This is a genomic window from Bradyrhizobium sp. RDI18 (assembly GCF_043203335.1).
In the GTDB taxonomy this organism is placed as follows: Bacteria; Pseudomonadota; Alphaproteobacteria; order Rhizobiales; family Xanthobacteraceae; genus Bradyrhizobium; species Bradyrhizobium retamae.
In genome coordinates, this window is sequence record NZ_JBICRN010000008.1 from 6,030,892 (window position 1) to 6,142,890 (window position 111,999).

Annotated in this window: 104 protein-coding genes, 1 other RNA gene, 11 pseudogenes and 2 riboswitches (2 of these 118 cut by a window edge); of the genes and pseudogenes, 78 read left to right on the forward strand and 38 right to left on the reverse strand. The window is 63.1% G+C overall.

All coding sequences use genetic code 11. The features are described from left to right. Positions 1-986, forward strand: the 3' portion of a protein-coding gene (locus ACFXS9_RS38115; RefSeq protein ID WP_392692877.1) for an ISAs1 family transposase. 112 nt of this gene lie to the left of the window's left edge; only the last 986 of its 1,098 coding nucleotides appear in the window; its start codon lies beyond the left edge, outside the window; the stop codon is at positions 984-986. A gap of 51 nt (positions 987-1,037) precedes the next feature. On the opposite strand, the gene ACFXS9_RS38120 is transcribed toward ACFXS9_RS38115, so the two are convergent. Beyond that, positions 1,038-1,433: an endonuclease domain-containing protein gene (locus ACFXS9_RS38120; RefSeq protein ID WP_392698402.1), complete on the reverse strand. Its 396-nt coding sequence runs from the start codon at positions 1,431-1,433 to the stop codon at positions 1,038-1,040. Between the two features lie 208 nt (positions 1,434-1,641). On the opposite strand from ACFXS9_RS38120, the gene ssrS reads away from it, so the two are divergent. The 3 genes from ssrS (at position 1,642) to ACFXS9_RS38135 (ending at position 3,398) form a co-directional block, all read left to right on the forward strand. After that, positions 1,642-1,802: non-coding RNA, 6S RNA (gene ssrS, locus ACFXS9_RS38125), on the forward strand. 174 nt (positions 1,803-1,976) lie between these two features. After that, the gene (locus ACFXS9_RS38130) at positions 1,977-2,573 is read left to right on the forward strand and encodes a 5-formyltetrahydrofolate cyclo-ligase (RefSeq protein WP_392698403.1); all 597 of its coding nucleotides are present in this window, start codon (positions 1,977-1,979) and stop codon (positions 2,571-2,573) included. Between the two features lie 3 nt (positions 2,574-2,576). Further along, on the forward strand, positions 2,577-3,398 hold the full coding sequence (locus ACFXS9_RS38135) for a TIGR00282 family metallophosphoesterase (protein ID WP_392698405.1): 822 nt from the start codon (positions 2,577-2,579) through the stop codon (positions 3,396-3,398). A gap of 13 nt (positions 3,399-3,411) precedes the next feature. Here the strand turns inward: ACFXS9_RS38135 and ACFXS9_RS38140 are convergent, their stop codons facing one another. The 4 genes from ACFXS9_RS38140 to ACFXS9_RS38155 form a co-directional block, all read right to left on the reverse strand. Next, positions 3,412-5,619, reverse strand: coding sequence for a xanthine dehydrogenase family protein molybdopterin-binding subunit (locus ACFXS9_RS38140; RefSeq protein WP_392698407.1), 2,208 nt, complete (start codon positions 5,617-5,619; stop codon positions 3,412-3,414). Between the two features lie 5 nt (positions 5,620-5,624). Next, on the reverse strand, positions 5,625-6,641 hold the full coding sequence (locus tag ACFXS9_RS38145) for an FAD binding domain-containing protein (protein WP_392698409.1): 1,017 nt from the start codon (positions 6,639-6,641) through the stop codon (positions 5,625-5,627). Further along, positions 6,638-7,153 carry a (2Fe-2S)-binding protein gene (locus ACFXS9_RS38150; RefSeq protein WP_392698411.1) on the reverse strand — a complete coding sequence of 172 codons (516 nt, stop codon included), beginning with the start codon at positions 7,151-7,153 and terminating at the stop codon, positions 6,638-6,640. The genes ACFXS9_RS38145 and ACFXS9_RS38150 overlap by 4 nt, the downstream gene beginning before the upstream one ends. Positions 7,154-7,381: 228 nt before the next feature. Continuing rightward, positions 7,382-9,151, reverse strand: coding sequence for a methyl-accepting chemotaxis protein (locus ACFXS9_RS38155; protein WP_392698413.1), 1,770 nt, complete (start codon positions 9,149-9,151; stop codon positions 7,382-7,384). A 201-nt stretch (positions 9,152-9,352) separates the two neighbouring features. Between ACFXS9_RS38155 and ACFXS9_RS38160 the strand changes: the two are divergent. The 11 genes and pseudogenes from ACFXS9_RS38160 to ACFXS9_RS38210 all read left to right on the forward strand — a co-directional run bounded on the left by ACFXS9_RS38160 (position 9,353) and on the right by ACFXS9_RS38210 (position 16,117). Further along, positions 9,353-10,097: pseudogene (locus tag ACFXS9_RS38160) on the forward strand (YebC/PmpR family DNA-binding transcriptional regulator). Between the two features lie 153 nt (positions 10,098-10,250). Next, the gene (ruvC, locus tag ACFXS9_RS38165; protein WP_392698414.1) at positions 10,251-10,778 is read left to right on the forward strand and encodes a crossover junction endodeoxyribonuclease RuvC; all 528 of its coding nucleotides are present in this window, start codon (positions 10,251-10,253) and stop codon (positions 10,776-10,778) included. Beyond that, entirely contained in the window at positions 10,775-11,392 is a 618-nt protein-coding gene (gene ruvA / locus ACFXS9_RS38170; protein ID WP_028349220.1) for a Holliday junction branch migration protein RuvA, read from the forward strand. Before ruvC ends, ruvA begins: the two co-directional genes overlap by 4 nt. A gap of 41 nt (positions 11,393-11,433) precedes the next feature. Further along, entirely contained in the window at positions 11,434-11,853 is a 420-nt protein-coding gene (locus ACFXS9_RS38175; protein ID WP_392698416.1) for a cytidine deaminase, read from the forward strand. Beyond that, complete coding sequence (gene ruvB, locus ACFXS9_RS38180; RefSeq protein ID WP_392698418.1) at positions 11,850-12,896, forward strand: Holliday junction branch migration DNA helicase RuvB; 1,047 nt, start codon at positions 11,850-11,852, stop codon at positions 12,894-12,896. Before ACFXS9_RS38175 ends, ruvB begins: the two co-directional genes overlap by 4 nt. Before the next feature lie 168 nt (positions 12,897-13,064). Beyond that, positions 13,065-13,976: a metallophosphoesterase gene (locus ACFXS9_RS38185; RefSeq protein WP_392698419.1), complete on the forward strand. Its 912-nt coding sequence runs from the start codon at positions 13,065-13,067 to the stop codon at positions 13,974-13,976. A gap of 81 nt (positions 13,977-14,057) precedes the next feature. Then, on the forward strand, positions 14,058-14,273 hold the full coding sequence (locus ACFXS9_RS38190) for a hypothetical protein (RefSeq protein WP_392698420.1): 216 nt from the start codon (positions 14,058-14,060) through the stop codon (positions 14,271-14,273). A gap of 8 nt (positions 14,274-14,281) precedes the next feature. Next, positions 14,282-14,563 (forward strand): type II toxin-antitoxin system RelE/ParE family toxin, encoded by a 282-nt coding sequence (locus ACFXS9_RS38195; RefSeq protein WP_392698422.1) that lies wholly within the window; start codon positions 14,282-14,284, stop codon positions 14,561-14,563. Continuing rightward, complete coding sequence (ybgC, locus tag ACFXS9_RS38200) at positions 14,560-15,012, forward strand: tol-pal system-associated acyl-CoA thioesterase (protein ID WP_392698424.1); 453 nt, start codon at positions 14,560-14,562, stop codon at positions 15,010-15,012. Before ACFXS9_RS38195 ends, ybgC begins: the two co-directional genes overlap by 4 nt. Positions 15,013-15,078: 66 nt before the next feature. Beyond that, positions 15,079-15,546 (forward strand): DUF1348 family protein, encoded by a 468-nt coding sequence (locus ACFXS9_RS38205; RefSeq protein WP_392698425.1) that lies wholly within the window; start codon positions 15,079-15,081, stop codon positions 15,544-15,546. 4 nt (positions 15,547-15,550) lie between these two features. Continuing rightward, positions 15,551-16,117, forward strand: coding sequence for a TetR/AcrR family transcriptional regulator (locus ACFXS9_RS38210; RefSeq protein ID WP_392698427.1), 567 nt, complete (start codon positions 15,551-15,553; stop codon positions 16,115-16,117). A 150-nt stretch (positions 16,118-16,267) separates the two neighbouring features. On the opposite strand, the gene ACFXS9_RS38215 is transcribed toward ACFXS9_RS38210, so the two are convergent. Then, positions 16,268-16,912: a glutathione binding-like protein gene (locus ACFXS9_RS38215; RefSeq protein WP_392698429.1), complete on the reverse strand. Its 645-nt coding sequence runs from the start codon at positions 16,910-16,912 to the stop codon at positions 16,268-16,270. Positions 16,913-17,019: 107 nt separating this feature from the next. Here ACFXS9_RS38215 and ACFXS9_RS38220 point away from each other — a divergent pair, with 107 nt between their 5' ends. Further along, on the forward strand, positions 17,020-17,679 hold the full coding sequence (locus ACFXS9_RS38220; RefSeq protein WP_392698430.1) for a TetR/AcrR family transcriptional regulator: 660 nt from the start codon (positions 17,020-17,022) through the stop codon (positions 17,677-17,679). A gap of 137 nt (positions 17,680-17,816) precedes the next feature. Here the strand turns inward: ACFXS9_RS38220 and ACFXS9_RS38225 are convergent, their stop codons facing one another. Continuing rightward, positions 17,817-18,782, reverse strand: a complete 966-nt coding sequence (locus ACFXS9_RS38225; protein ID WP_392698432.1) for a 2-hydroxyacid dehydrogenase — start codon at positions 18,780-18,782, stop codon at positions 17,817-17,819. A gap of 334 nt (positions 18,783-19,116) precedes the next feature. Here ACFXS9_RS38225 and ACFXS9_RS38230 point away from each other — a divergent pair, with 334 nt between their 5' ends. Further along, complete coding sequence (locus ACFXS9_RS38230) at positions 19,117-19,485, forward strand: YciI family protein (RefSeq protein WP_392700229.1); 369 nt, start codon at positions 19,117-19,119, stop codon at positions 19,483-19,485. Beyond that, positions 19,482-20,752: pseudogene (locus ACFXS9_RS38235) on the forward strand (RNA polymerase sigma factor). Before ACFXS9_RS38230 ends, ACFXS9_RS38235 begins: the two are co-directional and overlap by 4 nt. A gap of 241 nt (positions 20,753-20,993) precedes the next feature. Here the strand turns inward: ACFXS9_RS38235 and ACFXS9_RS38240 are convergent. After that, positions 20,994-22,091 (reverse strand): ISAs1 family transposase, encoded by a 1,098-nt coding sequence (locus tag ACFXS9_RS38240; RefSeq protein ID WP_392692877.1) that lies wholly within the window; start codon positions 22,089-22,091, stop codon positions 20,994-20,996. Positions 22,092-22,341: 250 nt separating this feature from the next. Here ACFXS9_RS38240 and ACFXS9_RS38245 point away from each other — a divergent pair, with 250 nt between their 5' ends. The 3 genes from ACFXS9_RS38245 (at position 22,342) to ACFXS9_RS38255 (ending at position 23,910) form a co-directional block, all read left to right on the forward strand. Further along, positions 22,342-22,755 (forward strand): DoxX family protein, encoded by a 414-nt coding sequence (locus ACFXS9_RS38245; RefSeq protein WP_392698433.1) that lies wholly within the window; start codon positions 22,342-22,344, stop codon positions 22,753-22,755. A gap of 32 nt (positions 22,756-22,787) precedes the next feature. Continuing rightward, positions 22,788-23,324: an SRPBCC family protein gene (locus ACFXS9_RS38250; RefSeq protein ID WP_392698435.1), complete on the forward strand. Its 537-nt coding sequence runs from the start codon at positions 22,788-22,790 to the stop codon at positions 23,322-23,324. 172 nt (positions 23,325-23,496) lie between these two features. Further along, complete coding sequence (locus tag ACFXS9_RS38255; RefSeq protein WP_392698437.1) at positions 23,497-23,910, forward strand: VOC family protein; 414 nt, start codon at positions 23,497-23,499, stop codon at positions 23,908-23,910. A 168-nt stretch (positions 23,911-24,078) separates the two neighbouring features. Here ACFXS9_RS38255 and ACFXS9_RS38260 read toward each other — a convergent pair whose 3' ends face one another. Next, entirely contained in the window at positions 24,079-24,516 is a 438-nt protein-coding gene (locus tag ACFXS9_RS38260) for a hypothetical protein (RefSeq protein ID WP_392698438.1), read from the reverse strand. A gap of 246 nt (positions 24,517-24,762) precedes the next feature. On the opposite strand from ACFXS9_RS38260, the gene ACFXS9_RS38265 reads away from it, so the two are divergent. Beyond that, positions 24,763-24,963, forward strand: coding sequence for a hypothetical protein (locus tag ACFXS9_RS38265; RefSeq protein ID WP_392698440.1), 201 nt, complete (start codon positions 24,763-24,765; stop codon positions 24,961-24,963). 31 nt (positions 24,964-24,994) lie between these two features. Here the strand turns inward: ACFXS9_RS38265 and ACFXS9_RS38270 are convergent, their stop codons facing one another. The 3 genes from ACFXS9_RS38270 to ACFXS9_RS38280 all read right to left on the reverse strand — a co-directional run bounded on the left by ACFXS9_RS38270 (position 24,995) and on the right by ACFXS9_RS38280 (position 28,336). After that, positions 24,995-25,810, reverse strand: coding sequence for an SDR family NAD(P)-dependent oxidoreductase (locus ACFXS9_RS38270; RefSeq protein ID WP_392700231.1), 816 nt, complete (start codon positions 25,808-25,810; stop codon positions 24,995-24,997). 135 nt (positions 25,811-25,945) lie between these two features. Further along, positions 25,946-27,631 (reverse strand): PAS domain-containing protein, encoded by a 1,686-nt coding sequence (locus tag ACFXS9_RS38275; protein ID WP_392698442.1) that lies wholly within the window; start codon positions 27,629-27,631, stop codon positions 25,946-25,948. A gap of 207 nt (positions 27,632-27,838) precedes the next feature. Continuing rightward, complete coding sequence (locus ACFXS9_RS38280) at positions 27,839-28,336, reverse strand: winged helix-turn-helix transcriptional regulator (RefSeq protein WP_392698443.1); 498 nt, start codon at positions 28,334-28,336, stop codon at positions 27,839-27,841. Between the two features lie 115 nt (positions 28,337-28,451). Here ACFXS9_RS38280 and ACFXS9_RS38285 point away from each other — a divergent pair, with 115 nt between their 5' ends. The 14 genes from ACFXS9_RS38285 to ACFXS9_RS38350 all read left to right on the forward strand — a co-directional run bounded on the left by ACFXS9_RS38285 (position 28,452) and on the right by ACFXS9_RS38350 (position 42,569). Further along, the gene (locus ACFXS9_RS38285) at positions 28,452-28,997 is read left to right on the forward strand and encodes a dihydrofolate reductase family protein (RefSeq protein WP_392698445.1); all 546 of its coding nucleotides are present in this window, start codon (positions 28,452-28,454) and stop codon (positions 28,995-28,997) included. A gap of 53 nt (positions 28,998-29,050) precedes the next feature. Then, complete coding sequence (locus tag ACFXS9_RS38290; RefSeq protein WP_392698447.1) at positions 29,051-29,704, forward strand: glutathione S-transferase family protein; 654 nt, start codon at positions 29,051-29,053, stop codon at positions 29,702-29,704. Between the two features lie 11 nt (positions 29,705-29,715). After that, entirely contained in the window at positions 29,716-30,084 is a 369-nt protein-coding gene (locus ACFXS9_RS38295) for a nuclear transport factor 2 family protein (protein WP_028349198.1), read from the forward strand. A 92-nt stretch (positions 30,085-30,176) separates the two neighbouring features. Next, positions 30,177-31,379: a serine hydrolase domain-containing protein gene (locus ACFXS9_RS38300; protein ID WP_392698449.1), complete on the forward strand. Its 1,203-nt coding sequence runs from the start codon at positions 30,177-30,179 to the stop codon at positions 31,377-31,379. 145 nt (positions 31,380-31,524) lie between these two features. Continuing rightward, positions 31,525-31,941: a YciI family protein gene (locus ACFXS9_RS38305; RefSeq protein WP_392698451.1), complete on the forward strand. Its 417-nt coding sequence runs from the start codon at positions 31,525-31,527 to the stop codon at positions 31,939-31,941. A gap of 27 nt (positions 31,942-31,968) precedes the next feature. Then, positions 31,969-32,394, forward strand: a complete 426-nt coding sequence (locus ACFXS9_RS38310; protein WP_392698453.1) for a YciI family protein — start codon at positions 31,969-31,971, stop codon at positions 32,392-32,394. Between the two features lie 85 nt (positions 32,395-32,479). Beyond that, entirely contained in the window at positions 32,480-32,845 is a 366-nt protein-coding gene (locus tag ACFXS9_RS38315; protein WP_392698454.1) for a hypothetical protein, read from the forward strand. Positions 32,846-32,965: 120 nt separating this feature from the next. Further along, on the forward strand, positions 32,966-33,691 hold the full coding sequence (locus ACFXS9_RS38320; protein ID WP_392698456.1) for a TetR/AcrR family transcriptional regulator: 726 nt from the start codon (positions 32,966-32,968) through the stop codon (positions 33,689-33,691). Positions 33,692-33,799: 108 nt separating this feature from the next. Beyond that, positions 33,800-34,285, forward strand: coding sequence for a DUF2852 domain-containing protein (locus tag ACFXS9_RS38325; RefSeq protein WP_392698457.1), 486 nt, complete (start codon positions 33,800-33,802; stop codon positions 34,283-34,285). Positions 34,286-34,922: 637 nt separating this feature from the next. Continuing rightward, entirely contained in the window at positions 34,923-36,716 is a 1,794-nt protein-coding gene (locus ACFXS9_RS38330) for an efflux RND transporter periplasmic adaptor subunit (protein WP_392698459.1), read from the forward strand. Beyond that, positions 36,640-39,723: an efflux RND transporter permease subunit gene (locus ACFXS9_RS38335; protein WP_392700232.1), complete on the forward strand. Its 3,084-nt coding sequence runs from the start codon at positions 36,640-36,642 to the stop codon at positions 39,721-39,723. The genes ACFXS9_RS38330 and ACFXS9_RS38335 overlap by 77 nt, the downstream gene beginning before the upstream one ends. Before the next feature lie 26 nt (positions 39,724-39,749). Further along, positions 39,750-40,124, forward strand: a complete 375-nt coding sequence (locus ACFXS9_RS38340) for a hypothetical protein (RefSeq protein ID WP_392698460.1) — start codon at positions 39,750-39,752, stop codon at positions 40,122-40,124. 401 nt (positions 40,125-40,525) lie between these two features. After that, positions 40,526-40,933, forward strand: a complete 408-nt coding sequence (locus ACFXS9_RS38345) for a twin-arginine translocation signal domain-containing protein (protein WP_392698462.1) — start codon at positions 40,526-40,528, stop codon at positions 40,931-40,933. 361 nt (positions 40,934-41,294) lie between these two features. Beyond that, positions 41,295-42,569 carry a PQQ-dependent sugar dehydrogenase gene (locus ACFXS9_RS38350; protein WP_392698464.1) on the forward strand — a complete coding sequence of 425 codons (1,275 nt, stop codon included), beginning with the start codon at positions 41,295-41,297 and terminating at the stop codon, positions 42,567-42,569. Between the two features lie 289 nt (positions 42,570-42,858). On the opposite strand, the gene ACFXS9_RS38355 is transcribed toward ACFXS9_RS38350, so the two are convergent. Then, positions 42,859-43,752 (reverse strand): ferritin-like domain-containing protein, encoded by an 894-nt coding sequence (locus ACFXS9_RS38355; RefSeq protein ID WP_392698465.1) that lies wholly within the window; start codon positions 43,750-43,752, stop codon positions 42,859-42,861. A 1,218-nt stretch (positions 43,753-44,970) separates the two neighbouring features. On the opposite strand from ACFXS9_RS38355, the gene tolQ reads away from it, so the two are divergent. The 4 genes and pseudogenes from tolQ (at position 44,971) to tolB (ending at position 48,586) form a co-directional block, all read left to right on the forward strand. Further along, complete coding sequence (gene tolQ / locus ACFXS9_RS38360; protein WP_057847291.1) at positions 44,971-45,684, forward strand: protein TolQ; 714 nt, start codon at positions 44,971-44,973, stop codon at positions 45,682-45,684. Between the two features lie 37 nt (positions 45,685-45,721). Then, positions 45,722-46,203 (forward strand): annotated as a pseudogene (locus ACFXS9_RS38365) (biopolymer transporter ExbD). A 53-nt stretch (positions 46,204-46,256) separates the two neighbouring features. Further along, a complete protein-coding gene (locus ACFXS9_RS38370) occupies positions 46,257-47,183 on the forward strand; it encodes a cell envelope integrity protein TolA (RefSeq protein WP_392700234.1) in 927 nt (308 codons plus the stop codon). 71 nt (positions 47,184-47,254) lie between these two features. Next, positions 47,255-48,586: a Tol-Pal system beta propeller repeat protein TolB gene (gene tolB, locus ACFXS9_RS38375; protein WP_392700236.1), complete on the forward strand. Its 1,332-nt coding sequence runs from the start codon at positions 47,255-47,257 to the stop codon at positions 48,584-48,586. Positions 48,587-48,735: 149 nt separating this feature from the next. Here the strand turns inward: tolB and ACFXS9_RS38380 are convergent, their stop codons facing one another. Next, a complete protein-coding gene (locus tag ACFXS9_RS38380) occupies positions 48,736-49,140 on the reverse strand; it encodes a hypothetical protein (RefSeq protein WP_392698467.1) in 405 nt (134 codons plus the stop codon). On the opposite strand from ACFXS9_RS38380, the gene ACFXS9_RS38385 reads away from it, so the two are divergent. From ACFXS9_RS38385 to pal, 3 genes are all read left to right on the forward strand, one after another. Further along, positions 49,141-51,099 (forward strand): putative bifunctional diguanylate cyclase/phosphodiesterase, encoded by a 1,959-nt coding sequence (locus ACFXS9_RS38385; protein WP_392698468.1) that lies wholly within the window; start codon positions 49,141-49,143, stop codon positions 51,097-51,099. 161 nt (positions 51,100-51,260) lie between these two features. After that, positions 51,261-52,001 carry a hypothetical protein gene (locus ACFXS9_RS38390; RefSeq protein WP_392698469.1) on the forward strand — a complete coding sequence of 247 codons (741 nt, stop codon included), beginning with the start codon at positions 51,261-51,263 and terminating at the stop codon, positions 51,999-52,001. A gap of 304 nt (positions 52,002-52,305) precedes the next feature. Beyond that, positions 52,306-52,797: a peptidoglycan-associated lipoprotein Pal gene (pal, locus tag ACFXS9_RS38395; RefSeq protein ID WP_057838504.1), complete on the forward strand. Its 492-nt coding sequence runs from the start codon at positions 52,306-52,308 to the stop codon at positions 52,795-52,797. A gap of 4 nt (positions 52,798-52,801) precedes the next feature. On the opposite strand, the gene ACFXS9_RS38400 is transcribed toward pal, so the two are convergent. Next, complete coding sequence (locus tag ACFXS9_RS38400) at positions 52,802-53,704, reverse strand: alpha/beta fold hydrolase (RefSeq protein WP_392698471.1); 903 nt, start codon at positions 53,702-53,704, stop codon at positions 52,802-52,804. A 201-nt stretch (positions 53,705-53,905) separates the two neighbouring features. Between ACFXS9_RS38400 and ybgF the strand changes: the two are divergent. The 3 genes and pseudogenes from ybgF (at position 53,906) to ftsH (ending at position 58,318) form a co-directional block, all read left to right on the forward strand. Continuing rightward, positions 53,906-55,047 (forward strand): annotated as a pseudogene (gene ybgF / locus ACFXS9_RS38405) (tol-pal system protein YbgF). A gap of 50 nt (positions 55,048-55,097) precedes the next feature. Further along, positions 55,098-56,234, forward strand: a complete 1,137-nt coding sequence (gene tilS / locus ACFXS9_RS38410; protein ID WP_392698473.1) for a tRNA lysidine(34) synthetase TilS — start codon at positions 55,098-55,100, stop codon at positions 56,232-56,234. A gap of 161 nt (positions 56,235-56,395) precedes the next feature. Then, entirely contained in the window at positions 56,396-58,318 is a 1,923-nt protein-coding gene (ftsH, locus tag ACFXS9_RS38415; protein ID WP_392698475.1) for an ATP-dependent zinc metalloprotease FtsH, read from the forward strand. 70 nt (positions 58,319-58,388) lie between these two features. Here ftsH and ACFXS9_RS38420 read toward each other — a convergent pair whose 3' ends face one another. Together ACFXS9_RS38420 and metE are read right to left on the reverse strand one after the other, a co-directional pair. After that, a complete protein-coding gene (locus ACFXS9_RS38420) occupies positions 58,389-58,589 on the reverse strand; it encodes a hypothetical protein (RefSeq protein ID WP_057847301.1) in 201 nt (66 codons plus the stop codon). A gap of 44 nt (positions 58,590-58,633) precedes the next feature. Further along, on the reverse strand, positions 58,634-61,009 hold the full coding sequence (metE, locus tag ACFXS9_RS38425) for a 5-methyltetrahydropteroyltriglutamate--homocysteine S-methyltransferase (protein ID WP_392698477.1): 2,376 nt from the start codon (positions 61,007-61,009) through the stop codon (positions 58,634-58,636). Positions 61,010-61,121: 112 nt separating this feature from the next. Continuing rightward, positions 61,122-61,336: riboswitch (cobalamin riboswitch) on the reverse strand. 133 nt (positions 61,337-61,469) lie between these two features. Further along, positions 61,470-61,690: riboswitch (cobalamin riboswitch) on the forward strand. Between the two features lie 112 nt (positions 61,691-61,802). Between metE and ACFXS9_RS38430 the strand changes: the two are divergent. Then, positions 61,803-64,705, forward strand: a pseudogene (locus tag ACFXS9_RS38430) (ribonucleoside-diphosphate reductase subunit alpha). A 25-nt stretch (positions 64,706-64,730) separates the two neighbouring features. Beyond that, positions 64,731-65,861, forward strand: coding sequence for a ribonucleotide-diphosphate reductase subunit beta (locus ACFXS9_RS38435; protein WP_392698479.1), 1,131 nt, complete (start codon positions 64,731-64,733; stop codon positions 65,859-65,861). Between the two features lie 89 nt (positions 65,862-65,950). Here ACFXS9_RS38435 and ACFXS9_RS38440 read toward each other — a convergent pair whose 3' ends face one another. Then, positions 65,951-66,763 carry a sialate O-acetylesterase gene (locus tag ACFXS9_RS38440; protein ID WP_392698480.1) on the reverse strand — a complete coding sequence of 271 codons (813 nt, stop codon included), beginning with the start codon at positions 66,761-66,763 and terminating at the stop codon, positions 65,951-65,953. 355 nt (positions 66,764-67,118) lie between these two features. Between ACFXS9_RS38440 and ACFXS9_RS38445 the strand changes: the two genes are divergently transcribed. Both ACFXS9_RS38445 and ACFXS9_RS38450 read left to right on the forward strand, forming a co-directional pair. Next, positions 67,119-67,793 carry a TetR/AcrR family transcriptional regulator gene (locus tag ACFXS9_RS38445; RefSeq protein ID WP_057847305.1) on the forward strand — a complete coding sequence of 225 codons (675 nt, stop codon included), beginning with the start codon at positions 67,119-67,121 and terminating at the stop codon, positions 67,791-67,793. 103 nt (positions 67,794-67,896) lie between these two features. Beyond that, positions 67,897-68,322, forward strand: a complete 426-nt coding sequence (locus tag ACFXS9_RS38450; protein WP_392698482.1) for an OsmC family protein — start codon at positions 67,897-67,899, stop codon at positions 68,320-68,322. A gap of 70 nt (positions 68,323-68,392) precedes the next feature. On the opposite strand, the gene pyk is transcribed toward ACFXS9_RS38450, so the two are convergent. Both pyk and ACFXS9_RS38460 read right to left on the reverse strand, forming a co-directional pair. Then, positions 68,393-69,829: a pyruvate kinase gene (gene pyk / locus ACFXS9_RS38455; RefSeq protein WP_392698484.1), complete on the reverse strand. Its 1,437-nt coding sequence runs from the start codon at positions 69,827-69,829 to the stop codon at positions 68,393-68,395. Then, positions 69,826-70,410, reverse strand: a pseudogene (locus ACFXS9_RS38460) (DUF1036 domain-containing protein). The gene pyk and the pseudogene ACFXS9_RS38460 overlap by 4 nt, the downstream one beginning before the upstream one ends. 200 nt (positions 70,411-70,610) lie before the next feature. On the opposite strand from ACFXS9_RS38460, the gene ACFXS9_RS38465 reads away from it, so the two are divergent. Both ACFXS9_RS38465 and ACFXS9_RS38470 read left to right on the forward strand, forming a co-directional pair. Continuing rightward, complete coding sequence (locus ACFXS9_RS38465; protein WP_392698485.1) at positions 70,611-70,913, forward strand: DUF1244 domain-containing protein; 303 nt, start codon at positions 70,611-70,613, stop codon at positions 70,911-70,913. 312 nt (positions 70,914-71,225) lie between these two features. Further along, positions 71,226-71,501 (forward strand): annotated as a pseudogene (locus tag ACFXS9_RS38470) (DUF2312 domain-containing protein). Positions 71,502-71,662: 161 nt separating this feature from the next. On the opposite strand, the gene ACFXS9_RS38475 reads toward ACFXS9_RS38470, so the two are convergent. The 5 genes from ACFXS9_RS38475 to ACFXS9_RS38495 all read right to left on the reverse strand — a co-directional run bounded on the left by ACFXS9_RS38475 (position 71,663) and on the right by ACFXS9_RS38495 (position 78,711). Continuing rightward, positions 71,663-73,285, reverse strand: a complete 1,623-nt coding sequence (locus ACFXS9_RS38475; RefSeq protein WP_392698487.1) for a DUF882 domain-containing protein — start codon at positions 73,283-73,285, stop codon at positions 71,663-71,665. Between the two features lie 255 nt (positions 73,286-73,540). Next, a complete protein-coding gene (locus ACFXS9_RS38480) occupies positions 73,541-75,697 on the reverse strand; it encodes a L,D-transpeptidase family protein (RefSeq protein ID WP_392698488.1) in 2,157 nt (718 codons plus the stop codon). Positions 75,698-76,056: 359 nt separating this feature from the next. Beyond that, complete coding sequence (locus ACFXS9_RS38485) at positions 76,057-77,556, reverse strand: sigma-54-dependent transcriptional regulator (RefSeq protein ID WP_392698490.1); 1,500 nt, start codon at positions 77,554-77,556, stop codon at positions 76,057-76,059. A 101-nt stretch (positions 77,557-77,657) separates the two neighbouring features. Then, positions 77,658-78,302, reverse strand: a complete 645-nt coding sequence (locus ACFXS9_RS38490) for a TerC family protein (protein WP_392698492.1) — start codon at positions 78,300-78,302, stop codon at positions 77,658-77,660. Positions 78,303-78,420: 118 nt separating this feature from the next. Further along, complete coding sequence (locus ACFXS9_RS38495; protein WP_392698494.1) at positions 78,421-78,711, reverse strand: hypothetical protein; 291 nt, start codon at positions 78,709-78,711, stop codon at positions 78,421-78,423. A gap of 138 nt (positions 78,712-78,849) precedes the next feature. On the opposite strand from ACFXS9_RS38495, the gene ACFXS9_RS38500 reads away from it, so the two are divergent. From ACFXS9_RS38500 to ACFXS9_RS38565, 14 genes and pseudogenes are all read left to right on the forward strand, one after another. Continuing rightward, the gene (locus ACFXS9_RS38500) at positions 78,850-79,173 is read left to right on the forward strand and encodes a helix-turn-helix domain-containing protein (protein WP_392698495.1); all 324 of its coding nucleotides are present in this window, start codon (positions 78,850-78,852) and stop codon (positions 79,171-79,173) included. A 2-nt stretch (positions 79,174-79,175) separates the two neighbouring features. Beyond that, positions 79,176-79,613 (forward strand): hypothetical protein, encoded by a 438-nt coding sequence (locus tag ACFXS9_RS38505; RefSeq protein ID WP_392698497.1) that lies wholly within the window; start codon positions 79,176-79,178, stop codon positions 79,611-79,613. A 42-nt stretch (positions 79,614-79,655) separates the two neighbouring features. Further along, the gene (locus ACFXS9_RS38510) at positions 79,656-81,518 is read left to right on the forward strand and encodes a M3 family oligoendopeptidase (RefSeq protein WP_392698499.1); all 1,863 of its coding nucleotides are present in this window, start codon (positions 79,656-79,658) and stop codon (positions 81,516-81,518) included. Positions 81,519-81,622: 104 nt separating this feature from the next. Beyond that, on the forward strand, positions 81,623-82,210 hold the full coding sequence (locus ACFXS9_RS38515) for an intradiol ring-cleavage dioxygenase (RefSeq protein WP_392698500.1): 588 nt from the start codon (positions 81,623-81,625) through the stop codon (positions 82,208-82,210). A 117-nt stretch (positions 82,211-82,327) separates the two neighbouring features. Then, complete coding sequence (locus tag ACFXS9_RS38520; RefSeq protein WP_057838483.1) at positions 82,328-82,588, forward strand: AbrB/MazE/SpoVT family DNA-binding domain-containing protein; 261 nt, start codon at positions 82,328-82,330, stop codon at positions 82,586-82,588. Then, positions 82,585-82,971 carry a type II toxin-antitoxin system death-on-curing family toxin gene (locus ACFXS9_RS38525; RefSeq protein WP_392698501.1) on the forward strand — a complete coding sequence of 129 codons (387 nt, stop codon included), beginning with the start codon at positions 82,585-82,587 and terminating at the stop codon, positions 82,969-82,971. The genes ACFXS9_RS38520 and ACFXS9_RS38525 overlap by 4 nt, the downstream gene beginning before the upstream one ends. Before the next feature lie 83 nt (positions 82,972-83,054). Next, complete coding sequence (locus ACFXS9_RS38530; RefSeq protein ID WP_057847315.1) at positions 83,055-83,207, forward strand: aa3-type cytochrome c oxidase subunit IV; 153 nt, start codon at positions 83,055-83,057, stop codon at positions 83,205-83,207. A gap of 133 nt (positions 83,208-83,340) precedes the next feature. Further along, positions 83,341-84,469: pseudogene (locus ACFXS9_RS38535) on the forward strand (Re/Si-specific NAD(P)(+) transhydrogenase subunit alpha). 11 nt (positions 84,470-84,480) lie between these two features. After that, positions 84,481-84,798 carry a proton-translocating transhydrogenase family protein gene (locus ACFXS9_RS38540; RefSeq protein ID WP_161850089.1) on the forward strand — a complete coding sequence of 106 codons (318 nt, stop codon included), beginning with the start codon at positions 84,481-84,483 and terminating at the stop codon, positions 84,796-84,798. Between the two features lie 47 nt (positions 84,799-84,845). Beyond that, positions 84,846-86,243: an NAD(P)(+) transhydrogenase (Re/Si-specific) subunit beta gene (locus tag ACFXS9_RS38545; protein WP_392698502.1), complete on the forward strand. Its 1,398-nt coding sequence runs from the start codon at positions 84,846-84,848 to the stop codon at positions 86,241-86,243. A gap of 18 nt (positions 86,244-86,261) precedes the next feature. Next, positions 86,262-87,119 carry an alpha/beta hydrolase gene (locus tag ACFXS9_RS38550; protein WP_392698504.1) on the forward strand — a complete coding sequence of 286 codons (858 nt, stop codon included), beginning with the start codon at positions 86,262-86,264 and terminating at the stop codon, positions 87,117-87,119. Positions 87,120-87,123: 4 nt separating this feature from the next. Continuing rightward, on the forward strand, positions 87,124-88,218 hold the full coding sequence (locus ACFXS9_RS38555; protein ID WP_392698506.1) for a calcium:proton antiporter: 1,095 nt from the start codon (positions 87,124-87,126) through the stop codon (positions 88,216-88,218). Between the two features lie 15 nt (positions 88,219-88,233). Then, positions 88,234-88,518, forward strand: coding sequence for a cupin domain-containing protein (locus ACFXS9_RS38560; RefSeq protein WP_392698508.1), 285 nt, complete (start codon positions 88,234-88,236; stop codon positions 88,516-88,518). Between the two features lie 174 nt (positions 88,519-88,692). Next, positions 88,693-89,715, forward strand: a complete 1,023-nt coding sequence (locus ACFXS9_RS38565; protein WP_392698510.1) for a hypothetical protein — start codon at positions 88,693-88,695, stop codon at positions 89,713-89,715. 24 nt (positions 89,716-89,739) lie between these two features. Here the strand turns inward: ACFXS9_RS38565 and ACFXS9_RS38570 are convergent, their stop codons facing one another. Then, on the reverse strand, positions 89,740-90,411 hold the full coding sequence (locus ACFXS9_RS38570) for a tetratricopeptide repeat protein (RefSeq protein ID WP_392698512.1): 672 nt from the start codon (positions 90,409-90,411) through the stop codon (positions 89,740-89,742). A 194-nt stretch (positions 90,412-90,605) separates the two neighbouring features. Further along, entirely contained in the window at positions 90,606-90,908 is a 303-nt protein-coding gene (gene rpsU, locus ACFXS9_RS38575) for a 30S ribosomal protein S21 (protein ID WP_028350145.1), read from the reverse strand. A 244-nt stretch (positions 90,909-91,152) separates the two neighbouring features. Between rpsU and aqpZ the strand changes: the two genes are divergently transcribed. Continuing rightward, on the forward strand, positions 91,153-91,875 hold the full coding sequence (gene aqpZ / locus ACFXS9_RS38580; protein WP_392698514.1) for an aquaporin Z: 723 nt from the start codon (positions 91,153-91,155) through the stop codon (positions 91,873-91,875). Between the two features lie 25 nt (positions 91,876-91,900). Here the strand turns inward: aqpZ and ACFXS9_RS38585 are convergent, their stop codons facing one another. Both ACFXS9_RS38585 and purE read right to left on the reverse strand, forming a co-directional pair. Continuing rightward, positions 91,901-93,004, reverse strand: a complete 1,104-nt coding sequence (locus tag ACFXS9_RS38585; RefSeq protein ID WP_392698516.1) for a 5-(carboxyamino)imidazole ribonucleotide synthase — start codon at positions 93,002-93,004, stop codon at positions 91,901-91,903. Beyond that, positions 93,001-93,489 carry a 5-(carboxyamino)imidazole ribonucleotide mutase gene (gene purE / locus ACFXS9_RS38590; protein ID WP_028350148.1) on the reverse strand — a complete coding sequence of 163 codons (489 nt, stop codon included), beginning with the start codon at positions 93,487-93,489 and terminating at the stop codon, positions 93,001-93,003. Before purE ends, ACFXS9_RS38585 begins: the two co-directional genes overlap by 4 nt. A 151-nt stretch (positions 93,490-93,640) precedes the next feature. On the opposite strand from purE, the gene ACFXS9_RS38595 reads away from it, so the two are divergent. After that, positions 93,641-94,327, forward strand: a complete 687-nt coding sequence (locus ACFXS9_RS38595; RefSeq protein WP_392698519.1) for a GGDEF domain-containing protein — start codon at positions 93,641-93,643, stop codon at positions 94,325-94,327. A gap of 126 nt (positions 94,328-94,453) precedes the next feature. On the opposite strand, the gene ACFXS9_RS38600 is transcribed toward ACFXS9_RS38595, so the two are convergent. The 3 genes from ACFXS9_RS38600 to ACFXS9_RS38610 all read right to left on the reverse strand — a co-directional run bounded on the left by ACFXS9_RS38600 (position 94,454) and on the right by ACFXS9_RS38610 (position 95,447). Beyond that, positions 94,454-94,705: a hypothetical protein gene (locus tag ACFXS9_RS38600; protein WP_213288745.1), complete on the reverse strand. Its 252-nt coding sequence runs from the start codon at positions 94,703-94,705 to the stop codon at positions 94,454-94,456. A 28-nt stretch (positions 94,706-94,733) separates the two neighbouring features. Then, entirely contained in the window at positions 94,734-95,039 is a 306-nt protein-coding gene (locus tag ACFXS9_RS38605) for a hypothetical protein (RefSeq protein ID WP_392700369.1), read from the reverse strand. A gap of 201 nt (positions 95,040-95,240) precedes the next feature. After that, on the reverse strand, positions 95,241-95,447 hold the full coding sequence (locus tag ACFXS9_RS38610) for a YdcH family protein (protein ID WP_392698521.1): 207 nt from the start codon (positions 95,445-95,447) through the stop codon (positions 95,241-95,243). Between the two features lie 240 nt (positions 95,448-95,687). Between ACFXS9_RS38610 and ACFXS9_RS38615 the strand changes: the two genes are divergently transcribed. Continuing rightward, positions 95,688-95,873 carry a YdcH family protein gene (locus tag ACFXS9_RS38615; protein WP_057858669.1) on the forward strand — a complete coding sequence of 62 codons (186 nt, stop codon included), beginning with the start codon at positions 95,688-95,690 and terminating at the stop codon, positions 95,871-95,873. 86 nt (positions 95,874-95,959) lie between these two features. On the opposite strand, the pseudogene ACFXS9_RS38620 reads toward ACFXS9_RS38615, so the two are convergent. Beyond that, positions 95,960-97,141: pseudogene (locus ACFXS9_RS38620) on the reverse strand (NAD(P)/FAD-dependent oxidoreductase); the annotation flags it as partial. A gap of 180 nt (positions 97,142-97,321) precedes the next feature. Between ACFXS9_RS38620 and ACFXS9_RS38625 the strand changes: the two are divergent. From ACFXS9_RS38625 to ACFXS9_RS38640, 4 genes are all read left to right on the forward strand, one after another. Further along, positions 97,322-100,027 carry an EAL domain-containing protein gene (locus tag ACFXS9_RS38625; protein ID WP_392698523.1) on the forward strand — a complete coding sequence of 902 codons (2,706 nt, stop codon included), beginning with the start codon at positions 97,322-97,324 and terminating at the stop codon, positions 100,025-100,027. 404 nt (positions 100,028-100,431) lie between these two features. Beyond that, entirely contained in the window at positions 100,432-101,958 is a 1,527-nt protein-coding gene (locus tag ACFXS9_RS38630) for an ABC-F family ATP-binding cassette domain-containing protein (RefSeq protein ID WP_392698525.1), read from the forward strand. A gap of 93 nt (positions 101,959-102,051) precedes the next feature. After that, entirely contained in the window at positions 102,052-103,512 is a 1,461-nt protein-coding gene (locus tag ACFXS9_RS38635; protein ID WP_392698527.1) for a glycerol-3-phosphate dehydrogenase, read from the forward strand. Between the two features lie 14 nt (positions 103,513-103,526). After that, positions 103,527-104,543 (forward strand): adenylate/guanylate cyclase domain-containing protein, encoded by a 1,017-nt coding sequence (locus tag ACFXS9_RS38640; protein WP_392698529.1) that lies wholly within the window; start codon positions 103,527-103,529, stop codon positions 104,541-104,543. A gap of 24 nt (positions 104,544-104,567) precedes the next feature. On the opposite strand, the gene ACFXS9_RS38645 is transcribed toward ACFXS9_RS38640, so the two are convergent. The 3 genes and pseudogenes from ACFXS9_RS38645 to ACFXS9_RS38655 form a co-directional block, all read right to left on the reverse strand. Next, on the reverse strand, positions 104,568-105,878 hold the full coding sequence (locus ACFXS9_RS38645) for a tetratricopeptide repeat protein (RefSeq protein WP_392700238.1): 1,311 nt from the start codon (positions 105,876-105,878) through the stop codon (positions 104,568-104,570). Between the two features lie 35 nt (positions 105,879-105,913). Further along, positions 105,914-106,447, reverse strand: coding sequence for a LysR substrate-binding domain-containing protein (locus tag ACFXS9_RS38650; protein WP_392700240.1), 534 nt, complete (start codon positions 106,445-106,447; stop codon positions 105,914-105,916). A gap of 250 nt (positions 106,448-106,697) precedes the next feature. Further along, positions 106,698-106,838, reverse strand: a pseudogene (locus tag ACFXS9_RS38655) (LysR family transcriptional regulator); the annotation flags it as partial. Between the two features lie 132 nt (positions 106,839-106,970). On the opposite strand from ACFXS9_RS38655, the gene ACFXS9_RS38660 reads away from it, so the two are divergent. Further along, on the forward strand, positions 106,971-107,222 hold the full coding sequence (locus ACFXS9_RS38660) for a DUF1127 domain-containing protein (RefSeq protein WP_392698531.1): 252 nt from the start codon (positions 106,971-106,973) through the stop codon (positions 107,220-107,222). A gap of 170 nt (positions 107,223-107,392) precedes the next feature. Further along, positions 107,393-108,085, forward strand: coding sequence for a glutathione S-transferase family protein (locus tag ACFXS9_RS38665; RefSeq protein WP_392698533.1), 693 nt, complete (start codon positions 107,393-107,395; stop codon positions 108,083-108,085). Between the two features lie 79 nt (positions 108,086-108,164). Here ACFXS9_RS38665 and ACFXS9_RS38670 read toward each other — a convergent pair whose 3' ends face one another. Then, positions 108,165-108,665, reverse strand: coding sequence for a heme-binding protein (locus ACFXS9_RS38670; protein ID WP_392698535.1), 501 nt, complete (start codon positions 108,663-108,665; stop codon positions 108,165-108,167). 233 nt (positions 108,666-108,898) lie between these two features. Here ACFXS9_RS38670 and ACFXS9_RS38675 point away from each other — a divergent pair. The 3 genes and pseudogenes from ACFXS9_RS38675 to ACFXS9_RS38685 all read left to right on the forward strand — a co-directional run bounded on the left by ACFXS9_RS38675 (position 108,899) and on the right by ACFXS9_RS38685 (position 111,742). Further along, positions 108,899-110,016, forward strand: a pseudogene (locus ACFXS9_RS38675) (ABC transporter ATP-binding protein). Further along, positions 110,013-110,927: an ABC transporter permease gene (locus ACFXS9_RS38680; protein ID WP_392698537.1), complete on the forward strand. Its 915-nt coding sequence runs from the start codon at positions 110,013-110,015 to the stop codon at positions 110,925-110,927. Before ACFXS9_RS38675 ends, ACFXS9_RS38680 begins: the two are co-directional and overlap by 4 nt. Continuing rightward, complete coding sequence (locus ACFXS9_RS38685; RefSeq protein ID WP_392698539.1) at positions 110,927-111,742, forward strand: ABC transporter permease; 816 nt, start codon at positions 110,927-110,929, stop codon at positions 111,740-111,742. The genes ACFXS9_RS38680 and ACFXS9_RS38685 overlap by 1 nt, the downstream gene beginning before the upstream one ends. On the opposite strand, the gene ACFXS9_RS38690 is transcribed toward ACFXS9_RS38685, so the two are convergent. After that, positions 111,743-111,999, reverse strand: partial view of a carbohydrate ABC transporter permease gene (locus tag ACFXS9_RS38690; RefSeq protein WP_392698541.1) — the 3' portion only. It continues 595 nt past the right edge of the window; only the last 257 of its 852 coding nucleotides appear in the window; the start codon falls outside the window, past its right edge; its stop codon occupies positions 111,743-111,745.

The following is a 111,999-nucleotide window of genomic DNA, read 5'->3' on the forward strand; positions in this document are numbered from 1 at the left end:
CAACGAGTTGCACCGACATGGCGCTGTTTGCGCGAATGAAGGCCTATCTTTGGGAGGGCGTGCTGGTGCTCGAGCATGGTCTGCCGAGCCACGACACGTTCAGCCGCGTGTTCCGCATGCTCGATCCGAAAGCGTTCGAGAAAGCCTTCCAGCGCTTCATGAAAGCCTTTGCCGAAGGCGCGAAGATCGAACGGCCAAAAGGCGTGATCGCGCTCGACGGCAAAGCGCTGCGGCGCGGCTACGAGCGCGGCAGGAGCCACATGCCGCCGGTCATGGTGACCGCTTGGGCGGCGCAGACCCGCATGGCGCTGGCCAACGTGCAGGCGCCGAACAACAACGAAGCTGCTGGCGCGTTGCAGTTGATCGAACTTCTGCAGCTCAAAGGCTGCGTGGTGACGGCCGATGCGCTGCACTGCCATCGCGGCATGGCCAAGGAGATCGTGGCGCGGGGCGGCGATTACGTGCTGGCGGTGAAGGAGAACCAGCCAGCGCTGTTGGCCGACGCCAGGGCGGCGATTGCCGCAGCGGTGCGCAAGGGCAAGAAGCCGGTTTCCACCACCGAGGCAGATCATGGCCGAAAGGAAAAGCGCAGCGTGCTTGTCGTGCCCGTCAAGGATATGGAGCGGAAGCACAACTTTCCGGGCCTCAAAGCCGTCGCGCGGATCAGCAGCAAGCGCGGCAAGGACAAAACCGTCGAGCGCTACTTCCTGATGAGCCAAAACTACAGCCGCACGCAGGTTCTGCGCATCGTTCGCACCCATTGGACCATCGAAAACGGCCTGCACTGGCCGCTCGATGTCATCCTCGACGAGGATCTGGCCCGCAATCGCAAGGACAACGGCCCGGCCAACCTTGCCGTACTCAGGCGCCTTGCCCTCAATGTTGCCAGAGCCCATCCCGACACAACCACCTCCTTGCGCCTCAAGCTCAAGCGCGCTGGCTGGAACGATGCCTTCCTCTTCGAACTCATTGCTCACATGCGATAGCCCTGCCCTCCAGGGGAGGGTCGCCGCGCAGCGGCGGGGCGGGGTGACAGTCTATCGTCGTCGGAGGTGCTTCAGCGGTAGTGCTTCAGCATCTAACGCACCGTGCACCTCCACGTAGATGCGCTCTAGCACCGCATTGAGATTAGCAGTTACATCCGAATTCCAGAAGCGGATAACACGGTACCCTTCCTGCTCAAGCCATGCCTGCCGTTCGCCATCGCGCTTGGCTGTTGCATCCTCGTTGTGATGCCCGCCATCGAGCTCGATGATGAGACGCTTTGCTGGACAGAAGAAGTCCACCACATAAGGACCGATCGGCGCTTGCCGCCTGAAATGTGTGCCTTCTACCGGTAGCTCTTTCAGCGCGCGCCAAAGGATGCGCTCGTGTGGCGTGGTATTCGCCCGCAGCTTCTTGGCTGCTGCGCGGCGGATTGCCGTTGAAACCATTTCGGTCCTCGCTCGCGGATAGATCACCCCACCCCGCTCGCATTGGCGATGCTGTGCATCGCCAATGCGAGCGACCCTCCCCTCCAGGGGAGGGTGAAGCAAAGCGCAATCTTAACGCGAGTGCAACTGGCCATTTTGAAAGTTGTCTTCATGTCGAGCGGCTCGGTAACCGCTGGCGGACTCGCCCCGTAACGCTTACATTGGCTTCGCGAAGCTGCGTCGTGCGTCAGGAGCCATATATCCCCGGGGCCTTATCGATCCTTTAGGGAACTGTCCCTGGCCGGGTCCGTGGATCCGGACATATGGTGCCCACCTACTTTCGTAGGGAACTCCGGGATCGAGTGCTTCAACGGCGTTCGCGGCCTCGCACTTTAATTTGTTGCTCGCGACCTCGTCCTACCCGCGCACGTTCCGTCATACCCCCGCGCATGCGGGGTATCCAGTACGCCGCGGCGTCTCGGTTGAATCACTGAAGTCTCTGGAATACTGGATCACCCGCCTTCCGCCTTCGCTCGTTGAGCTTCGGCGGACAGGTCGCGGGTGATGACAGCGGAAAGATACTGGATGACGGCAACCCTGTCGAAAGCCGACCTCCGCGCCGGAGCTCTGGCGAAACGCGATGCGTTGAGCGACGAACAGCGCGCGGCCGCGGCGCAGGCAATGGCGAAGCGCGGCCTGCCGTTCGAGGTCGAGCCAGGGCTCGTCGTATCCGGATATTCGCCGATCCGCAGCGAGATCGATCCCGCGCCCCTGATGCGCAAGCTCGCCGAGCAGGGCGCAAAGCTCGCGCTGCCGGCGGTGCTGTCGCGCGGCAAGTCGCTCGCGTTTCGCGCGTGGTCGCCCGACGATAGGCTGATGATGGGGCCGCTCGGCATTCTCGAACCGTCGCCGGCGGCGGCCGAACTCGTTCCCGATATCATGCTGGTGCCGCTGGCGGCGTTCGATCGCGCCGGCCACCGCATCGGCTATGGTGCCGGACACTACGACTTCACGCTTGCCCACTTGCGCAAGGCGAAGGTCATTACGGCTGTCGGCACCGCCTTTTCCGTGCAGGAAATAAAAGCCATTCCCGCGCTGCCGCACGACGTGGCGCTGGATTATGTGCTAACGGAAAAGAAAGTGTTCGATTTCCGGAGCTGAACTTTGCGTATTCTCTTCGTTGGTGACGTGGTCGGTCGCGCTGGGCGCGCCGCGGTCGCGGCATATCTGCCCGGCATGATCAGGGACTGGGCGCTCGACTTCGTCGTCGTCAACGGCGAGAATTCCGCCGGCGGGTTCGGCATCACCGAGGTGATCTATCAGGAATTGCTCGACGCCGGGGCGGATGCCATCACGCTCGGCAATCACGCCTGGGATCAGCGCGAGGCGCTGGTGTTCATCGAGCGCGCGCCGAAACTGGTCCGGCCCGCGAACTATCCAAAGGGCACGCCGGGCCGTGGAGCGGCGCTGGTCGATACCAAGAACGGCAAGCGCGCGCTCGTTATCAACGCGATCGGCCGCGTCTTCATGACGCCGTTCGACGATCCCTTCGCGGTGCTCAATCGGGAGCTTGAGGCCTGTCCGCTGCGCGAAGCCGCGGATGCGATCGTGGTCGATTTCCATGGCGAGGCGACCAGCGAGAAACAAGGCATCGGCTACTTCTGCGACGGCCGCGCCAGCCTCGTCGTCGGCACGCACACCCATGTGCCGACCGCCGATCATCAGATCCTCGCCGGCGGCACCGCCTACATGACCGACGCCGGCATGACCGGCGATTATGATTCCATCATCGGCATGCAGAAGGAAGAGCCGCTGCGGCGCTTTACGACGGGCATTCCATCAGCCCGTTTCGAACCGGCCGCAGGGGTGGCGACACTCAGCGGTGTTGCGGTCGAGACCGACGATGCCACCGGCCTCGCGCTGCGTGTTGCGCCGGTGCGTGCCGGTGGCAGGCTCGAGCCGGCCGTGCCGGCGTTTTGGGCGTGAGGCCGCGCGGGATTCAATTGAACTGAACCACCTTGTCGAGCGTGATCGGCAGGTCGCGCACGCGTTTTCCCGTCGCATGATAGACCGCGTTGGCGATCGCCGCCGCCACGCCGACGATGCCGATCTCGCCGAGGCCCTTGATGCCGAGCGGATTGACGATCTGGTCCGGCTCGTCGACAAAGATCACCTTGATGTCGTGCACGTCGGCATTCACCGGCACGTGGTATTCGGCGATATTGGCGTTCATGACGCGTCCGAAGCGATGGTCAAACAGCGTTTCCTCGTGCAGCGCCATGCCGATTCCCCAGACCACGCCACCCATGACCTGGCTGTGGGCGGTCTTCGGGTTGAGGATGCGGCCGGCGGCGACGGCATTGACCACACGGGTCACGCGGATCACGCCAAGCTGCTCGTCCACCTTGACCTCCGCAAAGATGGCCGAGTGGACATTGCGCGCGTGAGACTTGTCATCGGCAACCTTGTTGGCCTCCTCGCGCGTGATGCGATCGGCGCTGCCGGACTGCATCGCGCTGGCAATAGAGACCGCGCGGGTCGCATCCCGCCTGCTGATGATCTTGCCGTCGATCAGCGCGACGTCGTCCACGCCGACGCGTGCCAGCGGCGAATCCTTCATGCCGATTGCAAGCTTCAGCAAGTCGCCGCGAACCGCGCGGGCGGTATTGGCAATCGCGTTGCACACCGAGGACGCGATCCACGAGCCGCCTTCGAGCGGACATTGCGGCAGCGTGGAATCGCCGAGCTTGACGTTGATATTGTCGATCGGCAGGCCGAGCATGTCGGCCGCGACCTGCGCCATGATCGTGTAGGTGCCGGTGCCGATATCGGAGGCTGCGGTCGCCACTTCCGCGTGCCCGTTCGCCGTCAGCACGATGCGCACCGTGGTGGGCATCTGCAGCGCCTCCCATACGCCGGATGCCATGCCCCAGCCGACCAGGTCGCTGCCCTCGCGCATGGAGCGCGGCTCCGCTTTGCGCTTGTCCCAGCCGAACGCCGCGGCGCCCTGCCGGTAGCACTCACGCAGTTGCTTGCTGGTATAGGGAATATCCGCGCCTTGATCGCGATCGGAGTAGCATTGCAGCCGCAACTGCACCGGGTCCATCTTGAGCGCGACGGCGAGTTCGTCCATCGCGCATTCGAGCGCGTAGACGCCGGTCGCAGCCCCCGGTGCGCGCATGTCGCAGGATGTCGGCACGTCGAGCTTCACGAGCTTGTGCTCGAATTTCGCATTGGGACTCTTGTAAAGCAGATTGCCCCAGCCGGTGTCGTTGCGCGCGAATTCCTCGAACTGCGAAGTCACGGCGATGGCCTCATGCGTCATTGCATCGAGTGTGCCGTCGCTATTGGCGCCGAGCGCGAGGCGTTCGATCGTCGCCGGCCGGTGGCCCAGGGCGTACATCTGTGCCCGGCTGAGCATGACGCGAACCGGCCGTTTGAGCGCGCGCGCCGCCAGCACAGCCAGAACAACCTGATATTGCGGGCGCAGGCCGGAGCCGAAACCGCCGCCCATATACGGCGACATGACGCGAACCTCGTTCGGGTTCATCTTGAACACGCCGCAGAGATATTGCTGCACGTTCTGCACGCCTTGCGTCTTGTCATAGACGGTGAGCCGACCGTCTTCCCAAATCGCGGTCGAGGCAAACAATTCCATCGGATTATGGTGCTCGGTCGGAATGAAATATTCGGCCTCGTGGCGCACGGCGGCGGACGCAAATGCCTTTTCGGCATCGCCGCGCGGCTTCTCCGGCTTGTCGATGGCAAACGTGTTGGCGCGCTCGGCGTGCAGATCGGTAATGTGAGGCGCCTTCTGGTACTCGACCTTTATCAGCGAAGCGGCGACGCGCGCGGTTTCCCAATCCTCGGCCAGCACCAGCGCGAGCGGTTGTCCGCTGAAAAGGACTATGTCGTCGTAGAGCGGGCGATAGGGTGAGCCTTTTTCCGTCGCGACTTCGTCCTTGTAGGCGTCGTCCTTATCGGCCATCTGCGGCCGATTCCGATGGGTCAGCACGTCGATCACGCTGTCAACCTCCAGCGCCCCGCTGGTGTCGATGCGCACGATCCGCCCCTTCGGAATCGTCGATTCGACGACATAGCCATGGACGAGGCCGGGGACGTTGAACTCGCCGGCATATTTGGCTTCGCCGGTGACCTTGGCCCTGCCGTCGACGCGGGATGTCGCTGATCCGATATAGGATGCCATGGCGCTCACCGTATTTTCTTGTCGGAGTTCGACTGCGGCGTGCCCCGCGCGGCCTGATCGAGCGTCCGTATGATGGCGCGCCGCGCCAGGCCGATCTTGAAGTTGTTGTGTCCGTAGCCTTTGGCACCGTGCAGCAGCCAATCCGCGGCCTTCGCAAATGCGGTCGCGTCAGTGCGTTGTCCGAGCAGGGCCGCTTCGGCCGCGGTACTGCGCCATGGCTTGTGTGCAACGCCGCCGAGCGCCAGGCGGGCTTCCTTGATCGTGTCGCCGTCGAGTTCGAGCGCTGCCGCCACCGATACCAGCGCGAACGCGTACGACAGACGATCGCGAATCTTCAGGTAGGAATAGTTCGCGCTGAACCCTTTTGGCGGAAGCTCGATGGCCGTGATGATCTCATCGGGTTCCAGATTGGTGTCGCGCTGCGGCGTGTTGCCGGGCAGGCGATGGAAATCGGCAAACGCGATGGTGCGCGCCCCGGCCGGACCTGCGACATGCACGGTGGCTTCGAGCGCTGCGAGTGCCACGCACATGTCGGAAGGATGCGTAGCGATGCAGGCCGCGCTCGTTCCGAGGATCGCATTGATGCGGTTGACGCCATCGATCGCCGAGCAGCCGCTACCCGGCTCGCGTTTGTTGCACGGCGTCGCCGTGTCGTAATAATAGAAGCAGCGCGTCCGCTGCAGCAGGTTGCCGCCGGTCGAGGCCATGTTGCGCAACTGCTGCGACGCGCCTGATAGTATCGCGCGCGAGAGCAGTGGATAGCGCCCTTCGATCAGGGGGTGGTAGGCGAGGTCGGTGTTCGGCACCATCGCGCCGATCAGAACGCCGCCGGCGGAGGTTGGTTCGACGCTCCTGAGCGGCAGGTGCGAAATATCGATCAGCCGGCTCGGTCCCTCGACATCATATTTGATCAGGTCGATCAGGTTGGTGCCGCCCGCGATGAATTTTGCCGAAGGATCCATGGCAATCTGCTTGATGGCGTCGGCGACGTCGTTTGCGCGCGCATATTGGAACGGGGTCATGATCGCTCCATCGCCTGCTGGATCGCCGCCACGATGTTCGGATAGGCGCCGCAGCGGCAGATGTTGCCGCTCATGAGTTCGCAGATCTCGTCGGCCGTTTTGGCCTTGCCTTCGGCGATCAGCCCGGCGGCCGAGCAGATCTGTCCCGACGTGCAGTAGCCGCACTGAAATGCATCATGATCGATGAAGGCTTGCTGCAGCGGATGCAGCTCGCCGTCGTGTGCAAGGCCCTCGATGGTGATGATTTCGGCGCCTTGCTTCATCACCGCCAGCGTCAGGCAGGAATTGATCCGTCGCCCGTCGACCAGAACGGTGCACGCGCCGCATTGTCCGTGGTCGCAGCCCTTCTTGGTGCCCGTCAGGTCGAGATGGTCGCGCAGCGCGTCGAGTAGCGTCGTCCACGGGGCGACCGTCAGTTCCATATGGTTGCCATTGACGGTCAGCCTGATCGGAATTTTCTCCGGCACCGTGGCAGTCCGCGTTACACGTTTTGCCGTGCCAGATCGCGCCATGTTGATCTCCGCCTGCCTGGGCTGGTGCGCAAGGATGGTGCGCCGGGATGATCCAGCCTGAGTTCGCGCTGAGGGGTCCAAGCCCGCCTATCAACGAGTTCGAACAGGGAAGGTTCAGAGCGAAAGCGCGATTGCGAGATCTGCTTGCTGTACAGTTTTTGGACAGGCTTCTGGCGCGATCGCGCGAAACCGAGCGACTGAATGCGGCTTGTCGGCCGGTTAAAGTGATTACAGCCGGTAGGCCGTGCGGAAGCCGCCCCAGTGGCGGCCCCTGACGCGGATCGGCACGTCGATCTCGCGCATCATCACCATGTTGCCGTTGCCCATGTCACGGGCGTAGCTCTGGATCAGATAGGCGCGCTGATTGCGCCCGGCCGCGAGTCCGGCCGGATCGTTGAAGATGCGGCGGTTGCGGCTGTTGGCGGTATTCCAGGTGATGTCGCCCGGGCGCTGCGGGTGCGAATAGATTTTGTTGTGCACCGGCAAATAGCCGTTGGTGTCGATCATGGCGCAGAACGCCATCCGCTTGTCCCTGGCAAGGAACGCTTCCTGGAACGGCGGCAGCGCGCGATCGGCCCAGTCCAGGATTTTGGTGCGATATTGCACCGGGTTGCTGCCGGCTATCTCGACATAGTTGGTGTCGAACATGTCTTCCATCGAGATGGCGCCGCTATCGATGCCATTCTCGAAAATCTTCTTCAGCGCTGCGCCGGCTTCCATCGCGCGGGTGACCGCTTCAGTGTTGTCGTCCTGGATCGCCCACAGCTTGTCTTCGATCTTCTCGGTCAGCGCGGCGTTCGTCCGCTCGAACCGGGCCTGCGTGCCGGCCTTCGAGCGCTCACTGACGCGAATGCGACAAGCGCCGATGTCCTGCAGCGTCGCCTCGAAGCTCTGGCCCTGCGCGAGCCTTTCGGCGTCTGGCCCGCTGATCAGGATGCCATCGATCGAAATCTCGTAGACTGGCGCTGATATCGCGCCGCGCGGCGTCTGGATTTCGATCTTGAGGCTGCAAGGTAGTTTTTGCTGTTCGCGGTGCTCCGGGCGCTCGCCTTCCTTTTCTCCTTGCCGCAACAGCACCGCGCAACGCGCCTTGAGCTTCTGCGCAAACGTGGTGACGGCCCGTCCGGCCTTGGCGACGCTTTCGCCATGGGCCTCGGCTTCCTTGGTGGCGCTGTCGATTTCGATGGCGCTGGCGCCGACGGAAGCGATGAAGCTCGAAGCGGAGGCCGCATTGTCGGCCATCTCGCCGGTGGTCGCGCTCTGCTCGGCGACCGCGCCGTTGACGTTCTCGAACACCGGGCGGATCGCCTCGATCGCCTGCGTGATGCGATGCACGGCATCGACGGAGCCCGCGGCATCCCGCTGCAGTGCCTCGATCTTCCTGGTGATTTCCTCTGTCGCGTTCTGGGTCTGCACCGCGAGCGCCTTCACTTCGGTGGCGACCACGGCAAAACCGCGCCCGGCTTCACCGGCGCGTGCGGCCTCGATGGTGGAATTGAGCGCCAGGAGTGTGGTCTGCCGCGCGATCTGCGCGATCAAATTGACCACGTTGCCGATCGCTGCCGATGATTCCCTCAGGCGGTCGACATTGGCGCCGGCTTCGCGGGCGGCCTCACTGGCCTGGTCTGCGAGCTTGCCGGCGTCGCGCACCTGGGAGCCGATCCCTTGCGCCGATTGGGTGAACTTGTCGGCGGCCTGCGAAAATATCCTCGCCGTGCCCTGTGCGGCGCTGGTGCGGCTCGTCAGGGCGTCGGTGCGCTGGCGAATGGTGGTGAGCGTCGCAGCGGTCGCCTCGGCGCCGCCGGCGACCGAATTAGCCGCGCGCTCGAGCTGGCGGATCATCGCGCCGAGTTCGAGTTCCAGAAGTTCGAGGATCGCCCTGGCCGACTCGCCATCGCCGGAGCCGGCCTCCGTCACGGCGGCGGCCGGCTGCCCCTTGGGCTGAACGGCAGGTAAAGCCGGTTCCGCCACCTGCTTTTTGAACAAACCGAAGGCCATGACGTCTCTTAAAAGTTGAGGATCAGTGCGAAATCCTCTCATCCGGGCATGAAATCATGGTTAACAACTGCCTGATATTTCGGCGCGCGGCAGTACCGGCATACCCGGATGGGCTGTAAATCTTTGATTTCGGCCAATTGCCGGCCTATAAGGCCGCGCTTCACCCCCTACATTCCCCGGGACGAATCCAAGAGACTCCGCATGGCCGGCCATTCCCAATTCAAGAACATCATGCACCGCAAGGGCCGGCAGGATGCCCAGAAGTCCAAGCTGTTCAGCAAGCTGGCGCGCGAAATCACGGTCGCCGCCAAGCTTGGAACGCCGGACCCGGCGATGAACCCCCGGCTGCGCGCGGCCGTGATCGCAGCGCGCCAGGAGAACATGCCGAAGGACAATATCGAGCGCGCTATCAAGAAGGCGATCGGCGGTGAGCGAGAGCTATGACGAGATCCGCTACGAGGGCTACGGCCCCGGAGGCGTCGCCATCATCGTCGAGGCGCTGACCGACAACCGCAACCGCGCCGCCTCCGACATCCGCTCCTATTTCACCAAGTCCGGCGGCAATCTCGGCGAAACCGGTTCGGTCGCCTTCATGTTCGACCGCACCGGCATCATCGAATACGACGCCAGCAAGGCCTCCGACGACGCGATGCTGGAAGCCGCGATCGAGGCCGGCGCCGACGACGTCGTATCCAGCGAAAGCGGCCACGAGATCTACGCCTCGCAGGAAACCTTTCGCGAGGTTGCGAAAGCGCTGGAAGCCAAGTTCGGCGAAGCCCGTAAGGCAGCGCTGACCTGGAAGCCGCAGAATACGGTCGCGGTCGACGATGAGACCGGCGAGAAGCTGTTGAAGCTGATGGATCTCTTGAACGAGCACGACGACGTGCAGAACGTCTACGCCAATTTCGAAGTCTCCGACGCGCTGGTCGCCAAGATGGGCGGGTAGGCTGTCGTCCCTGCGAACGCATGCGAACGCTGGGACGACGATGGTTCGACGATTGGGGCGCATTAACCTGTCCGGGGCACGAGCCAGCCGCATATCGGGGATTTCCGTTCTCTTTATGTTTCGTTCATCCAGCTCTGGCGTTATCACTACGCCATGACATCCCCACCGATTCGCCACCCCGTCCGGATTATCGGCATCGACCCCGGCCTGCGCCGCACCGGTTGGGGCGTGATCGAGACCGAGGGCAACCGGCTCGTCTTCATCGGCTGCGGCTCGGTGGAGCCGCCGGACAACCTGCCCATAGCGAGCCGCCTGCTCGCGATCCATGAGGGGCTCGCCACAGTCCTCGGCGATTTCAGGCCGGCGGAAGCCGCGGTGGAGCAGACTTTTGTCAACAAGGACGGCGTCGCCACGCTGAAGCTCGGCCAAGCCCGCGGCGTCGCCATGTTGGCGCCCGCGATGTTCGGCATATCGGTTGCGGAATATGCACCCAATCAAGTCAAGAAAACCGTGGTCGGCGCCGGCCACGCCGACAAGAACCAGATCGCGGTGATGCTGAAGATATTGCTGCCGAAGGCCGAGCCGAAATCCGCCGACGCCGCCGATGCGCTGGCGATCGCCATCACCCACGCCCATCATCGCCAAAGCGCGGCGCTGCGGATGAAGGTGGCGAGCCTATGATCGGCAAGCTCAAAGGTTTGATCGATTCCTACGGCGAGGATTACGTGATCCTCGATGTCGGCGGTGTCGGTTATCAGGTGCATTGCTCGTCGCGCACGCTGCAGGCGCTGCCGTCGCCCGGCGAGGCTGCGGTTCTCTCGATCGAGACCTATGTCCGCGAGGATCAAATCAAGCTGTTCGGTTTCCGCACCGACACGGAGCGCGAGTGGTTTCGCCTGCTGCAGACCGTGCAGGGCGTCGGCGCCAAAGTCGCGCTGGCGGTGCTCTCCACGCTGCCGCCTGCTGAACTCGCCAACGCCATCGCGCTGCGCGACAAGGCCGCAGTATCGCGCACGCCCGGCGTCGGGCCAAAGGTCGCCGAGCGCATCGTTTCTGAATTGAAGGACAAGGCGCCGGCGTTTGCCAATGTCGATCCGGCCGTGGTGCATCTGGCCGGCGCGATCGATAGCCACCGCGCGCCGCGCCCGGTCACCGACGCGATCTCGGCTTTGGTCAATCTCGGCTACGGCCAGCCGCAGGCCGCCGCTGCGATTGCCGCCGCCTCGCGCAGCGCGGGCGAGAATGCTGAGACCGCGCAGCTTATCCGGCTGGGCCTGAAGGAACTGGCGAAATAGACTATGTTCGCCACTGACCGACCGAGGAAGGCGTTTCCGCCATGTTGAGCGAGAAAGACCAGGAACTAATTGCCGCCGCGATTGACGCGATCAGGCCGCGTTATCGCAACAAGTGGCAGGAGGTCGGCGCTGCGATGCGCACCCGCGACGGCCGCATCGTCACTGGCGTGAATATCGACGCCTATATCGGCCGGATCGCGGTCTGCGCGGAGGCGATCGCCATTGGGCGCGCCATCACCGAAACCGGCGATCGCGGCATCGAGACCATCGTCGCCGTGCGCCATCCCAAGCCGGACGAGCCCGGCGATATCGCCGTGGTATCGCCCTGTGGCATCTGTCGCGAGCTGATCCACGATTACGATGCAAAGGCGCGGGTCATCGTTCCCGACAATGGCCGCGAGCCGAAGGTCGTCACCATCGGCGAGCTTTTGCCCAACAAGTACCGGAGGGGCAACGGGTGAACACCCCCTCCCGCATCGTCACCCCCGAGCGCCGTTCCGACGATGTCGGCGACACCGCGCTGCGTCCGCAATTGCTGTCGGAGTTCGTCGGCCAGGCGCAGGCGCGCAAGAATCTCTCGATCTTCATCGAGGCGGCGCGTAAGCGCGGCGAGGCGCTGGATCATGTGCTGTTCGTCGGGCCTCCCGGCCTCGGCAAGACCACGCTGGCGCAGATCGTCGCGCGCGAGCTCGGCGTCGGCTTTCGCGCCACCTCAGGTCCCGTCATCGCCAAGGCCGGCGATCTTGCAGCACTGCTCACCAATCTCGAAGAGCGCGACGTGCTCTTCATCGACGAAATTCATCGTCTCAGTCCGGCGGTCGAGGAAGTGCTGTACCCTGCGATGGAGGATTTTCAGCTCGACCTCATCATCGGCGAGGGGCCGGCGGCGCGTTCGGTCAAGATCGATCTCGCAAAGTTCACCCTTGTCGGCGCCACGACGCGCGCAGGGTTGTTGACCAATCCGCTGCGTGACCGCTTTGGCATTCCGATCCGGCTGAACTTCTACACCGAGGAAGAGCTGGAGAAGATCGTCACCCGCGGTGCCCGCGTGCTCAACATCGGCATGACGCCGGACGGCGCCAACGAGATCGCGCGCCGCGCCCGCGGCACGCCGCGTATCGCCGGCCGCCTGCTGCGCCGCGTACGCGATTTTGCATCCGCAGCCGACGCCAGCTCTGTCGACCGCGCCATCGCCGACCATGCGCTGAGCGCGCTGGAAGTCGATGCCGCCGGCCTCGATGCCATGGACCGTCGCTATCTGACGACCATCGCGATGAACTATGGCGGCGGCCCGGTCGGCGTCGAGACCATGGCGGCGGCGCTATCCGAGCCACGCGATGCCATCGAGGACATCATCGAGCCGTATCTGATCCAGTGCGGCTATTTGCAGCGCACCCCGCGCGGCAGGCTGCTCACCTCGCACGCCTTCCGCCACCTGGGGCTTGCAGAGCCCGCACGCGATCCCGCCCAGTTCGGCCTGTTCGGCAACGACAGCGACGACTGATCACTTCGAACCCGATCACTCGGGGAATGCACTAACGGCGGCTGGATGCTCTGGTGCGGCAGAATCGCTGGTGAGAAGCTGCTGGAGGTCTGCTAACGTTCTGCACAAACGTACCCCAATTCAGGCCCAATCCGCCACCATGTTGGCGCTGCATCACGATTGGATCACATGTTAACACGCCGTCATTTCTTGAAGTCCATGGGTGGATTGGGCGCGCTGGGCGCCTCGACCACCGCTTACGGGTTCAGCGCGCCGCTCGTCCGGCTTCGCGTCGAGCGGTACAATATCTCGCCGCCGCAATGGCCGGCCGGTCTCAATCTCAGGATCGCCGCCATCGCCGACCTCCACGCCTGCGATCCCTGGATGTCGCTCGATCATATCGGTGAGATCGTCGAACGCACCAATGCGCTCAAGCCTGACATCGTTGTCATGCTCGGCGACTACGTGGCCGGACATCGCAAGGTGACGCGCTTCATTCCCGACGCCGAATGGGCGGGAGCGTTGGCCGGATTGAAGGCGCCGCTCGGCGTGCATGCGGTGCTCGGCAATCACGACTGGTGGGAAGACAAGGAAGTGCAGCGCAACGGGCAGGGGCTGCCGAGCGCGGGCCGTGCGCTGGAAGCGGTCGGTATCCCGGTGTACGAAAACGACGCGAAGAAGCTCAGCAAGAATGGTCACTCGTTCTGGCTCGCCGGTCTCGGTGATCAGCTCGCCTATGTGCCGGCCCGCCGCTTCAGGCCGCTCAAGCGGATCGGCGTCGACGATCTCGGCGCGACGCTGGCGAAGATCACCGACGACGCGCCCGTGGTCCTGATGGCGCACGAGCCTGACATCGCGCGTCGCGTGCCCGCGCGCGTTGCGCTGCAGCTCTCCGGACACACCCATGGCGGCCAGGTGCGGATGCTGGGCTGGTCACCGATCTCGCCGTCCGGCCAGCAGCTCGCCTACGGCCACATCAAGATGAATTGCGACGTCGTCGTCTCCGGCGGCCTCGGCTGCAGCATCATGCCGTTCCGGCTCGGGGTGCCGCCGGAGATCGTGCTGGTGACGCTGGGGGCGGGGCAGCCGGCCGTGGCGTAGTCGACCTGGAATGCAGTGGCGGAAGGCGTGGAGAGCGTGGCGGCTGTGCATCTGACCTGAAATGTGTTACATGCCTTGTCAATGAGTTCAGCCGTCGAAAAAGCCGTTGAAGCCCTGGAATTGCTGCCTGAGGAAATGCAGGAATCGGCAGCTAACTATCTGCTGTCGCAGGCCAGGAAATTCCGTGCGCTCAAGGACGCCATTGACGAAGGAATGGCGGACGTGGAAGCGGGGCGGGTCGTTCCTTGGGATCTGGAAGAGTTTCTCCGGCAAGCACGAACCAAGGCGCAGGGCTAGGACGCGTTGTGCGGGTTGTTGTTTCGTTGCGAGCCCGCTCGGATATCCTCGATATTCATGCATATCTTTCCGAACGCAGCTCCATCGCTGCCGATCGGCTATTGGCCAGGTTTTCGCAACGATTTGACGAACTTCGCGAGTTTCCTTCTTGGACCGGATCGAAGCGAATTGCGAGCGTCGCTGCGAGGGCTTTTGGATACGTTGCGTTCTACATTGTAGAGGTAGATCAAATCGTGATCGTTCGCGTCATTGATAGTCGGAGGGACATCGAGACGGAGTTCGCGAAATGACTCCCTCCCTCGACGGCGAGATCCGCGACGGCCGCCATCACATGCAGGTCCGTGTCTATTACGAAGACACCGATTTCTCCGGCATCGTCTACCACGCCAGTTACCTGCGTTTCATGGAGCGCGGCCGCACCAACCATCTGCGGCTGATGGGCGCCTCGCAGCATGCGCTGTTCGAGCAGGCGCAGGAGGAGACGCCGGGCTTTGCCTTCGTGGTCCGCTCGATGCAGCTCGACTTCCTGCGGCCGGCGCGGATGGACGACGTGCTCGACGTGGTGACGTGGCCGGTTGCGGTGAAGGGCGCTTCCATCACGCTGGCACAGGAGGTGCGGCGAGGCGAGGATGTCCTCATCAAGGCGGCGGTGCGCGTTGCCTTCATCAGCGGGGGACGGGCGAAGCCGATCCCGAAATCGCTGCGGCTGTTGATGAAGGCCGATCTGGCGCCGGAGTAAACCTTCGGATTGACTCTCTGTACCGATCGGTACAATGTCTCGGGGTTAGCAATCCGGAGAAACCTCATGTCGCGTCCGCCGCTGCCGCCCTTCACCCGCGAAACCGCCGCCCAAAAGGCGCGCATGGCCGAAGACGCCTGGAATTCGCGCGATCCGGTCCGGGTATCGCTGGCCTATACCGAGGACAGCCGCTGGCGTAACCGCTCCGAATTCTTTGAAGGCCGCGAGGCGATCGTCGAATTCCTCACCCGCAAATGGGCGAAGGAGCATGATTACCGCCTGATCAAGGATCTCTGGGCGTTCGATCAGAACCGCATCGCGGTGCGCTTCCAGTATGAATGGCACGACGGTGCCGGGCAGTGGCATCGCTCCTACGGCAACGAGCAGTGGGAATTCGACGAACACGGTCTGATGCGGCGGCGCGAGGCCAGCATCAACGATATCGCTATCAAGGAAAGCGAGCGTCGCTTCCATTGGCCGGCGCCGGGTCCGCGCCCGGCGGATGTCGCGGGGCTAGGCGAGAACCCGCTATGATCAGATGCTGAAAAGAGGTGTCGAACGTGGAGAGGTACTGCGCGCGCTCGGCGAGGTGTTTCGCGCGCATGGCTACGAGGGCGCCTCGCTGACGCTGATCACGGAGGCCACCGGCCTCGGCAAGGGCAGCCTCTATCATCTATTCCCCGGCGGCAAGGAGCAGATGGCCGCCGAGGTGCTGGCCGAGATCGATGGCTGGTTCGAACTTCATATCTTCGCGCCCTTGCGCACCGCCGACGATCCCGCGCGCGCCATCGCTGCGATGATCGCTGGCGTCGATCAATATTTCCACTCGGGCGATCGCGTCTGCCTGGTCGGCATGGTGGCGCTCGGCTCGGCGCGCGACAGTTTTGCCGAAGCGGTCGATGGCTATTTCGCGCGCTGGCAAACGGCGCTGGCGTCGCTGTTGCGACGATCCGGGCTCACGACCAGCCAGGCGCAGCGGCGCGCCGAGGATGCGCTCCTCACCATTCAGGGCGCGCTGGTGCTGGCACGGGCGCGGGGCGACGCCGGGATATTTCGCCGGGCGTTGGCGGAGTTGACTAAGCGGCTACTGGCGCCGCCGGCGTGACGATTGCTTGCCGCTTGCGTTCCCCGGATGCTGCGCAACGCGAAGTGTTGCGCTGCTATTCCGGGGTCCATGCTGCTTCACGCGATCTGGGTCCCGGCTCTGCGTCGCGTCACTGCGTGCCGCGCCGCGTCCGGGACACGAGACTGCGCCTTACGCCGCTGCCTTATGCCGCGCGAGTTCGGCCTTGTAGAGTTCGAACTCCTCGGCGACCGCCTTTGCAATGCTCGGGCGGGCGCGCAGCCGCTCGTAATAGGCCTTCACCGCTGGCCACTTCGCCAGTTCGATCGGCGGCGTGGCCATCGTCCAGTTGATGATGGTGACGAGATAAGCATCCGCGACGCTGAAGTGATCGAGCAGGAATTCGCGGCCCTTCAGGTAGTTCTCGAGATAGTCGAGCCGCGACATATTTTTGTTCAGCGCATAAGTCTTTGCATCCTGCGGCGCCGTCTTGTCGAGCAGCGGCACAAACAGTGCCTTGTGCAGTTCGGTGCCGATGAAGCACAGCCATTGATGCAGGCGGCTGCGCTCCTCAGAGGAGTTGGCCGAGATGCCGGCGCCCGGAAAGCGGTCGGCGACATATTGCAGGATCGCCGCGTTCTCCGTCAGCACGGTCCCGGCGTCGGTGCGCAGCGTCGGCACCAGCCCGAGCGGGTTGACGGTGCGGAAATCCGAGCCGTCCTTCTGCACCACCTTGGTCTTGGGGTCGACCTCGAGATAGTTGGCCTCAACGCCGGCTTCGTACAGCGCGATCCGGGTCGCCAGCGAGCAGGCGAGCGGCGAGAAATACAGGTCCATGATTTGCCTCCTTGGCGGTTGATCAATCGGCCGGCGTTCAAGGCGGGCAGGATTGATTTTTATACTGTTCCGCATAATATACACCCGGTCAAGGAATTATTTGCGAAATGGTACAAAAAAAGAAGAAGCCTCCGGTCCCCCGGATCGACGCTCCCGTCCAGCCCAAGCGGCGGGGCCGCCCGCGCGCCTATGAGCCGGGCGTGGCGCTAGGCAAGGCGCTTGACCTGTTTCGGAAGGACGGTTTTGCGGCCACCTCGCTCGACGATCTCTCCGCCGCCACCGGCATGAACCGGCCGAGCCTCTATGGCGCGTTCGGCGACAAGCGCGAACTCTTCATCAAGAGCTATCGGCGCTATCGCGACGACGCGCGAGTCGCGATGGGGGAAATCTTTCGCAACGAGTTGCCGATCCGAAAACGCCTCGAACGCATCTACGCGGTGGCGCTCGATATTTATCTGTCCGGCGAATCCGGTCCGCGCGGCTGCTTCACGGTGATGACCGCAGCCTCCGAGGCGGTGCATGACCCCGATATCCGCGCGATGGTGCTGGAAGGCTTTGCCGAGCTCGACAAGGCGTTTGCCGCCTGTTTCCGGCTCGCCCGGGAAAAGGGCGAGCTACCGGTGAGCGCCGACGCGACCGTGCTGGCGCAACTTGCCTCCGCCACCATTCACACCATCGCCATCCGCGCCCGCGCTCAGGTGCCGCGCAAGGAACTGGAGGCGATCGTCAACGGTGCGATCGACGTGATGGTCGGGGCGGTGAAATAACTCTCTCCGTCGTCCCTGCGAACGCAGGGGCCCATAACCACTGCACTTCGTCGTTGAAGCAAAGCCATCTCCGCATGTGCCATTTCCGCGGGCCGCGGCGTTTGGGTCTCTGCGTTCGCAGGGACGACGATGGAGTCCTAATACCCCCGCTTGCGATCCACCACATTTTCCAGCGCGCCGCCTTCCTCAAATCGCGCGATCTGCTGCGCGACATATTTCGATATCTCGTCGGGATCGGTATCGGCGGCATTGTGCGGGGTCAGCACCACCTTTGGATGGGTCCAGAACCGGCTGTCGGCGGGCAATGGCTCAGTGGCGTAGACGTCGAGCGAGGCGCCGCCGAGCGTACCGTCATCGAGGCATTGCAAAATGTCGGCCTCGTTCTGCAGGCCGCCGCGGCCGGCATTAATCACGACCGGCGCGCCGAGCGGGCTCGTGCGATGCAGTTTCTCAAACAGCCCGCGATTGAGAATGTGCCGCGTCTCCGGCGTCAGCGGCAGAAGGCATACCAGAATGTCGGTCCGCCGCAGGAATGGCTCAAGCTGCGCTTCGCCGTGAAAGCCTTCGATGCCCTCGATCGTTCGCGGGCTGCGGCTCCAGCCTGCGACACGAAAGCCCAGCCGCCGCAGCACGTCGGCCGCGTCAGCACCGAGCGTGCCGAGCCCCATGATTCCGACCGAAATCGCGCCCGCCGCCCATTGCGATTTCGGCGCCCAGCGCTTTTCGCGCTGCGACTCGCGCAAGTACGGCTCCTGCCGGTGGTGCATCAGGACATGCAGCACGACATACTCGGTCATCCGCGCGGTGAGATCGCCGACTGCGACGCGCACCAGCGGCACCTCGGGCAATGAGCGGTCGGCCATCAGCGCATCGACGCCCGCGCCGAGATTGAAGATGACACGCAGGTTGGGGAAGGCGGCAAGCTCGCCCGGATGCGGCTTCCACACCGCCGCGTAATGCACCTCCGCTGGATCGCACGACGCATCCGGCAACAGCAGCACGGACCGCCCCTTGCAAACGTCATCGAACCGGCTCTTCCAGCGCTGCGGCGACCAGTTTTCGGTCCCGCCATGCACCAGCAGCGCAAGCGCACCCTTCGTCATTGCCATTCCTTTCGCGTCGCCACCCGGCGTGACCCGCCTCACATCGCGGACCGAGGTGCTTCTCTAGCCTCCTTTCATCCGACAGGGGAGATCTTGCATGGTCAATCAGGGTTGAGGCCGCCAGATGAAAATGCTCAGGTGCATCGTTCTCATTCTCGGTGTGTGCAGCCTTTGTTCCACGGCGGCCATTCACGCCTACAGGCATTTCAATCCACCGCCGCCGCCGATTGTAGGTCCCTGACGGCAGGCAGGGCATTTTCAAAATTTCTTCGACGCGCCTGTCGGCTCCGGGCATAATCGTTCGTCATCAAGACAACGGAGATGCTTGAGCCTCATGCTGTACGCCATTCTTTGCTATCACGATGAAGACACCGTCGGTTCCTGGACCAAGGAACAGGACGCCGCGGTCATGAAGAAACTGGCCGTCGTTCAGGACAAATTGACCAAGCAGGGCCGGCTCGGTCCGGTCGCGCGTCTCTTGCCGACCACGGCGGCGACCACGCTGCGCAAGGACGATCCGCCGCTGGTGCTGGACGGCCCCTATGCCGAAACCAAGGAACAATTGCTCGGGTTCTATCTCGTCGACTGCAAGGACCTCGACGAGGCACTTGGCGTCGCCCGCGATCTCGGCGCGGCCAATCCCGGCGGCGCCTACGAGATCCGTCCCGTCGGCCACTTCACGGCGGGGAGCGTGCAGCCATGACCGATACCGCCTGGATCGATGCCGCACTGACTTCGGCTCGCCCCCAGGCGGTCGGCGCGCTGCTGCGCTATTTCCGTAACCTCGATACCGCCGAGGAAGCCTTTCAGAACGCCTGCCTGCGCGCGCTGAAGAGCTGGCCGCAGAACGGCCCGCCGCGCGATCCGGCGGCGTGGCTGATCATGGTCGGGCGCAATGTCGCGATCGACGACATCAGGCGCGGCAAGAAGCAGACGGCGCTGCCTGAGGATGAGGCGATCTCCGCCCTCGACGACGCCGAGGAGGAGCTTGCCGAGCGGCTCGACGGCTCGCATTACCGCGACGACATCCTGCGGCTGTTGTTCATCTGCTGCCATCCGGGCCTGCCGGCGACGCAGCAGATCGCGCTTGCGCTGCGCATCGTGTCGGGTCTCACGGTCAAACAGATCGCGCGCGCCTTCCTGGTCTCGGAAGCCGCGATGGAGCAGCGCATCACCCGCGCGAAGGCGCGCGTCGCCGATGCCAACGTGCCGTTCGAAGCGCCGGGCGCAGCGGAGCGCTCGAGCGCCTCGCTTCCGTCGCCGCCATGATCTATCTGATTTTCAACGAGGGCTACTCGGCCTCTGGCGACACCGCCGAGATTCGCGCGCCCTTGTGCGAAGAGGCCATTCGCCTGGCGCGACTGCTGCTGCGGCTGTTCCAGAGCGAGCCCGAGATCATGGGGCTGACCGCGCTGTTGCTGCTGCAGCATGCGCGCTCTGATGCGCGGTTCGATGCCGATGGCGCCGTGATCCTGCTCGACGACCAGGACCGTTCGAAATGGAATAAGGCTCTGATCGCCGAGGGGCTGGCGCTGATCGACAAGGCGATGCGCCATCGCCGCAGCGGACCCTATCAGGTGCAGGCCGCGATCGCCGCCCTGCATGCCCGCGCCGAGAAGCCCGAGGATACCGACTGGACCCAGATCGACCTGCTCTATGGCGCGCTGGAGATCATGCAGCCGTCGCCGGTGGTGACCTTGAACCGCGCGGTCGCGGTGTCCAAGGTGAAAGGGCCGGAAGCCGCGCTCGAGATGATCGAGCCGCTGGCGGCGCGGCTGTCGAACTATTTTCATTTCTTCGGCGTGCGCGGCGCCTTCCTGATGCAACTCGGCCGCAACGACGAGGCCCGCGTGGCCTTCGACCGCGCCATCGCGCTCGCCAACACCTCGGCCGAAGCCGCCCACATCCGCATGCACCTCGACCGCCTGCAGCGCGACAGCCAACCCCGCGGCAAGAAGGCAGGGAAGTAGGAATGTGTCGAAGCCGGGATCGCTAGCTGGCGACGACCTGAGTTCGTTTTTGGCTAGAGGTGAGTCGGGCGTGCTTTCTTATCCTCCCCTGGAGGGGGAGGATCGGTTCGCATGAAATGCGAACCGAGGTGGGGTGACGGTCTCTCCGCATCCAACAGAGCCCGAGTTGAGAGATCACCCCACCCTGTTTCGCATTTCGCTGCGCTACATGCGAACCGACCCTCCCCCCTCCAGGGCAGGGCTATCGCATGTGAGCAATGAGTTCGAAGAGGAAGGCATCGTTCCAGCCAGCGCGCTTGAGCTTGAGGCGCAAGGAGGTGGTTGTGTCGGGATGGGCTCTGGCAACATTGAGGGCAAGGCGCCTGAGTACGGCAAGGTTGGCCGGGCCGTTGTCCTTGCGATTGCGGGCCAGATCCTCGTCGAGGATGACATCGAGCGGCCAGTGCAGGCCGTTTTCGATGGTCCAATGGGTGCGAACGATGCGCAGAACCTGCGTGCGGCTGTAGTTTTGGCTCATCAGGAAGTAGCGCTCGACGGTTTTGTCCTTGCCGCGCTTGCTGCTGATCCGCGCGACGGCTTTGAGGCCCGGAAAGTTGTGCTTCCGCTCCATATCCTTGACGGGCACGACAAGCACGCTGCGCTTTTCCTTTCGGCCATGATCTGCCTCGGTGGTGGAAACCGGCTTCTTGCCCTTGCGCACCGCTGCGGCAATCGCCGCCCTGGCGTCGGCCAACAGCGCTGGCTGGTTCTCCTTCACCGCCAGCACGTAATCGCCGCCCCGCGCCACGATCTCCTTGGCCATGCCGCGATGGCAGTGCAGCGCATCGGCCGTCACCACGCAGCCTTTGAGCTGCAGAAGTTCGATCAACTGCAACGCGCCAGCAGCTTCGTTGTTGTTCGGCGCCTGCACGTTGGCCAGCGCCATGCGGGTCTGCGCCGCCCAAGCGGTCACCATGACCGGCGGCATGTGGCTCCTGCCGCGCTCGTAGCCGCGCCGCAGCGCTTTGCCGTCGAGCGCGATCACGCCTTTTGGCCGTTCGATCTTCGCGCCTTCGGCAAAGGCTTTCATGAAGCGCTGGAAGGCTTTCTCGAACGCTTTCGGATCGAGCATGCGGAACACGCGGCTGAACGTGTCGTGGCTCGGCAGACCATGCTCGAGCACCAGCACGCCCTCCCAAAGATAGGCCTTCATTCGCGCAAACAGCGCCATGTCGGTGCAACTCGTTGCCCCGCACAGCGTCGCCATCAAGGCGATGAACAAAATCTCCGTCAGATCGTGCAGCGCATTGTCCGCGCGCGGGTCCGGCAGTTCCTCGAAGCACTCCGCAAATCGATTCATCGGCCGCTCCATCCGAATCAGGAGCTACCTTCAGAATCAATTTCTCACCGCTTCGCAATAACTTACGGAATTGAACATGCGATTCCCCTGCCCTCCAGGGGAGGGTGATGCACACCGCGAGCAATGATCATGCCGGGACTAGCCCGGGGCATTACGGCGTCCTTGTCGAAAAATTTCGCTCCCCCTGTCGGTTTCAACCTCCCTCATTCGTCTTGAATCCGAGCAGCCATTCAAGACAACGGGGACCACTATGACCGTCATCGCCGAGACCCTTCCGGCCTCCACGCCCGCACGCTGGACGGGCCGCATTCTCTCCGGCCTGGTCATCCTGTTCCTGATGATCGATGGCGCCATCAAGCTGGTGCCGTGGCCGGTCGTCACCGAAACCATGGACCGAATGGGTTACGGTTCGAGCGACGCGCTGATGCGCGGCCTCGGCGCCATCACCATCGTCTGCACCGTGCTCTACGCCATTCCGCCGACCTCGATCTTGGGGGCGATCCTGCTCACCGGCTATCTCGGCGGCGCGATCGCTTCGCATGTGCGGATCGATAGCCCCCTGCTTACGCACACGCTGTTCGGGTTCTATCTCGGCCTGATGCTGTGGGGCGGGCTGTGGCTGCGCGACAAGAACCTGCGCAGCTTGATCCCCCTTCGCCGCTGATTAGCTTCAACCGATTGTCCACGGAGCCCGACATGCTGGAAGTCATTGCCGTCGTCGCCGTCATATTGGCGATTGCCGTCGCCATCGTGCTCATTCTCGCCGCGACCAAGCCGAATACGTTACGGGTGCAGCGCGCGATCAGCATCAAGGCGCCGGCGGAAAGGATATTTCCGCTGATCTCCGACTTTCAGCAGTGGCGGAGCTGGTCGCCTTACGAGGAGAAGGACCCGGCGATGAAGCGCACCTATGGCGGTGCGGAGCGCGGCAAGGGCGCTACCTATGCCTGGGACGGCGACAAGAATGTCGGTTCCGGCCGCATGGAAATTCTTGAGGCCCTGGCGCCGTCGAAAATCGTCATCAAGCTCGATTTCTTCAAGCCGTTCGAAGGCCACAACACCGCCGAGTTCACAATGCTGCCGCAGGGCGATGGCACCCATGTCACATGGCTGATGCATGGTCCGGCGAACTTCATGTCCAGGCTGATGCAGGTGTTCATGAACCTGGATCGCATGATCGGCAGGGATTTCGAAGCCGGTCTCGCCAATCTGAAGACTCTCACCGAGAAATGAGCGACGCGACATTGTCGCCGACACTATCGTGTCCCGGACGCGGTGCAGCACGCGAGTGATGCGCCGCAGAGCCGGGACCCACTGATGGACCCCGGAACAGCAGCGCATCGCTAACGCGCTGCATCCGGGGAACGCCGCGGACGCTACTGATCGACAACCAAAGGAGCCACCGATGCAGGTCAATCCGTATCTGTTCTACAACGGTAATTGCGAAGAAGCGCTGAACTATTATCAGAAGGTGTTGGGCGCCCAGATCGAAGCGAAGATGCCGTATGGCGAGGGGCCCGCCGACATGCCGATCCCGCCGGACTGGAAAACCAAAATCATGCATGCCCGCATCACCATCGACGGCGAAGTGCTAATGGCCTCAGACGCGACGCCCGGCGATTACCATCAGCCGCAGGGCATGTCGGTTGCGCTAGCGGTCGAAGATCCCGCCGACGCCGAACGCCGCTTCAATGCGCTCGCCGAAGGCGGCACGATCAGGATGCCGTTCGGCAAGACCTTCTTCTCCAACGGTTTCGGCATGTGCGTCGACAGGTTCGGCATTCCCTGGATGGTGAACTGTCCGAAGGAAGATATGTAGATCTCGTTGGCGCCGCAGGTTGGGCAAAGCCAACGGGTCGCGCGAACGCGCGCCCAGCGACGAGCATAAGGGCGCTCGCGGAGTGATGACAGGCTCCGCGTGCCCACCATTCGCGCCACAAAGAAGATGGCGGGCACGGCGCAAGAGCGCCTTTGCCCACCTACAAAATCATCTGCACCTTGGATAGATCGCCGCCAGGTCACGCCCGCGCAGCAGCAACATCCGCGAGTTCAGTCCGCCGCGCCGGCTGATCCAGTCCCGCACCGACGCCGGATAAGCCGCGTGCACCGCAATCGAGGCTTCCGGCTCGGCATAGATCCGGCCGCGGCCGTCGATCGAGCGCGCGGCGTGGAATCCGAGCACCGCGCGGCGGGTCACGCAGATGCGCTCGGCCGGCACCGTCATGAGCACCAGCGTGCAGGCCGACAGGCATGGCCCGTCGATCACCACCCGCTCCCCGGTCTCGCGCACGCGATCGAACAGTTCGAGAAACGGCCCGACCTGTCCACCCGGACTGGCGAGAATGCGAATCTCGGCCCGCACCGGCATGATTGCCGCCAACAGCGCGGCGGCGACAATGATGAGCTTGATGACCGCCATTCCCATGTGCAGCTCCTCCGTCAGCACTGCCCCCGGCCCAGTTACGCTGAGACATGTGGCAAGGTTTGGTCAAGCGTCCGCGTCGGAAGACCCGGCCTCGGCGGAGGTTGCCCATCCCGGCGTAGCCGGCGAATGCGGAACCGGCCCGTCACCTCTACCGGCTTACGGTCGCCGAGAAGCGCAGCGCTGCTCTATCGAAAATTGCCGCGCAGCCCAGCGGAACGAACAGTGCAGCCCTTCGTTGTGGATCGCATGGATCATTTTTTCCTCAGCGTTATCTGTGCGAGCATTTTGCTGCTCGTGACGGCGTTCGCACTGGGAACGCCGAGCATGAGACCGGATGCTCCACCGGAACAGACGGTGTTGCTGCATCGCGGCGCGCTGAACAATGACCTGCCTCCTCGATCCAGCAATGATGGGCCGCCAGCCAAGGTCATTCGTACTGGGCTCTGATCCGCACTCAAGCGACACAGCCACGGAGGAACTACCCGTTCCGCCGCTGGCCGCGCAGCGTCGGCAGACCGATGCCGGCGGCATCAAAACCGCCATCGACGGCGAGGATCTGCCCGGTGATGTAGCTTGCGCGATCGCTGCACAGGAAGAAGATCGCTTCCGCCAGTTCCTCTTCGAGGCCATAGCGGTTGAGCGGAATGGCGTCGTGGTAATCGGCGCGGATTTCCGGCGTGTGAACCTGTTTTGCCATCGCGGTATCGACCGGGCCGGGCGCCACGGCGTTGACGCGAATGCCGAGTGAAGCGAGTTCCACCGCTAGCTGTTTGGTCAGATGCGCGAGCCCCGCCTTGCTGGTGCCGTAGGCCGAACGCAGCGTGGAGGCGCGCACCGCCGAGATCGACGTGACGTTGACGATCGCGCCGCCGCCATGTTCGCGCATCAAGGGCGCCGCCGCCTTGGTGCACAGGAACGGGCCGGTGAGATTGACCTGCAGGATGCGGTTCCAGTCGTCGTCCGAAGTGTCGAGCAGCGGCGCGAACACCGCGATCCCGGCATTGTTGACCAGCGCGTCGAGCCGGCCGAAACGCTCGCTCACCGCCGCCACGGCGTTCGCCACTGCCTTGGTGTCGGATACGTCGCAATGCAGAGCCAGCGTATTGTCGGGGTCGGCGAGGCCTGTGACCGCGCCGCGCAGCAATTCGCCTTCGATGTCGAGCAGCGCCACCTGCCAGCCGTCGGCGAGAAGGCGTTTGGCCGTCGCAAGCCCGATGCCGCGCGCGGCGCCGGTGACGAGAGCAACTTTTTGCGGGGAGGGGGCATAGGCAGGTCCGTTTGCGAGAGAGAAGATTTCCCGCTCCTATAACCCAGGCCCCGTCGCATGTCCCGGCGACAATGATGCAGACTTCAGCGCTGCCCGGTCGAGCCCGGCATAGCAAATCCGGTACGGGCGCTGTCCCGTACCTCACGCGTTCGGTGACGGTATCTAACCGCCCGCGCGCTGCGCGATCGCCTTCGCCTCCGCGGCGGCGCGCTGCATGTTGGACGACATCTCGCCGGTCACCGTGCTCTGCTCCTCGACCGCGGCCGCGGTGGCGGTGACATATTCGCTGACGCCCTGGATCGCACTCTTGATGCTGTCGAGCGCGCCGACGACGTCGCCGGAGATGCCGTTGAGATTGCTGATCTCCTGGCCGATCTTGTCGGTGGCCTGCTTGGCCTGGGTGGCGAGGTTCTTGACCTCGGAAGCGACCACGGCAAAGCCGCGTCCGGCCTCGCCGGCGCGCGCCGACTCGATCGTCGCATTGAGCGCCAACAGGTTGATCTGGCCGGTGATGTTGCCGATCAGCTCCACGATGCCGCTCATCGCCTGCGCCGCTTCGTTCAGCCGCTGCGCCTGGGCGTCGGCCGCCTCGACCCGCCCGACCGCGGTCGCCGCCGTCTCGCGCGACTTGGTCATGGCTTCGGAGATTTCCCGGACCGAGGCGTTCAGTTCCTCGGCGCCTGCCGCCACCGATTCCATCATGCCGCGCACGCGCTCGTTGCCCATGCGGACCAGCACCTGCACGGTGGTGTCGGTGGCGTATTTCACCACCTTGAACGGCTTGCCGTTGAGGTCGAGGATCGGATTGTAGGACGCCTGGATCCAGATCTCCTTAGCCCCCTTGCCGATCCGCTTGTATTCGGCCGCCTGATATTCCCCGCGGTTGAGCGCCGCCCAGAATTCACGATAGGCCGCGCTGTCGCGCTCCGTCTGCTCGACGAACATGCTGTGGTGCCGGCCGCGGATCTCGTCCAGCGCGTAACCGACCGTGCGGAGGAAAGTCTGGTTGGCGCCGATGATGGTGCCGTCCATCTTGAACTCGATCACGGCCTGCGACTTGCCGATGGCGGCAATCTGGCCGGCGAGATCGGCGGTCGAAAGTTTCTGGCTGGTGATATCGGTGGCGAATTTCACCACCCGGAACGGCTTGCCCTTCTCGTCGGGCACGGGGTTGTAGGAGGCGAGAATCCAGACTTCCTTCCCGCCCTTGCCGATCCGCTTGTACTCGGCCTGCTGGCTTTCGCCGCGGTTGAGGCTCGCCCAGAACTGCCGGTAGGCGGCGCTGTCGCGCTCCGACGGATTGACGAACATGCCGTGATGCTTGCCCTGGATTTCGGCGAGCGTATAGCCCATCGCTTTCAGGAAGTTGTCATTGGCGGTGATGACGGTGCCGTCCATCTCGAACGCAATGACCGCCTGCGTACGGTTGATCGCAGCGACCTGGCCGGCATCCTCCATGCTCTTGATCTTGCGGGCGGTGATGTCGGTCGCGAACTTCACGACCTTGCAAGGTTTGCCGCTGCCGTCGAGCACCGGGTTGTAGGTCGCCTGGATCCAGACTTCCTTGCCGCCCTTGCCGATCCGCCTGTATTCGGCGGCCTGGTATTCGCCGCGCTTGAGCGCCGTCCAGAAGTCGCGATACGCCGCGCTGTCGCGCTGCGATGGATCGACGAACATGCTGTGATGCTTGCCCTTGATTTCGCCGAGCGAGTAGCCGAGGGCTTTGAGGAAATTGTTGTTGGCGGTGAGAATCGTGCCGTCCATGCCGAACTCGATAACGGCCTGCGAGCGGCCGAGAGCGTCGGCAAGAGCTTTGTCTGTCGAGGAGCTCTTGAGAAATTGAAACACCGTAGGCCTCATTGCATGGGTAAATGACGAGGCTGCTGGTTAATGCCGCCGAGCCCCCGTCCGAGCCACGTTTGATCAAAATGAAAAAAGAATGCGTTAACGATATTCTCCGTAAGATGACGGATAGCATCGCGACGTAGTGCTGATCTTAAGGATGTACCGGCGCGCGACGCCCGCCGGACGAGCATGCGGCCGCGGACTCGGGGGCTATATTCCGTTCACGACGCTTTCATACGCTGCCTGCAGTCGCTCACCGACCGAAGGACCGCTACGCCTGCGCCGCTTTGCGCCGAGATGGCTCTCGCGCAGCTCGTCCATGAATTCGGCCCACATTTTCGGTCCGCCCTCGCTGAGCAGCCGCGCGCGGATGCCGAGTTCCTCGGTGACGGGTAGATACTTGTAACCCCAGGCCGCCATCTGCGCGAGAACGGGCAAGAGCTCGATGCCTTGCTCCGTCAGCGAATAGATTCCCTTCTGCTTGTGCGTGGGATCGTCCTCGCGGGTGATGATGCGCTGCTCGAGCAGGGTCTTCAGCCGGTCGGCGAGGATGTTGGAGGAGATGCCTTCCTCCGATTTGGTCAGAAGCTCGCGAAAATGCCGTCGGTTGCCGAACATCATGTCGCGGATGATCAAAAGGCTCCATTTGTCGCCGAGCACTTCCAGCGAAAGATTGATCGGGCAGCCGGAGCGCTGGGCATCGGTCATGGTCGTCTCCAAAAACGGGCGCCAAGGCCCCTCAAAAAAACTGCTTGCAATATCGCACCAGTTCAGTCATCTTGCAACCAGTTGCAATTCGCAATCAGTTTAGGGAGAGATCGCAATGGCGAAATTGATCATGTGGAACCTGATGACGCTGGACGGCTTCGTTGAAGGCCCCAACCGCGACATCTCCTGGCATTCCGACGTTTGGGGCGAGGAGCTGGCACAATTGTCGATCGAGCAGTTGAACGCCGCCGGTGGATTGCTGTTCGGCCGCGTCACCTATGAGCTGATGGCGGGCCACTGGCCGAGCGCGACCGGCGAGGTCGCCGACTTCATGAATGCCGCGCCGAAATATGTCTTCTCGCGCACGGTGAAGAAATCCGACTGGAACAACACCCAGATGTTCAGCGCCGATGTGCCGGAGACCGTCGCGAGGCTGAAGCGCGACAGCGCCAAGGACATCTTTCTGTTCGGCAGCGCCGATCTCGCCAGCAGCCTGATCCCGCACGGGCTGATCGACGAGTTTCGCATCGCGGTAAACCCCGTCATCCTCGGCGGCGGAACGCCGCTGTTCAAGCCGGGCGAAAAGCGCAAGCTGAAGCTGCTCGACAGCCGGCCGTTGTCGACCGGCATCGTGATCCTGCGCTACGTGCCGGCGCCATAAATGTCGGCGTCACCAGACGCAGATCGTCTTGCAAACGGCAAACAGGAGTTTCCATGTCGCTGACGCTGCACTTTCACCCGCTGGCCTCGTTCTGCTGGAAGGCGCTGATCGCGCTCTACGAGAACGACGTTCCGTTCCGGCCGAATCTCGTCGATCTCGGCAATCCGGCCGAGCGCGCCGCGCTGCTGAAGCTGTGGGGGATCGGCAAGTTCCCGGTGCTGCGCGACGATGCACGGGATCAGACCGTGCCGGAATCCAGCATCATCGTCGAATATCTCGATTCATACTATCGCGGCCGCGTCCGGCTTATTCCCGAAGATCCCGCCCGCGCCTTGCAGACCCGGCTGCGCGACCGCTTCTACGATCTCTATGTGCATCTGCCGATGCAGAAGATCGTAACGGACCGGTTGCGGCCCGAGGGCAAGCGGGACCCGTACGGCGTCGAGGAGGCGCGGGCGCAGTTGCACACTTCCTATGCCATGATCGAGCAGCAGATGGAAAACCGCGGCTGGGCGATGGGCGAGGATTTCAGCCTCGCCGATTGCGCGGCAGTGCCGTCATTGTTCTACGGCAACATGGCGATACCGTTCGGTGAAGCGCAGAAAAACCTCAGCGCCTATCTCGAGCGGCTGAAGGTGCGCCCCTCCGTCGCGCGCGTGTTGAAGGAAGCCGAACCGTATTTCCAGATGGTACCCAAAGAGCCCTAAAGGAGCGCTGAATGGCCGAAGCAAGCAAGGCGGAGACGATCCGCAAGATCTTCGCAGCTTATCTGTCCAACGATCGCCAATTCGTCGAGAATGCCTTCAGCGAGGATTTCCGCTTCACCAGTCCGTTCGATGACAACATCGATAAAGCGACCTATTTCGCGCGCTGCTGGCAGTCCAGCGACTGGATCGAACGGCACGAACTGGAGCGGATTCTCGTCGACGGCGATCAGGCCTTTGTGACCTACCGCTGCACGGCCAAGGACGGAAAGAGTTTCCGCAATACCGAGTTCGTTGTCTTCGATGGCGACAAGGTGAAGCGCATCGACGTTTATTTCGGCGCGAACTACCAGGATGGCAAGTTCGTCAGGCAGCAGTCATAGAAATCACGCGGCGCGTCATCTGCCATGTCGGCAAGAAGCAGGCCGGATCGTCATGTTCGAGAGGTCAGTTAATTTCGAGAGGAGCATGAGCCATGCCGACAAATGCCGGTGGACTGTCGAGATCGCGGCTCGACCGTATGCATGAGATTCTCTCGGGGCATGTCGAGCACGGCGGAGTTCCCGGCCTGGTGGCGCTGGTCAGCCGCCGCGGCGAGATTCATGTCGATGCCATGGGCAGCATGGCAATCGGCGGCACGCCGATGCAGCGCGACAGCATCTTTCGCATCGCTTCCATGACCAAGCCGGTGACGGCGGTGGCCGCGATGATCCTGGTCGAGGAATGCAGACTGCGGCTCGATGATCCCGTCGATGGCTTTCTGCCGGAACTGGCCGACCGCAAGGTGCTGCGTGCGATCGATGCAGCCATCGACGATACGGTGCCGGCGAAGCGCGCCATCACGCTGCGCGATCTCCTGACCTTCCGGCTCGGCCTTGGCATGATCCCGATATTTCCCGATCGCTATCCGATCCAGAAGGCGATTGCTGAAGCGGGCTTTGCGCCCGGGCCGGTATTTCCCTCGTTTCCGCCGGACGAATTGATGCGCCGCTACGGCACGCTGCCGCTGATCTATCAGCCCGGCGAGCGCTGGCTCTACAACAGCGGCAGCGAAATCCTCTCCGTGCTGATCGCGCGCGTCGCGGGCATGAGTCTTGCAAAATTCCTGGGCGATCGCATCTTCGCGCCGCTCGGCATGAAAGACACCGGCTTCCACGTGCCCGAGGAAAAGCGCGCCCGGCTCACGACTGCCTATGCGCGCGATCAAGCAAGCGGCGAATTGAAAGTCTTCGATGATCCTGCGACCGGCAAATATGCAAGCCCGCCGGTGTTCGAGAATGGCGCCGCCGGATTGGTGTCGACTGCAGACGATTTCAATGCGTTTGCCCAAATGCTGCTGAATGGTGGCCGGCTCGGCAGCGAACGCATTCTATCGCGGCCGTCCATCGAACTGATGACGAGCGATCAACTGACCTCCGAGCAAAAGCAGGGCTCCGAACTGTTTTTCGGCGACAACAGCGGCTGGGGTTTTGGCGTCTCGGTCTTCACCCGGCGTGACGATCTTGCCCATACGCCCGGCCGTTTCGGCTGGTATGGCGGCTACGGCACCTCCTGGTATTCCGACCCCAGCGAAGGCCTCACCGGGATCCTGCTGACCCAGCGAATGTTGGAATCGCCGCAGCCGCCGCGGGTGATGACCGACTTCTGGACTTCGGCCTATCAGGCGATCGACGATTGACCGGCCGGCTGGTCAAATTACTTCCGAAATAATTTTGCGAAATAATTTTGCAGGACATGTCGGCGGCGTAAAAGCCCGCTCGTCTTGTTGACGAAGGCCGACGCGGCAAGTGGTCGGCCCAAGAAGATCAACACGGAGAACGACGATGCGATTCATGGTGATTGTGAAGGCAAACAAGGATTCGGAAGCCGGCGTGATGCCGACTACGGAACAACTGGCGGCGATGGGCAAATTCAACGAGGAGTTGGTCCAGGCGGGCATGATGGAAGCGGGCGAGGGCCTGCACCCGACCTCGAATGGTGCGCGGATCAAGTATGCAGGCGGGCAGGGCAGTGCCAGCCGCGGTCCGTTCCCGCTCTCGGGCGATCTCGTCGCCGGCTTCTGGCTGATCAACGCCAAATCGCTCGATGACGCGATCGGCTGGATGAAGCGCGCGCCGTTCGGCGATGGCGACGAGGTCGAAATCCGCCAGGTGTTTTCGACCGAGGATTTCGGCGAAGCCCTCACGCCCGAACTTCGCGAACAGGAAGAGCGGCTGCGGGCGCAGACTGCGAAGAAGTGACGGCAACTGAACAACACGGAGCCCGCCATGCGATTCATGATGCTGATGATCCCCCTGGGCTATGAGACCTCGCCGCCGGACGTCCAGCTCGACCCTGAACGGGTCAAGGCGATGATGAAATACAACGAGGCGCTGAAGGAGGCCGGCGTGCTGATCGCGCTCGACGGGTTGCATCCACCCTCGATGGGGGCGCGGGTCTCCTTCGTCACCGGCAAGCCCGTCGTTACCGACGGCCCGTTCACGGAGGCCAAGGAAGTGCTCGGCGGCTACTGGATGATCAACGTGAAGTCGCGCGATGAGGCGATCGAGTGGGCGAAGAAGTGCCCGGCGTCCGAAAACGAGATCATCGAAATCCGCCAGGTGCAGGAAATCGAGGATTTCTCCGAGGAAGTGCAGCAGGCGGCGAAAGGCTTCGACGAGCTGCAGAAAGGAAATGCGCACAAGGCGCGGTGAACCGGGAGGCGCTGTAACTTGGCTCCGCCCGACGTCAAGTCGATAGCCTATCGCAATCAGTCAAACCGCAAGGGAGGAGAACCTCATGAGCACCAACGATACGTTCCTCGCAGTCTTCCTCGGCAGCAAGACCAGTGCGAAAATGGCGGCCTGGAATGCGTTGCCCGAGGCTGAGCGGCGCGCCAGGGAGCAGCAGGGGGTCGCGGCGTGGAAGGCCTGGGTCGAAAAGCACCAGGCGGCGCTCGTCGCCATGGGTGGCCCGCTCGGCAAGACCAAGAAGGTCGATTCAAGCGGCATTGCTGACATCGCAAACGAGATGGGCGCCTTCACGGTGGTGCGCGCCGGCTCGCATGAGGACGCCGCAAAGATGTTCGAGAACCACCCGCACTTTACGATCTTTCCCGGCGAGCGCGTGGAGATCATGCCGGTCCTTCCGATCCCGGGCGGTTAGACCGGGGCGGCTGGAATCGTCGGAATTTGCGCCGCCCGCACGCCGTTAATCTTGATGAACACCAGTTAACGGCCTCAAATTAAGTGACCTTTACGGCCACCTCATGTAAAAGCCTTTAACATGAGCTGGCAAAAGGACCGCCGCGGCGAGCGTGGCTACCATCACGGCAATCTGAAAGAGGCATTGCTTCAGGCGGCGCTCGACCTGATTACGCAAAAGGGCCCGGCCGGCTTCACCTTTGCGGACGCCGCACGCATGGCCGGGGTCAGTCCGGCCGCGCCCTACCGTCATTTTCGCGACCGCGACGAATTGCTGTCCTCGATTGCGCAGCGCGGCTTCGAGCAGTTTGAGGCGCTGCTGACGCAGGCCTGGGACGACGGCCGCCCGGACACGGTCACGGCGTTCGAACGGGTCGGCAAGGCCTATCTCGCCTTCGCCCGCAACGAGCCGGCGTTCTATTCGGCGATGTTCAGATCCGGGGTGCCTGTCGATTCGAGCCCGACATTGATGGCTGCCAGCGAGCGTGCGTTCGCGATCATTCGCGCCGCCGCCGAGCGGCTCGCCGCCCTGGCGCCGCCCGGCATGCCGCGGCCTCCCGCGATGATGATGGCGCTGCATATCTGGTCGATGTCGCACGGCATAGCCTCGCTGTTCGGCCGCGGCGACGCCGCGCGCCGCAAATTGCCGATGTCGCCGGAAGAACTGTTGGAAGCGGAAGTGCTGATTTATCTGCGCGGCCTCGGCTTCCCGACCGACCGCCGGCCGTCAGACCAGAAACCGTCCGGCCCGCCGCCGGTGCCGCCGGAAGGTGGCGCGCCCTCAGGCCCCTGGGGAACCCGCAAATAATTTTGCGGGGGTGCGGCCAGCCGCGCGCTTGACAAAAACGCGGGATGGTTTAGGTATGTAAATGTTATTTACATTCACAACGGCGTGATTGCCGTCATGGAGAGGGAAATGGCCTACACCGCAGATGTCAATCGATGGCGCGGTCCGACGGAACAGACCTATCGACCGCATATGCTTGAGAGCCCCTGGCACCCCGGCTGGATCGTGGTGACTATCCTCGGCTTCATCATCTGGTGGCCGATCGGGCTAGCCCTTCTCTTATTCACACTCGGGAGCAGAAAAATGGGTTGCTGGAGCCACGGAGACCGCTGGCAGAACAAGATGGAGCGGATGCAGTACAAGATGGACCGGATGCGCGACCGCATGGAGCGCCGCGGCTTTGGCGGCTTCGGCTTCGGCCCGCCGTCCAGCGGCAACCGCGCCTTCGACGAGTACCGCATGGAAACCCTGCGGCGGCTCGAGGAAGAGCAGGTCGAGTTCAAGAATTTCCTCGAGCGTCTGCGCCAAGCCAAGGACAAGGAAGAGTTCGACGCCTTCATGGCGCAGCACAAGCAGCGTCCGACCCCGCCGAACGACCAGCCGCAGCAGGGCTGAGTTCGAAATACGCATTCAGCCGCAGGCGTGATGCCCCCATGACGCCTGACGGCGGATACAACCGCCCATCTGCGAGAAGCAGGTGGGCGGTTTGTTTTGCATGGACGGCAACCTTGAAACGCTGTAACTGCGGCGGCGTTCGTCCTATAATCGGCAAATGATGTTCCTTGGGCTGATGCAGCGAATGTTCGGAATGGCGGTCGTCTTGGCCGTGCTTTCGTTCGTTCCGTCTGCAGCCAAGGCCCATTCGGGTCATCAACATCATGCCGCGCATCACGCGGGTGTTGCATCCATTGTGACGGCAAGTACCGATCACCAGGCTGTCCTCTCCGCCGCGGCGGAGGCGAAGCTGGACCAGGATGGAGATCAAGCGTCCCCGGAAAGACCCTGCATGGGCGGATGCTGCTCCTCGGCCTTCGGCTCGTGCTGCCCCACGGGACTTCCCAGCGCCTCGCTGCTGATTCCTTATCTGCAGAGTGTCTCGCGCTTAAGTTTTCCGCCGTCGCAATCGGGGGTACGCCGCACCCCGGAATCTTTCGAGCGTCCTCCCAGAACGTCCCTCTGAGTGCTGAATCCGCGTGAGCGCGCCCGCCTGTGGCGCGTCTCGCGGCACGAATCTCGAGTGAGGACGACTGCCATGTTTCGAAAGTTTCGGCGCATCTCGTGCGCCATCGCCGTTGCCGTTGTAGCGAGCTACGCCACGATAACGGCCACACCGGCCCATGAAGGCCATAACCACACGGATGAACCGCAGCAGGCGAGCGTCAGCGCGGCGCCGCGCGGCGAAGCCGCCTCCGCAGACTTTGAGCTGGTTGCGGTCGCTCGCGGCGACGCCATCGACATTTATGTGGACCGTTTCGCGACCAATGAGCCGGTCACCGGCGCCAGCCTGGTCGTTGAGACACCTGCCGGGCCTGCCACGCCGAGCGAGCAGCCGGATGGCGCCTATCGGCTGGCGGCGCCCTGGCTCGCCAAGGGCGGCCGAACCGATCTTGTCGTTTCGATCACGGCGAGGGACCTGACCGACATCCTTCCGGTAAGCATCGAAACGCCACCGCAGACATCGGCATTGCCGGTTGCGCAGGCGCGATTGTCAGCCGACCTGCGCACGGCTCTGCTCGTCGGTGGCGGCTTTGTTGCGGGTCTTCTTGTCGCAGCGGTTGCCCTGCGCCGCCGCCGCGCGGCCATTGTCGCCCTGGCTTGCATGGCACTCGCCGGCGGCGTGGAGCTAGGCCGGGCGCATGAAGGCCACGGTCATGAGGAGGAAAAGGGGCAGGTCGCGATCAGGACAAATTCGGAGGAACGTGCCCAACGCCTTTCGGATGGCACGGTGTTCGTTCCGAAGTCCGTCCAGCGCATCTTTGCCCTGCGCTCGCTGGTGACGGAGAAGGCGCGTCATCCCAAGGTCGCCGAGCTTCCCGGTCGTATCATTCCGGACCCCGCCGCCAGCGGTTACGTGCAGTCTTCCGTCGGTGGTCGGCTGTCGGCGTCGACGGACGGCTTTCCCCGGCTCGGCACCCGCGTGAAGCAGGGGGATATTCTGGGCTACGTCACGCCGCCTTTGCAGGCCATCGATCTGTCCGACATGCGCCAGCGGCAGGGTGAACTGGATCAGCAAATCTCGATCGTCGAGCGGCGCGTGGCGCGCTACGAGCAACTCGCGGCGGGCGGAGCCGTGTCCCGAACACAGCTCGAAGAGGCCCGCCTTGAACTCGAAGGGTTGCGCGACCGCCGCGCCTCGATCGAGAAGGCCCGTCGCGAACCCGAAGCGCTCGTCGCTCCGGTGGCCGGCGTGATCGCGGAAGGCACCGCGGTCGCCGGACAGATCGTGCAGCCGAGTTCGATCGTCTTCAACATCGTCGATCCGTCGCGCCTGTGGGTCGAAGCACTGAGCTTTGAGACCATCGAAGGCGCAACGAGCGCGCGCGCCACGACCTATTCGGGCCGGAGCCTCGACCTTGAATATCGCGGCGCCGGCTTTGCCGACCGCAGCCAGTCGGTACCGGTGCATTTCTCCATCGTCGGCGATACCGCCGGCTTGAGGGCGGGGCAGTTCCTGACCGTTCTTGTCCCGACGCGGGAGGAGAAAGAAGGAATCGCGGTCCCGCGCACCAGCCTTGTCCGCGGCTCGAACGGCCAGGACTTCGTCTATGAGCATGTCGGGCCCGAGCGGTTCGCGCCGAGGAGCGTGCGCGCGGAGCCGCTCGACGGCGAGAAGGTGCTGATCATGTCGGGCCTCGCCGCCGGCCAGCGATCGTCTCGCAAGGAGCCGAGCTCCTTGAACACGTACGCTGAAGGGAGGCGTCTCGATGTTTTCGCTTCTCGTCAGCGCCTCGCTCCGCAACCGGCTTTTCGTGCTCGCCTTGGCCGGCCTGCTCGTGGTTCTCGGCGCCCACACCGCCCGACAACTCCCCGTGGACGTATTTCCTGATCTTAACCGCCCGACCGTCACGATTCTGACGGAGTCCGAAGGCTATGCGCCGCCCGAGATCGAGCAGCTCATCACATTTCCGATCGAAACCCAGATGAACGGCGTTCCCGGCGTCAGCCGCGTTCGTTCGGTTTCAGGTATCGGGCTTTCGATCGTCTACGTCGAGTTCGACTGGGGAACGGATATCTACCGCAACCGGCAGCTCGTGGCCGAGCGTCTGGCACGGATTCAAAGCCAGCTTCCCCTCAATGTCACCTCGCAGATCGCCCCGATCAGCTCGATCATGGGACAGATCCTTCTCGTGGCCGTGACCTCGAATACGGCATCGCCCATGGAAGTGCGCGAGGTCGCCGACTTCACGATCCGTCCGCGCCTGCTCGCCATCCCCGGCGTCGCACAGGTGATCCCGATCGGTGGAGAAGTCAGGCAATACCGGATTGCGCCGCAGCCTTCGGCGTTGCGAGCGCTTTCGGTGAGCTATGAACAGCTTGAGCTTGCGCTTGCCCAGTTCGGAACCAATACCGGCGGCGGCTTCACCGACCAGAACACCCGCGAGTACCTGATCCGGAATATCGGACGGACGACAAGCCTGGAGGATCTGCGAAGCATCGTCGTGGCCACCATCGACGGCAGGCCGGTCTACATGCGTCAGGTCGCGGATGTCGACTTCGCGCCCAAGATAAAGCGCGGCGATGCCGGGTATATGAGCAGGCCCGCCGTCATTGTTTCGGTCGAAAAGCAACCCGGCATTGATACCGTGCGGTTGACGGGTCAGATCGAGCAGGCGCTTTCCGAACTCGCGCCGTCGCTTCCGTTCGGCATCAAGGCCGACGAGGTCGTCTTTCGCCAGGCGGACTTCATCGAGAATTCGCTGCACAATGTCGGCCGGGTTCTGATTGAGGCGGCCATTGTCGTTTCGGTGATCCTGTTCGCATTCCTTCTCAATTGGCGCACCACGGCGATCTCGCTCACGGCCATCCCGGTATCGATCCTGACCACGGCGATCATTTTCAAGCTCTTCGGTCTGTCTATCAATACGATGACGCTCGGCGGACTTGCGATTGCCATCGGCGAGCTTGTCGATGACGCCGTGGTCGATGTCGAAAACATCTTCCGGCGGCTGCGGGAAAACAGGGAGCAGGGCAATCCGCGGAGCGTGTTCGACGTCGTCGTTGCCGCCTCCAGCGAAGTCCGTTCCGGCATCGTCTATGCGACGACGATCATCGTGCTGGTGTTCGTGCCGCTGTTCGCGCTCTCCGGCGTCGAGGGACGGCTGTTCGCCCCGCTCGGCCAAGCCTACATCATTTCCATTCTCGCAAGCCTTGTGGTCTCGATCACGCTCACGCCGGTCATGGCCTATTACCTGCTGCCGGGCGCAAAACGCATGGCGGAGGGTGAAGGCTGGCTGGTGCGACAGCTCAAGCGCATCAACCGCGCCGCGCTTGATGCGGCCTTCGTCCGCGGGAAGCTTCTGCTGGCGCTGACCTTGATCGCGGTGGCGGCGGCGGGGTGGGGCGCGTTCCAGCTCAAGCGCGCCTTCCTCCCCGCCTTCAACGAAGGCTCGTTCACCATCAACCTCGCCTTCAATCCCGGCGTTTCGCTCGCAGAATCCAACCGCGTCGGCGCAATCGCCGAGCGGCTGGTGCTTGACGTTCCGGAGGTGATCAGCGTGGGGCGGAGAACCGGCCGCGCCGAGCTGGACGAGCATGCGGAAGGCGTGCATTCCTCCGACCTCGAGGTCGCGTTGAAGCATTCGGATCGTGCGAAGCCGGACGTCGTTGCCGACATACGCTCGCGCCTCGCCGTTCTGCCACTGTCCGTCAATGTCGGACAGCCGATCTCGCACCGGCTCGATCACCTGCTCTCCGGCGTCCGGGCGGAGATAGCCTTGAAACTGTTCGGCGAGGATCTCGACACCCTGCGCGGCACCGCCGAGGAAATCCGGAGCCGGATCGCCGGTCTGCCCGGCATCAAGGACCTCCAGGTCGAAAAGCAGGTGCGAATTCCGCAGCTTGAAATCCGCGTCAACTATGCCCGCGCTGCGCTTTACGGGGTTCAGCCGGGCGCGGTCGTCGAGCAGTTGTCGCGGCTGTCAAGCGGCCGCGTGATATCGCGCGTCGTCGACGGCTATCGCCGCTTCGACGTTGTCATGCGCCTGCCGGATCGTCTGCGAACCACGGAAAAGCTCGGCGATCTCCTGATCAAGACGCCGACCGGCTGGATACCGGCGAGACAGATCGCAGACATCAAGGAGACCGACGGACCCAATCAGATTTTGCGGGAAAACGGACGGCGTCGCATCGTCATATCAGCCAATTCCGATGGCAAGGCTGACATGGCCAAGCTGGCCGAGGGAATTCGCGGCGAGCTGCAAGCGGCGAAACTGCCATCGGGGGTGACCGCAAGCCTCGAAGGAACCTTCCAGGCGCAGGAAGAAGCGAGCCGGACCATCGGCATTCTCGCGCTCATCTCGCTCTCGCTGATCTTCGCAATCCTGTACAGCCGCTATCGGTCCGCGGTGCTGGCGCTGATCATCATGGGCGGCATTCCGCTCGCCTTGATCGGATCGGTTGCCGCGCTGGCCATCACGGATCAGCCGCTCTCGGTTGCGAGCCTGGTCGGCTTTGTCACGCTCACCGGCATCGCCGCGCGCAACGGCATCCTCAAGATCAGCCACTATATCAATCTGGCGCTGCACGAGGGCATGGCGTTCGGGAAGGAGCTGGTCGTCCGGGGAAGCCTCGAACGGATGACGCCGGTCCTGATGACGGCGCTGTCGGCGGGGGTGGCGCTGGTGCCGCTCCTGATCGGCGCCGATGAAGCGGGCAAGGAGATTCTCCATCCCGTTGCGGTGACGATCTTCGGCGGTCTCGTCAGCGCGACACTGCTCGATACCGTCGTGACGCCGGTGCTGTTCCTGTGGTTCGGGAAAAAACCGCTTGCGCGTTTGTTGCAACGGCAGGCCGACGAAACGGGTAAACGAACCGCTCCGGCCCACTCCTACTGACGCAACGCGGAAAAGGAAGAATTCACATGAGACACAAAAGCGTCGTCGTTCGTTTTGCGCTTCTGGTTGCCTTGATGGCCTCGCCAGCCGCGGCTCACTCATCGAAGGGGCCGCATGGCGGGCGCCTTGCTGAAGCAAAACCTTATCACGCTGAACTCGTGACCAAGGACGATAGTATTGAAATCTTCATCAGCGACGCCGACGAAAAGCCGATGAATGCCGCCGGCTTCAAAGGCGTCGCCATCTTTCAGGTTGGCGGCAAGGCGGAAAGGATCGAACTACGGCCGGGCGAGTCGGGCGCGCTTGCCGGAAAGGCTGGGTCGCCACTTCCGGAAACCGTCAAGGGCGCGGTTCAGCTCACCGGGCCGGACGGAAAAACGACGAGCGCGCGTTTCGACTAACTTCACTCTACCGGTCATGGCTGGGCTTGCTCGGCCGGCCATGACGAACGGGAGGTGCTGACGCCTGATTTCCGTGATTGCATTTCCGGTAGGCCCTTAGGCGCGCGTCCGTTTGCCAGGACGAAAGGCATCGCCAACGGCAAGAATCCCGGTCGCCTCCACGAACTCTTTTGTTTGAGTAGCGGCGCTGCACCCGCATAGGCCGTCACGCCGACATCCTCTGACAGCGTAGGTGGGAAGAAGAGGTAATATGGCTGCCCTGATTTTGTGGGAGCGCACATCGCTCGGCGCTGCCCGGCCTTAAGCAGCGATCTGCATGACCTTGCCGCAAAGGAAAACGCGGCAATGCGAGGAACAACGCGTCCCGCAGTAAATTGTTTTGATCGTCTAGAAGACCGCGAATGGTCCCTCCACAACCCCGGAGGACACCCGTGAGCGAGCACTCGAAAAAGGAATCCATTTCGCGTCGCAATTTTATTGGAAAGACACTCTGTGGAGCGGCACTTGCCGGGACGGCGCTGCCGGCATGGGCGGCCCCGCCGATTACACCTCTGCCATTGGATGACGGGCTGCTGCAAGAGATACGCGGCCGGCGAAAAGTCAGCAAAGCATCGGCCCAGTATCGCGATAGTCCAAATGGACCACAGCGCTGCGGCGGCTGCGTCAATTTCCGCGGAGGGACCTGCGCGATCGTCGAGGGACCCATCAGCGCCAACGGCTGGTGTCGCCACTACCGAGCCGCTGGTAGAGGCCGAGCGCCCGGTGCTTCCGGCGGCGGAGGTGCGCGTGGAGGCGGAAGCAGTTACTAGAACTGCCCCCAACGCGAGCAGCACCGTAGGCGCTGTCTGCGCTGAACGTCGTTTAGCAGAGGGCAATATTGGCTGGGCTGCGACCATAGCGGCGCATCCATGAAGTCTGGTCGGCAGCAAAGACGATCAAGGACAGACCACTAATCGGCCGGAAGGCTGCGCTGCACTGAAGTGTCTTAAATTCGAAAAGCCTGACTCGACTTCGATGGGAGGCTCGCAATGAAAATCCCTTCTTCCCGCCTCGCGACCCTTACGGCAGTTCTCGTTGCGATTGGCTTCGCGCTCGCACCAGCCTGGGCTCAGCGTAAAAACACGCCCGCCGCTCAGCCACCGGCAGAAAAAGCCGGCGGACCCGGCGCTCTTGCCCGACCAGGAACTTGGACGCCGGTTCACGGTCAAGGCGGAGGACCTGCCGCCCCCGAAGACCGGCCCGGTCGTCAGCAGCCGCTCCCTTGTCATCCCCCACCAGGGCCAAACGCCCCGCGTCCCTGAAGGCTTCATCACGACCGCTTTCATGACCGGCCTTGAGCATCCGAGGCGTCTGCTTGTGCTGCCGAACGGCGACGTGCTCGTGGCCGAACAGAAGGCGGGCCATCTCACATTGCTGCGCGATGAGGACGGGGACGGCAAGGCCGACTGGATTCAGCGCCACGCGGAGGGATTCAACCATCCTTACGGACTCGCCTGGCGGGACGATCACGTCCTGGTCGCGGATCAGGATGGGATCTGGAAGGTACCGCACCGGCTTGGCGCATTGCGTGCAGGCCGTGGTGGCGAGCAGCCGAAGGCTGCCGATGTGCCGCCGGATCAGCGCAAACCTTCGCCCGCCGTGGTTGGCGAGGAAATGATCACCAAGAAGGGCGTGTTCGGCATCGTTCAAGGCCATATGAACCGACACCTCGCGATTGACCCCAGGACTGGCGGACTGTTCGTCGGCGTCGGCTCGTCCGGAAACATCGGTGTTGAACCGGAGGTCAAGGCGACGATCCAGCGCTTCGATCCCAATGGCGCGAACCAAGTCACGTTCGCTTCGGGATTGCGCAATCCGACGGCGCTCGCCTTCGAACCTGGAACGGGCGATCTCTATACGGTGGTTCAGGAGCGCGACGGTCTTGGCGACCGGCTTCCGCCCGATTACCTGACGCGTGTCGAGAAGGGCGCCTTCTACGGCTGGCCTTACGCATATATCGGTCAGTACCCGCAGCCGGGTTTCGCCAATTTGAAACCAGACAAGGTCAAGGCTTCAATCAAGCCCGACCTTCTGTTCGAAGCGCATTCCTCGGCGATGGATCTGGTGTTCTACGATGGCGAACAGTTTCCGCCCGAATTCCGCGGCGGCGCCTTTGTTGCCCTCAAAGGGTCGTGGAATCGATCCGAACCAACCGGTTACAAGATCGTGTTCGTGCCGTTCAAGGATGGCCGTCCGCAAGGCTGGTACCAGAATTTCGCCGTCGGCTTCTGGGTGTCCGGCAAGCATCGGGCGGAGATCTGGGGCCGACCTGCCGCGCTTGCGATTGCCAAGGACGGTTCATTGCTCGTTGCCGACGACACCGGCGGCACCATCTGGCGCATCGCTTACACAGGGTCTCAGAACCGTACAGGCAAGCCCGATGGCAATACTGAGGCGCCACGCTAGCTTGAATGCCCGTCCGAACAGCCAGCGCGGCGGATGCTGGCACGATCACAACCTGGATTGCGCGCGACGTCCCGGTGCGGCGGCAGCACGAAGGGCCATGCAGCAGCGATGTGCAATCGCACATCGTAGCGCGCGCCAAAAGGCGCGCTCTCAGGTACGCAATTGTGCACCGGGAGATTTCTAAATGACTAAGAGCCTGTGGGTCCCTCCTCGGTGCGCAACCGCGCACTCGGCAGGGACGACCATTCCTGTCTCGGCAGCCGGTCCGAACACAGAGTTCGTATCGCAGTCAGGTGCTCCTGAGCTCTCCGTTCATTCCGTTCGGGTAGAAGCCGCCTTTGCTGACACCGGCCTTGTCGGTCAGATAGACGATACGCAGAACCTCTTGCGGCGTACGCGTGAACGCGATCGCGTCGGGCGTCGAAGGCACGAAGTTGGCTTTGCCGTCTATCCTGATCCCCTCGTCTTCCTTTTCGGGGGTCCCGTCGATTTTGTCGCGCGCATCCGAAATGGCGTTGGCGGCATCCCAGGCCTTCTCGCCCATCATGTACAGCTGGGAGCGCGCCATTCCCATGTGGTAGGCCTCAACAGCAAGTATCCCTGTTGCCGCCTCCACGAATTCCTTTTTCTTGAGCAAGGGAGCCGCACCTGCATAGGCGGTCACGCCGACGTCCTCGAACAGCATGCCACCGAGCAGGACCGACATGTCATCGGCAAAGGGATCGAAATCGGCAGGCAATCCGGCAGCCTCAGCAGCAGCCTTGAAGCCAGCATCGAAGTCGATCGCAGGTCTTGAAATGGCGCTTCGTCCAAGCGTCTTGCGATAGAAGCGAACGTGGGCCAGTTCGTTCTCCGCCGTCTCTTCAATGAACTCGCGGATCGCTTTCTCCTTGAATTGGGCCTCGTGGCCGCCCACGACCCTGCCGGCATCCATACCGGCATCGGTATCGCTGATGCCCTTGCCGGTCGTTGCGCGCAGATAGAACTCGGCTTCCATGTATTCGAGGTTCAGCGCGAAGGTGAGAATGTCCTCGTCGTCGATCGCTGCCCCCTTCTTGCCGATCCCAACGCCCGTGGTCTCGCGCTTCTGCTGGGCATAGGCTGGTGGAATAAGCAGTCCCGCGAGTCCTGCGACGGATAGGCCGGCGATCGATTGCCGGCGGGAAATGCGCAATGCATCCATGGCGTAACCTCCTCCGTTCTGGATTGAGAGGCCGCGCCACTCACTGTTCAGCGCTATTGAGGGCGCTCATGGCGCGACCTCGGTACCCAGCTAGTGCTGGGGCGGTACAACGTCAGGCCGCAGGTCGCGTTCCAAGCGAGCTCGAAACCAGGCAGGCACGACGTCGTGAGGCCGCTGGAGCCACGCTTGGCCTGTGCATGCAAGAGTGGACAAAAGGCGCGAATGCGCCGTGGGCAAATCACTTCTGATTTTCAGAAATCATGTCAAGTATGAGAATCAAAAATATTCCGCTTAACACGAGGGGCAAATCAGCCGCATAACTCCGCCCGTCTCACGGCAGATGAGGGGCGCTCGCGATCGTCACGAACGTGCGGTGAGATGCGATGGACGCAGATGGCGCGCTAGACGTACGCGCCGGAAGCGTACGGCGAAGTCGTGTGGTTCGGGCGCCGCGGTGCTGGCGTTAAGTTTCACGGGTTATCTCGTGGAGCGACGGAGGCAAAAGAGCCGTTCTCCGGGAAGAGCACGAAGTAAGCCGTAAAGCCATTGCGCAGGGAAGGCCGGGATGCTCCCGCTGTACCTGTATGCTCGTGTGCGTATTTTTTTGCGCACTTTGCACACGAGACCGCGGGTGCGGCGCGCACCCGGTCTTCCCTGCGCCCTCCGAATAAGAGGGCGGGAAGTTGATAGCAAACCTCGGGCAGTTCATGTCGCGAGAATGCCGCGTCATATCCATCTGTCGTCGTCCGCGAAGGCGGACGATCCAGTATCCCAGAGACAGCCGTGATTGCACCGAGAAGCCGCGGCGTACTGGACCTCCCGCCTTCGCGGAGGATGACAGCCGGGAGGAGGTCGCAGTCACCGCCACCCCGAACGGCTCGCCCACCTGCCGCCCCGCAACCTCCGGGAGGGCCTGGAACCTGGCCCGCTGCCCCCTTAACCGCCCGGTCGCACTGGACTTCCGGCAGTGGAATTCCCTATTGGTAACCGAAAGTTAACCAAGCTTAGCGTTTGGTTAGGGACGGAATGACGCGCTGGCAGCCCTCGTTTTGACATGTTGGCAGGGGAAGCAATGCCCGGCTTTCGGCGGGCCCCCCATGCGACAGGAAACAGGCTCTCGCGCTGGCGCAAATCGCCGCGCCCGACGCGCGGCTGTGAAACCGGCGGCCATTTGCTCCCGGAGGAATTAGGGACACTTGCGTTGAGAGGATACTACTCATGAATCCCGCCGACGTGGCTCCGTCAGCTTTGCCGCTCGTCTCGGCCGACGTGTCGCTGATCGCGCTATTCTGGCAGGCCCACTGGGTCGTGAAGTCGGTCATGATGGGCCTGCTCGCCTGCTCGGTCTGGGTCTGGGCGATCGCGATCGACAAGATTTTCCTCTATTCGCGCACCAAGCGCGCGATGGACCGCTTCGAACAGGCGTTCTGGTCGGGACAATCGATCGAGGAGCTCTATCGCGCGCTTTCGGCAAAACCGACGCAATCGATGGCGGCGTGCTTCGTGGCGGCCATGCGCGAGTGGAAGCGCTCGTTCGAGAGCCAGTCGCGCTCCTTTGCCGGATTGCAGATGCGGATCGAGAAGGTGATGAACGTCTCCATCGCCCGCGAGGTCGAGCGGCTGGAGCGGCGGCTCCTGGTGCTGGCAACCGTCGGCTCCGCCGGCCCGTTCGTCGGCCTGTTCGGAACCGTCTGGGGCATCATGTCGAGCTTCCAGTCGATCGCGGCCTCGAAAAACACCTCGCTCGCGGTCGTTGCGCCCGGCATTGCGGAGGCGCTGTTTGCGACCGCTATCGGTCTTATCGCCGCCATCCCGGCGACGATTTTCTACAATAAGTTCACGTCCGAGGTGAACCGGCAGGCGCAGCGGCTGGAAGGTTTTGCCGACGAGTTTTCAGCCATCCTGTCCCGCCAGATCGACGAACGGGCGTGAGGGCGGCCAATGACGAGCGCATCATGAGATCAAGATCATGGCGATGAACATGGCAGGTTCGGCGGGCGGCGGCGGCGGCGGTGGACGCCGCGGCCGGCGTCGTGCCGCCGTGATGGCGGAGATCAACGTCACGCCGATGGTCGACGTGATGCTGGTGCTGCTCATCATCTTCATGGTGGCGGCACCTTTGATGACCTCGACCATTGATATCGATCTGCCCGTCGCCGGCGGCGGCAAGCAACTGCAAGCCAACGCGCCGCCGCTGACGCTGTCGGTCAAGCGCACCGGCGGGACCTGCAATTCCAACGTCGAACTCTACCTCGGGGACACGCTGATTCCGGCCAATGAGCTCCTGCCCAAGATAACGGCGATCAAGGAGACCCGGTCGGAGGCCGAGAGGGTGGTATACCTGCGGGGGACAAGGACGTCTGTTACACGGATATGATGAAATTATTGGGGTATATTCGGACGGCGGGGTTCAAGGCGAATATCGTCATCGTGCCGGAGCAGGGCTCCTGAGCCATGCAGCGGCGCGCGGTGATTGACGGCGGAGCGGAAAAGCGCAGGTGAAGATCAAGGTCGACAAGACGGTGATGGCGTCGGTTGCCCTGCACGTCCTCGTGCTGGGGTGGGTGATGCTGTCGTTCTCGACCAAAGCGCTCGAAATGCCGCCCGAAGAGTCGGTGGCGGTCGATGTCGTTTCGTCCGACCAGCTTGCCAAGGTGATGGCCGGCATGAAGACCGGCAAGAAGGAAAACCCGAAGCCGCTGGTCGAGAAAGTCGCCGAAGCCAAGCCGGTCGATGACGCCGTCGGCAAGATCACCGAGAAAGCGCCTGTTGTGACCGAGACCGCGGCGCCTCCGCAGCCGAAGATCGAGGAAAAGCCGGTCGAGAAGAAACCCGATCCGCCGAAGGTCGTCGAGAAGCCGAAGGAAGAGCCGAAGCAGATCGAGAAAAAGCCCGATCCGCCGAAGGTCGATCAGATCGGCGACACCATCAAGAAGGAAGAGAAGAAGCCGCCGCCGAAGCCGCCAGTGCAGGCCGCCAAGCCGCCAGAGCCGCAGAAGCAGAGGATCGTGGAACGGCACTTCGACCAGAACCAGATCGCGGCCCTGCTCGACAAGCGTGATCCGTCGCGCCAGGCCACGACCGGCGAGACGCTGAATTCGAACGCGGCCCTCGGCACGGCCAAGGGCGCAGCCGCGGATAATTCCGCAACCTGGGGTTCGATGTTCCAGCGGCAGGTCGAGCGATGCTGGAAGAAGCCCTATGGCGGGATAGAATCGCAGAAGCCTGAAGTCGCGTTTGCTATCCGTTTGAAGCGCGACGGCACGCTTGAGGGCGCGCCGGTTCCGGAAGGCGTTCCGGCGACGCCGTTCCTGCGGGTCTATCAGGAGAGCGCGTTACGCGCGATCATCGAATGCCAGCCGTACAAGCTGCCGGCGGCGCTTTATGAGGAATGGAAATACTTCGCGCCCGTGTTCAAAGAAAAAGTCTGATTGCGCTCGCCCGTTGGCGATCACACATGAGCAAGATCGAAGCGATGACTGACAAAGATGGATTGCCAAAAATGCCGTTCCGCCTGAACCGCCGGCAGATCATTACCGGAATGGCTGCGCTTGGCGCGGTCGCCGGTGGTCGCAATGCCTTCGCACAGGCGCCGAAACGGATCCCCATTCCCGAAGGTGAGTTCGTTCCGCTGCCGATCGCGATCCCGAATTTCGTGGCGGGCACGCCCGGCGATGCCGAGGTTGGCGTCGGCGTGGCGCAGGTCATCACCAACAATCTCAAGCGCAGTGGGCTGTTCGCGCCGATCGATCAGGCTGCTCATATCGAGCGCATCACCAATATCGACGTCGCGCCGCAATTCCAGAGCTGGAAGCAGATCAACGCGCAGGCGCTGGTGACGGGCCGGATGACGCGGCAGGGCGACGGCCGCCTGAAAGCGGAATTCCGCCTCTGGGACATCAACACCAACCAGCAGCTCACCGGCCAGCAATACTTCACCTCGCCGGAATACTGGCGGCGGATCGCGCACATCATCTCCGATCAGATCTACGAACGCATGACCGGCGAGAAGGGCTATTTCGACAGCCGCGTCGTCTTCGTCGACGAGACCGGATCGAAAGAGCGCCGCGTCAAGCGGCTGGCGCTGATGGATCAGGACGGCGCCAATGTCCGGTATCTCACCAAGGGCTCCGATCTGGTGCTGACGCCGCGCTTCTCGCCGTCGACGCAAGAGATCACCTACATGGAATTCGGCCAGGGCGATCCGCGCGTCTACCTGTTCAACGTCGAGACCGGGCAACGCGAGATCGTCGGCAACTTCCCCGGCATGTCGTTCTCGCCGCGCTTCTCGCCGGACGGCCAGCGCATCATCATGAGCCTGCAGCAGGGCGGCAACTCCAATCTGTTCGTGATGGACCTGCGCTCGAAATCGACGACGCGGCTGACCGACACGCCGGCGATCGACACCTCGCCGTCCTATTCGCCCGACGGCAGCCGGATCTGTTTCGAATCCGACCGCGGCGGCAAGCCGCAGATCTACGTGATGCCGGCCACCGGCGGTGGGGCGCAGCGCATCTCGTTCGGCGAGGGCAGCTATTCGACGCCGGTGTGGTCGCCGCGCGGCGACTACATCGCCTTTACCAAGCAGGGCGGCGGCGCCTTCGCCATCGGCATCATGAAGACCGACGGCTCGGGCGAACGAATTCTTACCTCCGGCTTCCACAACGAAGGTCCGACCTTTTCGCCGAATGGCCGGGTCGTCATGTTCTTCCGCGACCCCGGCGGCAGCGGCGGGCCGTCGCTGTACACGGTCGATATCTCCGGTCGCAATGAATTGCGCGTACCAACGCCCGGTTTCGCCTCCGATCCGGCGTGGTCTCCGCTGCTGTCATAGTGGAACCGGGCCGCGCGGACGGCCTGTCATCAACCGGCAAACATTGCCTAGCCTGCTGATTTTTCAGGCAAATTTTGTTGCTTGTCCATCGAAAGCAACGTCTCGGTAACGATGTTCCCTCAGAAAGACTTCATCTCCGGAGGGTAAAACTACGCATCCGACAGGACGCCAGTACGCCCCACATGCAGCTCGCAAATCAGAGCGGAGAGCCCGATCAACAAACGTCGCCGTATCTTCGCGCGGCATTGATCGATCTGCTCTTCGAAACTTCCGCTCCGATGCTTGCGGGCCTCGTCTTCGGGGCCGGTGCGGCGGCCATGACCGCGCTGAAGACGGGAGAACCTCTCATCTGGGCGTGTGTCGCGCTTCTCGTCGTCGCTGGCGTTGTCCGCGCGCTCGTCCTGCAGTTGTACCACGCGCGCAAATCGACTCCGACCATTGTCGAAGCTGCGCGGTGGAAGAAGCGCCATCAGCTTGGGGCGATGATCCAGGCCGCTGCGATCGGCATATGGTGCTCCGCGACGCTGTTGGTCAGTGACGATGCCGTAGCCCATATGATTTGCTTGTCCGTCACAACCGGGATCCTGGCGGGTGGCGCGGGCAGGGCCTATGGACGGCAGTGGATATTCCAGTTGCAGGCTGCACTCATCTTCGGTCCAACGGTAATCGCGCTGGCGTTACGTGGCACGCCCTATTACATGGCCATGTCGGTCGTGTGCGCCGCATGTCTCGCGGCTGTTCTGCAAATTTCGGCCAACTTGCACAGAATATTTCTGCAGGCGATTGTGGCACGCGAGCGCGAGGCGGCGCTGGCCGGCCAGTTCGATGCCGCGCTGAACAACATGCCGCACGGGCTGTGCATGTTTCGCGCCGATGGCCGGCTTGCGGTGATGAATCATCGTTTCGCCGAGATCATGAACTTGTCCGACAAACTCTTGCAAGGCGGTGCCAGCGCGTTCGACATCGTCTCCGCCTGCGTTGCCTCCGGCGCGATCTCGGCGGCGAGCGCCAGCCTCATTCTGCAGGAAGTCGAAGACTCCCGGGCCACTGATATCATCACGGCCGATCCGGACTTCAGCAAGCACCGGTCGCTGTCCTGGACGTTTCAGCCGATGGCCGACGGTGGCACCGTCATGCTGGTGGAGGACATCACCGAGCGCAAGGACGCGGAGGCCCGGATCAGCCATCTGGCCCGCTACGATGAGCTCACCGAACTCCCCAACCGGGTCAACTTCCGCGACGAGATCGGACATCTTCTGGCAGCCCAGCAGGGCGCCGAACAATTGTCGGCGCTGCTGTTCGTCGACCTCGACCAGTTCAAGCAAGTCAATGACACGCTCGGTCATCCGTGCGGCGACCAGTTGCTGTGCGCAGTGGCCGCTCGCTTGCGTGAAATGCTGCGGCCCGAGGATTTCGTGGCGCGCTTCGGCGGCGACGAGTTCGTGGTGTTCCAGCAGAACGTCCAGTCCCCCGACGACGCCGCCGGTCTCGCGCGGCGCATCGTCGATCGCCTGAGCGAGCGCTACAAGATCGACAACCATCTGGTCGAGATCGGCGCCAGCGTCGGCATCGCCATGAGCTCGCGCGGCGTCAGCGCCGACACACTGCTCAAGAATGCCGACATGGCGCTCTATCGCGCCAAGGCCGACGGCCGCGGCACCTTCTGCTTCTTCCGGGAAGAGATGGCGCAAATCGTCGAATCCCGCCGTATCCTCGAACTGGACCTGCGCAAGGCGCTGGCCAACGAGGAGTTCGAGCTGTTCTTCCAACCGCTGGTCAATCTCAAGTCGGGCCGGATATCGACCTGCGAGGCGCTGATACGCTGGAATCATCCAGTCCGCGGCACGGTGTCGCCGACCGACATCATTCCGATCGCCGAGGACATGGGTCTGATCGTCGATCTCGGCCGCTGGATTTTGCGCAAGGCCTGCATGGAATGCATGAAATGGCCCGACGCCGTCAGCGTTGCCGTCAACTTCTCGCCGCAGCAGTTCCACCAGCGCGATGTGCTCAGCGAAGTCCGCTATGCACTCGAGGTCTCCGGCCTGCCGGCGAACCGGCTCGAAATCGAGATCACCGAATCCTCGCTGCTGCGTAACACGCAGTTGACCCACGACGTGCTGTCGCAATTGCATTCGCTCGGCGTGCGCATCTCGCTCGACGATTTCGGCACCGGCTATTCGAGCCTCAGCTATCTGCACAACTTCCCATTGCAGAAGGTGAAGATCGACCGTTCCTTCCTGGAAGGGATCGATAGCGATCGTCCGCTGACGCTGCTGCGGGGCGTGGCGCGGCTGTCAGCCGATCTTGGAATGTCGGTGGTGGTCGAGGGCATCGAGACCAACGAGCAACTCGAATTGATCAGCGCCGACGGGGCGGTAACGGAAGCGCAGGGCTATCTGTTCAGCCCGCCGGTCCCGGCCGTGCGCGTCCGGCAGTTGCTCAATGCGTCGCACGGTCGCCGCATGCCTGACGACCAGCTCATCGCTGTTTCTTCGCGATCGATCGCCTGACTTCAGCGTAACCAGCCCCACTGCGGTGCTCTCGTCGCGGCTACTCCGGGTTTTTGCGGGCTGCAAGATTAACCCTAACGTGTCTAAGCCTTTGCAATTTTGTTAAGGAGCCATTAATCTTTCGCACTCGTGGAAGTTGTTGTGGAAGGTTAGGAGTACAGATGAAGGCCGGAGCCGAACCGCGCACTTCGCTCTTTGGGCCGGAGTCAGGGTTGTCTGATCGTGTCGATTACCGACTCATGGAAACTCCCGAGGAAAAAGATTGCATCTATTTGATGCGTTACAAAGCCTATCTGCATGGCGGAGTAACCGCGCCATCAGAGTCTCAGCGCGTCAGCGATCGTTACGACGATGCGCCCAACGCCTGGATTTTCGGAATCTATGTTGACGGAGAACTCTGTAGTTCTATCCGCCTCAACGTCGTGACGTCAGAATGTCGGATTTCCGGTTCAGTTGATCTGTTCGGCGATGTTCTTCACCCGCGGCTCGATCAAGGTGAAGTTTTCATCGATCCGCTTCGTCTTGCTGCGCTCCCCGAAAAGGCGAGGCGGTTCCCTGACCTTCCCTATCTGACGGTTCGGCTGGCCTATATGGCATGCGAGCATTTCAACGCCGATACCGGGCTCGCGCTCGTTCGTGCCGAGCACCAGGCGTTCTATCGCCGGGTCTTCATGTCCGAGGTCATCGCCGAACCGCGTTCGTTTCCGGGCTTCTTGCCCAAGGTGGCATTGATGGCGTCCGATTACCGGACCGTACGGGAAAAGGTCATGACCCGTTTTCCCATCATGCGTTCGACGTCCGTCGAGCGGCGGATGCTGTTCCTGCACGCCGGTGAGCGCCATTCCTCGCCGCGCGGGGTCGTCAGATCCTTCGAGCAGGCCTCGATCGTTCCGATTTCCTGAACCGGCCGGACAGCGACGAATCAGACATCCGGCGCCCCATAGGGCTCCGATCCGAATTCCGCGACTTGTCATTCCTGGGCCACCGTTGCCTAAACACCGCAAATCCGGTGATTTCGGCCCATGCGCGCTTGCCTTCACCCTCGCGCCACATTTACAAACCATTAACTATCGCGGTCGCTTTTCACGGTTTGTCGGCATTTGATCGGGTCTGACAAGGTTCCATCAAGGTTGACGGAATGTTTGCTTAACCATCGACCTGTAGACCGGATAACAGTCGAAAAACGTGAGCGTTGGAGGCTCCGGAATGAAATACCAGATGCGTATCCTCCAGGGATGGAAGCTGGCGGCTGTGGTCGCTGTGGCGCTGTCGATGGGCGCCTGCGCCAAGAACAACGTCGGCGCCGATGGCGCGATGGCCAGCGCGGCAACCCCGGGTAGCCAGCAGGACTTCGTGGTTAATGTCGGCGACCGCGTGTTCTTCGAGAGCGACCAGACCGACCTGAGCCCGCAGGCGATCGCCACGCTGGAGAAGCAGGCGCAGTGGCTGCAGACCTACAACCGCTACTCCTTCACCATCGAAGGCCATGCCGACGAGCGCGGCACCCGCGAATACAACATCGCGCTCGGCGCACGCCGCGCCCAATCGGTGCGCAGCTATCTCGCCTCGCGCGGCATCGACCCGAACCGCATGCGCACGATCTCCTACGGCAAGGAGCGCCCGGTGGCGGTCTGTAACGACATCTCCTGCTGGTCGCAGAACCGCCGCGCCGTCACGGTGCTGAACGCCGGCGCCTGAGCCGTCAGGCCTTTCGCAGAGTTTCAAAGCCGGCGCCTTTGGGCGCCGGCTTTATTTGTGGGCGCAGGATGAAATTGCGGATGACGGCCAGCGTGCGTTCGGGGGCATCATTGACCACGCCGTGGCCGCAACCGGCAAAGCGCTCGAACTGCACGAGATGCGGCGGCAGCGCGGCCGCGATATCCGCCTGGCTCTCGATCGGATGCATCGGGTCGTCCTCGCCGCCGAGCACGAGTGTTGGGCAGCGGATGCGACCGAAATCCGGAAACAGGTTGAACCTGTCGCTCTCGCCGTCGGGTCTGGCGAACCAGTGCAGCGCCACCTCGCGGCGATTGACAGCACGCCTCGCCATGTCCGGATCGCGCGGCATTCGCGTATAGACCGGCATGGCGAGCCGGAGCCAGGCCTCGCGCTCCGCCTGATCCAGGGGGCCTTCAGGCACCAGAAACCGGCGCCGAGCCAGCGCACCCACTTCCGGCCCACCGAAGCGCTCAAACAGCGCTACGCGCCGTTCCCGATAGGAACCACCGGCGGCCTCGGTGCTGATCAGGATCAGTCTGGAAGGGTGATCCGGATGGCGCGTGGCATAGGCCAGCGCAACCATGCCGCCGAATGACGCGCCCAAGACGATCGGATCGACGATGCCAAGGGCGTCGCAGAACCCGTGCACGTCGTCGCCCCATTGCGCCAAGGTCCAGCGCTCGCGCGGGCCGCCCTCGCTGCGGCCGTTGCCGCGGTGGTCGAGGTAGATGATCTGGGCGATGTCGGCCAAGGCAGAGTAGGCGGGCCGGTAGATCGAGTGGTCGGCGCCAGGGCCGCCGTGAAGCATCAGCAGCACCGGTTTTTCCCGCATCACCGGGCCGTCGGGCACGAATTTCGCGCCCTCGACATCGAAGAACAGCCGCACCCCGTTCACGGATACGTGCATCGGCGGGTCTCCCTCGATTTGTGAACGGCCGGCCGCGCCGGGCGGCTTGTCTTGAAGCGGATACTAAACCATACCGGAATTCGGCGAGGCGAATCGGAACGGCCAGTCACAATTCTGGCGTACTCCCTCTCTCAATGTGTTCTGCTTTCGTTTGACACGTGATTTCGTCGTCAGGGCAAAATGTCATCCAGATTCCTCAATTCTGCCGGCGCTGCGGCGATTGCCGCGATGCTGGCTTTGTCTGTGCAGCCCTCGGCCGCACAGATCACGTTCCCGTGGGAGCGTTCCCCGCAAGGCTCGCCGCAAGTCCAGGCGCAATCTGACGACGCCGATCTGGAGATGCGGATCCAGCGGCTGGAAAACCAGCTCCGGCAACTGACCGGCCAGAACGAGGAACTGCAATACCGCAACCGCCAGCTCGAAGAGCGGCTGCGCCAGCTCGGCGCCGCACCGCCGGCACCGGGCGGCCAGCCTCCGGCGGCGCAGCCCAGCGTGGCTGCCGCACCGCCTCCAATTCAGCCCGGCCCCCGCAGCAACAGGGCTATCCCCAACAAGCCTATCCGCAGCAGGGGGTTCGTCAGCCGCAGGGCTATCCGCAGGCCCAACCAGGCTATGACCGGCAACCGCAGATCGCATCACCGGCGCCGATCGTGCAGGAGCCGGCCCCGGCGGTCGGCGGCCGCCGCCGCGGCGATGCGTTCGACCCCAGCCAGAATCCCAACGCTCCCGGTGCACCGCGTGCACTCGGCGGCGGCCAATTGCCGATCGGAAATGAAGCTACGGTCGGCGCGCCCGGCGGACGCGGACCCGGTGAGCCGCTCAATCTCGGTGGTCCGCGCGATCCCGGTGGCGCCTTGCCGCCGCCCGCTGCAGCCGCACCGCCGCCGCGCGGCCCGGGGCCCGGCGCCAGCGCCGCGCTGACCCCGTTGCCGCCCTCGGCCACGCCGAAGGACGAATTCGATCTCGGCATCGGCTACATGCAGCGCAAGGATTATGCGCTGGCCGAAGAAACCATGAAGAACTTTGCGCAGAAATATCCGAGCGATCCGCTGATTGCGGATGCGCAGTACTGGCTCGGCGAAAGCCATTTTCAGCGCCAGCAATATCGCGACGCCGCCGAAGCCTTCCTCGGCGTAACCACCAAGTTCGACAAGTCAGGCAAGGCGCCAGACGCGCTCTTGCGGCTCGGCCAGTCGCTGGCGGCGCTGAAGGAAAAGGAAGCCGCCTGCGCGGCGCTCGGCGAGGTGACGCGGAAATATCCGCGCGCATCTGCCGGTGTGAAGACTGCCGTTGATCGTGAGCAGAAGCGGGTTAAGTGCTAAAGCGGAAGCCGGTCGAGGCCGCCATCGGCCTCGAATAGACTGGCGATGCCATGGCTGACGAAGACCACGCGCCGATCTCGGTACAGCAAGCGAAAGAGCTGTTCGCGCACTGGAAGGCCGCGCCCGCGCTTGTGCTGGCAGTGTCCGGCGGTCCCGACTCGATTGCACTGATGTGGCTTGCCGCGCGATGGCGACGCTCGCTCACGCGGGGGCCGCGGCTGATCGCCGTTACTGTCGACCACGGCTTGCGGCCGGAGGCCGCGCGCGAGGCGCGCGAGGTCAAGCGCCTCGCCCGCTCGCTCGATCTGCCCCATCGCACGCTGCGCTGGACCGGCGCCAAGCCGAAGACCGGCTTGCCGGCCGCAGCGCGGGAGGCGCGCTATCGCCTGCTGGCGAAAGCTGCGCGGGCGAGCGGCGCGACGCACATCCTGACCGCGCATACCCGCGACGATCAGGCCGAGACACTGCTGATGCGGATGCTGCGCGGCAGCGGTATCGCCGGTCTCGCGGCGATGGCGCGCGAGAGCGAGCGCGAGGGCGTGTGGCTGGCGCGGCCATTGCTGGACATTCCGAAGTCCCGGCTCGTCGCGACGCTGGACAAGGCAAAGATCGCCTTTGCCGACGATCCCACCAATCGCGACGTGAGCTTCACGCGGCCGCGGCTGCGTGCATTGATGCCGGCTTTGGCAGAGGAGGGCGGTGACAGCCGAAATCTGGCGCGGCTGGCATCAAGGCTGGCGCGGGCGAATGCCGCGATTGAAGTGCTGGCCGACGGCGCCGAGCGCTATCTCGCCGTGAGAGATCGTGATGACGCCACGCGCTTCGGGTTCGATGCCCAGGCGTTTGCCGGTCTGCCCGAGGAAATCCGGCTTCGGCTGCTCAAGCGCGCGATTGATCGGACCGGTCACGAAGGACCCGCGGAACTCGGCAAGGTCGAGGCGCTGCTGGCAGTGCTGGACAACGCCATTGCGAACGGCCAAAAGCAATCAAGACTGAAACAGACGCTTGCCGGGGCCGCGATCAGCCTTACCGGAGGCAGAATTTATGTCGATGCAGCGCCGCCGCGGGGTAGCCGGGCGGAGAAGCGTTCCTATCTCCCAATATCTGCAATGTCGGGACGGAGAGCCTTAACCACCCCGGAGAAACACTGGCCTTTTGCGTCATTTTTTGACCGGGAATCGCGTTAAGATGCGTTAAATAGTCCCGTGTGGTTCCCTTGGCATTGACCCGGGCGCCACCTAGATTGGGTGCAGTGGACCGGGGATTCTCGCCTCACTACCCAAGGAATATTCTAGGGTTACTACCAAGGACATAGGGCCGCGATCCGCGCGACCACGAAGGAAGATCAATGAACGCCAATCTGCGCAACTTCGCCCTCTGGGTCATCATTGTCTTGCTGCTGTTGGCATTGTTCACGCTTTTCCAGAATCCGGGTCAGCGCGCGTCTTCGCAGGACATCACGTTTTCGCAGTTGTTGAGCGAGGTCGATCAGAACCGCGTGCGCGACGTCGTGATCCAGGGGCCGGAAATCCACGGCACCTTTACCAACGGCTCCTCGTTCCAGACCTATGCGCCGAATGATCCGACGCTGGTGAAGCGTCTCTATGACGGCAAGGTCTCGATCACCGCCAAGCCGCCCGGCGACAACGTGCCGTGGTTCGTGTCGCTGCTCGTTTCCTGGCTGCCCTTCATCGCGCTGATCGGCGTCTGGATCTTCCTGTCCCGCCAGATGCAGGGCGGCGCCGGCAAGGCGATGGGCTTTGGCAAGTCGCGCGCCAAGATGCTGACGGAGGCCCATGGCCGCGTCACTTTCGAAGATGTCGCCGGTGTCGACGAAGCCAAGCAGGATCTGCAGGAGATCGTCGAATTCCTGCGCGACCCCGGCAAGTTTCAGCGCCTCGGCGGACGCATTCCGCGCGGCGTGCTGCTGGTCGGCCCTCCCGGAACTGGTAAGACCCTGATCGCGCGTGCGGTCGCGGGCGAAGCCAACGTGCCGTTCTTCACCATCTCGGGTTCGGACTTCGTCGAAATGTTCGTCGGCGTCGGCGCAAGCCGCGTCCGCGACATGTTCGAGCAGGCCAAGAAGAACGCGCCCTGCATCATCTTCATCGACGAAATCGATGCGGTCGGCCGTCATCGCGGCGCCGGTCTCGGCGGCGGCAATGACGAACGCGAACAGACGCTCAACCAGTTGCTGGTCGAGATGGACGGTTTTGAAGCCAATGAAGGCGTGATCCTGATCGCCGCGACCAACCGGCCCGACGTGCTGGATCCCGCGCTGCTGCGTCCGGGCCGTTTCGACCGCCAGGTGGTGGTGCCGAACCCGGACGTCGTCGGCCGCGAGCAGATCCTGAAAGTTCACGTCCGCAAGGTGCCGCTGGCGCCCGATATCAACCTCAAGACCATCGCACGCGGCACCCCGGGCTTCTCCGGCGCCGACCTGATGAACCTCGTCAACGAGGCGGCGCTGACGGCTGCCCGCCGCAACAAGCGGATGGTGACGCAGGCCGAGTTCGAAGAGGCCAAGGACAAGGTGATGATGGGTGCCGAGCGCAAGTCGCTCGTCATGACCGAGGAAGAGAAGCTCTTGACGGCCTATCACGAGGGCGGCCACGCCATCGTCGGCCTGAACGTCGTCGCGACCGATCCGATCCACAAGGCGACGATCATCCCGCGCGGCCGCGCGCTGGGCATGGTGATGCAGCTTCCCGAGCGCGACAAGTTGTCGATGTCGCTCGAGCAGATGACCTCGCGCCTCGCTATCATGATGGGCGGCCGCGTCGCGGAAGAACTGATCTTCGGCCGTGAGAAGGTCACCTCGGGCGCGGCCTCCGACATCGAGCAGGCGACACGACTGGCGCGCATGATGGTGACGCGCTGGGGCCTGTCGGAAGAGCTCGGCACCGTGTCCTACGGCGAAAACCAGGACGAGGTGTTTTTGGGCATGTCGGTGTCGCGCACGCAAAATGCCTCGGAAGCGACCGTCCAGAAGATCGACAAGGAGATCAAGCGGCTGGTTGAGGAAGGCTACAACGAGGCCACCCGAATCCTCACCGAGAAGCGCGACGATCTCGAGATGCTGGCCAAGGGCCTGCTCGAGTTCGAAACGCTCACGGGCGACGAGATCATCGATTTGTTGAAGGGCAAGAAGCCCAACCGCGAGTCGGTGCTCGAGCCGAGCACGCCGCGCACTTCCGCCGTGCCGCCCGCCGGCAAGCCGCGCCCGCGTCCCGATCCGGACCCGGGTCTGGAGCCGCAGCCCCAGGCGTAAGCGGCGCTTAATTCTGAACGACGAAAACGCGGCGGTGACGCCGCGTTTTTTTTGTGCTTGTTTCGAACCTTCATGGCGCCGCGGCCGGCGCCCCGAGGTGTACGGCCAGAATGTGTTCCGGCGTCTCGACCACTTCGACCTTTTGCCCATCGCCGCCGACAAAGGCGAGCACCGTGCGCTCGCCGTCGCGCCACATGCTGCCGACGAGGGCAATGTTGATGTGGGTAGATTGCCCCGTCTCAAATCGCGTGCATTCGATCCAGAAGCGCATGACGTCCTCCTTGAGTTGCCTTGATGAGAGACGGGGCGGGCAGGTTACGCCAGCGCCCGCAATTCGCGGGCCGCGGCCACCATGTTGGCGAGCGCGGGTCGGACCTCCTCCCATTTGCGGGTCTTCAGTCCGCAATCCGGGTTGATCCAGATCTGCGTGTCGGAGAGCCGCTGTCGCGCCAGCTTGAGCAGGCCGGTCATCTCGCCGATCTCGGGAACGCGCGGCGAATGGATGTCGTAGACGCCGGGGCCGATTTCGTTCGGATAGCGGTAATCCCTGAACGCATCGAGCAGCTCCATCTTCGAGCGCGAGGTCTCGATCGAGATCACGTCGGCGTCCATCGCGCCGATCGCGCCGATAATGTCGTTGAACTCCGAGTAGCACATGTGGGTGTGGATCTGCGTCTCGTCGCGCACGCCGGACGAACAGAGGCGGAAGGCGTCGACGGCCCAGTCGAGATAAACCTTCCATTCGGATTTGCGCAGCGGCAAGCCCTCCCGCAGCGCGGCCTCGTCGATCTGGATCATGCCGGCGCCGGCCGCTTCGAGATCGGTAACCTCGTCGCGGATCGCGAGCGCGATCTGCCGGCAGGCTTCGCTGCGCGCAATGTCGTCGCGGACGAACGACCAATTCAGAATGGTGACAGGGCCGGTGAGCATCGCCTTCATCGGCTTTTTCGTCAGCGACTGGGCATATTGCCACCACTCGACCGTCATCGGCTTTGGGCGCGAGACGTCGCCGAACAGCACAGGCGGGCGAACGTAGCGCGATCCATAGGATTGCACCCAGCCGTGCGCGGTGAAAGCGAAGCCTGCGAGCTGTTCGCCGAAATACTGCACCATGTCGTTGCGCTCGAACTCGCCATGCACGAGCACGTCGAGCCCGATATTTTCCTGCCAGCGCACGGTGCGGGCGGTCTGGTTCTGCAGATAGAGCTTATAGGCTTCGTCCGTCAGGGCGCCCCTGGCGTGCGCGGAGCGGGCGTTCCTGACGTCGGCGGTTTGCGGGAACGAGCCGATGGTGGTGGTCGGGAACGCCGGCAGGTTGAAGCGCTCGCGCTGAACGGTGGCGCGTTCAGCGAAGATGCTGGAGCGGAAGCGCATCGGTTCATTGATGCCGGCAACGCGTGCCGCTACCTTCGCGTCGTGAATGCGCGGCGAGGTCTTGCGGGAGGTCGCCGCCTGGTTCGAGGCTTTCAGCGTGGCTTCGACTGCTCTGCGGCCATCGGCGAGTGCCGTTCCGAGCGTGGCCAGTTCCTCGAGCTTCTGCACCGAAAACGCGAGCCAGCCCTTGATTTCGGGATCGAGCCCGGTCTCCAGCGCCAGATCGATCGGGACGTGCAGTAGCGAGCAGGAGGGGGCGATCTGCACACGGTGCTTGCCGAGTTTGGCGATTGCGGGCTCGAGCTGGTCGAGAAGCCGGCTCAAATCCGCGCGCCAGATGTTACGGCCATCGATGATTCCGAGCGATAGCACGAGGTCATCAGGAAATCCGGCGAGGTCGTCGATCTGCTCCGGCGCGCGCACGAGGTCGAGATGCAGGCCGGCGACGGGCAGGGATAGCGCGGTGTCGCGGTTGGCGCCGAGACCGCCGAAATAGGTCGTCAGCATGATCTTGAGCTGCGGCACTGCGCTCGCGATCTCCGCATAGGCATAATGCAACGCCTGCTGGGCGACAATATCAAGATCGAGCACGAGACACGGCTCGTCGATCTGTACCCATTCCGCGCCCCGGTAGGCAAGTTCGCGCAGCACCTCGATGTAAACCGGCAGCAAGCGATCAAGCAGGGACAGCGGATTGAAGCCGGCATCCTTGCTCTTGGCGAGTTTGAGAAACGTGACCGGGCCGACCAGCACGGGGCGGGTTTGATAGCCCAGCGCCTTGGCTTCCTCGTATTCCTCGATCGGCTTGCGCGAGGCGAGGATGAATTTCTGATCCTTCGTCAGTTCGGGCACCATGTAGTGGTAGTTGGTGTCGAACCATTTTGTCATTTCCAGCGCCGGCACGCCGTGCGCATCGTCATGCCCGTGACTGGCATGGCCGCAATTCGCCTCATGCGGCTTGCCTTGCGTGCCGCGGGCCATCGCGAAGTAAGTCGCAAGCGAGACCGGCCCGCCGCTCCAGCGATAGATTTCCGGGATCGCGCCGACCATCACTGATGTGTCGAGAACCTGGTCGTAGAACGAGAAATCGTTCGACGGAATCACCGTGACGCCGAGCTTTTTCTGGCGCGCCCAGTTTGCGGCGCGAAGCCCGATGCCGGTTTCGATCAGCGCCTTCTCGTCGGTTGCGCCCGACCAGAAACTCTCCAGCGCGAATTTCAACTCACGGCGCGGACCGATGCGCGGCGTGCCGAGGGAGGCAACGCGAAGTGAAGAAGTGGAGATGGTGGAAGTAGACGTAGCTTTGGAAGAAGACATTGGCTTAACCCCAAAAGTTGGGGGCAAAGGCCGAAGTGACACGTCTGGATTTTCGCGAACGGCAGAGCGCGCGCGGAAAATCGCAACCGCACCACCGGGACACCCCGCCCGAGGACGTGTATGTTGTCGAGGCAGGTCTCCTGGCTCGCGGGTCAATGCTGCTGTCCGGCCTTCCCGAAACCTTGCGAGGTCTCAGTGACTTTGTTGGACAGCGGCTCGCCGCTTACAGTTGCGGGGGCAGCTCCGGCTTTGGCTTTTCGGCCGCACCGGCTTCCCTCTTAGCTTCGGAAGAACGTCTCCCGAAGAACCACGACTGGTCCACTTATCGGCAACGCGGCAGGCGCGTCAACTCGGCGACATTCACCGGCGCCTTGTCATTGTTGTTCACAGCCGCGGGGTTCCGTCGCCGAAATTCTTGCACATCGCCCGCGCGCCCCATTGACAGCCGCATCCGAATAACACCAGATATAGCCGTCACGGTCCGCCATGGCCCAACACATGGTGGCTAAGAGGGAAGCCGGTGTATCGCGCGAAAGCCGCGAAAATCCGGCGCTGCCCCCGCAACTGTAAGCAGTGAGTTGTTTCCGAATCTGACGTCACTGATGCGGCATCGCATCGGGAAGACACGGGGACAACAGCGACCTGCGAGCCAGGAGACCTGCCGCGACGCCGAAAAAACGTCCACGGGCGGGGTGTCCCGGCGGCGCTTGCAGATTCATGCCCGCGTTTTCGCGTGGGCTAAAGCTGTAGCGTCCTCTGACATCCGGCCCCAACACAACTACGGGGTCTCTTGATGTCACTCTCTCTCGATCGCGAAGCCAACGCCGCTCCATTCATTCGTCTGCGCCCCGAATCGCTTGTCGCCTCGGAAGCGCAGCCGCCGATGCAGGTGATTCGCCGCAACGGCACGGTTTCGAAATTCGACGCGAGCAAGATTTCGGTCGCGATGACCAAGGCGTTTCTCGCGGTCGAGGGGCATGGCGCGGCGGCCTCCCGCCGGGTGCATGAAATCGTCGAGCAACTGACCGCCGAAGTCGTCGGCGCGCTGTCGCGCCGGATGAGCGAGGGCCGCACCTTTCATATCGAGGACGTGCAGGACCAGGTTGAACTTGCCTTGATGCGCAGCGAGCACCACAAGGTCGCGCGCGCTTATGTGCTCTATCGCGAGGAACGCACGCGCCAGCGTGCCGGACAGGACGTGAAGGCCACCCGGCCATCGGGGAAGCCCTCGTTACGCGTCACGCTGGCCAGTGGCGCGCAGGTCCCGCTCGATATCGCGCGGCTGACGCTGATCATCGAAGAAGCCTGCGCCGGTCTCGAGGGCGTCGGCGCCACGGCGGTGCTCGCGGAGACGCAGCGCAATCTCTATGACGGCATCAGCGAGGACGAACTGGCGCTGGCGTCGGTGATGGCCGCGCGCACGCTGGTGGAGCAGGAGCCGAACTACGCCTATGTCAGCGCGCGGCTCTTGCTCGACAAGCTGCGCACCGAAGTGCTGTCGTTCGTGCATGATACGCCGACCAGCGCGTCGCAGGCCGAGATGGCCGAGCGCTACGGCGAGTGCTTTCCAGCCTACATCAAGGCCGGCATCAAGGCCGAGCTGCTCGATCCCGATCTGGCGCGCTTCGATCTAAAAAAGCTTGCCGCGGCGCTGAAGCCGGAGCGCGACCTGGCATTCCAGTTTCTGGGTCTGCAGACGCTGTACGACCGCTATTTCCTGCATGTGCGCGGCAACCGTATCGAGCTGCCGCAGGCGTTCTTCATGCGCGTCGCGATGGGGCTGGCGATCCGCGAGATCGACCGCGAGGCGCGCGCGATCGAGTTCTACGATCTCCTATCGTCGTTCGACTTCATGGCCTCGACCCCGACGCTGTTCAATTCCGGCACGCTGCGGCCGCAATTGTCGTCCTGCTTCCTCACCACCATCGCGGACGATCTCGACGGCATCTTCAAGTCGGTCAAGGACAATGCACTGCTCGCAAAATACTCCGGCGGGCTCGGCAACGACTGGACCCGCGTGCGTGGGCTCGGCGCGCACATCAAGGGCACCAATGGTGAAAGCCAGGGCGTGGTGCCGTTTCTAAAGGTGGCCAATGACACCGCGATCGCCGTCAACCAGGGCGGCAAGCGGAAAGGCGCGGTCTGCGCCTATCTCGAAACCTGGCACATCGACATCGAGGAATTTCTGGACCTGCGCAAGAACACCGGCGACGATCGCCGCCGCACCCATGACATGAACACCGCGAACTGGGTGCCCGACCTCTTCATGCAGCGCGTCGAGGCCGACGGCGAATGGACTCTGTTCTCGCCGGACGAGACGCCGGACCTGCATGACCTCTACGGCAACGCATTCGCCGAACGTTACGCAGCTTACGAAGCAAAGGCGGCGCGGGGCGAGATCCGCGTGTTCAAGCAGATCCGCGCCACGGATCTCTGGCGCAGGATGCTGACCATGCTGTTCGAGACCGGACATCCCTGGATCACGTTCAAGGATCCCTGCAATCTGCGCTCGCCGCAGCGCCATGCCGGCGTGATTCATTCCTCGAACCTCTGCACCGAGATCACGCTTAACACCTCCGACGACGAGACCGCCGTCTGCAATCTCGGCTCGATCAATCTGCTCAATCACGTGCGGGAAGGCCGGCTGGACGAGGCGCGGCTGCAACGCAGTGTGACGACGGCAATGCGGATGCTCGACAACGTCATCGACATCAATTTCTACACCATCCCCGAAGCGCGCCGTTCGAACCTGCGGCACCGCCCGGTCGGTCTCGGGCTGATGGGATTCCAGGACGCGCTGCAGGCGATGCGGATCGCGATGGCTTCCGATGCGGCGGTGACGTTCGCCGATACCAGCATGGAGATGATTTCCTATTACGCTATTTCGGCCTCCGTCGATCTGGCGGCCGAGCGCGGGCGATACCCATCGTTTGACGGCTCGCTGTGGAGCCGCGGCATCTTGCCGATCGATTCGATCGAACTGCTGGCGGAAGCCCGCGGCAGTCTCGCGATGGACCGCGGCATGACGCTCGACTGGGATAGCTTGCGCGAGCGCGTCAAGGCGACCGGCATGCGCAATTCCAACGTGATGGCGATCGCGCCGACCGCCACGATTTCCAACATCTGCGGCGTCGCGCAGTCGATCGAGCCCGCCTACCAGAACCTCTACGTCAAGTCCAACATGTCCGGCGACTTCACCGTGGTGAACGAATTCCTGGTGCGCGACCTCAAGGCGCGCGGGCTGTGGGACGAGGTGATGGTCAACGACCTCAAATATTTCGATGGCAGCTTGGGGGCATCGATCGCATTCCCGGCGACCTCAAGGCGCTCTATGCCACCGCATTCGAGATCGACAGCGCCTGGCTGATCGAGGCAGCGTCGCGGCGGCAGAAATGGATCGACCAGTCGCAGTCGCTCAACCTCTATATCGCCAACCCTAGCGGCAAGAAGCTCGATGCGCTCTATCGGCTGGCGTGGGCGCGCGGGTTGAAGACAACCTATTACCTGCGCTCGCGCAGCGCGACGCATGTCGAAAAGTCCACGCTCCGGGGGACCGACGGCAAGCTCAATAGCGTCGCGTCCGCGGCGATGATGGCGCCAGCCCCGATCATCGTCGCGCCGGCCGCCACCGCGCCGGATTTAACCGGTGCGGTGGCGTGCTCGATCGATAATCCCGAATGCGAAGCCTGCCAGTAAGCAGCAAGAACAAAAGGAAATCACAATGCTCGACTGGTCCGAACCATCCGCATCCCCGCGTCAGACGCCGCCGTCCGTCGTGGTGCAATCCGTTATTCAGGCCGAACAAACCGGCCTCGGCATGATAGATCGTCGCGGCGGACGCGTATCCGTCGACGACAAGCGGATGATCAACTGCCGCGCCGACGTCAATCAATTGCTGCCGCTGAAGTACAAATGGGCCTGGGAGAAATATCTCGCCGGTTGCAACAATCACTGGATGCCTACCGAAGTTTCCATGCAGGCCGACATCGCGCTGTGGAAATCGCGCGATGGGCTGACGGAAGACGAGCGCCGCGCCATCAAGCGCAACCTCGGTTTCTTCGCGGCCTCCGAAAGCCTGGTCGCCAATAACATCGTGCTGGCGATCTACCGCCATCTGACCAATCCGGAGTGCCGGCAATATCTGCTGCGGCAATCGTTCGAGGAGGCGGTGCACACCCACACCTTCCAATACATCGTCGAAAGCTTAGGATTGGACGAGGGCGAGCTGTTCAACATGTATCGCGAGGTGCCGTCGATTACCGACAAGGCAGCCTGGGCGCTGAAGCACACGCAGCATCTCGACGATCCCGATTTCAAGACCGGGACGCCGCAAGCCGACCAGGCGTTCCTGCGCGATCTCGTCGCCTTCTACGTCATATTCGAAGGTATGTGGTTCTATACGGGCTTCGCGCAGATCCTCTCGCTCGGCCGCCGCAACAAGATGGTCGGCATCGCCGAGCAGTACCAGTACATCCTGCGCGATGAGTCCATTCACCTGAATTTCGGCATCGATGTCATCAACCAGATCAAGATCGAAAACCCGCATCTATGGACCAAGGCGTTCCAGGACGAAGTCCGCGCCATGGTGCGCGAGGCGGCCGAGCTGGAAGCGGCCTACGGGCGCGACACCATGCCGCGCGGTTTTCTCGGGTTGAATGCGGCGCTGTGCGAGAGCTACATGCACTTCATTGCCAACCGCCGCTGCGCGCAGCTCGGGCTGCAGCGGGTGTTCGACGAGACCGAGAATCCGTTTCCGTGGATGTCGGAAGCGATGGACCTGAAGAAGGAGAAGAATTTCTTCGAGACGCGGGTGATCGAGTACCAGAACGGCGGTGCGCTGAGTTGGGAGTAGGGGAAGCCATACTGTCTCAACACGTCGTCCCTGCGAACCCGGGGATCAGGCCGGCCACATCGCGCGACAAGACGTCAGGTCATCAACCGCTACTTGATGAATGCCGCCCAGAGAGCGGCGTTGGCAAGCGTGCCGATCTCGTTCATGTGACAAGCGTCGGAGGGGTTGCGTCCGTCATTTCCGATCGTATCGGTATCGGGCCCTTGGCGGATGTTGAGCGCGTTATCGACAGCAGAGAGTTGACCGGCACGTACCGCAGCCGTGTTCTTCGGCTCGGCTACGCCGCATTTTGTGCTGCGTGACAGATAGAAGGGCGCATCGAACCCAGCCGCTCGAAATCGCTTCACGAGCTGATGCAACAGCGAGGCATATTGTTCTGCTGATATCGTTGACCTCGCGTCCGTTTCACCTTGCTGAAACAGAAAATGCGTCGGCGTCAGGCCCGCTGCCTTCAGCTTCGAGATCGCGTTTGTGATCCAATCCGCCCGCTCATTGTTCAAAAACGAAAGCGAGGAGCTGCCAATGGCAAGGGGTACGACGATCACGCGATCGTAGCGCCCGGCCTGAATCAGGATGTCGCCGAGTCGCGTTGCGAAGCTCCCGCCTATGCCATCGGCGCCCAGCAGGGGATCGGCGGCAGCAAAGCATTTGCCTGTGAGCGGGTCGAAATTGTCGACGGCTTCGCGCGCGGTATGTCGGGCGCTTCCCCAATTGCCCGCATTGCTCTGGCCGTGCACGACGATGATTGCCGTGTTGCCGGAGGTGTGGGCGCAAGACCGTTCGACACGCGCCGGCGGGGCAAGCGCAGCCAAACCGGTCTGGTGGGCGCTCGACGTCAGTACCTTGCCAGCAACCGCACCGATCAGAAGACCACCAATCAGGAACGCAACAGGGCGCAACAATGGAAATGCTCTCCAAGGCAGTTCAGCTTCATCGCGGGAGCACGCACACCGCCCGCTCATCGCAAGATGGCGTGCATCAGACGGCGCTTACCGATCCGGGCCGAGCGCGACCGATCTGAGGCTGCCCAAACTCGGCGCCATGCTAGCCGGGTAGCGTTGAGAGCCTGTTAACGGTTCGCAGGCCCCGCCGGCAAAACCTCTCCCGATCCGCATCGCAAAACCGTCTTGTCATCAGCCGTGAATAGTTGTTCACTTCTTCAAGCGATAGCGCTTTTTATCGCTCAAGCATTGAAGGTGTGCGCGTTCTGGCAGGCTCCGCGGGGCTTAAGGGCGCGCCGGGGACGGAAAACGCGCCATGGTCTATCGGCGAACCCATCAGGTCGTAAAGCGACTGGCGGCGCGGCGTAGCGCCATCCTGGCGGCGGCGCGGGATACTGCGGCCGAAGGCGGCATGGCGGCAGTGCAGATCGCCCCGGTTGCGGTCCGCGCCAATGTCGCGGCCGGCACCGTCTATCGTTACTTCCCTTCCAAGGCCGAACTGATTTCCGAACTGATCGCCGAGGTCTCGCGGGACGAGCTGGCCGCGATCCGCCGCGCCGCGGATGCGGCGCCGGGACCGTCCTCGGCGCTCGCCGCCGCCGTCACCACGGTTGCCGTGCATGTGCTGTCGCAGCGCAAGCTCGCCTGGGGCATTCTGGCCGAACCTGTCGATGTCGACGTCTCGGTGTCGCGGCTTGCCAGCCGCCGCGAAATCTCCGGCGAGATCGCTGCCAGAATTGACGCCGCGGTGCGTGCCGGCCATCTGCCGGCGCAGGATACCGCGCTCGCCGCCACCGCGCTGCTCGGCGCGCTGCATGAGTCGCTGGTTGGCCCGCTGGCGCCCGAGAATCTGGATGACCCCGCGAAGCTGCGCGACGCCGTGCAAACCGTCACACTTTTGGCGCTACGCGCCGTTGGCGTGATGGATGCCCGCGCCCGCGGCCTCGTGGTGCAGGCGGTGCTGCCGGCCAAGGCGCTGGTCGGGGCCTAGAAACTCCCCCTTTGCGACACGCCCTTTGTCGCAACCATTTGTGTCGCAACCATTTGCCACGCTGCGGCTTATCGACGGTCCAACCCGCGATCAGGAGCATGCGATGAGCACGACATCAGGATCCGCCAAATGGCAGGGCGGCATCAAGGACGGCAAGGGCGCGATCTCGACCAAGAGCGGCGCGCTGAACGATTATCCTTACGGCTTTTCGAGCCGCTTCGAGGGCAAGCCTGGCTCCAATCCAGAAGAATTGATCGGCGCGGCGCACGCCGCGTGCTTCACGATGGCGCTGTCACTGATTCTGGGTGAAGCCAAGCTCACCGCCGAGCACATGGAAACCAAGGCCGACGTGACGCTGGAAAAACAGGGCGATGGTTTTGCCATCACCTCGATTCATCTGACGCTGAACGCGAAGGTTCCGGGCGCCGACAAGGCAAAGTTCGAGGAGCTGGCTGGTAAGGCGAAGGCCGGTTGCCCTGTGTCGAAACTATTCAATGCCAAGATCACGCTGGACGCGACGCTGCAGTAGTTTTGCTGCAGTTGCTCTTTCGTCATTCCCGGTTCGTCGCTTCGCGCCGTCCCGGAATGACGGAGGCCGGTCACTTCTCCGGCTTGCCTTCCCCACCGACAGTGGCGATGCGCACCATGTTGGTGGTGCCGGGGATGCGAAGCGGCACGCCGGCGACGATAATCACGCGCTGGCCTGCGTTGGCGAAGCCGTCACGAAACGCGATCGAGCCGGCGCGGTCGACCATGTCGTCCTGGTCGTGGGCATCTTCCGCCACCACGCAATGCACGCCCCAGACGACCGACAATTTGCGGCCGGTCGCAAGGTTCGGCGTGATCGCCACCACAGGCAGCTTCGGCCGCTCGCGGGCCACACGGATCGCCGTGGAGCCCGATGAGGTCCAGCAGATGACCGCGGATAATTCCAGCGTCTCGGCGATCTGCCGCGCGGCGTCCGCGATGGCGTCGCCGACCGTATTCTCCGGTTCGGCCCGCTGCGCCGACAGCACCGAGCGATAGGTTGGATCGCGCTCCACCTCTTCGCCGATGCGATTCATGGTCGAAACCGCTTCGACCGGGAATTTGCCGGCGGCGGACTCCGCTGACAGCATGATGGCGTCGGCACCTTCATAAACCGCCGTCGCGACGTCGGAGACTTCGGCGCGCGTCGGCACCGGCGCCTGGATCATCGATTCCAGCATCTGGGTTGCGATCACCACCGGTTTGCCGGCGCGACGCGCCATCCGCGTCATCTGTTTCTGCAGGCTCGGCACCCGCTCCAGCGGCAGCTCGACGCCGAGGTCGCCGCGCGCCACCATCAGCGCGTCGGAAGCATCGATGATCTCGGCGAGCCGGTCGATCGCCTGCGGCTTTTCGATCTTGGCCATGACAGCCGCGCGGCCGCGGATCATCCGCTTGGCTTCATGGACGTCTTCGGCGCGCTGCACGAAGGAGAGCGCGATCCAGTCGACACCGGTCACCAAGGCTGCTTCGAGATCGGCCCGATCCTTCGGCGTCATCGCCGACACCGGCAGGTCGGTATCGGGCAGGCTGACGCCCTTGCGGTCCGACATCTTGCCGCCGATCACCACGCGCGTTACCGCGCGTTCGGACGTGGTTTCCTCGGCGATCAGGCGCACCTTGCCATCGTCGAGCAGCAGCGCGTGGCCAGGCCGAAGTGCTGCGAGGATTTCCGGATGCGGCAACTGCACGCGGTTGTTGTCTCCCGGCGTCTTGTCGGAATCGAGCACAAAGCTCTGGCCGTTCTTCAACTGGGTCGAACCTTCGGTGAACGCGCCGAGCCGCAGCTTCGGTCCCTGCAGGTCGACGAGGATGCCGATCGGACGGCCGTAGCTGCTCTCGACATTGCGGATGGTATTGACCAGCTCGCGCATCTTGTCGTGCGGCGTGTGGCTCATGTTGATGCGGAACACGTCCGCACCCGCCTCGAACAGCTTCCGGATCATCGCACTGTCGGACGATGCCGGGCCGAGGGTTGCGAGAATCTTGATGCGACGGAGCCGTCTCATTGCTTGGGCGCCGGGGCTGGCGGCAGACCCGGTCCGCCCGGCGGATTGGACAGGCCGGGAACCCCGCCGGGCCCCCCGGTCCCATTGTTCCTGGAATTCCCGGCACGCGCTGCGCGGGCTGCTCGTTGGCTTCTGTCAATTGCACGGTCCACGCTCGCTGTTCGCCTGTATCGACCTCGAAGAACCCGGTGCGGTCATAGCCGCGCGCCAGGCAGTTCTCGGTACCCTTGATGGTGAATTCCTTGTCACGCGAGCACATGAAGGCCTGCCCCGACCATTCGCCGCCGCGGTCATAGTCGAGCGCGTAGATGTAATAGTAGCGCGCAACAAGAGTTCCGCGCAGCAGTGTCTCGCAACTGCGTGACGACACGTTCCACCACCCTTCAGTGGTCCAGCCCCTCGGCATCCTTGTAGCCCAGCGCGATGCCGACCCGGCTGGACGTGTTGTTGCAGAGCCGGAAATCGGCCGCCGCTGGACTGCTCCACAGACACGCCACCGCCAGTGCAAACAACGGCGCAAGGCCGGCGGCGGTCACGCGAGCGGGGAGGGGAGACAAGCAGCGCGAATCTTTTCCGATCATGCAGCGAAGCTATATCAAATCATTGACGATTTCGCGTGACCCGGCAGGGCCTGTCAACGCCCGGGGAACGCCTTTCCCGCGCTATGGGAAACCGGGGCTCCTTGCGAGATCGCCAATTTTGCGCGCAGATATGGCAAAATCTGTGACAATTCCCACCTGATATCAATATGCTCGGCACATGTGACGCGGGATCCAAGACCATGACGATTGACGACAAAACCAGAACAGAACTGGAAGCCGCCGTTTTCCGGCGCCTGGTCGGCCACCTGCGTACTCGCACCGACGTCCAGAACATCGATCTGATGAATCTGGCCGGCTTCTGCCGTAACTGCCTGTCCAACTGGATGAAGGAAGAGGCCGACGCCAAGGGGGTCGCCGTCAGCAAGGACGAGAGCCGCGAGGCGGTCTACGGCATGCCCTATGAGGAGTGGAAGGCGAAATATCAGGGCACCGCCACGCCCGAGCAGCTAGCCGCGATGAAGAAGGTTCATCCCGGGCATTGAGTCCCATCGCGCCGTTCAACACACACTAGTGAGCTGGTCATTCCGGGATGGTGCGCTAGCATCAGACCTCAGATGCGCAACTGCGGATCTCGAGATTCTCAGGTGCGCAATTGCGCACCATATTCGATGCTTCGCATCGCCCCGGAATGACAGCATGCCCTCATCTCCTGTGGGCGCGCTGTGGATGAGCGCGATGCTGCCTTGACGCGAGGCCCCCCGATCTTGAGGGTCATCTGCGAAAAAGCGCCGTGCGGTAACGCGTGCGGCGCTTGATCTTCGAGCATCACCATCAGTTCCACTCAGGAGTACCCGATGGCCACCTCCGCCGCCGCAGCCGTCCAGGACGAGCCAGCGACAAGATCGCCAAAGACCAGCTCAAGGCCATCATCGAGCGCATCGAGCGTCTGGAAGAAGAAAAAGAAGACGATCTCCGACGACATCCGTGACGTCTATGCCGAAGCCAAGGGCAACGGCTTCGACACCAAGGCGCTGCGCACCATCGTGCGGATGCGCAAGCAGGATGCCAACGAGCGCGCCGAGCAGGAAACCATTTTGGAAACCTATATGCAGGCGCTCGGAATGCTCTGAGTTTCCGCTGTCCCGGCCAAGCGAACGAAGTGAGCACGAGCCGGGACGCCATAACCACAAATGGTAACGTTGTGCAAAGCTGGGGCCACAGCCGGCTCTAACGCGCACGTTCGTGGTTATGGGGTCCGCGAGGACGACGGCGAATTTTGCGGAAAGGGCGCCTAGCGCAGCGCGGCGGTGCGCAGCACGAACGACTGCGTCGGCAGTTGCGCGGTTGCCGATCCCGTGAAGCGATCGCAGGTCATGCCCATCAGCGGATCTTCCGAGAAAGTCATTGAGACCGCGGCCTGCGGCTTGACGAAGTGGGCGCGCATCTGGGTCATCTCGGTGTCGCCGAGCACGGTCGTCGACATCGCGCTGCTGGCACTCGGCGCCAGCATCACCACCCGCATCCAGATATTGTTGCCCTGTGCGGCGGCAAGGCGGGTCGAGGTGGCGACCACGCTGTCGTGACCCTGGGTGCCTTTGGCGACAACGGTGTTGATTTCGGTCGCTGCGGCGCCGGAGTTGCGTGCCGGGCGGGCAGGGCGCGGGATAGCCGCGGAGGCGGCGACGATGTTGGAGCGATCGAGCGGCGAAGAAGCGGCCGGTGCATAGGCCATTGCCTTGTTGAACGCGTCGCTGACGCTGGCCGTCGGCTGCGGATCGGTGGCGAGCGCCTGGCGTGCGCGGAGGGCCGCGACCTGCGCCGGGGTTGCCTGGTTCGCCGCGGTCGGTACGTCGTCCCAGAAGCCGCGGGAATTGATGATATCGGCCGGCGTTTGCGGCCTCGGCTCGGCCTTGTCGGCGGAGGCCTGCGCAACCTGTTTCGTCTCAGGCTTGGGCTCGGCTCTAGCTTTGGGCGCCGACACGATCTGGGCGTCGGCCAAGGCGAGCTGGATCGTCGCACCGACCGGCTTTGCGCGCGGGGTCGGCACCGGTTCGGCGGATTTCACAGCAGCCACACTGTTCGGTGCAGGCTTCTCGTTCTTGACGGGGGCGCTGGCGGCCTCGTCATCCTCTTCAGTCGACTTGCCGCCCCTGAACAGGGCTGCGAACAGGTTCGGCATCTTGATGGTTGCGGCACTGTCGCCATTGCCGCGGCGTTCGATGTCGGCGCGGGCCAGTTCATAGCCCTTCATCGGACCGCCATTGGACGGCAGGTGCACCGTGCGTCCGTCCGGGAATACCCTTGCAAGCTGATCGTGGGTCATGCGCGGCCAGTGACGAACGCTGCCGGTATCGAGGTGGACGAAAGGCGATCCGGAGGTCGGGTAGAAGCCGACGCCGCCGCGCTGCAAGCGGAGACCAGCGGCGCGGATCTGCTCCAGCGGCACGTCCGGGATGTAGAAGTCCATGGCGTGGCCAAGCATGTGCTGGCTGAAACGCGCCACGCCGGAGGAGCGGCGGCGGAGCATGGAGTTGGTGGCGGGGGAGCGATAGGCGGAGATGACCTGGATCGGCTTCTTGCCGTCGACGTCTCGGTAAACTTCCCAGATGATATCGAACAGGTGCCGATCCATCGTGGTGGAGTCCTGGCTGCGCCAGTCGCGAAGGAAATGATTGAGCTTCTTCAGCGCCTCTTCGTCGTAGCGCCCGTCGCGCTTGAAGGTGACGGTGAGATCTTCGCCGGAATGGGTATGGTGGAAGGAGAGGGTGCGGGTTTCGTTCAGCGCCGTCGCATCATGCACTGTGCCCGCGCCAGCCAGCAGCAAAAGCGACGTCAAGCCGATCCGATATCCGGCCTTTGGCAGAGCAAGCGGATTGAATTGGCGCGCGAAACCAGCCAGCACGTATGAGCCCACCCAGTCGACGAGCGTTCACGGTGTTTCTTTTGCAGACCCCCGGCAAAAGACGATGAACGCTTTCTTAAAGCAGGAGGGTTAACCGAGGTTTACCGTCCTGCCCCCAAGCAAGCCTTAACCTAACGCGTTGACTGTGGCGAAAACGTGCCCGGTGTCGAATCCGGATGGATAGTAGTTGACGTAAACAATCTCTCCGGCGAGGAGAGATTGTTGATCTTGTTCGGAAATTCTGCCTTCGGGCGGTAGTGCTCCGGATTACCGGGTGAACCGCGGTTGAGGTCGCCGGCCGATCGGTGCCGGTGGCGTCATGGGCGACGGACCGCCGAACAGGCGCTCGAAGAATGACGGGCCGGAGGAGAAGGTGTTGTCGCTGGCGAAGTTGACGCCGGCCGGCAGGCTCGAGCCGGGCGGGCGCGAATAGCTCGGCTGCGCATGAGCAACCATGGCCTCCAAATCCTTGCTGCGGCCGTTCCTGAGCAAGGCGATCATCGTGGCGTCGCGGCCATAGATGTCCTTGCGGATCTGCAGCTTGCCGGCGTCGTCCACGAAAGCGGTCTGGTAGGTGATGTTGACCGGAATCGGCGTCGGGAATTTCAGGTCGATCTCGCTGCGGCCATACATGCTGCGGATCTTTTCCGGCGTGTAGCGCTCGTTCGGCATCACGATATTGAGCAGGGTCGAGGCGTATTGATCCGGATTCTGCACCCGCATGCAGCCATGGCTGAAGGCGCGTTCTTCCTTGGCGAACAGGTGCTTGTCCGGGGTGTCGTGCTGATAGACCAGGAACTTGTTCGGGAAGTTGAAGCGAATGCGGCCGAGCGCATTGGCTTCACCGGGCGGCTGCGAAATGTGGATGCTGCCATCGCGGCGGCGCTCGAGCCTCAGACCCATGCGATCCAGCACGGTCGGGTCCTGCTGCAGGGCAGGCAGATATTCGTTGTAGATGATCGACGGCGGTACGTTCCATGTCGGGTTGACGGTGATGAACTTCATCGTCTCCGTCAGCATCGGCGTCGCATGTTTGCCCGGCTTTCCGGTCACCACCCTCGTCGTCCAGACCGGGGCCCCGTTCTGCATCACTTTCAGCGTGAAGTCGGGCACATTGAGAATGACATAGGCATTGCCGAGCGAGGCAGCGCCGAGTTGGCGCGGCAGCCAGCGCAGGCGCTCCATGTTGACGAGTACTACGTCGATCTGCCGGTCGCGCTTCGGGCTGTTGATCGCCTTCACCGTGCGGTCGTCGAGCACACCGGTCGGCTTGAGATCGGCGCTCTCCTGGAATTTGCGTACGGCGGCAGCAACCTTGGCGTCGTAATGCGTGCCGTCGGGATTTTCGGTGACGCCGAGCTTGGCGCGCAGTTGCGGCACGCGCGAGTCTTCCGGCGCGACCTCATCCTGCTTCTTGGTGGCAGCCTTGTACGCCAGCGCCGGACCCTCGGCGATGTAGATCATCGGTCCGTCGCCCTGGCCGCGTAGCTCGGCGAGCTTGGCCTTCAGGTCCTTGTAGAGCTTGTGCGGCGGATTGTAGCCGTCGAGCGCGGCGGAAGCGTCCTTGGCGGTCGAGATGTTGGCGAGCACTTCCGCCGGGTCGGTCGGGTGCTCGGGATAGAGGATGTCGCCAGCGACCTGCGACCAGTGCATCCGGCCGCTCTGGGCCTGTCGCGCATAGTCGAGCATGCTCGCGGTCAGTTTCAGTTCGGCTTCGGCGAGCTGGTCCGGCGACGTGGCGGCGGCAAAATCCGGCACCGGATAGTCGGCCGGATTGAGGCCCTCGGCGGCGGCGTCCTTCAGGCGGGCGATCACGCCCTTGCCACTGTCGGTCAATTTGCCGGCTTGCGTCCATTGCGGCGCATAGTCCCGCGCCGAGTAGAACTTCTCGACGGCAGCGCGCTCGTTCTTGCGGTCGAAATCGCGCAGCGATTTGGCGCCGAGCATGTCGCGCAACCGGTCGGCGACCGGCTGATCGGCCGGTGCGACGGTGCTGACCTTCACCGGCTCCTTGGCGGGTTCGGGGGCGGGCGCGGTGGCTGTCGCGGCCGGAGGCGTGGTTGTGACGGCGTCGCTCGGCTTGGCCGGCGCGGTGACGTTCTCCGTCGGCTTGATATCCGTCTTGGGTTCAGCCGCCTTCGGGGCCGTCCCCGGTTCGGCCGGCTTCGCTGTGGCCTTGTCTGTGGCCTTGGCCGCATCGGGCACTGCGCCGGTCGCGTCCATCTTGAAATCGCCGATCGTGGGAGGCGGAACGTTGGCGGGCTCGGGACGGGGAATTGCTGCGTCGATCGCGAGTTCGGCAGCACTGGCGCGCGGCGTATCCGACGGAGCCGCCAGTGCTGAGGTCGCTGATACCGTGAGGAAGGTTGCCGCGACGGCCATCAGCACGCGGTCAAATCCTGCACGATTCGAACAGTCACGCATCGTCACACCCCCTTGGGCGAAACTGCCCCGGCATGGAACAGTCGTTGGCATCGTTCATAGCTTGCGCGGGAAAGCGCCGGCCTCGATCGGTTTCTCAGTCGTACGCCTGCAGTCACGATTCAAACGCAGACGATACATGTGCCCCTTTCATGCAGCCAGCGCCATGCGGGACAACTCACGACAAACTGACCTCAAACTACCCGTTTGCACTCGGGTCACGCGGTTTTGCCACGCCACCCGCCATTTGTCTGTCACCGCCAAGCCACGGTTCAAAAGCTTCCGAACGACCGATGTCCTTGGTTTGCCACGATCTTTGCCACGCGGGCGCCGTAATCGCGCAAGCGCCCGTTGCTCGCGTCTCAACTGGCGTCCTGCGCGCCGCCTTCGGCCGGATCGTTGGCGGCAGCTTCATCGAGTTTACGATAGAGCGTGGAACGACCGATCTTGAGCCGGCGCGCGACCTCCGACATCTGGCCGCGATAATGCGAGATCGCGAAACGGATGATCTCGTTTTCCATGTCTTCGAGCGGCCGCACCTCGCCGGTGGCGGTCAGCATCGAAAGGCTGCCGGCAGTGGCGAGCGGGGCAATTGGTATTTCGCTACCCGACACCATGGCAGGCGCCGTCGACGGCGCGACGACCAGCGGCTCGCTGTGCGTTAGCTGGCCGTCCGGCGCGGCCTGGCCGAGAACTTGCGGGAAATCAGACAGGCCAAGTTGATCGCTCTCGCTCATGACGACGGCGCGATACACCGTGTTTTCGAGTTGGCGGATGTTGCCGGGCCAATCGAGCTGCGCGAGATGGGTCACGGCCTCGCCGCTGATGCCGGTGATGGTGCGGTTCTCCTCGGCTGCAAAGCACGCCAGGAAATGCCGCAACAGATGCGGGATGTCTTCGCGCCGCATCCGCAGCGGCGGGATGGTCAGCGGCAGCACGTGCAGCCGATAGAACAGGTCCTCGCGGAACGCGCCGCTCTTCACGAGGTCGAGCAGCTTGCGGTTGGTCGCGGAAATGATGCGGACGTCGACCTTCACCGGCTTGCGGCCCCCGACCGCCTCGACGGTTCCTTCCTGCAGCGCGCGCAAAAGCTTTACTTGCGCCGCGAGCGGGAGCTCGCCGACCTCGTCGAGAAACAGCGTGCCGCCGGAAGCTTCGACGAACTTGCCCATGTGCCGTTCGGTGGCGCCGGTGAAGGCGCCCTTCTCGTGGCCGAACAGGATCGATTCCACGAGATTGTCGGGAATGGCGCCGCAATTGACCGCGACGAAGGGTTTCGCTTTGCGTTCGCCGGAACCGTGAATGGCGCGGGCGAACAATTCCTTGCCGACGCCGGATTCGCCTTCGATCAGAACAGGAATGCTGGAAGCTGCCGCCTTCTGCGCGGTGCGCAGCACGGCTGCCATGGTTTCGCTGCGCGTGATGATGTCGGCAAAGGTCAGCCGTCCCTCGCGGCTGTGGCGGATGCGCTGCAATTCGCCCTTGAGCGCTGAGGTGTTGAGCGCGTTGCGCAGCGACACCTGCAGCCGTTCGAAGCCGACCGGCTTGACCACGAAATCCTGCGCGCCGGCGCGCATCGCCGAAACCACATTGTCGATGCCGCCATGCGCGGTCTGCACGATGACGGGGATGCTCAGGCCTGTTTCGCGCATTTTTGCGAGCACGCCGAGCCCGTCGAGGCCGGGCATTACGAGGTCGAGCACGACCGCGTCGATCGCCTGCGCATCTGGAGCCGTCAGCAAGGCCACGGCCGCATCGCCGCTGTCGACGACAAGGGGCTCATAGCCGCACTTCTGCACCATGTTCTCAACCAAACGGCGCTGCACGGCGTCGTCGTCGGCAATCAAAATGGTCGCAGCCATGGCTCTCCCCGCACGCTACTGTATTGTACCGAATCGGGGCAATTTCGCCGATGCCGATTAACGTTCTCTTAAACGTTGAAAACGGCCTTGTTGAGAATCGGCTAGAGGTTGAGGTGGGGCCACACCTCGATCGCGCCGCGATAGCACATGTCGAGAGCCACATAGAGGATGATGGCGAGGCCGACATAGGCGATCCAGCGCTGCTTCTCCAGCAGGCGCGCGATGAAGTTGGCGGCAAGCCCCATCAGCGCGATGGAGAGCGCCAAGCCGAAGATCAGAATCATCGGATGCTCGCGCGCTGCGCCGGCGACGGCGAGCACGTTGTCGAGCGACATCGACACGTCGGCGAGCGTGATCTGCCAGATCGCCTGGCCAAGCGTCTTTTGATGACCCGCCGGGGCTGATGCATCGACCGTCCCGGCAGCCGACAGATCATTCAATTTCGGCTCATGATGATGCGATGAACGCAACTCGCGCCACATCTTCCAGCAAACCCAGAGCAGGAGAATGCCGCCGGCGAGCAGCAATCCAATGATCTGCAGCAATTGGACGGTGATGGAGGCGAAGCCGATCCGCAGGGCCGTGGCGGCCAATATGCCCACCACAATCGCCTTCCTGCGCTGGGCATCGGGCAGTCCAGCGGCTGCAAGCCCGATGACGATCGCATTGTCGCCGGCGAGCACCAGATCGATCATCACGACCTGGAAAAACGCTGTTAGGGCTTCTGAGGAGATCATTTCAAACATGCGGGCCACTCCGTGAATTGGTCCAATCCGACATCGCAGTTCGCTTGAACTGCCAGAGGGGCCCGGGCTTGGACGCGCGTAAAAAACGTCGCAGTCAAACTGCGCAGATTTCTTCTTGTTACCCTGGTTGATGCGAGAGGGTGAAAAGCCTGACCATCTGGTCCGGCTCGATCAAAACGGACAGGACGACGCCGATGAACGTCAGGCTTCCGGCGAGGTCGAACCACATTGTGCGGAATCGGTCGCGCCGGCAGAGCAGCGCAAAGCCAGCCGTTACAGCAGCAGCCGCAAACAGCAGGGTCACGATCGCCGGCGCCAGTGCATCCGCGGGCACCACGTTTCGAATTCCGACGGTCGCGATCAACGCCACGACAAGAATGCCGGCGAACAACTCCTTGACGCGCGCCAAAGGTGCTCGGTCGCTCGTTCGGACGATCTGACTGCGGTCCAAGAAGGCCATCGGAATCTTATTCGCGAACTAAGATTGTGGTAGGGAACTTCACCGATCCCGGTATTCAATTTAGCTAGTTTAGTAATCATGAAACGAGTGAAACATCAAGACGTTTCCGCTGAACGGCTTGCCGGCAAGGCCGCGCCGGAAGCCAAGCAATTGCGTAAACTGGCCGGGGATTGGCTCAAGCAGCGCAGGGCGGATGCCGAATTGTCGCAGGCGGATCTCGCTGCTCGCCTCGGCCTGAAATATTACACGTTCATCTCCCAGGTCGAGAACGGGTTCAGCCGCGTTCCAACTGAAATTATGGGAGCGTGGGCGAGCGAATTGGGTCTTGAACCGGCCGCCTTCGCTAGGCATCTTTTAAGGTACTACGAGCCGGAATTGCACCGGCTGCTGTTCGGAGCGGAAAGCACATGAGCGTGGTTGCGTTCGAGCGCAAACAGGACGCGGGCGAGTGGAGCGAGCGAGAACTCAGCACCATTATCGCGGCTCTGAACGCAGCGCTTGCGCCGGGCACCGGACGCGAATGGGAAACCGGCATGACGGAGAAGCGCGATGCCCAGTTCTACCTGCTGGGACCGCTTCCGGATCAGGCTTGCGAGTTGTGCGTGTCGCGGATCGGCGGAAATTATATCCTTGAGGATGGTTTTGGACGGTTGCTCTTCGAGCACCGAAACCTCGATCTCGTCGCGCTGCACGCGCGGGCGGCAGTCCCGAGCACCTCGTGGCTTATGGTACGCGTGATCGTGTTATGGTGCGCGATCCGTAGCGTGATGCACGAAAGGCTCGAGCCGATGCTCGCCGAAAGTGAGGAACTGCTTGTCCAATTGGCACCGCAGCTTTCGGCTTTCGCGTGATCTCGCCCAATTTCCTGATCACCTCTCAATTTTGAAAGTGTCATGAGCGCAAAATCTGCGACCTCCCGAGCCGTCAAGACGTCCCGTAAGCCCGTCAAGGGCAGCAAGGCGAGCGCAGCCAAACCCAAAACCGGCAAATTGCCGGAATGGAACCTCGCCGATCTTTACTCCGGCATCGACGCGCCTGAAATCACTCGCGATCTCCAGAAGATGGATACCGACTGCGTCGCGTTTGAAACGGACTACAAAGGCAAGCTGGCGGAACGCGTTGCCCGCGACGAGGGCGGTCTTTGGCTAGCGGAGGCGATCAGGCGCTACGAGGCGATTGACGATTTGGCCGGCCGGCTTGGCTCCTATGCGGGCCTCGTTCATGCCGGCGACGGCGTCGATCCCGTGATTTCCAAGTTCTACGGCGACGTCTCCGAGCGGCTGACGGCGGCCTCGCTGCATCTGCTGTTCTTCGCGCTCGAACTCAACCGCATCGAAGACGCCGTGATCGAGCGCGCGATGCAAACGCCTGAGCTCGCGCATTTCCGGCCGTGGATCGAGGATCTGCGCAAGGACAAGCCGTATCAGCTCGAAGATCGCGTCGAGCAGTTGTTTCACGAAAAATCCCAGAGCGGCTATGCCGCCTGGAACCGGCTGTTCGACCAGACCATCTCCGGCCTGCGCTTCAAGGTCGGGACCAAGGCGCTCGCCATCGAACCGACGCTCAATCTGCTGCAGGACCGTGCGCCGGAAAAGCGCAAGGCCGCCGCGCAGGCGCTGGCGAAAACGTTCAAGGATAATGAGCGGACCTTTGCCCTCGTCACCAACACGCTCGCCAAGGATAAGGAAATTTCCGATCGCTGGCGTGGCTTCCAGGACGTTGCGGATTCGCGCCACCTGAATAACCGCGTCGAACGCGAGGTCGTCGATGCGCTGGTCGGCTCGGTTCGCGCGGCCTATCCGCGGCTGTCGCACCGCTACTACAATCTGAAAGCCGGCTGGTTCAAAAAGAAGAAGCTGGCGCATTGGGACCGCAACGCGCCGCTGCCGTTCGCGGCGGCTGGCACGATCGCCTGGCCCGAGGCGCAGAAGATGGTGCTGACGGCCTATCGCGGCTTCTCCGCCGAGATGGCTGATATCGCGGAACGTTTCTTCACCGACCGCTGGATTGATGCGCCGGTGCGGCCGGGCAAGGTGCCGGGCGCGTTCTCGCACCCGACCACGCCCTCGGCGCATCCGTATGTGCTGATGAATTACCAGGGCAAGCCGCGCGACGTGATGACGCTGGCGCATGAGCTCGGCCATGGCGTGCACCAGGTGCTGGCGGCGAAGAACGGCGCGCTGATGGCGCCGACGCCGCTGACGCTTGCGGAGACAGCAAGCGTGTTCGGCGAAATGCTGACCTTCAAGCGGCTCCTGTCGCAGACCAAAAACGCCAGGCAGCGCCAGGCGCTGCTGGCCGGCAAGGTCGAGGACATGATCAACACCGTGGTGCGGCAGATCGCGTTCTATTCGTTCGAGCGCGCCGTGCACACCGAGCGCAAGAACGGCGAACTGACCGCCGAGCGCATCGGCCAGATCTGGCTCAGCGTGCAGGGTGAAAGCCTCGGGCCGGCCATCGATATCCGTCCGGGCTACGAAAATTTCTGGATGTACATTCCGCACTTCATCCATTCGCCGTTCTACGTCTACGCCTATGCGTTCGGCGACTGCCTGGTGAACTCGCTTTACGCGGTCTACGAAAACGCCGCCGAGGGTTTCGCCGAGCGCTATCTCGCCATGCTCGCGGCCGGCGGCACCAAGCATTATTCCGAACTGCTCAAGCCGTTCGGGCTCGATGCCAGGGATCCCAAATTCTGGGACGGCGGGCTGTCGGTCATCGCAGGCATGATCGACGAACTGGAAGCGATGGGCTGACCGGGGCGCCAGCGGCCACCAAACGGATTTGTGATGGGCCGCGGACGCAATTTTTCCCGCCGTCGCCCTACATGATGACGGTGACGACAGAAGGGAAGTGCCCCATGATCGACACCCCGACGCGGCGCGTTGTACTTGGAGCGGGCGTCTTCGCAGCCGGTTCGCTGCTCATGGTCGATGGCAGCATGGCTCAGGCCCCGCTTGCACCCACGCCGGAATGCCACGATGGCGAGGCGGCAACATTGCCGCAAACCGAAGGGCCATTTTTCAAGCCGTCATCGCCTGAACGGATCGAACTGCTCGAAGAAGGCATGGCCGGACAGCCGATCGAGCTGGTCGGCTTCGTTCTTACCCGTGCCTGCAAACCGATCGCCGGAGCCTTGCTGGATTTCTGGCAGGCCGACGACAAGGGCCGCTACGACAATTCCGGCTTTCGCCTGCGCGGTCACCAGTTCGCCGATGCGGAAGGGCGCTACCGGTTGCGCAGCATCCTGCCCGGCGCCTATGTCGGCCGCACACGCCATATCCACGTGAAGGTGCAGCCGCGCGGCGGCCGCGTGCTGACCACCCAGCTCTATTTCCCGGGCGAAGCGCTGAACCACACTGACGGCCTGTTTCGCAAGGAGTTGCTGGTACGCACGGCCAAGAACGCCGGCTGGCTGGCCGGGCGTTTCGATTTCGTGGTCGGATAGGGGTGGTTCGCCCTTCTGCACGAGGGGCCGCGTAAAACATTTGTTGAACGGACTGCGGAGCCGTGTTATACATATTGTATAACGGAGCTGGTGCCAATGAACAAAACCCCTCGCGGAATGGAAGAAGCCTCTCGCGAATACAAGCTTGAGGACACCGCCCTGCAAATTCGTAAAATTGGCAATTCGGTTGGCGTGATCCTGCCGAAAGAGCTTCTTGCCCGGCTCAATCTCAAGGAGGGAGACAAGTTCTATCCGGTCGAGCAACCGGATGGCAGTCTGCGGCTCTCACCTTTCAATCCGAAGCACGCGCGGACCATGGAAATCGCCCGCCAGGTCATGCACGAATATCGCGATACGTTTGCCGCGCTTGCAAAATGAGCGAGCCAATCTGGCTCGATGTCGATGAAGTCATCGATATGCATGCCGAGCAACTGGCGATATTCGGTGGACCGGAAGGAATTCGAGACCGTGGCCTTCTTGAGTCGGCGATTTTGCGGCCAGTGAACCAATGGAATTGCGGGCAGACCGATATGGCAGCGCTCGCCGCAGCCTATGCGTTCGGTCTTGCCCGTAACCATGCGTTCGTGGACGGCAACAAGCGCATCGCGTTCCACGCCATGATGGTTTTCCTGCGCGGCAACGACATACCCTTTGCGCCCGACCCGGCGCACGCGACGTCGATCATCCTCTCCCTCGCCGCTGGTGAGGTCAGCGAAGAAAGCCTGACCCGCTGGATCCGGGATAATTGGCCTTCCGAATGACCCGATAGGCAGGGGGCCGTTGCCCTCCCAAACGCTTTGCGGTAATTGCACGCGAGAAACGCGGATTTTGACTGGGGATACCGATGGCAGACCATAACGAAGTGGCCTACACGACCGCTGACGGCAACGACTATCAGGCCCATGAGCAGACCTATGAAGGGTTCATCATGTTGGTCAAATACGGCACCATCGCCGTCGTAATCATTGTCGCCCTGATGGGCTATTTCCTGACCTGACGCGTCGTGCCTGCACCGCCGGCCCCGGCGGTGGCCAGAAAATTCGCACGCATGCCGGTTGCGAAACCGGTATCCAACTAAGCGAAAAAAACGCTAGTTTGCTTGCGCGCGCCCGCCGCGCCGGGGAGGCCTCATGAAAATTGCCGTTGCCAAGGAAATCGATCCGTCCGAACCGCGGGTTGCCGCTTCCCCGGACACAATCAAGAAATTCAAGGCGCTGGGCGCCGAAGTTGCGATCGAACCGGGTGCGGGCATCAAGTCGGGCCTGCCGGATTCCGAATTCACCGCCGTCGGCGCCACCGTCAGCGCGGACGCGTTGAAGGACGCCGACATCATCATCAAGGTGAAACGGCCGGAGGCCTCAGAACTCGCCAAGTACAAGCGCGGCGCGCTGGTCATCGCCATCATGGACCCTTACGGCAATGAGGCGGCGCTGAAGACGATCGCAGATGCCGGCGTCTCGGCGTTTGCGATGGAACTGATGCCGCGCATTACCCGCGCACAAGTCATGGACGTGCTGTCCTCGCAGGCAAATCTCGCCGGCTATCGCGCGGTGATCGAGGCGGCCGAGTCCTTTGGTCGCGCGTTCCCGATGATGATGACGGCGGCCGGAACCGTGCCGGCGGCGAAGGTGTTCGTGATGGGCGTCGGCGTTGCCGGCCTGCAGGCAATTGCGACCGCGCGCCGGCTCGGTGCCGTCGTTACCGCAACCGACGTGCGTCCGGCCACCAAAGAGCAGGTCGAATCGCTCGGTGCCAAATTCCTCGCGGTCGAGGACGAAGAGTTCAAGAACGCCCAGACCGCCGGTGGCTACGCCAAGGAAATGTCGAAAGAGTATCAGGCAAAGCAGGCCGCACTCACCGCCGAGCACGTCAAGAAGCAGGACATCGTGATCACGACCGCGCTGATCCCGGGCCGCCCCGCGCCAAGGCTCGTCAGCGCCGAGATGGTCAAATCAATGAAGCCGGGTTCGGTGCTGGTCGATCTCGCCGTCGAGCGCGGTGGCAACGTCGAAGGCGCGAAGGCGGGCGAGGTCGTCGATGTCGATGGCATCAAGATCGTCGGCTACACCAATGTCGCCGGCCGCGTGGCGCAATCGGCCTCGAGCCTTTACGCCCGCAACCTTTTTCTCGTTCATCGAGACGCTGGTCGACAAGGCGAACAAGGCGCTCGCGGTCAATTGGGAAGACGAACTGGTGAAAGCCACCGCGCTGACCAAGGACGGCGCCGTCATCCATCCGAACTTCCAGCCGAAAGCCTAAGGAGAGAAGCCATGGAGCATGTCGCCCAAGTCGTCGACCCCTTCGTATTTCGGCTGTCGATTTTCGTCCTCGCCGTCTTCGTCGGCTACTTCGTGGTCTGGTCGGTGACGCCGGCGCTGCATACGCCACTGATGTCGGTGACCAATGCGATCTCCTCGGTGATCGTGGTCGGTGCGCTGCTCGCGGTCGGCGTGCCGATGATCTCGAGCGGCAGCGGCTGGGCACGCGGCTTCGGCTTCGTCGCGCTGATCTTCGCCTGTGTGAATATCTTCGGCGGCTTCCTTGTCACCCAGCGCATGCTGGCGATGTACAAGAAGAAGGCCAAGTGAAATGACGGCGTGCACCTCGCGGGTGACAAAGACAATGGGGACCTGAGATGAACGCCAATCTGGCTGCACTGCTGTATCTCGTGGCGGGCGTGCTCTTCATCCTGTCGCTGCGCGGACTGTCCAGCCCCGCGACATCACGCCAGGGCAATCTGTTCGGCATGATCGGCATGGCGATCGCGATCGGCACGACGCTCGCGAGCCATCCGCCGGCGGACGGCGTGGCTTGGCTGCTGGTCGTGCTCGGCATCGCCATCGGCGGCGGCATCGGCGCTGTCATCGCGCGGCGCGTGCCGATGACCTCGATGCCGGAGCTGGTCGCGGCCTTCCACTCGCTGGTCGGCATGGCCGCGGTGCTGGTCGCCGCCGGCGCCTTCTACGCACCGGAAGCCTTCGATATCGGCAAGCCCGGCGCCATTCACGCATCCAGCCTGGTTGAAATGTCGCTCGGCGTCGCCATCGGCGCGCTGACCTTCACCGGCTCGGTGATCGCGTTCCTGAAGCTTTCCGCACGCATGAGCGGTGCGCCGATTATCCTGCCCGGCCGGCACATCATCAACATCGCGCTCGCGCTGGCGCTGGTGTTCTTCATTTTCGGTCTGGTGCGCTCAGGCAGCGCGCTCGACTTCTGGCTGATCACGATCATCGCGCTGGTGCTCGGCGTGCTGATGATCATCCCGATCGGCGGCGCCGACATGCCGGTCGTGATCTCGATGCTGAACTCCTATTCGGGGTGGGCCGCGGCCGGCATCGGATTTACGCTGGGCAATTCCGCGCTGATCATCACTGGCGCGCTGGTCGGCTCCTCGGGCGCGATCCTGTCCTACATCATGTGCCACGCGATGAACCGCTCGTTCATCTCTGTCATTCTTGGCGGCTTCGGCGGCGAAACGGCGGCCGCGGGCGGCGGCTCCGGCGAACAGAAGCCCGCCAAGCTCGGCTCGGCCGACGACGCCGCCTTCATCATGAAGAACGCCTCCAAGGTCATTATCGTGCCCGGCTACGGCATGGCGGTGGCACAGGCCCAGCACGCGCTGCGCGAAATGAGCGACATGCTGAAGAAGGAAGGCGTCGAGGTGAAGTACGCCATTCATCCGGTCGCGGGGCGCATGCCCGGCCACATGAACGTACTGCTCGCCGAAGCCAACGTGCCCTATGACGAGGTGTTTGAGCTCGAGGACATCAACTCCGAATTCGCCCAGGCCGACATCGCCTTCGTGATCGGCGCCAACGACGTCACCAACCCGGCGGCGGAAGAAGACAAGACCTCGCCGATCTACGGCATGCCGGTGCTGCAGGTCTGGAAGGCCGGCACCGTGATGTTCATCAAGCGCTCGCTGGCATCGGGCTATGCCGGCATCGACAATCCGCTGTTCTACCGCGACAACACCATGATGCTGCTCGGTGACGCCAAGAAGGTCACCGAGAACATCGTCAAGGGGATGTAACGCGATCGCAGGAAATTCATGACCGGGCTGAAATGGCTGCTGATCATCGTTTCGGCGGGTTATATCTGTGGTCTGCTCGCGATGTTCTTCGCGCAGCGCGCCGTGCTGTTTCCTGCCCCGACAAGCGTGCGCACGCCGCCGCAAACGGCTGGCTTTCCTGAAGCAGAAGAACATATCCTGGCCACGGCCGACGGTGAGAAGATCATCGTCTGGCATGTTCCGGCCAAGCCGGGGCGTCCGGTCGTCCTCTACTTCCACGGCAATGGCGATTATCTCGCCGGCTTCTTCGGCCGTTTTCGCGGCCTGATCGCCGACGGGACAGGAATCGTCGCGCTCTCCTATCGCGGCTATGCCGGCTCGAGCGGGCAGCCGAGCGAGCAGGGATTGCTGCAGGATGCCGCGGCCGCCTATGCTTTCACGGCTGCGCGATACAGCGCGGACAGAATCGTTGCGTGGGGATTCTCGCTCGGCACCGGCGTCGCAGTTGCGCTGGCGGGCGAGCAGCCGGTCGGAAAGCTGATCCTGGAATCGTCCTATACTTCCATTGTGGACGTCGCCGCGTCCGCGTTCTGGTTTGCGCCGGTGAGGCTGTTGATGCGCGATCAATTCCACTCCGACCGGCGCATTGTCCGGATCAGGGTTCCGCTGCTCATGATGCATGGCGCGCTCGATCCCACGATACCCGTTGCCTTTGGTGAACGGCTGTTCGCGCTGGCGAACGAGCCGAAGCGGTTTGTCCGCCTTGCCCGGGGAGGTCACAACGATCTGGACAATTTCGGCGCGATTGAAATCGCGCGGAATTTCATCAACCTTGCGCAGGGATGGTCGCAGCATGGACGGGCGTATCTTCCGTCCACGAACCGGTTGGGAACTTGACCGCATGAGCGCACATGGACCGATGCCGCGATCAGCCTGGATATTCCCCGTGCTGGCGGTGCTGCTCTTTGCCGTGGCTACCGGCCTCGATATCAACTTTACACCATCGGCCGGCGGGTTCGTGTTTGCGGTGCTGCTGCTCGCAATCCTGTTCGGCACCGTGTTCGCGGCCGTGCACCATGCCGAGGTGATTGCCGAGCGGATCGGCGAACCCTACGGCACGCTATTGTTGACGCTTGCGGTCACCATTATCGAGGTTGCGCTGATCGCCACCATCATGCTCGGCGAAAAGCCGCAGCCGGCGCTGGCGCGCGACACCGTGTTTGCGGTGGTGATGATCGTGTGCAACGGCCTGGTGGGCCTGTGTATCTTCATCGGCGGCTTGCGCTACCGCGAGCAGGATTTTCAGGTCTCGGGCGCCAACCTTTATCTCAGCGTGCTGTTCGTGCTGGCGACCATTACGCTGATCATGCCCAATTATACGCTGACGGCGCCGGGGCCGATCTATTCGGCGGCACAGCTTGGCTTTGTGGACCTGGTCACGCTCATGCTCTATGGCGTGTTCCTCTATACCCAGACGATCCGGCACAGTGATTATTTCATCAAGGGCGGCGCCGGTGCCACCGGAACATCATCCCTGTCGAACCGGATGCTGGCGCTCAGCATCGCGCTGCTGCTTATCTCCCTGCTCGCCGTGGTGCTTCTGGCGAAGAAATTTTCGCTCGTGGTCGATGTCGTGACGGCGATGATCGGCGCCCCACCGGCGTTCGCCGGCGTTCTGGTCGCGGTCCTCATCCTGCTGCCGGAGGGAGTCACCGCTATTGCAGCGGCGCGCAACAACGATCTGCAGAAGAGTATCAATCTCGCGCTCGGATCGTCGCTGGCAACCATCGGGCTGACTATTCCCGCGGTCGGCGTGGCCACCTACGCGCTCGACAAGGAACTCGTGCTCGGGCTCAACGGTCAGGGCATGGTACTGCTGCTGCTCACATTCGCCCTGAGCATGCTCACCTTCGGCACCGGCCGCACCAACATCCTGTTCGGGCTGGTGCACATGGTGGTGTTTGCCGTGTTCCTGTTTATGGTGTTCGTGCCGTAATCGGAGAAGAATGAAATGCTTGCCGCCAAATCCGACGTTCAGGTCGACACACCGGAAGTTCGCGTCACCGAGTGGCGGCTGGTGCCGGGCAGTGCCACCGGCCACCACACCCATGAAATGGACTACGTGATCGTGCCGATAACCTCGGGCGAGATGACGATCGTCGCGCCGAACGGCGAACGCACCAAGGCCCAGCTCGCCTCCGGCAAATCCTATTTCCGGAAGGCCGGGGTCCAGCACGACGTGCTCAACGAGACCGCAAGCGAGATTGTGTTTCTGGAGGTCGAGCTGAAGCCCTGAGCCTCTCTCGGCTTCCAGCTTGATTGCGGGTGCCGGCTCTGGAACTCGTAGGGCAATTGGGCAGACGTCGCTGCACCTGCACAGGAACTGCTGAATTGCCATCGATCCGTCGCAGTTGATCCCTCAATGTGCCTCAAAGTTCCAGCAAATAAAGGGCCGCGGGGAGTGGCCGGAATGCTGAATTACCTCAAGAAATTCTCGGTGGACATCTTCCCCTCGGTGGCTGCGACCGTCATCGGGGCGTACATCGTCAACCACTACATCGTAACCAAGCCCGGTGCGGACGCGCCTGCTGCCGCGGCGTCGACAGCCAACCCGAAGGCCGACGGCAAGGCCGAAGCCAAATCCGAAGCCAAGGCGGCGCCGGATGCCAAGTCGGCCGAGACCACCGCCAGCGTCAGCAATCTTCCGGCCGCCGGCGTCAAGGCGAGGGGGATCTCCGAGAAGGCCATCATGGAGAAGACCGCGGCCGAGCGGCCGGCGGTGGCCGAAAAGACGCAGGAGAAGACCGAAGCAAAGGCTGACGCCAAAGCCGATACCAAGTCTTCCGATGCCAAATCCTCCGATACCAAGTCCGCCGACGCCAAGCCCGACGTGAAATCGGCCGAAAGCCCGACTGATGCCGCGAATAGCGCTGCTGACCAGCGCCGCCACGCAGCAGTGCCGCGCGAAAAGGAAAAGATCAGGGTCGTGCTGCCGTCGCCCATTCAGCCCGTGACGTCCGCGGCTGCGCCGGTAGCCGCGGCCGCACCGGCCGAAGCTGCGGCTGCGCCGGATGAACGGCGCGACGCCAACGATCTGGCGCGCGCCGCGATCGAGCGCCTGCGCGAAACCTCACCGCGCGCTCCTGAGACCGCCCGCGCTCCCGAGGCGCCCAAGGTTGCTAATGCACCGGCGGTTGCGAGTGCGCCTGCCACCGTGAATGCGCCCGCGCTTCGTCCGTTGCCGCCGCCAGTCATGATCTCGGGTACGCCGGCCGGCGAACCCTATCGTCAGGCTTCTTCGCCGACGCGGCCGCCTTATGCCGAGGTGGTCGACCCGAACCGCCCAACCCCGCCCGCCGAGATTCCGGTCTCGCGCCCGCTCGATTTGCGTGCCGAAGTTGCCGAGCCTTCCGTGCGTGAACGCGCCACGGCGGCTGCCGAGGACGCGCTGTCGACCGCCAAGTCGATCTTCCACGCGGTGATACCGAAATAGTCTGCGGTCTTCGACAGAAAGCCTCTAGCCGCCGGTACGCGCGAGCCCGCTTCGGGCGGCGTCGTCCTTGGGGCGGAGCGCGAGCGCACGGCCGTAGGATGTGAATGCCTTAGCCTTGTCGCCCAGGCGCTCATAGGTGACGCCGCGTGCCGACCAGGCTTGCGCGCTGTTGGGATCGGCCTGCACCGCTTCGTCCAGATCGGAAGCGGCTTCCTTTGTCTTGTCGATGGCAAGGTAGCTGCTCGCCCGCGCCAGCAGCGGCTCGACCCGTTGCGGCGTCAGGCCATTGGCCGCGGTGAAATCCGCGATCGCCTGCTCATGCTGCTTGTCGGCCTGATAGATCAGGCCGCGGCCGTACAGGGCCTGCACGTTGTAGGGATCGAGTGCGAGCGCGCGGTCGAATTCCGCGAGCGCTTCCTCGGCCTTGGCGGATTTGGCGAGCGTCTGACCGCGCGCTGCATGGCCCTGGGCATCGCTGACGCTTTGCCCGCTGATCGTGCCGGTCAGTTTCTGTTCGACGGCCTGCGGCTTTTCCTTGTCCGATCCCCACGATCCCAAGTCGAACGAACAGCCGCCGAGGGGCAGGCCGAGAACGATCGCGAGCAGCACGATGGATGCGGCCGTGAAGCGCGAAGCGCAGGGAAGTGTAGTGCAGTCGGTAACGGCCATGCGGCGGAATACTCGCGCGTCGAACATGGCATAGGTAACCCGATGGCTCGCAAAATGCATCGGTCAAAATGGCCGCAACGGCGTCGACGGCGATGTGGGTGATCGAGCAGGCCGCGCGCGAGCGCCGATTTTCCGGCGCGCCCGATTTCTGAGGAACAAGATCGCGAAAAACAAAACGCGGACCCAAGGCCCGCGTTTTTCATTCAAATCCAGCGAACTGCTTAGCGCGGTCCGCGCGGACCTGCGCCCGGACCACGGCCGCCAGCGCCACCACGGTCGCCACCGGGACCGGCGCCGAACACCGGCTTGGGCTTCATCGGCAGCAAGCCTTCACGCTGCAGCTTCTTGCGGGCCAGCTTGCGCGCGCGGCGCACGGCTTCGGCCTTTTCACGGGCCTTCTTCTCGGACGGCTTTTCGTAATGGCCGCGGAGCTTCATCTCGCGGAAGATACCCTCGCGCTGCATCTTCTTCTTCAGCGCCTTGAGGGCTTGATCGACATTGTTATCGCGGACGAGAACCTGCACGCGGCATCCTCTTTCAATTGATCGGATAGGAATTCTGGTAAAGCGAAGGGCCGGCGAAAGGCCTGGTCCTCAACCCTGAGCGCGGGCATGTAGCAGACAAAACCGCAGATGTCCACCTGAGAAGGCGGTTTCCGGCGCCGGAAAGCTGCGAAAATGGGCTGATACGAGCCCGTTTCCTCAAATAACGAGCCCTTCACGGGCCCTCCCTAACATCCAGCAGTGCAAAAACATGCGGGAGGCGAGTATGAATACCAAAAAATATACCGCTGAAGCGATCGGCACGTTTTGGCTCACTTTTGCGGGATGCGGCAGCGCGGTGATCGCCGCCGGTTTTCCGGAGGTCGGTATCGGCCTGGTCGGTGTTTCCCTGGCATTCGGCCTGAGCGTCGTGACCATGGCCTATGCGATCGGCCACATCTCCGGCTGTCATCTCAATCCCGCCGTCACGATCGGCCTCGCGGCCGGCGGACGGTTTCCGGCGCAGCAGATCGTTCCTTACGTGATCGCGCAGGTGGTCGGTGCTGTCGCTGCCGCGGCGTTACTCTATGTGATCGCAAGCGGCGCGCCCGGCTTCGATCTGGCCAAGGGCTTTGCCTCCAACGGCTACGATGCGCATTCGCCGGGTCAGTACAGCATGGTGGCCTGCTTCATCACCGAAGTGGTGATGACCATGATGTTCCTGTTCATCATCATGGGCGCCACCCACGGCAAGGCGCCTGCCGGCTTTGCGCCGCTCGCCATCGGATTGGCGCTGGTGATGATCCATCTCGTGAGTATCCCCGTCACCAACACGTCGGTGAATCCCGCGCGCAGCACGGGGCCCGCGGTGTTCGTCGGCGGCTGGGCGCTGGCGCAGCTCTGGCTGTTCTGGCTTGCACCCTTGATCGGCGGTGCGCTCGGCGGCGCGATCTATCGCTGGCTCAGCGAGGAGCCGGCCGGCGTCGTGGAAGGCTTGAAGACCGCCTGATCTGCAAACGCGCCCGGCGGGCGAGCTACTTCTTGCTTGCCGGAGCCACCTCAGTGACATGGCCCATCTTGCGGCCCGGCCGCGGTATGCCCTTGCCGTAGAGATGAACCGTGGCGCCGGGAACCGTCAGCCACTGCTCATAGTCGAGGATATCGTCGCCGATCAGATTGGTCATGGTGACCTGGCCGTGACGAACCGGCTTGCCGAGCGGCCAGCCGGCAATCGCCCGGATGTGCTGCTCGAACTGCGAGATCGAGGCGCCGTCCAGCGTCCAGTGCCCAGAATTATGCACCCGCGGCGCGATCTCGTTGACCAACACGTGCGGTCCGCCGTTTCCGGCAACGACGAACAGCTCGACCGCGAGCACGCCGACATAGTCGAGCGCATGGGCGATCTTCTCGGCAACGGCTCGCGCCTGTGCGGCCAGCTCATCCGATATCGCCGCCGGCACGCGCGAGAATTTCAGGATGTGATCGCGATGCTCGTTTTCGGTGACGTCGTAGCATTCGACATGGCCATCCGCCGATCGCGCGGCGATCACGGAGATCTCGCGCTCGAAGGGAATGAAGGCTTCGAGGATCGCGGATTTGGTGCCGAGTTCTTCCCAGATGCGAATGGGGTCGTCGCCCTCGCGAATGATCGCCTGGCCCTTGCCGTCATAGCCGAAACGGCGGGTCTTGATCACGGCGGGAAGGCCGATGCGGGCAATGGCGTCCTGCAGGGTTTCCGCCGACGACACGTCGGCATAGTCGGCGGTGTCGATGCCGAGCCGTTTGATGAAATTTTTCTCGATCAGCCGGTCCTGCGTGGTTTCGAGGATTTTCTGCGCCGGCAATACCGGACGGCGCGCAGCCAGCACCATGGCGGTGGCGGCCGGTACGTTCTCGAATTCATAGGTGATGACGTCGACATCGTTGGCGAACAATTCGAGCGCCTCGACGTCGGCATATTCGGCGCAGGTTGCGTTCAGCACCACGTCGAAGGCGGGCGAGTCGGGGTCCGGCGAAAACACCTGGCATTTGAGGCCGAGGCGCGCCGCGGCCATGGCCAGCATCCGGCCCAATTGTCCGCCGCCGAGAATTCCGATGGTGCCGCCCGGCTTCAGCTTCACCTTGTCTGAAACCGTCACGCCGAACCCTCCGGGCGCTCCTTGACCGCATCCGTCTGCTGCTTGCGCCAGGCGGCCAACCGCGTTGCCAGCGCCGGGTCATTCAGCGCGAGCACGCTTGCCGCGAGCAGTGCGGCATTGATGGCGCCGGCCTTGCCGATCGCCAGCGTGCCGACGGGAACGCCGGCCGGCATCTGCACGATCGAGTACAGCGAATCGATCCCCAACAGCGCCTTGGATTCGACGGGAACGCCGAACACGGGGAGTTCCGTCAATGCCGCTGCCATGCCGGGCAGGTGCGCCGCGCCACCGGCGCCCGCAATGATGACCTTGAAGCCTTGAGCCTTGGCGCCCTTGGCGAAGGCGAACAGCCGGTCCGGGGTCCGGTGAGCCGAGACGATGCGCTTTTCGCAGTCGATCCCGAGCGCCGCCAACGTCTCGGCGGCGTGGCGCATGGTCTCCCAGTCGGACTGGCTGCCCATAATGATGGCGATCGGTGCGGTCATCTCGTCAATTCTGTTCGGGAATCCAGAAACATAGGCCGATTATAGGGTCGGCCCGGGGCTCATCCAAGGCGTGGCAAGGGATCAGGAATGGACTATCCTGTCTTGGTGAATCCCGGCAAGCCTTCATAAGCGTGCCTGCACAGAGAAGGCCATGAAGAAGAAAACCAGGGCGACCGCCTCCAGGGCCGGAAAACGCCCCAAAAACGCGGCTTCCGGGCGAAAATCTGCACCGCGGCGATCGCCGCCACCGGCATCCCGGCCGCCGGCAGCGTCCAACGAGACCAAGACGACGATTCGCCGGCTGAAAGCGCAGCTCGCCCGGACTCAGGCGCAGATCGAGGAACTTCAGGCCTCCGCCGATACCGACTTCCTGTTGGGCATCCCGAACCGGCGCGGTTTCGAGCGCGAGCTCAATCGCGCGATCGCCTATATGAAGCGCTATCGCGCCTCCGGTGCCCTGGTCGTGCTCGACGTCGATCGGCTGAAGCCGATCAACGACGCCTTCGGACATGCCGCGGGCGACCAGGTGCTCAAGGCCGTTGCCGCGGCGCTGCTGGCGCAGGTGCGCGCTTCCGACATGGTGGGCCGGCTCGGCGGCGACGAGTTCGCGCTGCTGTTGTGGAATCTCAGCGAGACCGACGCCAGGGCCAAGGCGGCCGCGCTGGAAGAGGCGATCGATCGTCTCAGCTTCGTGTTCGATGGCCGCACGATTACCGCAGGCGCCTCCGCGGGCGTCTCGGTGCTCGATACCCACTCCGAAGCTGGCCGTGCGCTGGAAGCGGCCGACAGCGCCATGTATGTGCGCAAGGCGCTGCGGCGGCATGAGGCGAAGGCGTAGAGTGGGCAAATCCTACTGAGTCAAAGGCGCGCTTCGCGCCGTGCCCACCAACAGACGAGCATGGAAGAAGAGTTGGTGGGCACGCTCGCGCTTTGTCCACCCTACAAATTCCGATCAACGATCTGGCTAAAGCCCGCTGAGATCGTCCGGCACGTTGCCGAACTTGCGCAGCAGTTTCGCATCGCCGAATTCACCCATCATGGGATCGCCGCTGCGGCTGAAGGCAACGGCGCCGATGCTGCCGGCCATCCGCGACATCGTCTCGGCGCGCCGCAACGCGATGGTCGGGCTCTGACATTCTTCCGCGGCGCCCGCCACCGGCGAGCCGCTATCATCCTGCAGGAATGGCATTGCGACGTAATAGGTGACATCGGCCATTGTATCGCTCCAGTGTGGTCGCTCCGGATCAGGCCGCGTTGCTACTCGCACGTGGTCTTTGTTTTGACGCGTTTCCTGCCGCAGATAAGTCTACGCAATCTGCGCAAGCTTGATTGCTATGCGAACCGGTATCCACTTCGCCCGGCAACGCTTTCGCCGGCACACAGCCGGCTGCTATCGCGGCCTGCAACTCCTCCAGTTCGATTTCCAGATACTCGTTCGCCATGATCAGCGCCTTGATAGTCGAGCGCAGATTGCCGTCGCACATCGCGATCGCCTGATCGCAGGCCTGCTCGTAACGGTTGTTGTCGGACAGGGGCGGTGTGGTGGGCATGGCTGGACTCCCCGAGGCTGGCAGGAAGGTATGTTCTCTTTTTGTTCTATCCGAGTCAAGCCGCATCCGCCAGCCGGAAGCCCTTTTTTGCTGGCCGCCCGGCAAGCCATCGCCGCCGCGGCGTGTGGATGTCGGGGAAAAAATCTGCGAAGGCGGACTGGTTTTGCGCGCCGAACCAGCGGAGCGCGGCAAGCTCAACGATCAGGCGATGATGTCGGGCGTGATCTGGTCTTCGATGAAGGCGATGCGGTCGCGCAACTGCAGCTTGCGTTTCTTCAGCCGCTGCAGCCGCAACAAGTCCGGCGCCGGCGACTGATGCAGCGCGTCGATCGCCGCATCGAGATCGCGATGCTCCTGCTGCAGCCTGGCGAGCTCGGTTTCAAGCTCGCGCTCATCATCTTCGGTCATGGCGTACGTTAGCTGAAAGCGCGATCAGGTTGCGAACGGATTCTTCGGAAGCTGGCGGTGAATATCGTCCCTGCGAGGCCGCTCCGCAAGCCGATCGGGTTCCATAGTCACGATTGGTTACAGATAAATCCGAAAATATGAGAGGCCCCGATTCTGGATACCCATCGACAGATTCGGCGGCTGGTGTACACTTGACCGTCCGGATCGAATCTGAGGTTTCACCCACCGAGGAGATTTCGTATGGCACTACAGGCGCATCTTGTTGAGCTTGAACGTAAGCACAAGATTCTCGAGAATGAATTGCACGAAGCGCTCGTGCACCTTTCCACAGACGACCTGCAGATTGTCGAGTTGAAGCGCCGCAAGTTGATGGTCAAGGATCAGATCGAGCGGTTGAAGCAAACCGCCGACGAAACCCTCCACTAAGTAGTCCAGCAAGGTATCGAAAATCCCCACACGGCCGGATGGGCGCGGATGCGCTCGTCCGCCTGTCGGTGATGTTTCGGCCTTCGTCACAGCTCAGCCAGCGCGCCGACGTGATCGGCGATCGCGAGCGATGACGTCAGTCCGGGCGATTCGATGCCGAACAGGTTGATCAGTCCGGCGATGCCGTGATCGGCAGGACCCTGGATGAGAAAATCCTGCGTGGCGACGGCCGGCGGCACGATTTTCGGCCGGATTCCGGAATAGCTCGGCATCAGCGCGCCGTCCGGCAGCGTCGGCCAATAGCGCCGGATCGCGGGATAGAATCGCTCGGCGCGGGCGGGGTCCACCGCATAGTCGATGCTCTCGACCCATTCGACGTCGGGGCCGAACCGGGCTTGTCCGGCCATGTCGAGGGTGAGGTGCACGCCCAGCCCACCAGGCTCGGGCACCGGATAGATCAGGCGCGAAAATGGAGCCCGCGCACTGCAGCTAAAATAATTGCCCTTGGCGAGATAAGCGCAGGGAATCATTTCGATCGGCATACCCTCGATGTTGCGCGCCACCGTGGGTGCGCCCAATCCGGCCGAATTGACAAGCAGGTTGCACGCAAGGGTCATCGGCGCATCGCCGCCGGCTTCGATTTCGATATGGCCGGCGTTGGTTCGCGCGTGCAGCAGCGGGGTGTGGAATGCGAAAGCCGCGCCGGCTTCTTCCGCATCGCCCCGCAGCGCCAGCATATAGGCGTGGCTGTCGATGATGCCGGTGGACGGCGACAACAGCGCCGCGTCGCAATTCAACGCCGGCTCCAGTTCGCGCGCCGCTTCGCCGGTGAGCAACTGCATGTCGTCGACGCCATTGGCCTCGGCATGCGCGCGGATCGATTGCAGCTTCTCGGTTTCCTTCGGCGTCGTCGCCACGATCAGCTTGCCGCAATTGCGATGCGGAATGCCGTGGTCGCTGCAATACCGGTAGAGCGCGCGCTTGCCGCTGACGCACATCTGCGCCATCAGGCTGCCGGCACGGTAATAGATGCCCGCATGAATCACCTCGCTGTTGCGCGAGGAGGTGACGGTACCGATGCCCTCGGCGGCCTCGAGCACGATCACTTCGCGGCCCGCCTGGGCCAGACGCCGTGCGATCGCGAGCCCGATCACCCCCGCTCCGATGACGACGCAATCGACCTTGTCCATGTCAGCTTCAGGCCCGGAAATCTGGCGCAGGAATCGGCGCTTGCCACGCTCGGCAATCATCGTTGCGTTCGGTGGAGCTGTCGAACAACCCGTTGGTTTGCCTCGAAATACGCAGTAAACGCAGTTCCATTAACGAAGCATTAATCATGTCGGGCCAATTGCCGTAATTTGGGTCATATTTTAGAATTGTGCGGGTAGCCGTTTACCCGATCCAAACCCGTCAAGCCAGACACTCCGCCCGCAAACCTCGGGTGGGTAATGGCTGACAGCAACCGGCAGGCAGGACGGAAGAATTCGATTCCGGCGCAGGCCTTCGTCTGTCTGCTCGCCATTGCTGCGCCGTGCGGGCTGGCGTGGGGGGCCGCATCCTCCAGCGGCTTTGCGCCGGCGAGCCACATCGGCGAATTCGATCCCACTATGGTCTGGGAGTTCCTGATCGGCGGGATTGTCGTCGCCTCCTTCCTGGCCGCGATCAGCATCTGGATTTTGTCGGCGCTGCGCAGGGCGAAGAGCGCGCAATTGCAGCGCAGCGCGTTCATCAGTTCGGCGCTCAACAATCTCAACCAGGGCGTGATGATGACCAACGCGCAAAACCGCGTGGTCTTCTGCAACGACCGTTTCCTTGAAATGTACGGGCTGAGCCGCACCGAGATTTCGAGCAGCATGACCGGTCGCGAACTGCTTCAACTGCGGCGCGAACGGGGACTGCTCAATCTCACCGTCGACGAGTTCGGCAAGCTTGCCCGCCGCCCGGAAGGTGTCGTCACCGAACTGCCTGACGGCCGATCGGTGTTGTCGAAGATCTTCAGCCTGCCCAATGGCGGGACGATCGGAACGCATGAGGATTGTACCGAGCAGCGCCAGTTGTCGCGCAAACTGGCATCGACCACCAAATTTCTGGAATCGGTGCTCGACAACGTTCCGGTCTGCGTCGCCGCCAAGAACATCGAGGACGGCCGCTATATTTTCGCCAACCGCGCGTTCGAGCGATTCTCGCGCTTCTCCCGCGATCACATCATCGGCAAGCGCGCCGACGAGATCTTCACGCCCGAAACCGCGAAGAGCATCGAGGCGGCGGACCAGGCGGCGCTGAACGCGCCGGAAGGTTACCAGCGCAGCGAATACGTCGTCGAACGGGGTGATAACAAACGCGTTCTCTCCTCCAACCGCGTGGTCGCGCGCAACGAGAACAACAAGCCGGAATTCCTGATCGCGCTGTTCGACGACGTCACCGACCGCCGATCACTGTCGCGCGAACTCGAAAACACCAAGAAATTCCTCGAACTGGTGGTCGACAACATCCCGGTTTCGCTGATCGTGGAGCGCGTCAGCGATGGGCGCTACCTGCTTGCCAACCGCAGCGCCGAAACCATTCTCAATCGCCGCCGCGAGGATGCCACAGGCCTGACCGCTACCGACATCTTCAATCCGCGCGAAGCCAAGCTGATCATCGCGCGCGACGAGGCCGCGATCAAGAAACGCGGCCTGCTCACCGAGGAGCACCCGATATCCACCAAGGACGGGCTGCGGCTGTTCCTGACCCGCCGCATGACGGTGCTCGACGAAGCCGGCGAGCCGCAATATCTGATCAAGACCCATGAGGACGTCACCGATCGCCGCCAGACCGAGTCGCGCATGGCGCACATGGCCTACCATGACGGCCTGACGGATCTGCCGAACCGCGCCGCCTTCCTGCAGGCGCTGGCCCAGATGATCGAGGCCTGTGCCGGCACGGACGAGGAATTCGCGGTGCTGTGCGTCGACCTCGACGGCTTGAAGGAAATCAACGATGTGTTCGGCCACGCAACGGGCGACAAGCTCCTGATCGAGGTTGCGGGCCGCATCCAGGCCTGCGCCCGGGGTGGCGTGGTGGCCCGGCTCTCCGGCGACGAGTTCGGCCTGATCATCGACGGCAAGCAGCCGGAGGCGGGCAAGGCGCTTGCCGAAAAACTCGCGCAGACGATGTCGGACGAGTTCGTGATCGACGGCAAGTCGGTGCGGACCGGGGTGACGACCGGCATCTCGGTATTTCCGCATAACGGCTCGGATGCGGCTTCGCTGCTGGCCAATTCCGGCGCGGCGCTGTTTCGCGCCAAGCAGAAGTCGCGTGGCTCGATCAGCATTTTCGAACCGGAGATGGACCAGCAGATCCGCGACCGCCGCGTGCTGCACCAGGATCTCTCGATGGCGATCAGGAACGGCGAATTGTCGCTGTACTACCAGCCGCAGGCCGCGGCGGGCTCGACGATCGCTGACAGCAAGGTCATCGGCTTCGAGGCGCTGGCGCGCTGGATACATCCGGTGCGCGGCTTCGTGTCGCCAGGCGATTTCATTCCACTTGCCGAAGAAAGCGGCCTGATCGTCGAAATGGGCGTCTGGATCCTGCGCGAAGCCTGCCGGGAGGCTGCCTCCTGGCCGGTGCCGATGCAGATCGCCGTCAACCTGTCGCCGGCGCAATTCATGCATGGCGATTTGGTCAGCCTGGTGCATTCGATCCTGCTCGAGACTGGCCTCGCGCCCGACCGGCTCGAGCTCGAAATCACCGAAGGCGTGCTGATCGAGGATTTTGACCGCGGTCTGGCACTGCTACGGCGGCTGAAGGCGCTCGGCGTGCGTATCTCCATGGACGATTTCGGTTCCGGCTATTCCTCGCTGAGCTATCTGCAGGCCTTCCCGTTCGACAAGATCAAGATCGACCGCGCCTTCGTCATGAATCTCGGGCGCAATCCGCAATCGGCGGCGATCGTGCGCGCCGTCATCGATCTCGGCCACGGCCTAGAAATGTCGATCGTTGCCGAAGGCGTGGAGACCCAGGAACAACTCGGCTTCCTCGCCGACGAGGGCTGCGACGCGGTGCAGGGCTATTTTCTCGGCAAGCCCCAGCCTATCGGGCACTACGCCGGGCTGGTCGGCCGCAGTGCCGCAAATGCCGTCGAGACTGCACGCAAGCTCGCCAGCGCCTGATTTCGCGAAGCTGCGTCACCCTATGTCTCACGAGCCAATGATGCCATTGAGCGCGTAACCTTTCGGGCTTTTCGGATTTGAGCTCGATGATGCCTTTGCTTGCCTTCCTTTGCAGCCCCGGCTATTTTCACGGCCTATCTGAATCGAGAAAGGAGGGCTGCGCGGTGACGAAATTTCTCCGGCACTATCGCCAGCGTGGCCCCGTCAACGCCCTGCAGATGCGTTTGCAGGGCTGACCAGAGACCTTTCGCAAATCTCTTCCTGGTCTGCCCCGTCGCAATGCGGCGTCGAACATTTGCTCGCTCGCGCCTGCATTTCGGTAACTCGCCGCGCTCCGACACGGACATCCGCTGATGCCTGTATGCACCGGACGTCGTGGTCGCCGGCAAGACCAGGGAACGATCATGACCCTTATCACTATCCGCAATCTCGGCGTGACGCTGAATGCTCCGCTGTTTTCCCGACTGAACCTCCTCGTCAATGCCGGTGACCGTATCGGGCTCGTCACGGCGAATGGGCGCGGCAAATCCACCTTGCTGCGCTGCATAGCCGGCCTGATGGAGCCAGGGGAAGGCGAGGTCACCAGATCGCGAGGACTGACCATCGGCTATGTCGAGCAGGAGGTGCCGTCGGTGGTGATGAACACGCCGTTTGACACGGCGGTGCTCGAGGCGCTGCCCGTCGACCGACGGGCAAGCGAAAGCTGGCGAGTCGAAATGGCCCTGGAGTCGCTGGAGGTGCCCGAGGCGCTGCGGCAGAGGCCGCTGAAGCAACTGAGTGGCGGCTGGCAGCGGCTTGCCTTGCTTGCCCGCGTCGTGGTGACCGAGGCCGACGTGTTGTTGCTCGACGAGCCAACCAACCATCTGGACCTCGCCCGGATCCGTCAGCTTGAAGATTGGCTGAACGCGCTGCCGCGCGATATGCCGGTCGTGATATCGAGCCATGACCGTGCCTTTCTCGACGCGACCACGAACCGCACGGTATTTTTGCGACCCGAGCAGTCGCAAATATTTTCGTTGCCCTATACGCGGGCCCGCGCCGCGCTTGGCGAGATCGATGCATCGGATGAGCGGCGCTACCAACGTGACGTAAAGGCGGCCCAGCAGCTTCGGCAGCAGGCTGCAAGGCTCAACAATCTCGGTGTCAATTCCGGCAGCGACCTTCTGTTGCAAAAGACCAAGCAATTGAAGCAGCGGGCCGAGAAGCTGGAAGATGCGGCAAAGCCCGCGCATCTGGAGCGACCCGCGGGGACGATCAAGTTGGCCAATCGCGGAACGCATGCCAAGGTTCTGATCGCGCTGGACGATGCCGCCGTCGCAGCGCCGGACGGCGGATTGCTGTTCAAAACCGGCAAGCAGTTCATCTGCAAGGGAGACCGGATCGTGCTTTTGGGACCGAACGGGGCCGGCAAGACCCGGCTCGTGGCGATGCTGCGCCAGGCGATCGAAAACCGGGAAGCCATGCAGGCCGGTATCAAGGTTACGCAGTCACTTGCATTCGGCTATTGCGGACAGGATCTTGCCGATCTTGCCGATGGCGACACGCCGATGCACACGATCGTCAGCCGATTCGATGTCGGCGATCAGCGTGCGCGCGCGTTGCTCGCCGGCGCAGGCCTGTCCGTTGCGATGCTGAGCCGTCCGATCGGCCAGCTTTCCGGCGGACAGAAGGCGCGTCTCGGCATGCTTTTGCTGCGCCTTGCCCGGCCAAACTTCTATCTGCTCGATGAGCCTACCAATCACCTGGACATCGAGGGGCAGGAAGTGCTGGAGGACGAATTTCTGGAGCATCAGGCAAGCTGCCTGCTGGTTTCACATGATCGCAACTTCATGCGAACGGTCGGAAACCGGTTCTGGCTGATCGAAAGAAAGAAGCTGGTGGAACTGGAAGGACCTGAGCGCTTCTTCGCATCGATCGGCGCAACCGGCTGAGCGGCGCTTGATTCATTTCCAGGAGCGCCATCCACTTTTGGCCATCATGACCTAGTGTAGTGAAATCAGCTTCTCTCCAGTCACCCATAGCGTATGGCGGACTACGATCTCGCGATCATTGGCGGCGGGTTGAACGGCGTCAGCATCGCGCGGGACGCCGCAGGCCGCGGCCTGCGCGTCATCCTGCTGGAGCAGGGCGATCTCGCCGCGGGCGCCTCGTCGGCCTCGCCGCGGCTGATTCACGGCGATCTGGCAAGCCTTGAGCGCCGGCATTTCCTGCGGGTTCGCACAGCGCTCGCCGAGCGCGATATCTGGCTCAGGATCGCGCCGCATCTGGTGCGCCCGATGCGCTTTGCGATTCCCGCCCATTCGGATGAACGCCCGGACTGGCAGTTGCGCTCATGGCTTCTGTTGTATGACCGGCTGGCCTCGCGCAGCGGTCTGCCGGCCTCGGCGACTGTCGACGTCACGCATCATCCGATCGGCAACGCGCTGAAGCGACCGTTCGGCACCGCCTTCGAGTATTCCGACTGTGTCGTGGACGATTCCCGGCTGGTGGTGCTCACGGCCGTCGATGCCGCGGCGCGCGGCGCTGTGATTCGCACCGGCGCGCGCTGCACCCGGGCCGAACGGGGCAACGAATGGCGGCTGGTGACGATCGATCGCGGCTTTCGCCAGGTGATCACGGCAAGGGCGATTGTCAACGCCAGCGGCGCCTGGACGTCGTCTGTCGCCGAGACGGTGTTGCGCGTGCCGCCGCCGAAGGTTGCCGCCGAGCAGATGGACCAGATCGTGGTCCGCCGTCTGTTCGACAGCGACAATATCTATGTATTTCAGAACAGCGATGGTCGGCTGATTTTCGCCAGCCCCTATGAGCGCGATTTTACCCTGATCGGCACCGCCAACCATGCTTTCAAGGGCGATCCGGCCATCGTTGCGATGGCGGCCGGTGACGTCGCCTATCTCTGCGATGCGGCGAACCGCTATTTCCGCGAGCGGATCGAGACGGTCGATGTGGTGCGTACGCTTTCCGGGGCCAACATGGTGCGGAACGCCGCGAGCGGACGCGACGGGGCGATGACGCTCGACCACGGCCGCGGAAAAGCGCCGCTGCTCACCGTGTTCGGCGGCGACGTCACGACGTCGCGGCTGCGCGCAGAGCAGGCGGTCTCGAAGCTGACGCCGTTCTATCCGATGTCGCCGCGCTGGACCGCGACCGCGCCGCTGCCCGGCGGTGATTTTACCTGGGACCGCTTCGACAACGAAGTCGACGAAGTGCGCGAACGCTGGCGGTTTCTCGGCGAGGATCAAGCGCGGCGCCTGGTCGCGGCCTACGGCTCGAACGTCAAGGCGATCCTGGGCGACGCCAAGGAGCGCGGCGAACTCGGCCTTGCTTTCGGACCGGAATTGACGGGCGCAGAGGTCCGCTATCTCATGCAACGGGAATGGGCGCGCTTTCCGGACGATGTCTTGTGGCGGCGCACGAAGCTTGGCCTCACCATGCCGCCCGCGGACCGCGACGCGCTGGCGGCGTTCATGGCTGCGGCCGTCTGACGAATGGGTGGGACATGCGGGGCGTGATCAGGCCAACCGTTTTCCTGGCGATCATCGGCTTGCTCGGGGGAATAGCCTATCGCTATTTCATTGATGATCCGATCGAAGCAACGCCGTCGTATTATCTCCGGAGCAGCTTGCACGGGATGGGCATAACGCTGGCCGCCTGGGGCGTTCATCTCTACTTCACGTCGCGACGAAGTGAGTGGATCAGCAAATGGCCGCTGCTAATGGATCTGGCGGTGCGCTCCGCGACCATGGCCATCGTGGTCGCGAGCGCGGCGCTGGTCTTGCAGGTGGCGCTGTACTGGGAATGGATCGAGACGAAGTGGCTGATTGACCAGTTTCCGGTGGTCGTTGCATTTAGCTTCTTCGCGTCCCTGCTCGTCCTGTCAATCTTCGAGCTGACGCGCCTGGTCGGCAGCCGTGTGCTGTTCAACGTAGCGCTCGGGCGCTATCGAAGCCCGGCGAGGGAAGCGCGCGTGCTGATGTTTCTCGATCTCGCAGGTTCGACTTCGCTCGCGGAGACGATGGGCGAATTGCGCGTGCAGGGCCTGCTCACCCGCTTCTTCTTCGACATCGATGGTGCGATCGTCGCGCATGGCGGCGAGGTTCACGCCTATGTCGGCGATGAGGTCATCGTGACGTGGCCGCTCGATGACAGGATGTCGGGGGCGCGCTGCATCGAATGCTTCTTCGCGATTGCCGACAGCATAGCGGACAAAGCTGACTCTTATCGGCAAGAGTTCGGCATGGTGCCGAGCTTCCGCGCCGGCCTGCACGCCGGTTATGTGGTGATCAGCGAGTGCGGAAGCTCGCGCCGCCAGCTTGCCTATTTCGGCGATACCGTGAACGTGACGGCGCGGCTGCAGGAGCACTGCAAGGAAGTTGGCCGGAACTTGCTGGTGTCTTCCGACCTGCTGCGCCACATGAAGCTGAAGCCGGCTTTCGCCGTCGAAGCGCTCGGCGAAGTTCGCTTGCGGGGGAGGGCGGCGGCAATCGAGGTGTTTGCCGTCGAGCGACGTGGCTGATCGTCGCGACCTGCTTGACCTCGCCTAGTTTCGCTGCGCTTGCCGCGACCAGGCCTCGTCGCGCGCCGAAGGCCTGCGGTCAAGCCGGGCTGAGATGCGGCTCGCGGCCGCTTCGCCGCGACCGGCGCGAAGGTACGCCACGATCAGCGTGTCCTCCCATAGTTCGCGCTGGGCGTGGCTGCCGCCGATCCGCGTCAACTCGGCAAGGGCCGGTTCGAGCAGGCGGATCGCCTCCGCATTGTCGCCTTCCGCAAACGCGCGGATGCCGCGGCAGAGGCCGATGGCGGCCTGCCCCGGCAACAGCTTGCCGTCGGCTGCGCGTGCTTCGAGCTGCGCCAGTCGCGTCTCCAGCGCATCGCTGCCGGTCATTGCGGTGGCCAGCGCAAAATGAACGTCGGCAAAATGCGCGCCGGCTTGCGGAAAGTACTTTTCGCCATAGGCGGCGATATCCCGCCAATGCGCCTCCAGCCCGGTCTGGCCGGCCAGCGCAAGCCGCCACAGCAGCGAGGCGCCGTCGGTGAAGATATTCAGCGGCGGATAGGGCCGGCCCGCCGGCTTGATATGCTGCTCGTAGATCGCAAGCGCGCCGTGGAGATCGCCGGCGTCGAGCAAGGTCAGCGCGACGTGCCAGGCCAGGTGCCCATGCAGAAAGCTCTGGCGCTCATGCGCGGGCATCCATTGCGAAAGGAAGCTGCGGCCGGCCTCCATGTCGCCCTGCTCGAACATCGCATGCGAGAGGCCATGTGCCGCGTTGGCGTTGGCCGACCGCAGCCCCATCGCGCGCTCGGACAGGCTCCGGCCGGTGGAGAGATTTCCCGCCTCGGTGTGCGACCAGCCGAGGTAGCTGACAAACCACCAGTCCTCGCCATAATGCCGCGCGTGGCGTTCGCAGATCGCGAGCTTGGCCGCATCGTGATCGGGACGGCCCGAGAACGCGTAGAGACCGAACGCGCCGAGCAGGATCGACAGCACCTGCGCGTCGCGCGGATATTCGTCGAGATGCGCCTCGGCGCCGGTCACTGCGACCTTCGGCTTGCTCTCGATCACGGCGGCGATGATCTCGACATGGCTTTTTTCGCGCGGGCTCGCGCCGGCGGCCAGTTCACGGGCCTGCGCGGCAAGAGCACGCGCCTTGCTGCCCTCCATGTTGAGCTGATGCAGCCGGGCGCGGCCGATATGCGCCAGTGCAAAACCGGGATCTTCCGCAATCGCCTTATCGAAGGCGTCCTCGGCACCGTGCCACGCCGACAGCATGCAGTCGACGCCTTCGCGATAATGCGCCGCGGCGCGATCCGAGGCGGTTGTCAGTGGAAGATCGTACCTGTCCCGGTTCATTTTTCTTATTCCCTCGTGCGAGGATGTGGCGGCAGCTACGCCGCCTTTGGTCCGAGCTTCTGCAAATGACGATGGTCTCGCGCTGCTTCGGCCAGCAACCAATCTTGAAACAGCTTGATTTTCGGCAGGCCGGAAGTGGCTTTCGGGCAGACGATCCAGTATGTCCTGGAAAGTCGGCTGGCATCCCCGAACGGCCGAACAAGACGCCCGCTGATGAGGTCCCACGCAGCAAGAGTGGTGCGAGCGAGCGCTATTCCCTGGCCGTCGACCGCGGCATCGATAACCATGCTGGCGCGGTTCAACACGGGCCCTTGCGACGGCTCTGAGTCTGCAACACCGGCAGCCTCGAGCCATCTGGTCCACGCCTTGCGATCGTCGAGGTGAAGCAACGGAAATTTCAGGACATCCGAAGGCCGGGCGAGGCGCTGGCGGCCCGCAAGGAGCTTGGGACTGCAGACGGCGAATAGTTGCTCCGGAGATAGCCGTATCACATCGTGTCCAGGCCAATTGCCGTCGCCGTGCCGCACGGCGAGATCGACGTCCTCGCGGGCGAAATCGACGTGGTGCATGGTTGCCGAAATCCGCAGATCGATTTCGGGATGGGCCTCGGAAAAGCGGCCGAGTCTCGTGTACCAGCCACTTGGCAGCGAAGTCCGGCGACGTGCTGACCGTCAGAACACCTGAACTCTGGCGTTGCATCAGGCGCTCGGTGCCGACGGCAATACGATCGAGCGCATCGCGCACCACGCCGAGATAATCCCGGCCTGCGCCGGTGATCACCAGTCGCTGGCGTTCGCGGTTGAAGAGCTTGATGCCGAGTTCTGCCTCCAACCCCTTGACCTGACGGCTGACGGCCCCTTGTGTGACGCAGAGCTCCTCGGCGGCGCGCGTAAAACTCTCATGCCGTGCCGCGGCTTCGAAGGCTTTGAGTGCGTTCAGCGGCGGCAGGCGGCGAAGCATGGTCTGACCTTCATGAGAAAAACTAGGGCAGGATAGAGAAACGATGCTTTGCGGACAAGCCTAGGCTGGTCCTATTGATCCGGCTTCTCGCCGTGGCTCGCAAGGAGACCAGGGCGCTTTTGGAGCTTCACTATGTCAAAGCAACTCACACAAGGATGGGCCATCTCCTCGCGCGAAATCGCCAGAGGGGAAGCGCTCTATTATCAGTCAGGCCTGCTAACACTCTTTGGAGACGGGCTGCACACATTGCAGTTCTGGATGGGGCGGAGCCGTCAGCGAAGGCAACTCGGAGAATTGGCCGAGCTCAACAATTACCTTCTCAAGGACATTGGAGTGTCCCAGGAACAGGCCTTTCGGGAAGCCGCAAAACCGTTCTGGCGTTGATTCCCGTTTCGATTACCGATAGCTACGCATGTCTGGCATCATTGCAGTCGCCCGACGACCTGAGGCATTTCGCCCAAGTACTGCACTTCGACCGCTCGCTGCGTCGAGGCTTTTGGCGAAATGAATGATCTCGCCAAGTCACGAATCCGGCGGCGGCATTGGAGAGCCCAATGTCCAACGTCACCCTATTTGGATTTCCTCGCAGCACGTTCGTCAAAGTGGTGGGCTTGATCCTCACCGCGCGAAACATCGAGTACCGCCTCCACGACACCGAAGACGAAATGTATCTGCCGATCCATCTTGAACGGCATCCGTTCGGGCGCGTGCCTGCGTTGCAGCACGACGACTTCATGCTCTATGAAACCAACGCCATCGCCGCCTACGTGGACGATGTCTTTCCGGGGCCGAAGCTTACGCCGGACGATCCGCGCAAACGCGCGCGGATGAACCAGTGGATCGGCAATCTCAACTGGTACTTCTATCCGGAGATGATTTATCACATAGGGCACGAACGTGGCGTCTACCCGGAACTCGGGATTCCCGGCAACGATCTCATCGTGCAGCGTGCGCTTCCAAAGGCGACGCGCGCGCTGGAGGTCATGGAGAAGGAACTGTCCGACGGCCGGCCATTCCTTGTCGGCGACGCCGTCACCATGGCGGACTACTTCCTGTTACCTACCTTGTTCGGCTTCGGGTTGACGCCGGAAGGGAAACAACTGCTGTCGAAATTCCCGGCCGTGGCGGCCTGGGACAACCGAATGGATGCGCTGCCGACCGTGGTTCGCTTCAGTGCTTCACTTCCGCCGCGCGCGCCGATCCAGCATGCGCGGGAGTGGGTACATCACCATCGTCCGGCGGCCTGACGCTTTGGGCCGACGATTGTCGATCTGAGGGGCGCAGGTTCTCCGGCTGAAGCGGTATCGCAATTGACGCAAACGCAGACTAGAAGTCGAGCTTGTCGCGTATGGCATCGATGCCTGCTTTGGCGCAGGCCTCGTCCGCGTCGCCTCCGGGAGCCCCGGAGACGCCGACAGCGCCCACCAGCGAACCTGCCGCTTCGACCGTCACTCCGCCGCCGATGATGACGGCGCCCGGCAGATCACGGATTCCGGACTGCATCGTCCCGGGCTGGCTGTTGGCAACGAGCTCGGTTGTGCTGGTGCGGAAGCTCACCGCCGTCCATGCCTTGCCCGAAGCGGTTGATACCGTGTGGGGACCTGCAAAGCGGTCGCGCAGCAGTACTTGCGTCACGCCGAAGCGATCGACGACGGCGACCGACACCTGAAAGCCGCGCTTGCGGCAATCCGCCAGCGTCGCGCGCGCCAGATCGAGCGCCACCTCGGGACTCAACGATTTGTAGGTGACGATGGCTTCCTGGGCGGCGGCCGAGCTGGCGAACAGGGAAGAGATTGCCGTTGCTGCCACCAAACTCCGAACCGTCATCAATCTCTCCTGATCATTCCTATCGCGCGGCGGCCGGCTTTCTGCGAATTCCGAACCTTACCAGAGACGGGAGCTGCATCCAGAATATTGTGGCTGCTTGTTCCGGGCCGGTTGAGCGGATGGCGATCCGCCGCTAGCGTGCGGCCATGACGGCGCAGGCAAATGACATGAGCGGGCAATCGCCTGAGATCGACACAGCGAAAATCAGTGCGGCCGTCGCGCAGGCGACGCCGATGGCGCCGGCCGGCGACACGCCGCTGCTCCGCATCGAAGGCGTATCGAAGAAATTCGGCAGTTTCCACGCGGTGGACCGGCTCTCGCTCGACATCAAGGCAGGCGAGTTCTTTGCGCTATTGGGCCCGAGCGGTTGCGGCAAAACCACGCTGCTCAGGATGCTTGCCGGTTTCGAGACTCGGACGAGGGCCGCATCCTGCTTGGTGGCCGCGATATCGCACCGGTGCTGCCGCATGAGCGGCCCGTCAACATGATGTTCCAGAACTACGCGCTGTTTCCGCATCTCTCGGTCTGGGACAACATCGCGTTCGGCCTGAAGCGCGCCGGGATGGCGCGCGCCGCCATCGATACCCGCGTGGGCGAGATGGTCGCGCTGGTCAAGCTCGATGGGCTAGAGAAGCGCAGGCCGGATCAGCTTTCGGGCGGCCAGAAGCAGCGGGTGGCGCTGGCGCGCTCGCTGGCGCGGCGACCCAAGGTCCTGCTGCTTGACGAGCCGTTGGCGGCGCTCGACAAGAAGCTGCGTGAAAGCACGCAGCTCGAATTGATGGAACTGCAGCGTCGCCTCGGCATGACCTTCATTGTCGTCACCCACGACCAGGAAGAGGCGATGACGATGGCGAACCGGATCGGCGTCATGGATGCCGGCCGGCTCGAACAGGTGGCCACCCCGCGCGATCTCTACGAGGCGCCCGCCTCGCGCTGGGTCGCCCAGTTCGTCGGCGACGTCAATGTGTTCGACGGCGAGGTCACCTCGCAGGAAGGCCATCGCCTGACGATTGCGACCCGCGACGGCGGGACTATCGTGGTCGCCGAGCCGCGCGATCTCGCCGGCAAGACGGTGGTTTCAGTCGCGATACGCCCCGAGAAGGTCAGGCTGTCGCGCCGCGGCCCGGCACTGGATGCGGGCACCTTGCAGGCAATCAACCGGTTGGAAGGCGTTGTTGCCGATGTCAGCTATCTCGGCGGCTCGACCGTCTACAAGATCAAGCTCGATTCCGGCGCGGTGGTACGCTCGTCGATCGCCAATACTGCGCGGCTTGATATCGACACGTTGAGCGCCGGCCAGCGCGTGGTGGCGTGGTTCACGCCCGACGATTGCGTGGTGCTGGAGCGATGAGCGCGCGCCGCATCTTCGCGCGGCCGGCGCGGTATGCCGCCATCGCGCCCTATCTGTGGATGGTGCTGTTCTTCCTGGTGCCGTTCGGCTTCGTGCTGAAGATCAGCCTGTCGCAGACCGCGATCGCGCAGCCGCCCTATGTGCCCGTGTTCGATTTCTCCGAAGGATGGAGCGCGATCAACGCGGCCTTCGCACAGTTATCCTTCGATAATTTCAGGCTGCTGATCTCGGACAGTCTCTACATCAGCTCCTATTTGCGCAGCGTCGTTGTTGCCGTAACCTCGACATTGATCCTGCTATTGATTGGCTATCCGATCGCCTATGGCATGGCGCGGCTGCCGCAGCGCTGGCAGCCGATCGCGATGATGCTGGTGATCGTGCCGTTCTGGACCTCGTTCCTGATCCGCATCTATGCATGGATCAATATTTTGCAGCATGACGGGCTGCTCAATAAAACTCTGCTCGCGCTGCATCTGGTCTCGTCGCCGGTGGTGTGGCTGTCGACTGACAGCGCGATGTATCTCGGCATCGTCTATTCCTATCTGCCGTTCATGATCCTGCCGCTGTACGCGACGCTTTCGAAGATGGACCCCTCGCTCTTGGAAGCCGCAAGCGATCTCGGCTCTTCGCCGCTTCAGGCGTTCTGGCTGGTGACGTTCCCGCTATCCTTGCCGGGGGTCGGCGCCGGCGCGCTGCTGTGCTTCATCCCTATCATCGGCGAATTCGTGATCCCCGATCTTCTCGCCGGCTCCGGTTCCATGATGATCGGCCAGACGCTGTGGCTCGAATTCTTTACCAACAAGGACTGGCCGGTCGCCGCCGCCGCCGCGGTCGCCTTGCTGGTGCTGCTGGTGCCGCCGCTGTTGCTCTACGACCGGCTGCAGCGCCGCACGTTGGAGGGTGCGAAGTGATGGCGCGCCGTGTCGGCAGGATATCGCCATTCAATATCACCGCGCTCGCGCTGGGGATGGCGTTCCTGTATCTGCCGATCGTGATTCTTGTCATCTATTCCTTCAACGCCTCGCGGCTGGTCACGGTGTGGGGCGGCTGGTCGCTGCGCTGGTATCATGAATTCTTCAACGACCGCGCCATGCTGGATGCGGCATGGATGAGCCTTCGCGTTGCCGCGGTATCGGCCACGATCGCAACGTTGCTCGGCACGCTCGCGGCAGTCGGGCTGGTTCGCGGCGAACGCTTCAGGGGGCGGACGCTGTTTTCCGGCATGCTCTACGCGCCGCTGGTGATGCCCGAGGTGATCTCAGGGCTGTCGTTGCTGCTGCTGTTCGTGGCACTCAACGCCGAGCGCGGCTTCTGGACCGTGACGATCGCGCACACCACGCTGACGATGTGCTTCGTCACCGTGGTGGTGCAGTCGCGCCTTGCCTCGCTCGACCGCAGCCTGGAAGAGGCCGCGATGGATCTCGGCTGCGATCCGGTGCAGGCGTTTGTTCGGGTGACGCTACCGCTGATCCTGCCTGCCATTGCCGCAGGCTGGATGCTCGCCTTCACGCTCTCGCTCGACGACGTCGTGATCGCAAGTTTCACCACCGGGCCCGGCTCGGCAACGCTGCCGATCCGGATCTATTCTGAGGTGCGGCTGGGGGTAAAGCCGGAGATCAACGCGATCTGCACGATGGTGATCGCGCTGATCGCGGTGCTGATCGTGATCGCCTCGCTCGCCTCGAAACTTTCGAGTTCGGAGGCTAAGAGCGCGGCGCCGCTGTAGTCACGACTTCACCGCGCCCGCCGTCAGCCCGCCCACCATATACCGCCTGAACGCGTAATAGATCGCGGCCGGCGGCAGCGCGTAGATGAAGCCGGTGGTCATCAGCAATTCCCACGGCGAGTCGTCCGCGGCCAGGAAGTTGCCGAGCGCGACGGGGAGCGTGATCTCGGTATCCCTCGACAGCAGCAGGAACGCGTAGAGATATTCGTTCCAGGCGAGCAGGATCGCGTAGGTGCCGATCGCAACCAGCGAGGGCA

What these genes read in the sequence shown, in the direction of transcription:
- ACFXS9_RS38555 (WP_392698506.1), top strand. Translation starts at nt 87,124, where the DNA reads ATGAGCGCACATGGACCGATGCCGCGATCAGCCTGGATATTCCCCGTG.
- ACFXS9_RS38540 (WP_161850089.1), top strand. Translation starts at nt 84,481, where the DNA reads ATGGAGCATGTCGCCCAAGTCGTCGACCCCTTCGTATTTCGGCTGTCG.
- ACFXS9_RS38325 (WP_392698457.1), top strand. Translation starts at nt 33,800, where the DNA reads ATGGCCTACACCGCAGATGTCAATCGATGGCGCGGTCCGACGGAACAG.
- ruvC (WP_392698414.1), top strand. Translation starts at nt 10,251, where the DNA reads ATGACATCCCCACCGATTCGCCACCCCGTCCGGATTATCGGCATCGAC.
- ftsH (WP_392698475.1), top strand. Translation starts at nt 56,396, where the DNA reads ATGAACGCCAATCTGCGCAACTTCGCCCTCTGGGTCATCATTGTCTTG.
- pyk (WP_392698484.1), bottom strand. Translation starts at nt 69,829, where the DNA reads ATGAGACGGCTCCGTCGCATCAAGATTCTCGCAACCCTCGGCCCGGCA.
- pal (WP_057838504.1), top strand. Translation starts at nt 52,306, where the DNA reads ATGAAATACCAGATGCGTATCCTCCAGGGATGGAAGCTGGCGGCTGTG.
- ACFXS9_RS38450 (WP_392698482.1), top strand. Translation starts at nt 67,897, where the DNA reads ATGAGCACGACATCAGGATCCGCCAAATGGCAGGGCGGCATCAAGGAC.
- purE (WP_028350148.1), bottom strand. Translation starts at nt 93,489, where the DNA reads ATGACCGCACCGATCGCCATCATTATGGGCAGCCAGTCCGACTGGGAG.
- ACFXS9_RS38210 (WP_392698427.1), top strand. Translation starts at nt 15,551, where the DNA reads ATGCTGAAAAGAGGTGTCGAACGTGGAGAGGTACTGCGCGCGCTCGGC.
- ACFXS9_RS38465 (WP_392698485.1), top strand. Translation starts at nt 70,611, where the DNA reads ATGACGATTGACGACAAAACCAGAACAGAACTGGAAGCCGCCGTTTTC.
- ACFXS9_RS38570 (WP_392698512.1), bottom strand. Translation starts at nt 90,411, where the DNA reads ATGTTCGACGCGCGAGTATTCCGCCGCATGGCCGTTACCGACTGCACT.
- ACFXS9_RS38480 (WP_392698488.1), bottom strand. Translation starts at nt 75,697, where the DNA reads ATGCGTGACTGTTCGAATCGTGCAGGATTTGACCGCGTGCTGATGGCC.
- ACFXS9_RS38215 (WP_392698429.1), bottom strand. Translation starts at nt 16,912, where the DNA reads ATGGACCTGTATTTCTCGCCGCTCGCCTGCTCGCTGGCGACCCGGATC.
- ACFXS9_RS38390 (WP_392698469.1), top strand. Translation starts at nt 51,261, where the DNA reads ATGAAGGCCGGAGCCGAACCGCGCACTTCGCTCTTTGGGCCGGAGTCA.
- ACFXS9_RS38545 (WP_392698502.1), top strand. Translation starts at nt 84,846, where the DNA reads ATGAACGCCAATCTGGCTGCACTGCTGTATCTCGTGGCGGGCGTGCTC.
- ACFXS9_RS38280 (WP_392698443.1), bottom strand. Translation starts at nt 28,336, where the DNA reads ATGACCGATGCCCAGCGCTCCGGCTGCCCGATCAATCTTTCGCTGGAA.
- ACFXS9_RS38515 (WP_392698500.1), top strand. Translation starts at nt 81,623, where the DNA reads ATGATCGACACCCCGACGCGGCGCGTTGTACTTGGAGCGGGCGTCTTC.
- ACFXS9_RS38385 (WP_392698468.1), top strand. Translation starts at nt 49,141, where the DNA reads ATGATTTGCTTGTCCGTCACAACCGGGATCCTGGCGGGTGGCGCGGGC.
- ACFXS9_RS38670 (WP_392698535.1), bottom strand. Translation starts at nt 108,665, where the DNA reads ATGACGGTTCGGAGTTTGGTGGCAGCAACGGCAATCTCTTCCCTGTTC.
- ACFXS9_RS38635 (WP_392698527.1), top strand. Translation starts at nt 102,052, where the DNA reads ATGGCGGACTACGATCTCGCGATCATTGGCGGCGGGTTGAACGGCGTC.
- ACFXS9_RS38380 (WP_392698467.1), bottom strand. Translation starts at nt 49,140, where the DNA reads ATGGGCTACGGCATCGTCACTGACCAACAGCGTCGCGGAGCACCATAT.
- ACFXS9_RS38245 (WP_392698433.1), top strand. Translation starts at nt 22,342, where the DNA reads ATGACCGTCATCGCCGAGACCCTTCCGGCCTCCACGCCCGCACGCTGG.
- ACFXS9_RS38685 (WP_392698539.1), top strand. Translation starts at nt 110,927, where the DNA reads ATGGCGCGCCGTGTCGGCAGGATATCGCCATTCAATATCACCGCGCTC.
- ACFXS9_RS38340 (WP_392698460.1), top strand. Translation starts at nt 39,750, where the DNA reads ATGAGACACAAAAGCGTCGTCGTTCGTTTTGCGCTTCTGGTTGCCTTG.
- ACFXS9_RS38530 (WP_057847315.1), top strand. Translation starts at nt 83,055, where the DNA reads ATGGCAGACCATAACGAAGTGGCCTACACGACCGCTGACGGCAACGAC.
- metE (WP_392698477.1), bottom strand. Translation starts at nt 61,009, where the DNA reads ATGTCTTCTTCCAAAGCTACGTCTACTTCCACCATCTCCACTTCTTCA.
- ACFXS9_RS38650 (WP_392700240.1), bottom strand. Translation starts at nt 106,447, where the DNA reads ATGCACCACGTCGATTTCGCCCGCGAGGACGTCGATCTCGCCGTGCGG.
- ACFXS9_RS38600 (WP_213288745.1), bottom strand. Translation starts at nt 94,705, where the DNA reads ATGGCCGATGTCACCTATTACGTCGCAATGCCATTCCTGCAGGATGAT.
- ACFXS9_RS38355 (WP_392698465.1), bottom strand. Translation starts at nt 43,752, where the DNA reads ATGGATGCATTGCGCATTTCCCGCCGGCAATCGATCGCCGGCCTATCC.
- ACFXS9_RS38420 (WP_057847301.1), bottom strand. Translation starts at nt 58,589, where the DNA reads ATGCGCTTCTGGATCGAATGCACGCGATTTGAGACGGGGCAATCTACC.
- ACFXS9_RS38305 (WP_392698451.1), top strand. Translation starts at nt 31,525, where the DNA reads ATGCGATTCATGGTGATTGTGAAGGCAAACAAGGATTCGGAAGCCGGC.
- ACFXS9_RS38175 (WP_392698416.1), top strand. Translation starts at nt 11,434, where the DNA reads ATGTTGAGCGAGAAAGACCAGGAACTAATTGCCGCCGCGATTGACGCG.
- ACFXS9_RS38185 (WP_392698419.1), top strand. Translation starts at nt 13,065, where the DNA reads ATGTTAACACGCCGTCATTTCTTGAAGTCCATGGGTGGATTGGGCGCG.
- ACFXS9_RS38550 (WP_392698504.1), top strand. Translation starts at nt 86,262, where the DNA reads ATGACCGGGCTGAAATGGCTGCTGATCATCGTTTCGGCGGGTTATATC.
- tolB (WP_392700236.1), top strand. Translation starts at nt 47,255, where the DNA reads ATGCCGTTCCGCCTGAACCGCCGGCAGATCATTACCGGAATGGCTGCG.
- ruvA (WP_028349220.1), top strand. Translation starts at nt 10,775, where the DNA reads ATGATCGGCAAGCTCAAAGGTTTGATCGATTCCTACGGCGAGGATTAC.
- aqpZ (WP_392698514.1), top strand. Translation starts at nt 91,153, where the DNA reads ATGAATACCAAAAAATATACCGCTGAAGCGATCGGCACGTTTTGGCTC.
- ACFXS9_RS38250 (WP_392698435.1), top strand. Translation starts at nt 22,788, where the DNA reads ATGCTGGAAGTCATTGCCGTCGTCGCCGTCATATTGGCGATTGCCGTC.
- ACFXS9_RS38320 (WP_392698456.1), top strand. Translation starts at nt 32,966, where the DNA reads ATGAGCTGGCAAAAGGACCGCCGCGGCGAGCGTGGCTACCATCACGGC.
- ACFXS9_RS38260 (WP_392698438.1), bottom strand. Translation starts at nt 24,516, where the DNA reads ATGGGAATGGCGGTCATCAAGCTCATCATTGTCGCCGCCGCGCTGTTG.
- ACFXS9_RS38190 (WP_392698420.1), top strand. Translation starts at nt 14,058, where the DNA reads ATGAGTTCAGCCGTCGAAAAAGCCGTTGAAGCCCTGGAATTGCTGCCT.
- ACFXS9_RS38130 (WP_392698403.1), top strand. Translation starts at nt 1,977, where the DNA reads ATGACAGCGGAAAGATACTGGATGACGGCAACCCTGTCGAAAGCCGAC.
- ACFXS9_RS38205 (WP_392698425.1), top strand. Translation starts at nt 15,079, where the DNA reads ATGTCGCGTCCGCCGCTGCCGCCCTTCACCCGCGAAACCGCCGCCCAA.
- ACFXS9_RS38345 (WP_392698462.1), top strand. Translation starts at nt 40,526, where the DNA reads ATGGTCCCTCCACAACCCCGGAGGACACCCGTGAGCGAGCACTCGAAA.
- ACFXS9_RS38155 (WP_392698413.1), bottom strand. Translation starts at nt 9,151, where the DNA reads ATGGCCTTCGGTTTGTTCAAAAAGCAGGTGGCGGAACCGGCTTTACCT.
- ACFXS9_RS38290 (WP_392698447.1), top strand. Translation starts at nt 29,051, where the DNA reads ATGTCGCTGACGCTGCACTTTCACCCGCTGGCCTCGTTCTGCTGGAAG.
- ACFXS9_RS38680 (WP_392698537.1), top strand. Translation starts at nt 110,013, where the DNA reads ATGAGCGCGCGCCGCATCTTCGCGCGGCCGGCGCGGTATGCCGCCATC.
- ACFXS9_RS38630 (WP_392698525.1), top strand. Translation starts at nt 100,432, where the DNA reads ATGACCCTTATCACTATCCGCAATCTCGGCGTGACGCTGAATGCTCCG.
- ACFXS9_RS38300 (WP_392698449.1), top strand. Translation starts at nt 30,177, where the DNA reads ATGCCGACAAATGCCGGTGGACTGTCGAGATCGCGGCTCGACCGTATG.
- ACFXS9_RS38240 (WP_392692877.1), bottom strand. Translation starts at nt 22,091, where the DNA reads ATGAATCGATTTGCGGAGTGCTTCGAGGAACTGCCGGACCCGCGCGCG.
- ACFXS9_RS38145 (WP_392698409.1), bottom strand. Translation starts at nt 6,641, where the DNA reads ATGACCCCGTTCCAATATGCGCGCGCAAACGACGTCGCCGACGCCATC.
- ACFXS9_RS38330 (WP_392698459.1), top strand. Translation starts at nt 34,923, where the DNA reads ATGTTTCGAAAGTTTCGGCGCATCTCGTGCGCCATCGCCGTTGCCGTT.
- ACFXS9_RS38565 (WP_392698510.1), top strand. Translation starts at nt 88,693, where the DNA reads ATGCTGAATTACCTCAAGAAATTCTCGGTGGACATCTTCCCCTCGGTG.
- ACFXS9_RS38510 (WP_392698499.1), top strand. Translation starts at nt 79,656, where the DNA reads ATGAGCGCAAAATCTGCGACCTCCCGAGCCGTCAAGACGTCCCGTAAG.
- ACFXS9_RS38660 (WP_392698531.1), top strand. Translation starts at nt 106,971, where the DNA reads ATGTCAAAGCAACTCACACAAGGATGGGCCATCTCCTCGCGCGAAATC.
- ACFXS9_RS38595 (WP_392698519.1), top strand. Translation starts at nt 93,641, where the DNA reads ATGAAGAAGAAAACCAGGGCGACCGCCTCCAGGGCCGGAAAACGCCCC.
- ACFXS9_RS38285 (WP_392698445.1), top strand. Translation starts at nt 28,452, where the DNA reads ATGGCGAAATTGATCATGTGGAACCTGATGACGCTGGACGGCTTCGTT.
- ACFXS9_RS38310 (WP_392698453.1), top strand. Translation starts at nt 31,969, where the DNA reads ATGCGATTCATGATGCTGATGATCCCCCTGGGCTATGAGACCTCGCCG.
- ACFXS9_RS38230 (WP_392700229.1), top strand. Translation starts at nt 19,117, where the DNA reads ATGCTGTACGCCATTCTTTGCTATCACGATGAAGACACCGTCGGTTCC.
- ACFXS9_RS38220 (WP_392698430.1), top strand. Translation starts at nt 17,020, where the DNA reads ATGGTACAAAAAAAGAAGAAGCCTCCGGTCCCCCGGATCGACGCTCCC.
- ACFXS9_RS38525 (WP_392698501.1), top strand. Translation starts at nt 82,585, where the DNA reads ATGAGCGAGCCAATCTGGCTCGATGTCGATGAAGTCATCGATATGCAT.
- ACFXS9_RS38140 (WP_392698407.1), bottom strand. Translation starts at nt 5,619, where the DNA reads ATGGCATCCTATATCGGATCAGCGACATCCCGCGTCGACGGCAGGGCC.
- ACFXS9_RS38645 (WP_392700238.1), bottom strand. Translation starts at nt 105,878, where the DNA reads ATGAACCGGGACAGGTACGATCTTCCACTGACAACCGCCTCGGATCGC.
- ACFXS9_RS38295 (WP_028349198.1), top strand. Translation starts at nt 29,716, where the DNA reads ATGGCCGAAGCAAGCAAGGCGGAGACGATCCGCAAGATCTTCGCAGCT.
- ACFXS9_RS38485 (WP_392698490.1), bottom strand. Translation starts at nt 77,556, where the DNA reads ATGGCTGCGACCATTTTGATTGCCGACGACGACGCCGTGCAGCGCCGT.
- ACFXS9_RS38265 (WP_392698440.1), top strand. Translation starts at nt 24,763, where the DNA reads ATGGATCATTTTTTCCTCAGCGTTATCTGTGCGAGCATTTTGCTGCTC.
- ACFXS9_RS38150 (WP_392698411.1), bottom strand. Translation starts at nt 7,153, where the DNA reads ATGGCGCGATCTGGCACGGCAAAACGTGTAACGCGGACTGCCACGGTG.
- ACFXS9_RS38615 (WP_057858669.1), top strand. Translation starts at nt 95,688, where the DNA reads ATGGCACTACAGGCGCATCTTGTTGAGCTTGAACGTAAGCACAAGATT.
- ACFXS9_RS38225 (WP_392698432.1), bottom strand. Translation starts at nt 18,782, where the DNA reads ATGACGAAGGGTGCGCTTGCGCTGCTGGTGCATGGCGGGACCGAAAAC.
- ACFXS9_RS38435 (WP_392698479.1), top strand. Translation starts at nt 64,731, where the DNA reads ATGCTCGACTGGTCCGAACCATCCGCATCCCCGCGTCAGACGCCGCCG.
- ACFXS9_RS38445 (WP_057847305.1), top strand. Translation starts at nt 67,119, where the DNA reads ATGGTCTATCGGCGAACCCATCAGGTCGTAAAGCGACTGGCGGCGCGG.
- ACFXS9_RS38255 (WP_392698437.1), top strand. Translation starts at nt 23,497, where the DNA reads ATGCAGGTCAATCCGTATCTGTTCTACAACGGTAATTGCGAAGAAGCG.
- ACFXS9_RS38490 (WP_392698492.1), bottom strand. Translation starts at nt 78,302, where the DNA reads ATGTTTGAAATGATCTCCTCAGAAGCCCTAACAGCGTTTTTCCAGGTC.
- ACFXS9_RS38665 (WP_392698533.1), top strand. Translation starts at nt 107,393, where the DNA reads ATGTCCAACGTCACCCTATTTGGATTTCCTCGCAGCACGTTCGTCAAA.
- ACFXS9_RS38605 (WP_392700369.1), bottom strand. Translation starts at nt 95,039, where the DNA reads ATGCCCACCACACCGCCCCTGTCCGACAACAACCGTTACGAGCAGGCC.
- ybgC (WP_392698424.1), top strand. Translation starts at nt 14,560, where the DNA reads ATGACTCCCTCCCTCGACGGCGAGATCCGCGACGGCCGCCATCACATG.
- ACFXS9_RS38640 (WP_392698529.1), top strand. Translation starts at nt 103,527, where the DNA reads ATGCGGGGCGTGATCAGGCCAACCGTTTTCCTGGCGATCATCGGCTTG.
- ACFXS9_RS38610 (WP_392698521.1), bottom strand. Translation starts at nt 95,447, where the DNA reads ATGACCGAAGATGATGAGCGCGAGCTTGAAACCGAGCTCGCCAGGCTG.
- ACFXS9_RS38560 (WP_392698508.1), top strand. Translation starts at nt 88,234, where the DNA reads ATGCTTGCCGCCAAATCCGACGTTCAGGTCGACACACCGGAAGTTCGC.
- ACFXS9_RS38520 (WP_057838483.1), top strand. Translation starts at nt 82,328, where the DNA reads ATGGAAGAAGCCTCTCGCGAATACAAGCTTGAGGACACCGCCCTGCAA.
- ACFXS9_RS38120 (WP_392698402.1), bottom strand. Translation starts at nt 1,433, where the DNA reads ATGGTTTCAACGGCAATCCGCCGCGCAGCAGCCAAGAAGCTGCGGGCG.
- tilS (WP_392698473.1), top strand. Translation starts at nt 55,098, where the DNA reads ATGGCTGACGAAGACCACGCGCCGATCTCGGTACAGCAAGCGAAAGAG.
- tolQ (WP_057847291.1), top strand. Translation starts at nt 44,971, where the DNA reads ATGAATCCCGCCGACGTGGCTCCGTCAGCTTTGCCGCTCGTCTCGGCC.
- ACFXS9_RS38625 (WP_392698523.1), top strand. Translation starts at nt 97,322, where the DNA reads ATGGCTGACAGCAACCGGCAGGCAGGACGGAAGAATTCGATTCCGGCG.
- ACFXS9_RS38315 (WP_392698454.1), top strand. Translation starts at nt 32,480, where the DNA reads ATGAGCACCAACGATACGTTCCTCGCAGTCTTCCTCGGCAGCAAGACC.